Genomic DNA, 113015 nt, shown 5'->3' with positions numbered 1-113015 from the left:
TCCCAAACGTAGGTCACGGAAATCTGCGGGCCGTCTTCAAAGGCGGAAAGATAGCCCTTGAGGATATAGGCGGCGCTGGAATCGCTTGAGCTCTTGATCGTCAGGCCGAGCGAACGGGCGTCGGCACCGAGCTGGCGCGACAGCGGGGTGACGGCTTCCACAGGAGCGCCGATGATCGGCAGGAAACGGACGCTGTTGCCGCCGGCTGCGGCCGTGGGCGGCAGCGACGCCTGCTGTTGTTCCGGTTGAGAGTCGTCGGCAGTCTGTTGCTGCTGTTGTGGCTGTGGATCGTCCGACAGGCGCCGGTCGGCCTCGCGCTGTTCGTCGGACTCCGAAAACTGATTGTTGGACGGAGCGATGGAAGCGGTCCGGGAGCCGTCGAGCGGGCGGGAGGCATATGGATTGCTGCCGCTCGACCTCAGCGCCGAGGCCTGCTCGTCGAGCGTGCCGCTTCCGCCGTAGCTTTGCTGCTGATAGGCCTGCTGGGAGGTTTGCTGCCGATAACCGTAACTGTCCTGCGTGTCCTGATAGACCTGACGGCGTGGGGGCGCGGAAGCCATGCGCTCGACATCGCGCTGCGTGACTGGGCTGGAGCTGACATCACCGATGGCTTCGGGCGGCGTGAGGGCGTCCGTGGTATTGCAGGCGGAGAGCGCGAGGCAAAAGCCGGCGACAGTCAACGTTATCCTGACCAGTCCCATAGACGCGATCCTTTCTCCCGACGGTCTTACCGTCCAGGATCGCTATCTTACGCCCCTAACGGTTAAGAAATTCGAGAGGGTGGCGGGAAAGGGCTTTCGGCGCCTGCGAGGTCGTCAGATAGGTCTGGCCAAGGGTCATCGCCGTGCCGCTGTCTGAGTCCATGATGATCATGTGCACGAAGAGCGACATGTTCTCCTGAATCTCCAGCGGATTGCCCATATGGAACATTTCATGCTCCATCCATGACGGCGAGAAGCGGGCGCCGAGAGAGTAGCCGCAGGCGTTCAGCCGGTGGCGGGAGAGGCCACGCTCGTCGATGATCTTCGCATGCATGTCGAAGATGTCACCGAAAGTATGCCCCGGCATCAGGATCGTTTCGATCGCCTGCAGGGTTTCCAGGCAGGCGCTGTAGAGCTCGCGGTGGCGATGGCTGGGAGTGCCGATGACGACCGTGCGCATCATGGCGGCGTGATAATGGGCATCCACACCGGCCCATTCGAGCGTCAGCTGGTCGTTGGCGTCGAGCTTGCGGCGGCCGGACTTGTAGCGGCAGAGCAGGGCTTCCGCACCCGAGCCGATGATGAATGCGTTGGCCGGATAATCGCCTCCGCCGGAAAAGACGGCGCCTTGCATGGCCGCAAGAATATCTGACTCGTCCGCGCCGGCCTTGACTAAAGTTAGTGCTGCGTCGAGGGCATCGTCGGCCAGTGCGGCGGCTCGTTCGACATGGGCGATTTCCGCCGGGCTCTTGATGAGGCGCAGGCGACTGACAATGTAGGAGGCATCGATGATTTGTCCGAAGCTTGCAAGCTGTTGATCGAGCAGGCGAGCGATGCGGCCCGTCATGCCGTGAGTATCGTATTCGACGCCGATGCGGGCGCCGAGGAGATCGAGATCGGACAGCAGCTCCTTGAGATCGAGCGTCGGGTCGGCATTGACGCGATCGACCCAGATGCGGATGTCGTTGATGACGGAGGTAAGCTGCGCCTGGCGAAGATCTGCCGAGCGGGTCAGGAGCGTCAGCGACCCATCCGCCTTGACGACCAGCGTCTGGAAAAAGCAAAAGCCGAACGTATCGTAGCCCGTCAGCCAATACATGCTCTCCTGTGCGAAGAGCAGCATGGCATCGAGTTTTTCCTCCTGCATTCTCGCCAGCAGCCGTGCCAGACGAGCATCGAATTCGCTGCGTTCGAAATGCAGGGCCATATCAAGCTGCCTTTCCGATGGCGATGGCGGAAATCTGCCGTCCGTAATCCGGCTCCTTGGCATGCGTCGTGCGCCGATAGGAGAAGAAGCGCTCCGCATTTGGATAGGTGCAGATATCAAGGCTTTCAGCGGTGACCCCAGCTTTACGCAGGCGATCGACCGTGAGGGACGGCAGATCGAACATGGCATGGCCGTCGCGCTTCGAAGGGGTGAAATATTTGGCATAATCGGGATCGTAGGTGAGGAAGCGCTCGATGAATTCGGGGCCGACCTCATAGCTCGCCTGGCTGATCGACGGGCCGAGGCAGGCAATGACAGTCTCGCGCCGCGCTCCGAGCGCTTCCATCGCGTCGATGGTGTTTTCAAGAACGCCGGTCAGCGCGCCCTTCCAGCCGGCATGAGCGGCGCCAATGACCCGATTTTCCGGATCGGCGAAAAGGATGGGGCCGCAATCGGCGGCGAGCACACCGATTGCGATGCCCGGTGTCGCCGTGACCATCGCATCGGCTTGCGGCCGGCTGCCATCATAAGATACGCCGATGGTCACGACATCGGGCGAATGGACCTGATGCACGGTAGCAAGCTGTTCGACGGGCAGACCGAACCAGTCGGCCACGCGCCGACGATTTTCCTGCACGTGCTCGCGATCGTCATGCGAGCCCAAACCGACGTTCAGCCCGCGATAAAGGCCCTCTGAAACGCCGCCGGCGCGGGTGAAATAGCCGTGGCGAATGCCGGCGGCCTCGGCGGCGCTCAGCAGCGTGCTTGCAAGTGGTGTCGGCAACTGCGGTGTCCCTTGACGTCTTGGTTCGGCCTGTCGTGCGATGAATAACGCAGCCGCGGCGAAGCAGTTCGATTTGACTGGGATGTTGGCCCAGTCCGGCGCGCACTGTCAATGCGTAGGGATCGATGGTCTCGTTTCAGCTGACGGGACGAAAGGGTAGGAGATCGATCGCCGGGCTGGAGACCGCCAACACCTTGAAGAGCTCTCCCATCTTGCCTTCGCCGGCACCAGCCAGCCTTTCCACGGCGACACGGATATTCTCCTGGATTGCCGCATCCTGGTCCCTGCCAAGGGCGGCCGCCCGCTCCAGCAGACCAAGCCCGATCAGGAAATCCCCCTGATGACAGCAGCCGTTGATGTGTATGCCGGAGGCGAGGGCGGTTTGCGCCAGATGCTGGAAATCGACATGGCTGGTGAGATCCGCTTCGCCGGGATGCTCCAGCGGGGGATCGTATTCATGCATGCGCACGGCCTGCAGCGTGTCGCCGAAGCCCGTCGCCATGTGGCCGTAGTCGATGGCAAGCGCCGTTCCGCCATGGGCCGCCAGCCTATCGCAGATCGTCGTCATGACGGCCTGGCGGGCGGGCGCGATTTCGAAAATCGTGCCGATCGGCGGCAGTCCGCCCTCGGGAAGAAGGGAAGGATCGAGCGTGGCGACGCCCGCCGTGAAGCTCAGCTCGTCGTTGACATCGATGCCGACGGTGCGCTCGCGGAAGCCGCTGGCGGTGCGAACAAACTGGCGGATGGGAATGGCGTCGAAGAGTTCGTTGGCGGCGAGCAGGGTGAAACCTTCGGGCACCTCGCCGAAATCCGTATGCCAGGAGATTTTTGCGCCATAGGCCTCGAGGGTCTGGCGCTGGAAGCCCTGCAGGCGCTCGCTGGTTTCGACGAGATGGACCGTCATGGCATCATAGAGCGGCGGAGCCAGCTTGCCGATGACGCGCAGCATGTCGGACATCATCGTGCCACGGCCCGGGCCGATTTCGACGAGACGCACTTCGATAGGCGTTCCATGCCGCTGCCAGGCATGCACCATAAAGACGCCGATCATCTCACCGAATAGCTGGCTGACTTCGGGCGCGGTGACGAAGTCGCCGGATTGGCCGAAAGGCTCGCGCGTCTTGTAATAACCATGCACCGGATCGGCGAGGCACAGCGAAAAATAATCGGTGATGCTCAATGGCCCGTTGGTGCGGATGATGGCTTTGATTTTTTCCCCGAGCGCCGTCGTCATTCTATGCTTTCGCTGATGCGTGGCCCACACAGACTGGGAGCGTCCTTCAAGAAGACCACGCGATATTGAACTCCACCTCAAGCCATCTGCCTTGCCGCTGCCTGACGGGCGCGGATAACGGCCCAAAGGCCGATCGCCACCATCGGAAGCGACAACACCATCCCCATCGTCAGCCAGTTCGTACCGAGCAGATAGCCGAGCTGCTCGTCAGGCTGACGGAAGAATTCGACAAAAATACGCGAGAAAGCGTAGCCGATGACAAAAATGCCGCTGACCGTGCCCGGTTTCTTCAGCGTCAGCGCCCAGCGCGTAAGCACAAAGAGAATAAGGAAGAGGATGATGCCTTCGATGCCGGCTTCATAAAGCTGGCTGGGGTGGCGAGGATCTGGGCCTGCGGGGCATACGCCATTATGGGCGGCGATCACGTGCGGGCTGCAGAAGACCATCGCCCAGGGGACGTCGCTTACGCGGCCCCAGAGCTCGCCATTGATGAAATTGGCGATGCGGCCGAAGAAGAGGCCGATCGGCGCGACGGCGGCGACGATATCGAACAGGCTCCAAGCCGGGATCTGATTGCGTCTTGCAAACAAGATCATGGCGATGGTCGTACCTATTAAACCGCCGTGGAAGGACATGCCGCCATTCCAGACCTCGATGGCACGGATCGGATTGGCCAGTACCGGATCGAGGTCGTAAAAGAGGATATAGCCTATGCGGCCGCCGAGGACGATGCCGAAGGCAACCCAGAGGATGAAATCGTCCAGATGCTGGCGCGTCATCGGTGCTGTATCGTTCAGCCAGAGCTTGCCGTTGTCGACCAGCCGCCTGGCATAGAACCAGCCGAGCAAAATGCCAGCGACATAGGCAAGCCCGTACCAATGGACTGAAACCGGGCCGAGGGAAACGGCGACCGGATCGATATCCGGAAAAGGCAGGATGGCGGCGAGATTGGCGGATGTCAGCAAGATCGTCAGGCCCGTTGCAGCATGTTCCCGAAAGCACCGTGCCATTTCGGGGCAGGATCATGCTAAATATCCAAAATGTGCGCGGAACATGGCGTTCGCTGTCGAAACGGTCAAGTCGATTGTTGATCTCGCCGAGATGGCAGGTCCGGTTGTCCAGTCCTATCTCAATTTGCTTGCATCGGCCCCTTGGAAATCCTACCTCAGCACTATCTGGCCCATATCGATGCCTGACCGTTGAGGGCCGACGGCCGCAAGGAGATTGCCATGAGCACTGGACCGAACCGAATCTTGGATGAATTCGCCAAGCTGATGACCGATGCCGCCGGTGCTGCGCAAGGCGTGCGCCGCGAAATCGAGACCGCCTTCAATGCCCATGCCGAGCGCTGGCTGAACAGCATGGATATCGTCAAGCGCGAGGAATTCGAGGCCGTTCGCGAAATGGCGATCAAGGCGCGCGACGAGAACGAGGCGCTGCTGGCGAGAATCGAAGCGCTCGAAGCCAAGCTCGCTTCCAAGGGCAAATAAGCCTGGACTTCTGTTTGCAGATCGGCGCGGCACCCGTTTGCCGTGCCTTTTTCCTCTGAAAATTTCCGTCCGTTTTTCCACCTGTGGACATAGGCAAAAAAGCCAATCGCCAGAGTCGGTTATGACTCCCTTCTGAATAGACGTCGGAAGAGCTTTCCACAGTGCCGTTTCCAAAATCACCGTTCAGGGGCTGGCATGCCGGGCATGCCGCTATACACTGATTTTAAATGATGATTCGAAACGGACTTGGTAAGCCCCGGGCATGGTGGAAGCGTTAGTCTGGCAGCCGTTCGACATCATCCCGAGGATGTTTCCGGAGTAAAATTGTTTGCGTTCTTTCAGTGTCGAGCCACGGGAAAACTGCAACCGATCCGGTCAAGAAGGTGCTGCATGAGCCTTATGGAAATGGAAGCCGAACGACAATCGAATCCGGTCGACATGATCGAATTCGTTGCCGCCAACAACGACTGGTCGTTCGAACGGTCCGGCGAGGACGAAATCGCCATGACCGTCGAAGGGCGATGGACCGACTATCACGTCTCGTTCTCCTGGATGGAGGAATTCGAGGCGCTGCACATAGCCTGCGCGTTCGATGTCAAGGTTCCGGACCCGCGCGTCAATGAGGTGATCAAGCTCTTGTCCTGCATCAACGGGCAGGTGCTGATGGGCCATTTCGATCTGTGGCGTCAGGAAGACATCGTCATCTTCCGTCAATCGCTACTCTTGTCCGGCGGGGCGGAGCCCACCAACCGGCAGGTGGAAGTGCTGCTTTCCAACGCGCTTGACACCTGCGAGGCTTACTATCAGGCTTTCCAATTCGTCGTATGGTCCGGGCTCGATGCAAACCGCGCCATGGAAGCCGTACTCTTTGAAACGGTAGGCGAAGCGTAAGATGACAGGTGAACAATCCGCCAATGCATTTGCATCCTCCGGGCCGATCGTTCTGATCGGCGCGGGCAATATGGGTGGCGCATTGCTGACCGGGTGGCTGAAAAACGGTGTGCCGGGCTCCTCGGTCGTCGTCGTCGATCCCAATCCGGCCGAAGCGATGCGGAAAATGATTGCGGATGCGGGCGCAAGCCATGTCACTGAAGTTCCGAAGAGCTTGACGGCGGGCGTTCTCTTCATCGCCGTCAAGCCGCAACTCATGGACGCGGTTCTGCCGCCGTTCAAGCCGCTCGTGGGACAAACGACTGTCGTCGTTTCCATCGCAGCCGGCAAGACGCTCTCCGCGCTTGAAACGCATCTGGGAGAAGCGGCCATGGTGCGCGCCATGCCGAATACGCCCGCAATGGTCGGGCGTGGCGTGACGGGCGCTTTTGCCAATGCACGCGTGAGCGATCGCCAGCGGCAGCTGGTCCAGAATCTGTTGAAGGTGTCGGGTCCGGTCGAATGGGTGCCTGCCGAAGCCGATATCGATTCGGTGACTGCGGTTTCGGGCAGCGGGCCTGCCTATGTTTTCTATCTCGTGGAATGCATGGCGGAGGCGGGCCGAAAGCTTGGCCTGCAGGCGGACCTCGCCATGCGGCTCGCACGGGAAACCGTCGCGGGGGCTGGTGAATTGCTGCACCAGTCTCCCGACGACGCTTCGCGGCTGCGCCAGAACGTCACCTCTCCCGGCGGAACGACAGCGGCGGCGCTAGCTGTTTTGATGGCGGAGGATGGAATGCAGCCCTTGTTCGATGCGGCTCTTGAAGCAGCGCGCAAACGGGCGCAGGAACTGGCAGGCTAGCAATTTCAGGAGACGTGCATAGCGGTTTTCCGTCCGGAATTGCGTAAAAGCAAAGAGATGGAACGATCGAGCGTTTCCGTGAAACGCTCGATCGTTCCAGGTTTTCGATAAAGGGCAGGGCATGGCGGAAGAGATCACCTATGGCGATTTCGAGCGGGTGGATATCCGCGTCGGAACGATCATCGAAGCGGAGACTTTTCCGGAAGCGCGCAAGCCCGCCTACAAGCTCAGGATCGATTTCGGGCCGGAGATCGGCATCAAGCGCTCCTCCGCGCAGATCACTGTCCATTATACGCCGGAAACTCTTATCGGCCGGCAGGTGCTCGCTGTCGTCAATTTTCCGCCGCGTCAGATCGGGCCGGTGCGTTCCGAAGTACTGACCCTCGGCTTCGAGGACGAGAGGGGCGCGATCATTCTGGCTGCGGTGACCCATCCGGTGCCGAACGGCAAGAAGATGATGTGAGCGGCGCCCCTTTCGCAATCGAAAGGAAGCGCCCTCAGTGAATGTCTCTCGACCGCGGGTCGGTCAGGCTGAAATCGAGGAATTCCGCCTCGAAGCCTTCGCGTTGCGGCGAGCAGAAGGCCGGGCCGACCGAGACTTCCTCCAACATCGGATCGAACCAGGCGAGCCTTGCCATGCGCCATTCGCTCATGCGGTCGGTGCGATACTGGATGAAGAGGGCATCGCCGTTGCGCGTGACCCGCGCTGACATGGCATCGAACTCGTGATCGAGCTGGAAGGCTGACCAGTCGGAATTGCCATTGGTGACGACGACGCTGAAATGCCTGGCGCCGTCGGTATATTCGATCCCGCATTTCATCCAATGCCGGGCACGATGGCGGATCATCAAGCCGGCCTGGTCGTAAAGTTCGCGATAGTGGCCGATAAAGGTCACTTCGGCGGTGAAATCGCCACGGCGCGGCATGCCGAGAAAATGACCGTTATCGCGGTGGAAGCCGTAATAGGTCTCCTGCCAGAAATCGGTCTTGTCGCCGGAACGGACAAACAATCGTCCCTGGTTCACCTCCCACATCGGCGGCGCATTCAGCCAGTGCATGCCATCGATATCGATCGCCATGTGACGCCTCCTCAGGCAGGAATGCGGATAGTGGCACGCAGGCCGCCAAGTGGGCTGTCGCCTAGCGTGACGTTGCCGCCATGGCTGCGGGCGATGTCACGCGCGATGGCAAGACCGAGGCCTGTGCCCGACTTGTCGAGATTGCGGGCCGAATCCAGCCGGAAGAACGGTTTGAAGACGTCATCGCGCGCCGAGACCGGAATGCCGGGGCCATCATCGTCAAAGATGATCGTCAGCCATTTGGCGCTGTGCCTGGCTTCGATGCGAAGGCTGTTGGCGTAGCGCCGGGCGTTGGTGGCGAGGTTCGTCACCAGGCGGGTAAATGCGTTCGGCCGGACGGAGATCTGATCCTCGCCATCAATGGAGAAGCTCATGGATTTTCCATGCAGCGTGAAGTCCTGCTGGATCTTCTCGAGGATATCGCTGAGCTTGAATTGTCCGACATCTTCTTCTGCCTCGCCGCGTGCGAAGGCCATGTAGCCCTCGAGCATGCTTTGCATGTCCTCCACATCTTCGCTGAGGCCGATAAGATCCGGATTTTCTCCGACAAGGGCGAGCTGCAGCTTGAAGCGGGTGAGGACCGTGCGCAGATCGTGGCTGACGCCGGAAAGCATCGCCGTGCGCTGCTCGATCTGCCGTTCGATGCGTTCACGCATCAGGATGAAGGCAAGGCCCGCGCGGCGTATTTCGTCGGCGCCGCGGGGAGAGTAGTTTTCCAGCCGCTGTCCTTTGCCGAAGCTTTCCGCCGCCTGGGCGAGAGCCAGGATCGGACGGATCTGGCCGCGCAGGAACAGGACGGCGATACCGATCAGCACCAGCGAGGTACCAACCATCCACAGAATGAAGATATGCGTGTTCGACGCATAAGTCTGGCTACGCTTGGCGAAAACCCGCAGTACCTTGTCGGGCAGTTTGATGCGGATTTCGACCAGGCTGGAGTTGCCGACGGTATCGATCCAGAAGGGCAGGTTGATCTGATCGCGGATCTCGTCGCTCAGGATGCCATCGAGGATCGAAAAGAAAGGTTTTTCGCCGGGTGGCGGTAGCTCGCCACCCGGTTCGATCGAAATGGCGAGATCGAGCTTCTGCCGCGCCATCTGGGTGATGGCGGAATAGTCGGCATCCTGCGGATAGGTCTGGATGATGGTGATGATGGCGGCGATGTCGCGCGTGGTCGCCATCGACAGGCGCTGCGTCACCATCTGCCAGTGGCGCTCCATGAAGACGATGGTAACGACCGCCTGCAGGATGATCATCGGCAGGATGAAGATCAGCAATGACCGGGCGTAGAGGCCGGTCGGTAGCACGTAGCGACGCATCCAGCGCGAAAGCCACCGCAGCCCGTTGGACGGCGTGTGCTCCTGGTCGCGCCTGATTGAATCGAATGCCACCATCGCCACTGATCCTCGGAACCAAATTCAGTCTATGCTAAGGCGGTAGCCGATGCCACGCACCGTCTGCAGCCAGATAGGGTTGGCCGGGTCATCTTCAATCTTTCGGCGCAGCCGGTTAATCTGCACGTCGATCGTCCGCTCGCCCACCTCTGCGTCATTGCCGATGAGCTCGTGACGCGGGATCGTCTCTCCGGCGCGCTTGGCAAACAGCAGCATGATTTCCTGCTCGCGGTCGGTAAGCCGGATGAGTTCCGCCGCTTTCTTGAGCTCCTTGCGGGTGAGCGAAAACGTGTAAGGTCCGAACATCACGAGCTCGATCTTCGGGGAATCGGCAGGCGCGTTGCGGCGCAGGATATTGTTGACGCGCAGCACAAGTTCTCGTGGGTCGAAGGGCTTTGGCAGATAGTCGTCGGCTCCAGCCTCGAGGCCCGCTATGCGGGAATCGGCTTCGGCCAGCGCCGTCAGCATGATGATCGGGATGTTCTTGATCTGGCGCAGGGCCGCCGTCAGCGCGATGCCGGATTCGCCGGGCATCATCACATCCATGATGATGAGATCGAAGTCGAGCCCTTCCAGCTTGCGGCGGGCTTCGGCGCCGTCGGCGGCAGCCGTGACGCGAAAACCCTTCTCCATGAGGTAACGGTTGAGGAGGGCACGGATACGTGTGTCGTCGTCCACCACCAGAAGATGTGCTGCGTCATCCGAGATTGCTGCTTTTGTCGTCATTCGGTCCGTCTCGATCCTGTCCTACCCATCGATTGCGTTGAGGCATTCCGCACCGGTCCAGCGGGCTGAAGCGCCGTCATTTCCCTGTCTGCATTCCCCTCAGGAAACGCTTCACGCTTTCGCGCGTCGCTTCCGACGCGCCTTCGAATGCCCTTTCAATGCGGCGCGATTGCGGCTCGGCCAGCGCCAGCGCCAGATCGCGGCCGGCTTGCGTCGGATACAGCTTGCGCTGCCGCCGGTCCTCTGGACCTGCGACCTGGCGAATATAACCCGAATCGATCAATTGTTTGAGAACCCGCGCCAAACTCTGTTTGGTGATCTGCAATGTTTCCAGAAGGTCCGCAACCGTCATGCCGGGTTCGCGGTTAACGAAATGGACGACACGATGATGGGCTCGGCCGAAACCGCTCTTGACGAGGATCTGGTCCGGATCGGAGACAAAATCGCGGTAGGCGAAGAAAAGCAGCTCGATAATCTCGAAATCGATGCTTCCGGCGTTCTGCATCGGCGTGCCCAGCAGCTCCGTCTTTGCCGCATTCTGGCTCATCTGTCGTGGCACCGTGACATTTCCTTTCCTATTATGGAGCATTCGGGAAACTTCCGTAAAAATATGTCAGCTCTGTTGACGCATTTTTACGTCGTTGCCCGCTTTCGCACAATGCCGTGCGGCCCGAACGGGCTTGCCCATCGGGAAATTAAGCGCGGTCCCGCAAAAACTCCAACATATCCTGTATTTTAATCCGTTGCCACTCGCGCATAAGGGGCAAAATATAGCCGAGAGCAATCCTGTGGTGAGGCGACGAGATCGTCTGAGGACAATAGGCGAGAGACAGGAGCCCTGGCTGGAAGGTCGCACATATCCGACCGACGAGCGGCAGCCACCGTGAAGGCGGCATCCTTTCTGCGTCACCCGCTTCAAGGTAAGGGCGAGATGCGCCTGTTGCCAAACGGAATTGATATCGATCCGCACAAGCCGGGTGTTTGCTAAGCCCGGCTTGTGCGATCCGATCTAATTACGACTTGCGGCCGAGAACGGCACCGACGATCGCGGAGAGCACGCCGCCGGCGACCAACGAGGATATGCCTTGCGCGATGAGGCCGGTGAGAGCTTCGCTGCCGATCAGATTCAGGATCAGGCCGCCACCAAGACCACCCACGGCCCCTGCGATCGTTCTCGCAATGAGATTGATCCCGTCCTGCTTCAAAACGGCGCTCGCGGCGTTGCCACCGATCGCACCGGCAATCAATTGCGTAATGATAGGCCCTAGACTTTCCATGACTGCCCTTCTCCCATAATTCCGGAGACGCTTCCGGATGCCCTCTCGCGGCGTCCCGGATCGATGCCAGGGAGCGGCGATAATCCTCATCGATATTAGGATTACATCATGCACGGATCGCTGGAAATAGAAGGGCAACTCAAACGGGAGAATTTCGCAATAATTTCAGGGGAAATCCGCGGTTTGGGCATGCGGCAGTCCCGCCGCATGTCAATTTCGCCATCTTATGCGGTCTTGCGCGGCGAATCAGCGGTAGACGTAGACGATACGGCGAGTACCTGGGTCGACCAGTACGGGTTGACGGTTTACCTCGACGTAGCTGTATTGGTAGTCGGGAATACGGTGCACTTCCACGCTTTGCGGAACGGTGGCGCCGACCGCCAGATCTCCACTCAACTGCACCGTATCGACGGGGTTGTCGTCGATATAGGTTCGGACTTCCTCGGGCGGGGTGATTGCGACTACATCGCCACCGTTCTGATCGACGGGACCCAGCAATTGGTCGTTTGGACCGGGCTGAACGCTGCCGGTCTGGACCGGATCGGTCTGTTCATAGGTGATGGTGGGGATGCCCAGATCATCCCGGTGGTCCTGAACGACGACCGAGGTGCCATTCTGTTCGACGCTCAGATATTGTGCGTAGACCCAGCCGCGCATGCCATTGACGTCGACCCGGCACCAGCGGCTACCTTCGACGCAGCCGTCCAAGGTGGCTTCGGACCCGCGAGTGGCGACGCCGACCGTCGGAAATTCCGCACCCGGCCCGGAACGAACTTCTATATCCGTGGCGGTGGTTGCGGCCATCTCGGCCTGGGCGAGACCCGCACTGCCGAGAAGGACAAAGCCGGTCAGCAACAGATTTCTCTTCAAGGACATTGGTTTTCTCCTTCTGTCTTGAAAGACTTATCTTCAACGTTCCGGGTGCCTGAGTGTTCCGGTTTGCCGGACACCAATAGGTCATCGTTCAACGGGATGATCAAATAACCATTTGAAATAGATGGATATTATCGAATCTTGAGGTTCGGTTGCCGCGTTCGCGCCACTTTGAAGCTTCGGGGGCTGCTTTGTCTGATGTTTGCCGTTATACCGACAGCACGACGATCAAACAGGCGAGGCGCTCCATGGGCATGCTCCAGGCCGGCATCATTCCGGTGACCCCTTTCGAACAGAACTGCACCATCCTGTTCGATCCGGAGACCAAAGAGGGCGTGGTGGTCGACCCGGGCGGCGATGTCGATATCATCCTGCAGACGGTGCGCGAGAACGGCATTACCCTCAAGGCCATCTGGCTGACGCACGGCCATATCGATCATGCCGGCGGTGCCGACGAGGTGCGGGAGGCGCTCGGCATCGAGGTGATCGGCCCGCATGAGGACGATCGCTTCCTGCTCGAGGATATCGAAGCCAAAGGCAAGATGTTCAACATCAGCGGCGTGCGCAACGTCACGCCGGACCGCTTCCTGAAGGAGGGCGACAAGGTCTCCTTCGGCGAGCATGAATTCGAGGTTTTCCATTGCCCGGGCCATGCGCCCGGCCATGTCATCTATGTCAATCGGAAGCAGGGCTTTGCCCATCTCGGCGACGTGCTGTTCAACGGCTCGATCGGCAGAACCGATCTGCCCGGCGGCAATCACCAGCAGCTTTTGGAATCGATCCGCGACAAGGTCTTCCCGCTGGGCGATGAAGTCGGGTTCATCTGCGGCCATGGGCCGGGCAGCCGGATCGGCGACGAGCGTCGCACCAATCCTTTCCTGCGCGGATTGTAGGCAAAGCGTTACCAGCGGGTCTTTTGCCCCGCATTCTCGTGGAATCTGGAAAGAATATCGTCGACAACGCTGGCAAGCGGCGCTGTCGCGTCGATGCTTATCGCATTCTTCGGAATGTCCTCCTGCGTCGCGTGCAATCGCACGATGACGTCTCGCTCGGCGGGCTTGCCGCCAAACTCATCTTCCGGTCTGGCAGTAAGCCGACGCTTTAGTGTTTCCAGATCGAGATTGAGAACGAAAACCCCATCGAACAGATCAATAAAGCGATGGAAATTCCTGGAGCCGCCGCAGAAGAAGGTGTTCGGATGGCTTCGATCCGCAACGAGGGATTTGACTTTGTCGACATTCCAAAGGTGATGCCTGTGCCCGAAGGTTACATCCGGAATGTGTTCCTGAAGGGCAGAGGCATCCAGCGGTTCACCCGTTTCCGGATCGCCTTTATAGGCCAACTCCCGATCGCCATGGATGACATGATAACCGCGCCGCTGCAGCTCTATGGCGACTGCAGTCTTGCCGGCTCCAGAAACGCCTTCGATCAAATAGTTCTTGACGCCCATTCTCCACCCTCTGGAAAGCTTCCTAGCGCGGCCAGAAATGATGGCAACACGCATAAAATGCCAGTGCGACCACGGCAGGACATTATCACAGAGTGTCTGGATGAGAGCTCCGGGCGCGATGGGGCCAGCGTTCTTATCAGAGACGTTGTTTCCGAGAGGAGGCGTGGAGCGTTTAGCGCGCGAGAGGCGGCAACACGGTCATGCTGCTACAAATCCGGCGGAAAGACAAACGCTGCCCGATGGGATCTATTCCGCATCAATCAGGCGCCGCTCGAAAGCGGCGCCTTGGTTCCTCGCATTGTCATTCGAGGCACGGCTGAAAATCAGTCTGCCGTGCAGAAATGGCGCATGCCGTCAAAGCCGACATAGGTGCCGGTGCGGCCATCGAAGCTTCTGTAGCGGTCGTAGCAATAGCGCATCCATGCGGACGACCAGGGACGCATGCCGTATGCCGGCGCTGGCGCATAATAGCTGACGTCACGCTCGACGTAGACGCGGCGCGGTGCTGGGCGATAATAGTAGCCAGGGGCAGGTGCGTCGTAGCCCGGGTCGACATAGGCCGGGGCCGGTTCGACGTAGCGTGGCTGGCTGGCAATGGCGGAGCCGACGATCAGACCGGTTGCGAGCCCGGCAGCGCCGAGCGCCCAACCATCACGGTTGCGATGGCGCCAATATTCATCGGCGGAAGCGGCGCTGATGGACGTGACTGTCAATGCCGCGGCGACGGCGGACATGACGAGCGTTTTGCCGAGTATGGTCATTGGCCTATCCTCTAAGGGAAGCGGGACAAAAGTCATTCCCGCTCTTTCATGGGAGGCAAATTATACGTGGCAAACTGAATGCAGACTGAATGACAAAACCCGGCATTGCTGCCGGGCCTCAACTCGAATTTGAAAGCCGTAAGGTGTCTTAGCCAGCAATCTGCAGATTGACGGCCTTCGGCCCCTTGCCGCGGCGATCCGGTTCCGTGTCGAAGCTTACCTTCTGGTTTTCCGACAATCCTGCCAGACCAGAAGCCTGAACTGCAGAAATGTGTACAAAGATGTCCGCGCCACCCTTGTCCGGTTTGATGAAACCGAAGCCCTTATCGGTATTGAAAAACTTTACAGTGCCAGTCTCGGCCATGCCTCAGGTCCTTTTCTCTCTGCCCACCATCCACACGGGCAGCATTACTTGTGTTGCCCTTGCGGGCGCTTGCAGGCAGTTCTCGAAATTTGAAGGAAAAGGTCCCCGTAACTCGGCATGATCTCGATGCGATGTTTGCCACCCCGCTTCTCGACCAAGCTGACCGGAATATTAGCGTTTCCGGCTCGCAATTCTATTAGGACTTCCCATGCTCTAAAAATGCCCGAACACCATTGAGAGTGCTGTGTTTATGGGAAATTGGCAAGCAAAAGTTTTTTAACGTGGCACAACAGGCACAATACCGTAACGCGAATATGTTAAGGCGATTCGCAAATTTTCCCACTTTGAAACAAGTTTCTAAGGGTTTTGCATCGCTCGCGATATAGTTTTAGCGAGATTTTCCCAAATCGGCTGATGTGAACGGCTGTTTTCGATTGTTCGAAAAATTTTGGCAAGCCATGCCGTCAAGCGGCTAAAAGCGCGCATTTCCGGCGTTTTTTATGCTGTGGCGTCGCGTCGGCGGGTCAATTCCGGTACCAATTCCACGGCCAGCATCGCCGTAAACATCAGTGCGCAGCCGGCATAGCCGAGCGGACCGATGGTCTCTCCGAGTAGCAAGGCGCCGAGCGAAGCCCCGAATAATGCCTCCGATGACAGGAAGATCGCGGCCTGGGGCGCGGTTGTATAACGCTGGCCAATGATCTGCAGCGCGAAAGCCAGACCTGAGGAGAAGATGCCGACATAGAGGATCTCGCCGAGTGCGGCGCTTATATCAGCAATGCTGATCGGCTCGATGGCGACGGCAACCGCGAGAGCAAGGACGGCGGTGACGGCAAATTGCGTAGCGGAAATGCCGAGCGGCCGGCCGGTTTCGTTGACGGCGGAGCCGGCAAGCGTGATTTGCGCCGCCCAGAAGAGCGCGCAGATCACGGTCAGAAAATCGCCGACGGTGAGGCGCGAGAACGAGCCGCCCGAGAGCAGGTAGATGCCGCAAAGCGCCATCAATGCCGCGGGCCAGATGACCCAATGCGGCGAGCGGCGCAGAAAGATAACGGCGATCAGCGGCACAAAGACCACGTAAAGACCGGTGATGAAGCTGGAATTCGTGACCGTCGTCGTTAGCAGGCCGAGCTGCTGCGTTGCCGCTCCGCCGAAAAGAGCGAGGCCGATCAACAAAAAGGAGAGCCAGTTGCGAGGCGTCAGTGGCTTCGCGGCCTTTCTGTTTTCCATCCACACGAAAGGCAGGACGACCATGGTGGCCACGGCAAATCGCAGGCCGATGAACCAGAAGGGTCCGATCGCCTTCATCGCTGTCGATTGCGCAACGAAACCGCCGCCCCAGATCGCGGCGGCAAGCAACAACAACAAATTCGCCTGTATGCGAGACATCTGCATCCTGCGGGAAGGGGAGGAAAGAATGAGGCCGACCGTTAGCAGCTGCTTTTGCTTGCGGCAAGGCTTAAAGATGCCCGAAGCAGAGCGTTGAGGGTTAGCTTGTGGCTCTCGAAACCCTCAGAAGCGCGCCGTTGTCTTCATCGGTCGTGATCAGCAGCGCACCATCAGGCGCGACCGCAATATCGCGCAAGCGCCCGAATTTGCCGTCAAACATACGTTCCTGTTCGGTGATCTTGCCCCTGCCGTCCTGATTTAGGCGCGACAGCAGCTCGAACTTCAGCGCTGTCACCAGGAACTCGCCGTTCCATTCGGGAAACATCTTGCCACGGTAGACGACAATGCCGCCCGGTGCAATCGACGGGTCCCAATAGAAGCGTGGCTGCTCCATACCTGCTTTGGCGGTTCCGATGCCGATTTTCGTGCCGTTATAATTGACGCCATAGGAGATGATGGGCCAGCCGTAGTTCTTGCCGGCTTCGGGCGTGTTGATCTCATCGCCGCCTCGGGCGCCGTGCTCTGCCGTGTAGAGCCTGTTTGTCTCGCTATCGAAGGTGATGCCTTGCGGGTTGCGGTGGCCCTTCGACCAGATTTCGGGCAGGGCGCGCTTGCCGTCCTTGAACGGATTGTCGGCGGGGATGCTGCCATCGGCTTCGATGTGGATGATGGAGCCGGCGTCGTCATGAAAGTCCTGGGCGCGATCCTGCTGGCCGCGGTCGCCGAGGCTGACGAAGAGGCTGCCGTCGCGTGCAATGGCGATGCGCGAACCGTACTGGATATTGCCGCGCGACAGCTTGTTCATCAGGAAGATGCGCCTCACATCCGTCAGCCGGGTTTCGTCCGGCGATAGTCTGGCGCGAAAGACGGCCGTGCCGCTTCCACCATCGCCTGCCACCGAGGCGGTGAAATAGAGTGTGCGGTTGCTTGAGAATTTCGGATCAAGGGCGACATCGAGCAGGCCGCCCTGGCCGTGTGCATAGACTTCTGGCACGCCTGACAGGGGTACGAAAACCTTGCCATCGCGGACGACACGCATGCGTCCAGGACGTTCGGTAACGACGTAGGCGCCATCGGGCAATACGGCGACCGCCCAGGGGTGTTCGAGCCCCGCTGCTATCGTTTCGACTTTGACCTCGACCTTCTGCGTTTTGATGGTTTGTGCGGATGCGGCCAGCATCGTCGTTGTCGACAACAGGGCAAAAGTCATCAAGGCAATCGAAAATCCCGTTATGCTGGCACGCATCTGTCCAACCTCCCCAACAGGTTCGCCTTTGCAAGGTGGGAGCGTTCCGTTGCCATTCAAGGCTGATCGCCGAGCCGATAACGTCTTTGTGTTCGTGTCGGAGAGAGGATGGTGCCATTCCGCTTTTTCGACCCGGGCTGAAGGTGAGGGCAAAAGCCCTGCGGCAAGGCCTCCAAGGGCCTTGCATTGGATGGGGGAGGAAGAAGTATTTGTTCCAAATAAGAAATTTCGGGACTCTTCAGAATTTGAATCAAGCGCCTCATATCTTGATTCAAGTCCGTATCGAGCGCCGATGGCCCCCGATGACCACCCCTGTCCGATACGACCGAGGACTGCAGCCGATAGCGCAGCTCTCTAGCCGGGTAAGCAGAGCGCTCGCGGATTGCCCGGAAAGCCAGGAAATAAAGCCACTGTGACGCCTTTGTGCTTGAAACGTCGGCCCATATTCGACATAGAGCTTAGCGCAGAAAACTGGTCCGCAGGCTTTCTGCCATTTTCAACCGAATAGGACCGATCACCATGGCCTTTCTTGCCGACGCTCTTTCCCGTGTAAAGCCTTCTGCCACCATCGCCGTTTCCCAGAAAGCGCGCGAGCTGAAAGCAAAAGGACGCGACGTGATCGGCCTCGGTGCCGGTGAGCCCGATTTCGATACGCCTGATAATATCAAGGCAGCCGCCATCGATGCGATCAATCGCGGCGAGACGAAGTACACGCCGGTTGCCGGCATCCCGGAACTGCGCAAAGCGATCGCCGCCAAGTTCAAGCGCGAGAACAATCTCGACTACGCTCCCGAGCAGACCATCGTCGGCACGGGCGGCAAGCAGATCCTGTTCAACGCCTTCATGGCGACGCTGAACCCGGGCGACGAAGTCATCATCCCGACGCCTTATTGGGTTTCCTACCCCGAAATGGTGGCGCTGTGCGGCGGCACGCCGGTTTTCGTCGCGACGACGCAGGCGAACAGCTTCAAGCTGCAGCCTGCCGATCTTGAGAAGGCGATCACGCCGAAGACCAAGTGGTTCATGTTCAACTCGCCGTCCAACCCATCGGGTGCTGCCTATACGCATGCCGAACTGAAGGCGCTGACGGACGTGCTGGTCAAGCATCCGCATGTCTGGGTCCTGACCGACGACATGTACGAGCACCTGACCTATGGCGAGTTCAAATTTGCCACGCCGGTCGAAGTCGAGCCGAGCCTCTACGACCGTACGCTGACGATGAATGGCGTCTCGAAGGCCTATGCGATGACTGGTTGGCGTATCGGCTATGCTGCCGGCCCGCTGCAGCTCATCAAGGCGATGGATATGATCCAGGGTCAGCAGACCTCGGGTGCGACCTCGATCGCACAGTGGGCGGCCGTCGAAGCGCTCAACGGTCCGCAGGACTTCATTCCGCGCAACAAGAAGATCTTCGAAGGTCGTCGCGATCTCGTCGTATCGATGCTGAACCAGGCGAAGGGCATTTCGTGCCCGGTTCCGGAAGGTGCCTTCTACGTCTACCCGTCCTGCGCCGGCCTGATCGGCAAGACGGCTCCGACGGGCAAGGTCATCGAGACGGACGAGGACTTCGTGTCCGAGTTGCTGGAATCGGAAGGCGTTGCCGTCGTTCACGGTTCGGCTTTCGGCCTCGGCCCGAACTTCCGCATCTCCTACGCGACTTCGGAAGAGCTGCTCGAGGAAGCTTGCCGCCGCATCCAGCGCTTCTGCGGCGCGTGCAAGTAAGCGATCCATAATCGTTCAATTGAAAAGCCCGCCAGAGATGGCGGGCTTTTTTCATTCAGCTTGCCGGTTTCATCTTCATTCGTTGATTCAAGCGTTTCGCAATTTGAATCCGCCAATCGGCGCAAGTCCTTGAAATCGGAATCAAAGACCGAGCGCCGTCAGCATGATGAAGGTGGCGAAAAGAATGAAATGGGTCATGCCCTCGATGGCGTTGGTTTCGCCGTCGTTGAGGTTGATGGCGGCGACGATCAGCGTGATCATCACCATGACCGTCTGCACCGGCGACATGGCCATGATGAAGGGCTGCCCCGTATAGAGCGCGATCGCCTCCATGACGGGCACCGTCAGGATGACCGTCGACAGCGAGGCGCCAAGGGCGATGTTGACCGTCGCCTGCATGCGGTTTCTGAGGGCTGCGCGCAGCGCCGTCAGAATTTCCGGCGCTGCCGAGATGGCGGCGACGACGATGGCGGCGATGGCGGGCGGAGCGCCGGTGCCCCTGAGGCCGGTATCCATGAAGGCCGACATGAATTCCGCCAAAGCACCGATCAGCACGACGCCGATCAGGATTGTCACGATCGAGGTCGTTGTGGATTCTTCGTCATGATGCTCTTCGTCATCGGCCGCCGCGAGTTTCTTTTCTGTGCGGGGGTAGCTGTAGCTGAAGAAATAGCTGTGCTTTCCCACCTGCATGCGCAGGAAGAGCGCGTAGAGTGCGATCATCGCGACGATGGTGAAGGCGGAATAATAGTGCCATTTCGCATCGGGAATGAATTCGGGCACGATCATCGAAATGCCCATAGCGGTCAGGATCATCACGCCATAGGTGCGGCTGGAATCGTCATTATAGGGCTGTTCGCCATGCTTCAGCCCGCCGAGAAGAGCAGCAAGGCCGAGGATGCCGTTGATATCGAGCATGACGGCGGCATAGATGGTGTCGCGCACCAGCGTCGGCGAACTCTCGCCGCTCATCATGATGGCGAGGATGATGACCTCGACGGCAACGGCCGACAAGGTGAGGATCATCGTGCCGTAGGGATCGCCGACCTTGACGGCAAGGGTCTCGGCGTGGTGGGCGACGCGCATGGATGCCAGTACAATCGTCGCGATCAATGCAGCGGCTGCGACCATCGCCGCGCCTTGGCCCATTTCCAGTATGGAATGCTCGCCGACATAGGCGGCAACGGCAATCGCCAATGCCACGAGCAGGTATTTTTCCTGCTTAAACCACTTCGCTATGATCACTTTCCCCACCTTTGCGCCGATTCACGGTTGCACTCTAAAGCAAGGATTTCGCACATCAAGCTTGCGGGGAAGGGGGCGAAATTTGCAGTTAACGCGGTTTAATGGAATACTGCGCGGATAGGTCTGCCCAACCACAATGCCGCGGCATCCTCGAACCCGTCTCAGATGCACGCGATTCTGCCGGCAACGTCCGGTTCGAAGGTCTTGGCAGATGAGAAGGAGGGTCTGAATGGTCAAGGTCGTTTACGAAATCGTGCCGCATGACGGTGGGTGGGCTTATCGCTTCCGTGACGTTTATTCGGAAGCGTTTCCAACACATTCCGAGGCGGTGGAGGCCGCCAGGATCGTGGCGGCGGAACAGCAAATCGGGGGAGATTCCGCCGAAATCAGCTGGCAGGACGAGAGCGGCAAATGGCATGAGGAATATGCCGATGGCGGTGACCGCCCGGAAACGGAAGTCATCGACGGCCAGATGCATTTCCCGCCAGTCGATACCGCTCCGGGCGCCTAGATCTGCCGCTGGCCGACTGCCTTTTCGATAATCGCGTCGACGAAGTGACGTTTCTCGGCGGTGTAGCGATCGCCATCATGTCGATGCATTTCGGCGAGCTCCAATTTCAGCGCGGCATAGGCTGCCGCTTCTGCAGGATGTGCGCGAAGATAATCGCGAAAGATCACCCTGTGCACATGGGTCCGGTTGTTCGGCGGGCAGAGATAAATTCGTTCCGGCGGTCTGCCGTCGCGCCGCATGAAGGCCCAAACATCATCATCATAGCGATTGCCGCGGGGTTCGTAATTCTGCTCCAGAAGAATCTGTGTTGCTGCAGGCACATCGGCTGAGCCGCGCAGGATGATATCGATATCGATGAGCGGTTTTGCGGCGATTCCGGGAATGGAGGTGCTGCCGATATGTTCGATCGTCACGACATAGGGTGCCAGCAATCGTTCGAGCTTTTCGCGGATGCGTTCGAAATCTCCTGGCCAGCATGGGTCGTATGGCACCAGTTCCACCGCTGTTCCCATAATCAAGATCCATTCTCCAGGTTGTTTTCCTTGATGTAATCAAGCAAACCCGTCACCAGGGCATCGAATGTCACGCGGCAGCGTGGCGATGTCTTCAGATTTTCATGCATGACGATCCAGGTGTCGATCTCCACCTCGATCTCGGGCAATATCAGCACGAGGTTTGGATCGCGGCTTGCCAAGGGGATTTGATAGAAACTGATGCCGATGCCGGCGCGCAGCGCATTGTGGAGCGCGATGCTGTGGTCGGAACGAAAGCTGAAGGAAGCGCCTTCGAGCATCGGATAACGCTTCAGCATCATGCGTATATAGGCAGTCTGGCGATCGAAGCCGATGAGCTTGTGCCGACGCAGCTCCTCGAGGGTTTCGGGCTTGCCGTACCGCTCGATATAGCTGCGATGGGCGAAGAGGCCGAGAGAGATGATGCCGATATGCCGGGCGAGCAGTGCTTCTTGCGCCGGCGCGACCATGCGTACGGCGATATCGGCCTCGCGCTGTAGCAGATCTTCCACCGTATCGGAGGCTGAAAGCTCCACGATCAGATCGGGATAGCTTGCCTGCAACTTGGCAAGGATCGGTGGCAGCACTTCCGTTCCGATGACCTCGCTCGCACTGATGCGCACCGTGCCGCTGACCTTATCCTTCGAGCCGGAGGCTGCGCGCAACAGTGCGGCAGTCGTGCTCGCCAAAGTTTCGGCATAAGGTTTCAGAACGATGGCGGTGTCGGTCGGCAACAACCCCTGTTGCGAACGCGTGAATAGCTCCGCGCCGACCGATTGTTCCAAGGCGTCGATATGACGGCCGACCGTCGGCTGTGTCAGGCCGAGTTCGCGGGCAGCGGCCGACAGCGAGCCGTGCTCCAGCACGGCGAGAAAGGTGCGATAGAAGTCCCAGCTTGGCTCAGATCGTGATGTCATATATTTATGTATACCATCTGCAGATTTTTCAGCAATTTCGTTTATCGCCAATGCCAAGCATAGTCAGCCCATCGAAACCGATGGAGATGACGATGAGCAATGAGATGGAAAGCACAAAGACGGCCCTGATACTCGGCGCGACCGGCGGCATTGGCGGTGCCGTCGCGGAAGGGCTTGCCCTTCGCGGCTGGCGCATTCGGGCGCTGAACCGCAATGCGGCCGAGGCGGCCCGCCGCCAGCCGGAATTCGACTGGTTCCAGGGCGACGCCATGCAGGCGGATGATGTTCTGAAGGCGGCGCGGGGCGCTGATGTCATCGTGCATGCCGTCAACCCGCCCGGCTATCGCGATTGGGGCAAAGTCGTCCTGCCGATGCTCGACAACACCATTGCCGCGGCCAAGGTGGTCGGTGCGCGCATCGTGCTGCCCGGTACGGTTTATAATTTCGGTCCCGATGTTTTTCCGAATGTCACGGAAGACAGCGCGCAACGGCCGAAGACCCGCAAGGGCGCTATCCGCGTGCAGATGGAGCGGCGCCTGCGGGCGGCGGCAGAGCAGGGCGATAGCCCGGTCATCATCGTTCGCGCCGGCGATTTCTTCGGTGGCGCACGCGCCAACAGCTGGTTTTCTCAAGCCATGGTGACGCCGGGCAAGCCGATCAATTCGATGACCTATCCGGGCAAGCGTGGCGTCGGCCATCAATGGGCCTATCTGCCCGATGTCGCCGAGACCATGATCCGATTGATCGAGAAGGGCGACCAGCTGCCGTCCTTCGCCGTCTATCATATGCGCGGCCATTGGGATGGAGACGGCAGGCAGATGATCGAAGCCGTGCAGCGCGTGCTTGGGCACAAGGTGAAGGTGAGGGCATTTCCCTGGTGGATGGTGCCGCTGGCTGCTCCCTTCGTGACATTGATGCGGGAACTGCGCGAAATGAGCTATCTCTGGGACGTGCCGCTGCAGATGCGGAACGACAAGCTCGTGGCTATGCTCGGTGAAGAGCCGCATACGCCGATCGATAAGGCTGTTCGCAGCAGCCTGGCGTCGATCGGCTGCCTGCCGGCGGCATGAGCGATACCCCTATCGCCCGATTAATCAGGCTATGCCCGTTGAAGCTCAGGTAATGAAAAAACCTCGCAACATGCGTTGCGAGGGGATTCCGTTGATAAGAAGACTCTTCAGAGGTCGGTTCAAGCAGCCTCGTCCAGAGCCGGATAGTCGTCGTAGCCCTTGGCGCCACCACCATAGAGCGTTGCCTGGTCCCATTGGGCGAGCGGTGCATCTTCCTTCAGGCGGCGGACGAGATCGGGGTTGGAGATGAACGGCTTGCCGAAGGCAACGACATCCGCCTTGCCACGGTCGACGGCTTCAATCGCCATCTCGCGGGTATAGGCATTGTTGACCATCCAGCCGGCCTTGCCGCCTGCGGCCTTGTAGGCTGCATGCAGGGCATCGTAATCGAAGGGTAGGGAGTCACGCTTGCCGCCGGTCTGGCCCTCGATGACGTGGATATAGGCGAGGCCGTACTTTGCCAGGCCTTCGATGACATAGGTGAAGAGCTGCTGCGGGGCCGGATCGCTGGCATCGCCGGATGAGGTGACAGGCGAGATGCGGATCGCGGTGCGGCCCGCACCGACTTCCTTGGTGACGGCATCGACCACTTCGAATAGGAAGCGGGCACGATTCTCTATCGCGCCGCCATACTGGTCGGTGCGGTCGTTGACATTGCCGCGCAAGAACTGGTCGATCAGGTAGCCGTTGGCGCCATGGATCTCGACGCCGTCAAAGCCGGCATCGATCGCGGCGCGGGCCGCCTTGCGGTAATCCTCGATGATGCCCGGGATTTCCGAGGTTTCGAGTGCACGCGGCTCGGAGACGTCGGTAAAGCCGCCGGTGCCGTCGCCGTTGACCAGATAGGTCTTCGAATTTTCAGCGCGCTTGGACGTCGACGAGACCGGCTTGCCGCCGTTCGGCTGCAGAGTCGTATGGGAGATGCGGCCGACATGCCACATCTGCACGACGATCTTGCCGCCATTGGCATGCACGGCATCCGTCACCTTCCTCCAGCCGTCGAGGGCTTCCTTGCTGTAGAGGCCGGGAACGTCGGCGTATCCCTGGCCTTGATGGGTGATCGCCGTTGCTTCGGTGATGATCAGGCCGGCCGAGGCGCGCTGGGCATAATATTTGACGTTCAGTTCGTTCGGCACGGCATTCGGCGAGCGGTTGCGCGTCAGCGGTGCCATGACGATGCGGTTGGCGATGGAAATATCACCCAGCTTCGTCGGTTCGAATAATTTGGTCATGGGTTGGTCCTTTTTACTTGGGGGAGGATGAAGGAGGGAATCAGGAGGAGGCGAGAGGCTCGCCTCCGGAATGCGGGCCGGCAAAACGAGGCATCTTCACAGTTCCTTCTGCATGGCCGCGAGGAAGTCGGCGATGGTCTCCTCGTTGCGTTTGTAGAAAATCCACTGGCCGAGGCGCCGTGTCGTCACCAGGCCGGCGCGGTGCAGCGTGCCGAGATGCGCCGAGACGGTCGATTGCGACAGGCCGCAGCGCTCGAACTGACTGGCGCAGACGCCAAGCTCCAGCGGGTGTTCCTGGGTCGGGAAATGAGTGTGCGGATCTTTGAGGTGGTTGAGGATTTCCAGCCGGGCCGGATGGGCCAGAGCCTTCAGTATCTCGTTCTTGTCCATGGCGTTCACCGCATGAATATCGAATAATTGCGATTTATGTATCGACGATTTTCGATATATCAAGGGCGACGCTGAATATTATTTTCGGCAAGGCTGCCGACGTGCATGCTTAGAAATTGGGCAAAAAAAGAGGGCCACCGGTATAAACCAGGGCCCTTATAGGTGTGAAGGTCAAAACCTCCAGAGGGGAACAGCCAATGCGGTGGAACTGGGAGGAAAAGCCACCGTGTGCATCAGCTGAGTGCGTTATGATGCTAATTTGTGCAGTGCGCAATGCTTTTTTGTGCATGGCAGTTATGCGTTTGCTACGTCAGCGGCAAAAGGGCAAAAAAAAGGGCCTCCGGAGTGAACCAGGGCCCTATAGGTATGAAGGTCAAAAACCTCCAGAGGGGAACAGCCAATGCGGTGGAACTGGGAGGAAAAGCCACCGTGTGCATCAGCTATGTGCGATATGGTAGTTAAATGTGCAGGCTTCAACTCTCATTTGTGCATATCAGCTATGCGTCATATGCGTGGCTGATATACTAGCCGTAAAAAGAGTTCGTTATCAGTGACTTACCTTCGTCAGAAGTTCCAGTTACGAGCTTTCGCTACAATAAAATCACGAAAAACCTTGAGCTTAGCTGCGTTCTTCATCTCGTCGGGGTAGCAGAAATAGGTGTCGAAGGATGGCACGTCGGCATTGATCGCAAGCTGAATGAGGCCAGGGTCGCGGCCGACGATATAGTCAGGCAGTACCGCGATGCCGATGCCGAGCAGGCAGGCGCGCTTGATCGACGTCTGGCTGTTGATCTGCAAGTGCGGCACGCGCTTGTTGTCGGATGAGCGGCCGGCGATCTCCAGCCAGTTGACGTCGAGCAGGTAATTGGGTGCCGGCTCGCCGAAGCTGATGATGCGATGCTCGTCCAGATCCTCCACCGACTGCGGCTCGCCGTAGCGGTTGATGTAGGAGGGGGCGGCATAGACATGCATGTGCACGGTGAAGAGCTTGCGCTGGATCAGATCCGACTGCTGCGGCTGGCGCAGACGGATGGCGCAGTCCGCATGGCGCATGTTCACATCCAGCTCCTCGTTGTCGAGGATCAGCTGGATCTGCATATCAGGATAGAGCTGCAGGAATTCCTGGATCTTGTCGGTGAGCCAGCCTTGGCCGAGACCGACCGTTGTCGTTACGCGCAGCTTGCCGCTCGGCTTGTCGGTCGTCTCGGTCAATTGCATCTTGACCGTTTCGAGCTTCAGCAGAACGTCATGGGCCGTGCGATAAAGCAGCTCACCCTGTTCGGTCAGGATGAGGCCACGCGCATGACGATGGAAGAGCTTTATACCGACATCCTGCTCGAGAGCGCTGACCTGTCGGCTGATGGCGGATTGAGACAAGTGCAACTTGTCGGCCGCATGCGTGAACGAACCCGCTTCGGCAGCCGCGTGAAAGATACGCAGCTTGTCCCAATCCAATGGCATGCCGTTTCCCCTCATCGGCTGCATCACTCCGCAGCCACGGCGACGGGCATGTGCCCGGTCAAGTAGCGTTCCGCCTCAAGTGCGGCCATGCAGCCCATTCCCGCTGCCGTGATCGCCTGCCGGAACGTATCGTCGGTCACATCACCCGCGGCATAGATGCCTTCGACGCTGGTCGCGGTCGAATCGGCAGCAGTCCAGAGATAGCCGTTATCCTTGAGTTTCAATTTGCCCTTGAAGAGCTCGGTCGCCGGCGCATGGCCGATGGCAACGAAGACACCGTCGATCGGCATTTCCGTGATGGCGCCGGTGCGCGCATCGCGCAGCCTCGCGCCCGTGACCGATGGCGGCATCGGCGGCTTGGCGGGAGTGCCGGTGATCTCCGCGACCTCAGTGTTCCAGAGGATTTTGACGTTTGCCTTGGCGAACAGGCGCTCCTGCAGGATCTTTTCCGAACGGAAAGTATCGCGGCGATGCACCACGGTCACCGATTTCGCGATATTGGAGAGGTATAGCGCCTCTTCAACGGCGCTGTTGCCGCCGCCGACCACGATCACGTCCTTGTTGCGGTAGAAGAAGCCATCGCAAGTGGCGCAGGCGGAGACGCCGAAGCCCTGGAAATGCTGCTCGCTCTCGATACCCAGCCATTTCGCCTTGGCGCCGGTCGCAATGATGAGCGTGTCGGCGGTCCAGACCTGGCCGCTATCGGTGCGGGCGACGAAGGGACGCTGGTTCGTATCGACTTCAGTCACAAGGTCGTTGACGATTTCGGCGCCGACATGCTGTGCCTGCTGCAGCATCTGCTCCATCAGCCACGGACCCTGGATCGGATCGGCAAAGCCCGGATAGTTCTCGACATCGGTCGTGATCATCAGCTGGCCGCCCTGTTCGAGACCAGCGATCAGAACCGGCTGCAGCATCGCGCGCGCGGCGTAAACCGCGGCGGTGTAGCCGGCTGGGCCGGAACCGATGATGAGCACCTTTGTGTGGCGGGCAGGCATAGTCAGTCCTTTCAATTTCGGCGATTGGGAAACCGCGGCTTCAAGCGCGCAAAGCAGGCGATTTCGCGATCCGCTGCTTCATTTATGATTGCCTTATGCATTTATTCAAGGGCAGCCTTGCATTACACACAGAGCAAATCTGCTTTGTGTAAGAATCAACTACGCGAGAGAAACTTTCTTGCGTATTTTCCTGCCTTATATAGAAGCTGGCGAGGGGGAATTAAAGAAAGGCCAAAAAGTGCTTCGCGCTGAGCTCGATGCCATCGATATCAAGATTCTGCGGGAACTCCAGCGGGACGGACGAATGACCAACGTCGAGCTCGCAGACAGGGTTGGCATTTCGGCACCGCCATGCCTGCGCCGCGTGCGCAAGCTGGAAGAGGCCGGTGTTATCGAAGGCTATCACGCCATGCTGAACAGCCCGAAACTGGGCTTCGATCTCGTGGCATTCTGCATGGTTGGCCTCAAGCATCAGTCGGAAGCGAACCTCAAGGCTTTTGCCAGCGCAACTTCGGCATGGCCGCTGGTTCGGCAGGCATGGATGGTATCCGGCGACAGTGATTTTCTGCTGCACTGTGTTGCCGAAAATCTCACCCGCTTCCAGGATTTCGTTATCGAGGTTCTGACGGCAAATGAACATGTCGACACTGTGCGCACCATGCTGACCATCCGGCAAGTCAAGAAGCTCGGCCTAGTGGAGCTTTAGGCGAATGGCAGATCGCCCCTGGCATCGGTCGCTGATCAAGTCCGGCGTGCGCCTTTTCCTGGGCGGCTCGCGAGCTCATGTGCAGGATTGGTTTCCGGGACTGAGCATCGTCCGCAGCCAGAATGTCAGCGAGGTGCTTTACCGGGGCGTCAAGGTCGCGAGCCTTGCCGGCATGGACCGTCTGCGCGAACGCTGCGGCGATGCGGTCTATATCGTCGGCTCAGGCCCATCAATTCGCGATTGCGATCTGAGCGGTCTGGAATTCCACAGCGCCATTCTTCTCAATGGCGCTATCGGCCTGTCAGGCGATCGGATCGCCGAGCCGTTGGCAATCGCTGTCGAAGATGAGCGTTTCGTATGGCGGCATCTCGATATGCTGCGCGAGAAGGTCGCTCCCGGCTCGCTTTGCCTGTTTTCCGTGGCGGTGCTGCGTGCGCTCTGCGAGATTGACAAAAGCTGGCTGGCGGACAAGACGATTATCCTGATCGACGATATCCGCAAGCCGTATGGCGCGCGCCGCCGTTCGGTCGACGATCTCAAGAAACTGCAATATGTGCGATTGGATGCCGAGGGTTCGGCGGGTTTTTCGCTTTCGCCAGACCGCGGGGTGTTTCTGGGTGGGTCCGTCGCCGTCTCGGCCCTGCAATTTGCCCTTTACTGCGCGCAGCAGCAGGTCGGCTTCCTAGGGATCGATATATCCAATGCCGGCGAGCCCCGATTTTATGAGACAGCCGGAGATACCGCTTTTTCCGGCATTGCCCGCGCCGAAGGCCGGATCATCGAGCATCTCGTGCTTGCGCGGCAGATCGCAGCCGAGCGCGGCGTCGCTTTCGTCAACTATTCCCGCGTTTCGGCGTTGCTCAAATATGATTTTGGTTACGACGACAGGTTTGCACTGAAGCCGCAGGCTTGATCTTTGCCGGAGCCGACAGGGCCGGCGAGCCCGATTGAAATTAAGGTTGATGGAATGAAGCTTATGCGCTGGCTGAAACCCAAGGTGTCCGACGCCAAGAAGCTGTCCATCGATCCGCCGGAGCCGAGGGCAGGGCGTCACGGCATCGCAATTGCCGCCTGCGTGAAGAACGAGGCCCGCTACATCGAGGAATGGGTGCGCTTCCATCAGGCGGTCGGCATTCGCCACTTCTATATCTACGACAACGGCTCGACCGACGAGACCTGCGCATTTCTTCGAAGCCTGCTCTCGCAAGACGCGTTGACCATCATTCCCTGGGCTGGGCGCATGCGCGATGCGGCGACGTCGGCGATGTTGAACGGGCAGGTCATCACCTTCGCGCATGCCATTTTGAATTTCGGCGGCGACTATCGTTGGATGGCGTTCATCGATGTCGATGAATTTCTTCTGCCGAAGGAGGCGACGACCGTTGAGCAGGCGCTGGAGGCCGTCGGGGATTTCCCGAATGTGTCGCTGCCCTGGCACATGTTCGCGACCAGCGGCCACGAGACGCCGCCGGACGGTCCCCTTACGCTGAATTACTGGATGCGTGGCGCCGATCCAATGACGACGAAGGAAAACGTCAGCAATTTCAAGTGTATCGTCGATCCATGTGAAGTAACCGAAGTCAGTGTGCATCAGTTCCAAACGCGTGCTCATGGCGATCTGACGGCCAATGACGCCGGCGAACGATTTACGCGGCGGGCGCGGAAGTCGCCCGAGTTCTATTCCAACCGTTTTCTCCAGCTGAACCACTATTATACGAAATCCCGGCAGGAACTGATGAAGAAGCTGGCGCGGGGATGGACTTATGACAGCAGTGCGGCAAAATATCGGGACAAGGTCCTGTCCATCGTCAAAAGCATCGAGGAGGACATGGTGGAGGATCGCTCGATGATCGAGTTCATCGAGCGCAACCGCGTCGATCTTGGTCGCTGATCGATCCGCCTACCTGTTGGCGACGAGCAGCCGCTTGTAGACGTCGCCGATGGCGGTCGCTTCCTTTTCCAGCGCGAATTCGCTGCGCACATGGCGCACGGCGTTCTCGCCTTGAAGAAGCGCTTCTTCCGGATTGGCCAGATAGAAGGCGATCGCCTTCGTCAGAGCCTCGCCATTGCCCGCCGGCACCACGGCGCCGGTTTCGCCCGCAACGATCATCTCCGCATAGGCGCCGGCATCCGATGCGACGACGGCCGTGCGGGAGGCCATGGCTTCTAGCGGTGTCAGGCCGAAACCTTCGTTGCGGGACGGCGCGACATAGAGGGTAGCGCGGCGATACCAGGGCTTGATATCGTCGACCTCGCCCATGAAGCGGATGCGATCGGCGAGACCTGCATCTGCAACCATCTTTTCCAGTTGCTCACCGAAGCCGCGATGCTCTGATGTCACGCGGCCGCAGACGACGGCGGTCCAGTCCGGATAGCGCGGCAGGAGCTCGATCATCGCCTTGACGAAGAGATCGGTGCCCTTCTGATGACGGACGCGGCCGAAGCAGCCGATCAGATAGGTGCCGGGCAGGTCTGTTGCGGCCATGCGGTCGTCGGGCTTTTCCGGCGGATGGAAGCTGTTGAGGTCGACGCCGTGCTGAATGACGGTGTGCGGTACCTCGAGAAAGCTGCCCGAGCGGGTGCTGGTGGCGATCACCGCATCCATGCGGCGGATCAGCCAGCGCGTGTAGTCGGTGTGGCGGCGCTGGGCGGCCGAGGTGAAGACAAGCTTCAGGCGCATGCGCAGAACGGAGCGCAGCAGCAAACCCACAAGCATCTCGTTGTTGCGGCGGGCATGCCAGATGCGGACGCGATAGCGGCGCGGCTTCATCCAGAGGCCGGGCAGGTGAAGCCAACCGAGCCTTGGCAGGTTCTCCGGCAGGCCGGGGCCGAGTGTAGCGATATGATAGCCGAGCTCGACCTGCTTAGGGATGAGCTGCACGATCGTCGATGTAACGCCGGAAAGCCGGCGTTTGAAATTCGTTGCTATGATTTCGATCTCACGGAGATCGTTCGCATGCGCTGACTCGCGATCGCGCACGGGCGATCAGCCCCAGGTGATGGAGAGGATTTCGTAGCCCTTGGCGCCGCCGGGTGCATTGACCTCGATGGAATCGCCGACTTCCTTGCCGATCAGGGCGCGGGCGATCGGGGAGGAGATGGAGATGCGGCCTGCCTTCACGTCGGCTTCCTGATCGCCGACGATCTGGTAGATCTTCTCTTCCTCGGTGTCTTCGTCGACGAGCTTTACTTTGGCGCCGAACTTGATCTTCGAGCCGGACATCTTGGTGAGGTCGATGACTTCGGCGCGCGCCGTCAGGTCTTCGAGCTCGCTGATGCGGCCTTCGTTATGGCTCTGGGCTTCCTTGGCTGCATGGTACTCGGCATTTTCAGAGAGATCGCCATGGGCGCGTGCTTCTGCAATTGCCTCGATGATTCGCGGGCGCTCTTCCTGCTGACGCCAGCGCAGTTCTTCCTGCAGCTTGACGAACCCGTTCTGCGTCATCGGTACCTTTTCAACCATTTTTCTTGTCCTTCACTCCCTGTGTTGCTCTGCTGCAGACACAAAAGAAAACAGGTCCCGAAGGGGTACTTCGGAACCATCCAGAGCCATTATTCTGTCACCTATAGCAGATTGAGACAGACGATTGCCAGAAAATTCGAAGGTTTAAGGAAAGCTCCTGTTGAAGCTCCTTGCCCGCTCGATCGTCTGATGAACGTGAGCCGGCTACCCAGCTCACGCTCCTTGCAGTCGAATTATGCGCCTCAGAAATAGCTCTGCAGCGGTTGAACTTCGAGGTTTCCGGCCTTCAGTGCCTTGATTGCCATGGCGGCTGCTTCGGCACCGGCCATGGTGGTGTAATAGGGCACCTTCTGCATCAGCGTCGCGCGGCGGAGCGACTTCGAATCTGAAATCGCCTTGTTGCTGTCGGTCGTGTTGATGACGAGCTGGACCTGACGGTTGCGGATGGCGTCCTCGATATGCGGACGTCCCTCAAGCACCTTGTTGATCTTCATCGCCTCAATGCCGTTTTCAGCTAGATAACGCTGGGTTCCGCCGGTTGCGAGCACCTTGAAGCCTTGTTCTGCGAGCATGCGGATGGCGGGGAGCACGCGCGGCTTGTCGTCGTCGCGAACCGAGACGAATACCGTCCCGTCACGCGGCAATTCGACGCCAGCGCCGAGCTGCGACTTGGCGAAGGCCAGCGCAAAATCGGTGTCGAGGCCGATGACTTCGCCGGTCGACCGCATTTCCGGTCCGAGCAGGGTGTCGACGCCGGGGAAGCGCGCGAAGGGGAAGACGGCTTCCTTGACTGCGATATGCTTCAGCTTGCGCGGATCGGGCTTTTCGCCATAGGCGGCGAAGGTCGCATCCAGCTTTTCGCCAGCCATGACACGCGCGGCGATCTTTGCGATCGGCGCGCCGATGGTCTTGGCGACGAACGGCACGGTACGCGAGGCGCGGGGGTTGACTTCGAGCACGTAGACGGTGCCGTCCTTAATGGCGAACTGCACGTTCATCAAGCCGCCGACATTCAGAGCCTTGGCCATGGCTTTCGCCTGGCGCTCGAGCTCGTCGATCATGGCTGGGGAAAGCGTGCGCGGCGGCAGCGAGCAAGCGGAATCGCCGGAGTGAATGCCGGCCTCTTCGATGTGTTCCATGATGCCGGCGACGTAGACGTCGGTGCCGTCGGACAGGCAGTCGACATCGACTTCGATGGCGTTGGCGAGGTAGCTGTCGAAGAGCAAGGGGTTCTTGCCGAGCAGCGTGTTGATCTGGCCGGTCTTGTCGTTCGGATAGCGCTGCTTGATGTCTTCCGGCACCAGTTCAGGCACCGTATCGAGAAGGTAGGTCTGGAGCTGGCCTTCTGAATGGAGGATCTGCATGGCGCGGCCGCCGAGAACGTAGGATGGGCGCACGACCAGCGGGAAGCCGATTTCGGAGGCGACCAGGCGTGCCTGCTCGACCGAATAGGCGATGCCGTTGTTCGGCTGGTTGAGGTCGAGCTTCATCAGCAGCTTCTGGAAGCGGTCGCGGTCTTCGGCAAGGTCGATGGCATCGGGCGCGGTGCCGAGGATCGGGATGCCGTTCTTCTCAAGCGCTTCGGCAAGCTTCAGCGGCGTCTGGCCGCCGAACTGGACGATGACACCGACGACTTCGCCCTTTTCCTGTTCCGCACGCAGGATTTCGATGACGTCTTCCGCCGTCAGCGGTTCGAAATAGAGGCGATCCGACGTGTCGTAGTCGGTAGAAACCGTTTCCGGGTTGCAGTTGATCATGATCGCTTCATAACCGGCATCCTTCAAGGCGAAGGCGGCATGGCAGCAGCAGTAGTCGAACTCGATGCCCTGGCCGATACGGTTCGGGCCGCCGCCGAGGATGACGACCTTCTTGCGGTCGGAAACCTGCGCTTCGGAGCGGGCGGCGCCGACGAAGGGCGTCTCATAGGTCGAGTACATGTAGGCAGTCGGCGAGGCGAATTCGGCAGCACAGGTGTCGATGCGCTTGAAGACCGGCCGGACGTTCAGCGAATTGCGGAATTCGGCCACTTCCTTCGGGCGCTTGCCGGTCAGCGTCGCGAGGCGCGCGTCGGAGAAGCCCATGGCCTTCAGCATGCGCAGGTTGGCGGCATCCTGCGGCAGGCCGTGCTCGCGGATGCGGACTTCCATGTCAACGATGTTCTTCAGCTGCTCAAGGAACCAGGGGTCTATCTTGCAGCCTTCATGTACCTCTTCGATGCTCATGCCCTGGCGCAGCGCCTGGGCGACCATGCGCAGACGGTCGGGCGTCGGCGTGCCGATGGCGGCGCGGATGGCGTTCTGGCTGCCTTCGCCTTCCTCAATGCCCGGGATTTCGATCTCGTCCAGACCCGTCAGGCCGGTTTCGAGGCCGCGCAATGCCTTCTGCAGCGATTCTGCGAAGGTGCGGCCGATGGCCATGACTTCGCCGACCGACTTCATGGCCGTGGTCAGAACCGGGGAGGCGCCGGGGAACTTTTCGAAGGCGAAGCGCGGGATCTTGGTGACGACGTAGTCGATCGACGGTTCGAAGGAGGCAGGCGTTGCGCCGCCGGTGATGTCGTTTTCGAGTTCGTCCAGCGTGTAGCCGACGGCGAGCTTCGCCGCGACCTTGGCGATCGGGAAGCCGGTGGCCTTCGAGGCCAGCGCCGAGGAGCGCGACACGCGCGGGTTCATTTCGATGACGACGAGGCGGCCGTCCTTCGGATTGACGGCGAACTGCACGTTCGAACCGCCGGTTTCGACGCCGATCTCGCGCAGGACAGCGATCGAGGCGTTGCGCATGATCTGGTATTCTTTGTCGGTCAGCGTCAGCGCTGGGGCGACGGTGATCGAGTCGCCGGTGTGGACACCCATCGGGTCGATGTTTTCGATGGAGCAGATGATGATGCAGTTGTCCGCCTTGTCGCGGACCACTTCCATCTCGAATTCCTTCCAACCGAGCACCGATTCTTCGATCAGCACTTCCGTGGTCGGGGAGGCATCAAGGCCGCCGCCGACGATTTCGAAGAATTCCGAACGGTTGTAGGCGATGCCGCCGCCAGTGCCGCCGAGCGTGAAGGACGGGCGGATAATGGCGGGCAGGCCGACATGGTCGAGCGCCTGCGCGGCAATCGCCATGGCATGGCTCATATAACGTTGCTTGCGGTCGCTCTCGCCGAGGTTCCACTGGTTTTCGAGCGCATCGAGCGCCTTGTCGAGCTCGGCGCCGGTAAGCTGCGCCTTCAGCTTGCTGCGCTCGGCTTCATGCGTCTTGCGGTCGGCATCCTTGATGTCGGTGGCATTTGCGAGCATGGAGCGCGGCGTTTCCAGCCCGATGCGGGCCATGGCTTCGCGGAAGAGGGCGCGGTCTTCGGCCATGTCGATGGCGGCCGGCTTGGCGCCAATCATCTCGACATTGTAGCGATCGAGCACGCCCATGCGCTTCAGCGACAGCGCCGTGTTGAGCGCGGTCTGGCCGCCCATGGTCGGCAGCAGCGCGTCCGGGCGCTCCTTGGCGATGATCTTGGCGACGACTTCAGGCGTAATCGGCTCGACATAGGTCGCATCCGCCAGGCCCGGATCAGTCATGATCGTTGCCGGGTTGGAATTGACGAGGATGACGCGGTAGCCTTCCTCTCGCAGCGCCTTGCAGGCCTGCGTGCCGGAATAGTCGAATTCGCAAGCCTGTCCGATAACAATCGGTCCTGCACCGATAATGAGGATCGATTTGATATCTTGGCGCTTCGGCATGGGCTCTCATCCGTTTTTTCGTTGCGCAAAAAACCGGCCAGGGTGGGAGATCACCGGTCGGGGCGCATGGGCAATATTTTCAGGCTAGAAGCGGCTTATAGGCAAATGTATTTGTAAACGGAACCCCATAAATGGCGGAATCGACATGAATTCTGCCGGCTTTGCCAGCTTTAGCCCAGGTGACGCCGGACAGCCTCGGCATAAGAGCGGCTGACGGGCATCTCCGCACCATCGCGCGCGATGACGAAAAGCTTGCCATTGTCGCGTTTCAGCCGGTCGATATGGTCTGTCGCGATCCAGTGCGATCGGTGCAGGCGGATACCTTCTATATTGCCGATTTCCGTCAGCGCGTCGCCGAAACGCAGCAGGACGAGTTCGCGGCCGCGTGTTGTCACGACTTCCGTATAGTGATCGCGAACAGTGAGCCTGATCAGGGCACCCCGGTTTTCCGGCTTCAGGCGCGAGAGGATAGGTGGCTGCGCAGTCGAGGTTCTAATCTCCGCGGTTGCGGGTGTGACTTTTGTTTCCTGGCTCTCTGATTCCTGAGCTACCATCACGATCTGCCGGTGCATGGTCAGATAGGTGAGAATACAGAAGAGGACGCAAAGCGGTATGGAGCCGAGCGATTGACGCAGGCTGGCGATCAGGCTGGGCGCCGTTCCGAAGAAGGCGAGATTAACGAGCGTAATGCCGAAGCCGATCGGCAATGCGGCAACCACGGATCCGATCATCAACCGGGCGAACATGCTCGCTATATGCCGGCACAGCAGGATTTCAGCGGTGACGGAGAAGACGATCGCGATCGACCAGGCCATGGTGTGAAGGGCAAGCCAGTAACCGAGCCGCGCTCCCGGCATCAGCCGATCAAGGGTGCCGTAAGGGCCGGTCAAGGCAAAGATCAGGACGATCGTGACAAAGGTCGCCCAGAAGCGCGGTGAACGCTGGATGACCTGCAATTCACGAAGCGTGGATTGCAGAAAGGTGTGATCCACGAAGATTTCCGTTCTTTTGCGCAATTTCGATTGAAGGAGCAACACTATCACGGAAAGGCTCGATAAACTCAACCGGATACGGATCATGACTTTCGAGCCGCTTCTTCATGCCCCAATCGCGATCCGGATCCATGTCGCGGCGGTCATCCCCGCCGCCTTGCTGGGGACCTATGTTCTTCTGTGGCCGAAGGGAACGCCGATGCACCGGCTGCTCGGTAAGATATGGCTGGTTCTGATGGTCGTCACCGCACTCTCGAGCTTGTTCATTCATCAGATTAACATGTTTTACGGCTTCAGCCCCATTCACCTACTTTCGGTATACGTTCTGTTTGGTTGCTGGGGCGCCATCGCCAATGCCCGCAAGCACAATATCGAGGCGCACAAGCGCATCGTCAGAGGTCTTTATTTCGGTGGCATTATCGGCGCCGGAGCTTTTACCTTCCTTCCAAGCCGTATTATGAACAAGGTGGCCTTCGACGGCGATGAAATGGCGCCACTCCTGGTCGCGGCAGGTATAGGCGTGGCGCTTTTATGGCTGATGTCGAAAGAAATATGGCGGCGGCGGCGTTTAAGCTAATGTTCTGTCGATAGCCAACTGGCTTTGTTACACTTCCTGGATATATAAATGCCTCAAGGGACTTTGATTTTAGGCATCGCCAGGAGGTGCACTATGGATTGGAAGGGGCGTCGGCAATCCGACAATATCGAGGACGAACGCGGCTCATCGCCCATGGGCGGTGGGGGCGGCGGCGGCTTCCGGTTCCCCGGCGGAGGAATTGGCGGCGGTGGCTTGAGCTTCCGCACCATCATCGTACTCATCGTGATCTTCCTGATCCTGAGAGCCATGGGCGTCGATGTCATGGGTCTGCTGCAGCAAAGCGGCATGCTGGAGGGCGGCGGCTCCGGATATCAGCAGAGTACTTCCACCGGCAGCGGCAGTGGTCAGCCGGCCAATGACGAGATGAAGCAGTTCGTCGCGACAGTCCTTGCGGATACGGAAGACACCTGGACCGGCATCTTCAAATCGATGGGCCAGACCTATACCGATCCGAAGCTTGTGTTGTTTTCCGGCAGCTTCCCTTCGGCTTGCGGCCAGGCTTCGGCAGCCACCGGTCCCTTCTATTGCCCAAGCGATCAGAAGATCTATCTCGACATGGCCTTCTTCAAGCAGATGAAGGACCAGTTCGGCGCGTCAGGCGATTTTGCACAGGCCTATGTCATCGCGCATGAGGTCGGTCACCATGTGCAGGACCAGCTTGGCATCCTACCGAAGTTCAATCAGGCTCGCCGCAACATGAGCGAGGTGGATGCCAACAAGATGTCAGTGCGCATCGAGCTGCAGGCCGATTGCTTCGCCGGCATATGGGGTAAGTTCACGCAGCAGAAGGGCATCCTGCAGACCGGCGATCTCGAAGAGGCGCTGAATGCCGCGCAGCAGATCGGCGACGATACGCTGCAGAAGCGCACGCAGGGCTATGTCGTTCCCGACAGCTTCAATCACGGCACTTCGGCGCAACGCATGAAGTGGTTCAAGCAGGGGTTTGATTCCGGCAAGCTCACGGATTGCGATACGCTGAACAATCCCGTCTGATTTGGCTTGCCCGCTCCGGGAATGCCGGCGAGCGGGCAAGCCCTATGCCTTGTCACTTCTCGCTATCGAGATGCGTGAGTTGCGCTTCGGGGTAGCGGCCCCCAGCGGCGGCATCCTTCGGAATGGCGCGTTCGATCCCGGCCATATCCGTATCCGACAATTTGACGGAGAGTGCGCCCAGGGCTTCCGTGAGCCTGTCGCGGCGACGGGCGCCGATGACAGGAATGATGTCCTTGCCTTGAGCTGCCACCCAGGCAATCGCGATCTGGGCGACGCTGGCGCCCTTGGCCTCGGCGATCCCGCGTAAGGCTTCGACCAGTTCCAGATTCTTTTCGACGTTTCCGGCCTGGAAACGCGGGCTCAGACCGCGGAAATCGCCCTTCTGAACATTGTCTTTCTGCCAGTGGCCGCTGATGAGGCCGCGCGACAGCACGCCGTAGGCAGTGATGTCAATGCCGAGCTCGCGGCAGGTCGGCAGGATCTTGTCTTCGATGCCGCGTGAGATCAGCGAGTATTCGATCTGCAGGTCGACGATCGGATGGACGGCGACGGCGCGGCGGATGGTATCGGCGCCGACTTCCGACAGGCCGATATGCCTGATGTAGCCTGCCTTGATGAGATCGGATATCGCGCCGATCTGATCTTCGATCGGCACGTTCGGGTCGAGGCGGGCGGGGCGGTAGATATCGATGTGATCGACGCCGAGGCGCTGAAGCGAATAGGCGACGAAATTCCTGATCGCCGCCGGCCGGGCATCGTAGCCGAGCCATGCGCCGGAGGGATCGCGGAGTGCGCCGAACTTGACGCTCAGCAGGAAATCGTCCCGCTTCAGCCCTTTGATGGCTTCGCCGATCAGCATCTCATTATGGCCCATGCCGTAGAAATCGCCAGTATCCAGCAGGTTGATCCCGGCATCGAGTGCGGCATGGATGGTGGCGATGCTCTCGGCACGATCGGACGGGCCATACATGCCGGACATGCCCATGCAGCCGAGACCCAGAGCCGATACCTGCGGCCCGGTCTTTCCCAATTGATGCTTTTCCATCCTGCTTCTCCTTGTCTAAGGCACGCGCCATGTCAAAAGTCTTCCGCCATTATATTTACTCCATCAAGGTCTGTGCGATAATCCAGGTAAGTCGAAACGGGTTGTTTGGAATTTCGCACAATGAATGATTTGCCGCTGGCCGATCTGGTTGCCTTTACCGCCGTCGCCCGCGAGCGCAGCTTTCGCGAAGCGGCACGCAAGCGGGGTGTTTCCGCCTCTTCGTTGAGCGAAGCGGTTCGCCGGCTGGAGGAGCGGCTGGCGGTCCGCCTGCTCAATCGCACCACCAGAAGCGTGACGCCGACGGATGCGGGGGAGCGGCTGATGGAGCGCCTGACGCCCGCCATGAGCGAGATCGCCGTGGCGCTCGATGACATCAACAGCTTTCGCGACAGCATCGGTGGCACCTTGCGGCTGAATGTGCCGACGGTTGCCGCCATGGTCGTCATGCCTGACATCATCAGCCGTTTCCTAAGGGAATATCCGGCGATCTCGGTCGAAATCGTCGCCGAGGATAGTTTTATCGACGTCGTGGCGGCCGGCTACGACGCCGGTATCCGCTATGACGAGCGGCTGGAAAAGGACATGATCGCCGTGCCGATCGGGCCGCGGCGGCAGCATTATGTTACGGCTGCGGCGCCGGCCTACCTCGCGGCAAACGGCACGCCGAGGCATCCGCGCGATATATTAGAGCATCGCTGTATCCGTCATCGCTTCCTCAGCGGATCCGTCGTTCCCTGGGAATTCGAAAGAAATGGCGAGACGATCTTTATCGCGCCGCCAATGGTCGTTGCGACGAATTCGATCGATATCGAGCGCAGCGCGGCCGCGGCCGGCTTGGGCATCATCAGAACATTCAAGGAATTCCTTGCGCCGCAAATAGCCCGCGGAGAGCTGGTGCCGATCCTCGAAGAATGGGACACGGTCTTTTCCGGCCCGTTTCTCTATTACGCCAGCAGGCGGCATATGCCGGCGCCACTCAGAGCCTTCGTCGATTTCCTGAATCGCGAGCAGAAACGTAGTCGCGACGGATAGTCGCTTTTGTGCCGAAGATCAAAAAAAGCGGTCAATAAATCAATAAGATTGAAGTGTTCACGGATTGTTTCCGCCAAAATCTTTATGTATGGGGAACGCTCCTGTTTTTCGTTCACGTTCTGTCTCTTTCATCGAGGCGGAGCCGCCAGAAGGCATCTCCATGATCGATCAGAAATTCGCCCGTCGAGGCCTGTTCCTCGTTTTCCTTATCCTCTTCCTCGACGTCATCGGCATCGCGATCATCATGCCGGTCATGCCGAAATATCTGGAGGAGTTGACGGGCGCGTCGGTCAGCGCGGCGGCGACGGAAGGCGGCTGGCTGCTGCTTGCCTATGCCGCCATGCAGTTCCTGTTTTCACCGTTGATCGGCAATCTGAGCGATCGTTTCGGCCGCCGGCCGCTGCTGCTTGCTTCGGTACTGACATTCGCGATCGACAATTTCATCTGCGCGATTGCCGGCACCTACTGGATGCTGTTCGTCGGCCGCATCCTCGCCGGCATCAGCGGTGCAAGTTTCTCGACCTGTTCGGCCTATATCGCCGATATCAGCAATGACGAGAACCGCGCGAAGAATTTCGGCCTGATCGGCATGGCTTTCGGCGTCGGCTTCGTGCTTGGGCCTGTTATCGGCGGCTTCCTTGGTGAATTCGGGCCGCGCGTGCCCTTCTATGGCGCCGCGGCTCTGGCCTTCCTGAATTTCGTTGGCGCCTATTTCCTGCTGCCGGAAACGCTGGATGCCAAGCATCGGCGGCCCTTCGAAATCGCACGCGCCAATCCGTTCGGTGCGCTGAGGCAGATGCGCCGCTACCAGGGTATCGGCTGGGTCTGCGTCGTCATGTTCCTGAACTGGCTGGCGCATGGCGTCTATCCGGCCGTCTGGGCTTTCGTCACCTCCTATCGCTACGATTGGAGCGAAGGGCAGATCGGCTTCTCGCTCGCTGTCTATGGGATCGGTGCCGCCATCGCCATGGGCCTGGTGCTGCCGCGGCTGGTACCTGTGCTCGGCGAATGGAAGACCGCGCTGCTCGGAATGGTGTTTTCTTGTCTCGGCCTGATGGGCTATGCTTTCGCATGGCAAGGCTGGATGGTCTATGCCGTCGTCGTTCTGACCGTCATCGAAAATGTTGCGGATGCGCCGCTTCGTTCCATCGCCGCCAGCAAGGTGCCGCCTTCGGCCCAGGGCGAACTACAGGGCGCGCTCGGCAGCCTGACGAGTATTACGGCTATCATCGGTCCGGTGCTGTTTCCTTATCTGTTCCAATATTATACCGCACCGACCGCTCCTATCGTCTTTGCCGGTGCGCCGTTTATCATGGGAGCAATCCTGGTGGTGGCGGGACTTGTCGTGCTTGTGACGAAAGTCCGAAAGACGGAACCGAAGGCGGTCGCGCAATCGCAGGCGGGCGAGGCGGCTTAAAAAATCATCAGATATTTTGATGCTCTGATGAATTCTTTAGCATCATGGACTTGTCTGCTGGCTTTTTAAGCTAAGTTGCGTTAATGCGGCAGGCTCGCGCACGCTTGGGTAGGGCGGTTCGCGCGATTCAAAAGATCGAGTCTTCGCTATGGATATGCCGGTACCTGCGCGCCCGCACGCGCATGACAATGATAATTCGTGGTCGGCACATGTTCGCGCGACGCTCGCGCTGGGCATTCCGCTGATCGGCGCGCAGCTGGCGCAGCTCGGCATCAACACCACGGACGTCATGATCGTGGGCCGGCTCGGCGCCGAGCAGCTGGCGGCGATGGTTCTGTCGGCGCAATTTCTTTTCACGATCCTGGTTTTCGGTTCGGGCTTTTCTATCGCGGTCATGCCGCTGGTGGCTCAGGCCTATGGCAGGGGCGACGTTACCTCGGTGCGCCGTGCGCTGCGCATGGGCCTGTGGGTCGTAACGGCCTATTGGCTGCTGGCGCAGCCGGCCTTCTTCTATTCCGAGGAGATACTGCTTGCGGCCGGACAAAAGCCTGACGTCGCGAAATTGGCGAGCGGCTATATCGATATCGGCCACTTCGCCGTGTTGCCGGGGCTACTCTACAATGTCATCCGGGCACTGGTGAGCGCCATCGGCCGCGCCGGCATCATCCTCAAGGTCACCATCGCCATGCTGGTGATGAATGCCGTGCTGGCCTATATTCTGGTGCTCGGCCATTTCGGCCTGCCGGCGATGGGCCTGCATGGTGCGGCCATTGTCTCCGTTGCGGTGCAGACGGCCGGTTTCGTCTTCATCGTTGGTTACGTGCAGGCTCACCAGGAAACGCGGCGCTATGAGATCTTCGCCCGATTCTGGCGGCCCGATTGGCATGCTTTGTGGGATGTCATCCGGCTCGGCTTTCCGATCGGTGTGACGGTTCTGGCTGAGGTCAGCCTGTTCACCGCTGCATCGCTGCTGATGGGCCAGATCGGCACGATCGAGCTTGCCGCGCATGGCATTGCCCTGCAGTGGGCGTCGATCGCCTTCATGATCCCGCTCGGTCTCAGCCAGGCGGCAACCGTGCGCGTCGGCGTCGCCCACGGGCAGGGCGATCATTTCGGCCTGAAGCGCGCGGCCATCGTGGTGCTCATTGTTTCGAGCTGCATTGCGGTTTGCGGCAGTATCCTGTTTGCAACCGTGCCATCCTGGCTGGCAAGCTGGTTCCTTGACGTCCATTCGGCTGAGGCGCCGCAGGTGCTTGCCTTTGCCGCACCGCTGATCGTCGTGGCCGGCCTGTTCCAGCTCGTCGACGGTCTGCAGTCGATCGCAAGCGGACTGCTGCGTGGCCTGAAGGATGCGCGCGTGCCGATGATCATGGCGCTGATCGCCTATTGGCCGATCGGTTTCTTCCTCGCCTGGCTGCTGGCGTTCCCGCTCGGCTTTGGCGGCATCGGCATCTGGTTCGGCTTCCTTCTCGGCCTTGCTTCGGCGGCGGCGATGCTTTGCGCGCGATTCTACCTTCTTGTGCGGGCGGAGAAGGCTGCCGCCTGATAGCGGCAACCGTCATTGCGATGCGAGACTACTGACAAAAATTGACAGCATGATCGTCTATAACAGTCTCATACCAGAGACGGGAGACGACCATGTTATTCAAGGCAAGCAATCGTAACGATGCCGCGCTTTTCCCGCGGGAAGATCAGATCAATCGGGGGGCGGCTCTACGCCTCCTGCCACACGCCAATACCTCGTCGCGGCAGCCGGAGCCGGAGCAGAGGTCCTATTGGCTGGCGGTGGCCAGTGCCGAGCATGTGCGCATCGGGCGCGAACATGGCTTCATGCAGGTGAACCACGGCAAGCGAGCCCCCTTGAAGCGTATCAAGCCGGGCGACGGCATCGTCTACTACTCGCCATCGGTCAAAATGGGCGAGAGGGATGGCTTTCAGAGCTTCACCGCCATCGGCTTTGTCCGCGAGGGTGAACCTTATCTTGCCGAGATGGGCTGCGGAAAAGCCTATCGCAAGGATGTGGACTGGCTGGATGCGCCTGAACAGCCGCTCCGTCCTCTCCTGGGCTGGCTCGATTTTACCCAGGACAAGAATTGGGGCTATAGACTGAGATTTGGCCTCGTCGAATTCGGGCAGTCGGACTTCGAGTTCCTCGAAGAAATCCTGATGAGCGAGCTTGAAGTGGTCAAGCAGCGCCGCCTGCAGGCCTAGACTTCAGCAGGCATGAGCCGATGTGATGAGAGACCTCCCAAGTTGACGCACAAAAAAGAAGCCTCGGATTGGTTGCCAATCCGAGGCTTTTTCATGCGGTTAGGCCGTCCATCTTGTCAGGCACGTTCCGCCAAGGCTGCTTCGCCCTTCTTCTCCCGCACTAGATTGATGAAGCGGCGGAAGAGATAGTGGCTGTCCTGCGGGCCGGGCGAGGCTTCCGGGTGATGCTGCACCGAGAAGACCGGCTTGCCCGATACGCGCAGGCCGCAATTGCTGCCGTCGAAGAGCGAAATGTGAGTCTCCTCAACGCCTTCCGGCAGTGACTTCGAGTCGACCGCAAAGCCGTGGTTCATCGAGACGATCTCGACCTTGCCCGTCGTGTGGTCCTTGACCGGATGGTTGGCACCGTGGTGGCCCTGGTGCATCTTCGCGGTCTTGGCGCCGAGCGCGAGGCCGAGCATCTGGTGGCCGAGGCAGATGCCGAAGAGCGGAATTCCCGTCTTCAGCAGGTCCTTGATGACCGGTACGGCATATTCGCCTGTTGCTGCCGGGTCGCCGGGACCATTGGACAAGAAGATGCCATCCGGCTTGAGGCCGAGCACGTCGTCGGTCGAGGCGGTCGCCGGCAGGACGGTGACCTTGCAATCGAGGCCGGCAAACAGGCGCAGGATGTTGCGCTTGACGCCATAGTCGAGGCAGACGACGTGATATTTGGCGTCGGCGGCGCCGAGTTCGCCATAGCCTTCATTCCAGATCCAGGGCGTCTGCGACCATTGCGAGGACTGACCGGAGGAGGCGACCTTGGCGAGGTCGAGGCCTTCGAGGCCGCTCCAGGCCTTGGCGTCCGCCTTCAGTTGCTCGATATCGAAGACGCCGTTAACGTCATGGGCGATCACGCCGTTCGGCATGCCGTTTTCGCGGATCCAGGCCGTCAGCGCACGCGTGTCGATGCCGCAGAGGCCGATGATGCCGCGGGCCTTCAGCCACTGGTCCAGATGCTTGGCGGCGCGGTAGTTCGAAGGATCGGTGATATCGGCCTTGAAGATGACACCGACGGCACCGTGCCGGGCGACCGGCGTCAGGTCTTCGATGTCTTCATCGTTGGTGCCGACATTGCCAATGTGCGGGAAGGTGAAGGTGACGATCTGGCCGAGATAGGAGGGGTCGGTCAGGATCTCCTCGTAGCCCGTCAGCGCCGTGTTGAAGCAGACTTCGGCCTGCACCTTGCCGGTCGCGCCGATGCCCTTGCCTTCGATCACGGTTCCGTCGGCGAGAACGAGGAGGGCGGTAGGCTTTTCAGTGGTCCATGGGGCTGTCGCGGTCATAGTCATCCCGTTTCCGGCGTCGAGCGCGGCCTTGAACAGACCGTCGGCTTCCGCCATGTTTGTAGCAAGGTACAGCCGTCGACCCTGGTCGCGGCTTGAGATCTTCCTATCGATCTAATGTGCAGGTGATGGACATAGCTAAACAAGGCGAGCCGGTCAATGCGCGCTTTTGCTTTCCTATCAAGGAATTCGGGCTCCCGGCCACAATTGCATTGATCGATACTGTTGGTCTAGAAGACAGCAACATGACATAGGTGGTGGGGGCGATCGTCGCCGGCCTGCTTCAAGGAGTTTAGAGACATGATCCGCGAGACCCTTTCCAATGCCCAGAAGGACGCCATGAAGGCGAGGGATACGGCGAGGCTTTCGACCGTCCGCCTCATCCTGGCTGCGATCAAGGACAAGGACATCGCCAATCGCGGTCTCGGCAAGGAACAGGCGAGCGAAGACGAGATCCTGCAGCTGCTCGCCAAGATGATCAAGCAGCGCGAGGAATCGGTGAAGATCTACATCGACGGCGGCCGCCCGGAGCTCGCCGACAAGGAGCGCGAGGAAATTACCGTCATCCAGGGCTTCATGCCCGAGCAGCTTTCCGAAGAAAAGGTGCGCGAGATCTGCGTGGCGATCGTCGCGGAACTCGGCGCACAGGGCCTGAAGGACATGGGCAAGTGCGTCGCCGCGCTGCGCGAGCGCTATGCCGGCCAGATGGATTTCGCAAAAGCCTCGGCTATCCTGAAGGAACTGCTGAAGTAAAACTCTGTTTCGCCTTCGGCATGCGGACCGGCCGCGTGCCGAGGGTATTTTGCCAGGCGGCGTCTATGATGGCGAGTTTTCCCGCCTGATAGTTCCGATATTCCTCGATGAACGCGGTGGAGAGCCAAAGCTGGCTCCGTCCCGGCGATCCTGTCCATCCGACGCTCTGCATATTTATGGCCTTGTTCATGAGCCGCTTCGCGTTGGTTCTGGAGATGAGAAACCGGCTGCAGATATCCGTAAAGGCCACCGGCCCGATGACCGCTTTCTGAGTCGTCGGGTTGATCGTGCCGATGCGGGAGATCAGATAATCCATGATGATGCCGCCTGAATTTGCCCAGGTGAACAGATCGAAGGTTTCTCCCGGATTGCGCAGGTCGTCATTTTCTATGATGCCGACCGAGATCGGGGGCTGTAGCAGACCGATGAGCTCTGGTTTTTTGCTAAACAGGGCGTTGCGCTTGCCGCCATCCAATCGATCCAGCACGGAAAGATGGATGCTCATCCACTTCGCAAGCTGCATTGCTGCCTCTTCCGTGGGCTGCATTGGCCGCGCGCGCCTGTCGCTCGTGACGGGCAGATAGCGCAGGAATCCGAGAGCCAGCATCTCCTGAATGAAGCTAAGCGCGGTGTTGTGGCTGGCGATTTCGTGTTCGACGATATAGTTGGCGAAACGATTGGCATGAATGCCGGGCGGTTCTCCGTCGATGCCGCCGCAATAAAGGGCGAAACCGGCGAGCGCCATCAGCCAGCGTTGCTGTGAAGCAAAGACAGAGCATACGCGCTGATTCTCATCATAAGTGGATATAATTTCTCGTGTATAACCGAGGATTTCCGTGAAAAATTTTGGGTCTTGAACAAGTTCCTTCGCGGATAAAGACATGCAACCGTCTCCGATCAACTGAACAAAGTTTCAAATTGTCTGACGAGATAATTACTAAGATCGCATATACGTAGATAATAAAAGATATCGATCGATATCGTTGCGTCAAGATACTCGCGGCGACGACCCAAAGATGGTCCGCAGCATATGTTCAACGCTCGTGTCGTCGCGAAATTGGGATGGGCCAAAATTAGAGAAGGCAGGAGCTGGGGGAGCTCCTGCCTTCTTGCGCTTTGCTGACGTTTGATGACGCAGGGTGGGGCCCAAAAATCAAACGTCTTTTGCAAAGGCACTCAGGTGGGGCGGCGCCGGGGGTAGGGATGGTGCCCCACCTGAGTATCTGCTGAACTTATCTGAAAATCCTGATCTGCTGGGGCAAAGCCAACGCCTGCGGCGGCAGTTCGGACATTTGAACCTTTACGCCTGCCGTAAGGGCAGGAACTTTCATATTCGCCGGCAACTGATATCCCGCACCGGCATAGAGCACATTCTTCTCGCTGGCGCCGCTGTCCATCGTGGCCGAGCTATAGGTAGCCGTGGCGAAGATGGCTGCTGCTGCCAAGGGTACGATCAGAATGCGCATTTCCCTCTCCTAAACTGAAAGCCCGTACCTGGTGGCTTCCGGTTCGTCAGGGCGTCTCGGCATGTCGCGTCGCAAAGAAGTTTCTTCGCCGGCTTGTCTCGCCCTGTGAGAAGAACGCTATTGCGGCGCACACCAACAATCAAATTACAAAAAAATAATGTTTGGCTTACGAACCTTGCCGCAAATGCGCCGTCAGAGAGTGTCGCCTGGGCGCGATTGCTTTACAGCCATTGATTGTCAATGACGTCGCTCTTGTTCGCGTTTGTCGACCATAGGCTGTGCAAGCCTTTGCTTTTTCGCGGATTTTTGCGTACGAAATAGTTACTCCCATGGACATAACCCTACCAGTTCCGGTCGCGCTGAAGCGATTTTTGGGCGTTTCGGGCCTGTCGAACACGGCCCTGGATTCCGACGAGAATCCGAATAAACGTGCCGCCGTGTTCACGGAGTTGTGATCGAAGGGCGAAAATGCAATCGCCGACAAAGGGCTGTGAATAGCGTGGGAGGCGGTCGGGTCGTCGTGGCAATGCCCTTCATTCCTGTTTATATGGGATGAGCCAGAGGTAGCCATGCGATTTTCCAATACGTTTCTCGACGAGATTCGCGACCGCGTTTTGATTTCGGACGTGATCGGTCGTCGTGTGACTTGGGATCGGCGCAAGACGAATGTGCCGCGCGGCGATTACTGGGCTTGCTGCCCTTTCCACGGCGAGAAGTCGCCGAGCTTCCACTGCGAGGATCGCAAGGGACGCTATCATTGCTTCGGCTGCGGCGTGACCGGCGATCATTTCCGCTTTCTCACCGAACTCGAGGGCTTGAGCTTTCCGGAAGCCGTGCAGCAGATCGCCGACATGGCCGGCGTTCCGATGCCCGTTGCCGACCCCATGGAGGCGAAAAGAGAGAAGGAACGCACGTCGCTGCTCGATGTCATGGAGATGGCGACTCAGTTCTTCCAGGACCAACTGCAGACGGCCAATGGTGCCCGGGCGCGGGCTTATCTGCGCGACCGCGGCCTCAGCGGCCGCACCATCGAAACGTTCCGCCTGGGATATTCGCCCGATAGCCGCAATGCGCTGAAGGAGCATCTGGCCGGCAAGGGCGTGCTGAAAGAGCAGATGGAAGCCTGCGGCCTCGTCGTCCATGAGAATGTGCCGGTCTCTTACGATCGCTTCCGCGATCGCATCATGTTCCCGATTCTTTCGTCTAGAGAGAAGGTGATCGCCTTCGGCGGCCGCGCCATGTCGCCGGATGCGCCGGCGAAATATCTGAATTCCAACGAGACAGAGCTCTTTCACAAGGGCAACGTGCTTTACAATTTCACCCGTGCGCGCCGCGCAGCCCAGGGCGCCGATGGCGCCGGCACCATTATTGCCGTTGAAGGCTACATGGATGTTATCGCGCTGCATCAGGCAGGCGTCGAGAACGCGGTTGCGCCGCTCGGCACGGCGTTGACGGAGAACCAGCTCGATCTTCTCTGGAAGATGACGCCGGAGCCGGTGCTCTGCTTCGACGGCGACGGCGCCGGCATCCGCGCCGCCAATCGTGCCGCCGATCTGGCGCTGCCGCATATCAAGCCGAACCGCACCGTGCGCTTCGCGCTATTGCCCGATGGCAAAGATCCCGACGATCTCGTGCGCCAGGATGGGCGCGCGCCGTTCGACAAGGTGCTGGCGCAGGCAAAGCCGCTGGCCGACCTGATATGGACGAGGGAGGCTGGCAGCGGCACCTTCGAGACGCCGGAAGCAAGGGCGGAGCTGGAAGCGCGGTTGCGACGCATTGTTTCGGTCATCGGCGATGAAGATGTGCGCCGCCATTATCAGCAGAATATGCGCGAGCGGCTGAATGGGCTGTTCCAGCCGCAGTTCCAGCGCGGTGGTCAGCAGGGACGCGGCTTTTCCCGTGACGGCAATGGCCGCAACTTCGCAGGTCGTGGCGGGCAGGCACGCGCTGGGGCCGCGATGACAACGACGGCATCCGATCGCCTGCAGCGTTCGGCCATGATCAAGGGGCATCAGGATATTCCGAGCCTTCGTGAAAGCGTGCTGGCTTTGACCATCGTCAACCATCCGGCGCTGCTGCAGGACGAGTATGACGAGATTGCCGCGATCGATTATGACAGCCGTGAGCTTCAGCGGCTCTGGTCCGCGGTTCTCGGGGCGGCTGCAACTCTGGTCGGGCCTCAGCTCGTCCGCGAGCGACTGGTCGAGCAATTGGAAGAGCAGGATTTCGGCGCCCTGCTGAAAGGTTTGGAACAACAGATTCGCAATGCCCGTCTGTGGACGGCAACCGAGGCAGCCGCCATGGAGGATGCGCGCGAGGGGTATCGCCAGGCGCTCGCGCTCCATAAGCGTTCGAAAGCATTGCGCTGGCACAAGATCGAGCTGGAGGGTGCTATTGCCGAGGCGACGGAAGAAGGCGACGGTGAAGCGATCGAGCCATTGATTCGCGCCTTGCAGGAAGTGCAGCTCGAGGCGCTGCGTCTGGAAAACCAGGAAGCGATCATCGATGGCTTCGGCGTTCTTTCCGGTCGCGTCAAAGGTGCCGCTGGAAAATAGGGAATAGATGCTTCAGCCTGAAAGACAAGAGCCACGATTTTCTGCAGACGACGCATTGTTCGGCGAGCATATCGGTGCGCCGGTGCCGCTCGATGTCCTCAAGCGCGTTTACGGTTATTCTGCCTTTCGCGGCAAGCAGCAGCAGGTGGTCGAGCATGTCGTCTCCGGCGGCGATGCGGTCGTGCTGTTTCCGACCGGTGCCGGCAAGTCGCTGTGCTTCCAGATCCCGGCGCTTTGCCGCGAAGGTATCGGCATCGTCGTCTCGCCGCTGATCGCGCTGATGCGGGATCAGGTGGAGGCGATGAAACAGCTCGGCATCCGGGCGGCCGCCTTGAATTCGTCGCTGTCGCGTGAGGAGGCGAGCGATGTCTATCGCGCCATTTCGGCAGGCAAGCTCGATCTGCTCTATGTGACGCCGGAACGGATCGCTACGGAAGGCTTCTGCCAGATGCTCGGCAGAGCGAAGATCGCGCTTTTCGCGATCGACGAGGCGCATTGCGTTTCGCAATGGGGCCATGATTTCAGGCCGGAATATCGCGATCTCGGCAGGCTTGCCGAGCTTTTTCCTGGCGTTCCGCGTATCGCACTGACGGCGACCGCCGATCCCCATACACGCGACGATATTATCGAGCGATTGGCTCTCGACGATGCCAAGGTTTTCAGCACCAGCTTCGATCGTCCGAACATTACCTATGAAATTGTCGAGCGTGACCAGCCGCGCCAGCAATTGCTGCGTTTTCTCGAGGGCCATAGCGGCGACAGCGGCATCGTCTATTGCCTCTCTCGCGCCAAGGTCGAGGATACGGCCGATTGGCTCAATGGGCAGGGCATCCGTGCGCTCCCCTATCACGCCGGCATGGATCGGGCGCTGCGCGATGCCAATCAGGATGCCTTCCTGAAGGAGGAAGACCTGTGCCTGGTGGCGACGGTTGCCTTCGGCATGGGCATCGACAAGCCGAATGTCCGATATGTCGCCCATCTCGACCTGCCGGGTTCCGTGGAAGCCTATTATCAGGAGACGGGACGAGCGGGGCGCGATGGCCTCTCCTCGAATGTCTGGATGGCCTATGGCATGGCCGATGTCATCCAGCGTCGACGGATGATCGACGAAGGCGGCGCATCGGAGGAGATCAAGCGCGTCGAGCGGGCGAAGCTCAATGCGCTGCTCGCCATTTGTGAAACGGCCGGATGCCGGCGGCAGTCGATCCTCGCGCATTTCGGCGAAGCCCACGGGGGCGGTTGCGGCAATTGCGATACCTGCCTGAAGCCTGTGGAAACCTGGGATGGGACGGAAGCGGCGATCAAGGCGCTTGCCGCGGTCTATCGCACCGGCGAGCGTTTCGGCACCGGTCACGTCATCGATGTGCTGATCGGTACGGTCAATGAAAAGACCGAGCGCTTCGGTCATGTCGACATGCCTGTTTTCGGCGCTGGGAAGGATATTCCCGCCCGCACCTGGCAATCGATCTTCCGGCAATTGCTGGCAAACGGTTTTATCAGCATCGACCATACCGCTTTTGGCGCGATGAAGCTCGAGGAGCAGGCGAGGGCTGTCTTCAAGCGCGAACGGCAGGTCTTCTTCCGCAAGGATCGGCCCGAAACGGGCCGTCGCGGCAAGAAGGCGGGGCGACCGGAGAAGCAGGCTCACGGCCTTACGGGCGAAGACCAGCTTCTCTTCGATGCGCTGCGGGCCGAGCGCACCCGGATCGCCAAAGAATTGGGCGTGCCGCCCTACGTCGTCTTCCCGGATACGACGCTGATTGCCTTTGCGACGGAGCGGCCGAAGAATCACAGGGACCTTTTGGGGATTTCCGGCGTCGGGCAATCGAAGCTGGAACGCTATGGGGATGCGTTTCTTGCGGTGATTTCGGAATTCATCAACCGGTGACGCACTGAAGGCCGATATCGAAACGCGGCTGCCGACAGGCTACATGCGCACGGTCATGCCGCCATCGACGGTGAGGACATGGCCGTTGACGAAGGAGGCGGCATCGCTGGCGAGGAAAAGTGCTGCGCCCGCGATCTCGTCGGGCCTTCCCCAGCGCTGAACGGGGATGCGCTGGCGCACGAAGGGGATCAGTTCTTCGTTCGCGGCCATCGCGGCATTGGTTTCCGTCGCAAACCAGCCCGGCGCGATGGCGTTGCTGGTGATGCCGTGAGGGCCGAATTCCACCGCCATGCCGCGCATGAGGCCTGCCAATCCTTGCTTGGCGGCGGGGTAGACGCAGTCACCCGGCATGACGACCTGTCCGCTGATCGAGGTGACCGAGATCAGCCGACCATGATTGTGCCGCTTCATCAGGCTGGCAGCATCGCGGGAGAGCATGATCGAGGCGGCAAGGTCGGTATTGAGCAAGGCGAGGATTGCCTCGTCGTCGAAGTCGGCCAAAGTGCGCCTGTCGCGGGCGCCGACATTGTTGATCAATATGTCGAGCCGGCCGTGATTTTTCTCGATTTCGTTCATGGCCGCCCGCTGTGCGTCACGGTCGGCAATATCGAAGGCGGCGGTTTCGGCGGAGCCACCTCTCGCCCGGATGATCCCGACGGCCGTATCCAACGTTGCCACGGTTCGCCCATTGATGATGACGTGTGCGCCGGCATCGGCGAGAGCCTTCGCCATTTCGAATCCGAGGCCGCGTCCGCCTCCGGTGATGAGGGCAACCCGTCCGGCGAGGGAGAATCTCTGGGATATGTTCATGGCTCTCCCTCATTTTGAGACCAGCACCAATCTGTCGCAGGATATTGGACTGAGTCAAGTAATTTTTGCGATAATAGCCACTAAAAGCTGGCTGTGAAGTTGCGTGTATTCAGTCCGCTTTGACAGATAATATCGAAACTGCTTCCTATCGCGCGGACGTCACGGCGTTGCGCATTTTTGCCGCTGTCGGATGCAGCAACAGGCCGGATCCTATGTTATTCCTTGATTAATTAGGCCCTTTGACCAGCATCGGAATGCGACCATGACTTCAGCGTTCATATCCCATTTGCGTAACGAACTTCTCGGCCTGAAAGAAGCCGGCCTCTATAAGGCCGAGCGCGTCATCACCTCCAAACAGGCTGGCGAAATCGCCGTGCTTGGTGGCGCGCGCGTCCTCAATTTTTGCGCCAACAACTATCTTGGCCTGGCTGATAATGAGGAGCTCGCGGAAGCCGCGAAGAAGGCGCTCGACCGCTATGGCTACGGCATGGCCTCGGTTCGTTTCATCTGCGGCACACAAGAAGAGCACAAGCAGCTCGAGGCGCGGATTTCGGCCTTCCTCGGTATGGAAGCGACGATCCTCTACTCCTCCTGCTTCGATGCCAATGGCGGTTTGTTCGAGACGCTATTGTCGGAGGAGGACGCCATTATCTCCGACGCTCTTAATCATGCCTCGATCATCGACGGTGTGCGGCTCTCCAAGGCAAAGCGCTTCCGCTATGCCAACAACGACATGGCGGCTTTGGAAGAAGAACTGAAGAAGGCCGAGGGCAGCCGCTTCAAGCTGATCGCCACCGACGGCGTATTCTCCATGGACGGCATCATCGCCAATCTCGGCGGCGTCTGCGATCTGGCGGAGAAATACGGCGCCATGGTCATGGTCGATGACAGCCATGCGGTCGGCTTCGTCGGCGAGCACGGCCGGGGATCGGCTGAATATTGTGGCGTCGAAGGCAGGATCGATATCATCACCGGTACGCTCGGCAAGGCGCTTGGCGGTGCCTCGGGGGGCTATACGTCGGCCAGAGGCGAAATCGTCGAGTGGCTGCGGCAGCGTTCGCGCCCCTATCTCTTCTCGAATACATTGGCGCCAGTCATCGCGGCTGCGTCGCTGAAGGTCTTCGATCTGATCGACAATGGCGCCGAGCTGCGCGCACGATTGCAGGGCAATGCCGAGCTCTTCCGCAGCGAAATGACGAAGCTCGGCTTCACGCTCGCAGGCGCGGATCACCCGATCATCCCGGTCATGCTCGGCGACGCGAAGCTCGCGCAGGACATGGCGGCGCTGATGCTGAAGAAGGGCGTCTACGTTATCGGCTTCTCCTTCCCCGTCGTCCCGAAGGGTCAGGCACGTATTCGCACGCAAATGTCGGCCGCTCATTCGAAGGCCGATGTCGAAAAGGCGATTGCGGCCTTTGCGGAAGCCGGAAAAGAACTCGGAATCATTTGAATTGGTTGGAGAGAACCGATCATGTCGAACATGATGAAAGCGCTGGTCAAAGCCAAGCCGGAAGTCGGGCTGTGGATGGAGCATGTCCCGGTGCCGGAAGTCGGGCCGAACGATGTCCTGATCCGGGTCAAGAAATCGGCGATCTGCGGCACGGATGTCCATATTTGGAACTGGGATCAGTGGGCGCAGAAAACCATCCCCGTGCCGATGGTCGTCGGCCACGAATTCTGCGGTGAGATTGCCGAGATCGGCTCGGCTGTCACGAAGTATCACGTCGGCGAGCGCGTCTCCGGTGAGGGCCACATCGTTTGCGGCAAATGCCGCAACTGTCGTGCGGGGCGGGGCCATCTTTGCCGCAACACGCTCGGCGTCGGCGTCAACCGCCCCGGCTCCTTCGGCGAGTTCGTCTGCATTCCCGAATCCAACGTCGTGCCGATCCCCGACGATATCCCGGATGAGATTGCCGCGATCTTCGATCCGTTCGGCAACGCGGTTCACACCGCGCTCTCCTTCGATCTGGTCGGCGAGGACGTGCTCGTTACCGGCGCGGGGCCGATCGGCATCATGGGGGCGATGGTTGCCAAGCGCTCCGGCGCACGCAAGGTCGTCATCACCGATATCAATCCCAACCGGCTAGCGCTCGCCCGCAAGGTCGGCATCGATTACGTCGTCGACGCTTCGAAGGAGAACCTTGCCGATGTGATGAAATTCATCGGCATGACCGAGGGTTTCGACGTCGGTCTGGAAATGTCGGGAGCGGCTCCCGCCTTCCGCGACATGATCGACAAGATGAACAATGGCGGCAAGATCGCCATTCTCGGCATCGCACCAGCCGGCTTCGAGATCGACTGGAACAAAGTGATCTTCAAGATGCTGAACCTGAAAGGCATCTATGGCCGCGAGATGTTCGAGACCTGGTACAAGATGATTGCCTTCGTGCAGGGTGGTCTCGATGTCTCTCCGGTCATCACCCATCGTATCGGCATCGATGATTTCCGCGATGGCTTCGAAGCCATGCGTTCCGGTAACTCCGGCAAGGTGGTTATGGACTGGAATTGATGCCATTCGGTCACACTTCCGGCGTCGGCAATACCTGCCGGTGCTGGAAATGTGAGGCTTTGTTTAGGATGCTCTTGTCATCGCGCGGGGACTTCCTAAATACGGGAAACAATAAATTGAGGCGCGCGGGGCCTGTGGATAAGGCTTTTTCGCGTATTTAACGGGCTTTTTTGCTGGAAAAGCTTGACGAGAACTAAAATTCTGGGAATCACCGTTTGACTTCGGAAAGAACGGTAAAGCTGGATCAAGCGGATCACCTGATATCATGGCCGGAAATCCAAACGCAATCCAGCTTTGCACTCCGGTGGCGGTGATCGTGGTTAATCGGGCATTAAAGGTCATTCCGTTAGGTGTTCGTCGGTGAGTCGCGGCTGGTGCAGGGCGCGCCAGTCAGTGTGAATGTTTCACCGCGTGTAAGTTTGCAGCGTCAGGGAAAGCGACGATATAGAGATGGCAACAAAGGTCAAAGAGAACGAAGAAGCTGAAGTCGAACGCGACGGCACCTCCGACGGCCCGCTTCTCGATCTTTCCGATGACGCGGTCAAGAAGATGATCAAGGCCGCGAAGAAGCGCGGCTACGTGACGATGGACGAGCTCAACGCCGTTCTGCCGTCCGAAGAAGTGACGTCCGAACAGATCGAAGACACGATGGCCATGCTCTCGGACATGGGCATCAACGTCATCGAAGACGAGGATGTCGAAGAGGCTGGCGCTGCGGCCAGCGATGACGACGATTCCAGCAACGATGATGACAGCGAGGGCGGCGAACTTGCTCCTTCGACAGGTTCCGCTCTGGCGACCGCCAAGAAGAAAGAGCCGACCGACCGTACGGACGATCCGGTGCGCATGTATCTGCGCGAAATGGGTTCCGTCGAGCTTCTGTCGCGCGAAGGCGAAATCGCGATTGCCAAGCGCATCGAGGCTGGCCGCGAAACCATGATCGGCGGCCTCTGTGAGAGCCCGTTGACGTTCCAGGCGCTGATTATCTGGCGTGACGAACTCAACGAAGGCACCACGCTGCTGCGCGAGATCATCGACCTCGAAACCACCTATTCCGGTCCCGAGGCCAAGGCTGCGCCGCAGTTCCAGAGCCCGGAGAAGATTGAGGCTGACCGCAAGGCTGCCGAAGAGAAGGAGAAGGCACGCCGCGGCCGCGCTCCTTCCGGCGACGACGACATCACCAATGTCGGCGGCGAAGGCCTGCCGATCGAGGAAGAGGAAGAGGACGAAGACGAATCCAACCTCTCGCTCGCCGCGATGGAGGCCGAGCTTCGCCCGCAGGTGATGACGACGCTCGACATCATCGCCGAAACCTACAAGAAGCTGCGCAAGCTGCAGGACCAGCAGGTCGAGCAGCGCCTGTCGGCTTCCGGCACGCTGTCCTCCGCACAGGAACGCCGCTACAAGGAACTCAAGGATGAGCTGGTCAAGTCGGTCAAGTCTCTGTCGCTGAACCAGAACCGCATTGACGCCCTCGTCGAGCAGCTCTACGACATCAACAAGCGCCTCGTTCAGAACGAAGGCCGCCTGCTGCGCCTTGCAGAATCCTATGGCGTCAAGCGCGATAGCTTCCTGGAACAGTATCAGGGCGCCGAGCTTGATCCGAACTGGATGAAGTCGATCGGCAATCTGGCCGCGCGCGGCTGGAAGGAATTCGCCAAGAGCGAAAACACCACGATCCGCGACATTCGCCAGGAAATCCAGAACCTTGCGACCGAAACCGGCATTTCGATCTCGGAATTCCGCCGCATCGTTCATATGGTGCAGAAGGGCGAGCGCGAAGCCCGCATCGCCAAGAAGGAAATGGTCGAAGCCAACCTGCGCCTCGTTATTTCCATCGCCAAGAAGTATACGAACCGCGGCCTGCAGTTCCTCGACCTCATTCAGGAAGGCAATATCGGCCTGATGAAGGCGGTCGACAAGTTCGAATATCGCCGCGGCTACAAGTTCTCGACCTACGCCACCTGGTGGATTCGTCAGGCGATTACCCGCTCGATCGCCGACCAGGCGCGTACCATCCGTATTCCGGTGCACATGATCGAAACGATCAACAAGATCGTTCGCACGTCGCGCCAGATGCTGCACGAGATAGGCCGCGAACCGACGCCGGAAGAACTGGCCGAAAAGCTCGCCATGCCGCTCGAAAAAGTGCGCAAGGTTCTGAAGATCGCCAAGGAGCCGATTTCGCTCGAAACCCCGGTGGGCGACGAAGAAGATTCGCATCTCGGCGATTTCATCGAGGACAAGAACGCGCTTCTGCCGATCGACGCCGCCATTCAGGCAAACCTGCGCGAGACGACGACCCGCGTTCTGGCATCGCTGACGCCGCGCGAAGAGCGCGTGCTGCGCATGCGCTTCGGCATCGGTATGAACACCGACCACACGCTTGAAGAAGTGGGTCAGCAGTTCTCGGTTACCCGCGAACGTATCCGCCAGATCGAAGCCAAGGCGCTGCGCAAGCTCAAGCATCCGAGCCGCAGCCGCAAGCTCAGAAGCTTCCTCGACAGTTGAGATCTGGCACAAGCCGATATCGGCCATGTACGAAACGAGGCCCGGTTCGCGAAAGCGAGCCGGGCTTTTCATTGACGATATCAGGACCAAGGGGGCTCATGGCGAGCAAGCCGCAATTCATGGAAACATCCATCCCAATTCGGTTGCGCTATGCGTTGGCGGGATATGAATGGCGGCAGGATGCGCTTGGCCGCTCCTCGGCCCATGTCTTCCGGCTTGAGGCCGATGGACGTGCGCCGGTCTATCTCAAAACCGAGCTGGTCGATCCCTTGGGTGAGTTGGCCGGCGAGGTTGCCAGGCTGCGATGGCTGGCCTTGCAGGGTCTTGCCTGCCCGGAGGTCATTGCCCACGAGAAAGACGGCGAACGCGAGTGGCTTTTGATGAGCGCTCTTCCCGGCAGCGATCTCGTCAGCGCCGAGTGGTTACAGCCGTTCGATCGGGTGCGGCTTTTGGCAAGTGCTTTGCGGCGATTACACTCGGTCGACATTGCTGCATGTCCTTTCGATCATCGACTGGAGAACAGAATTGCCGAGGCGAGGGCGCGCATGCTTGCCGGTCGCGTTGATGAGGATGATTTCGATGATACCAGGCTGGGGCGGTCGGCAGAGGATCTTTTCCGCGAACTCGAGGAGACGAGATCGTCAATGGAAGACCTCGTCGTCACGCATGGCGATGCCTGCCTGCCGAATTTCATGGCCGATGGGCCGAAGTTCAGCGGCTACATCGATTGCGGCCGACTTGGTGTCGCCGATCGCCATCAGGATATCGCGCTCGCCTGCGGCAGCATCGAATACAATTTCGGGGAAGAACTGGTTGCCGAGTTTTTGAAGGTCTATGGCGATTTTGAGCCGCAAGCCGAAAAGATGGCATATTATCAGCTGCTGGATGAGTTCTTCTAACGGTGGATGCGGCCGTCTTTGCGCCGCGATCACGCAGGTTTGTTTTTGCGCCATTGCGGATCGCGCGGAGGCCTGACAAGTTCGATTTCGACCAAGACCTCTTTCGCGGCGCGTGGTCGGGTACCATATGTCAGCGACCGGAAAGTCTTCTGCTCTGTTTGCCAGTAAGGATCGAATGAATCGATGCGTTGTTTTCGCCTGATTGCTTTCTCTTCCCGAGCCATCCGCTGAACGATGGAAAAGGTTGCGGAAAAACGGGATAGGGAGATAAGGCCGGGCTTTGTCCTGTCGATCCTTCTGCACGTCCTGTTTGTCGCGGTTTTTCTGCTGCCGTTGCTGCCGGCGCCGCCGGAGGCAAAGCCCGAGCAGAGCGTCAATGTCGAGCTGGTGCCGCAGCAGGAGGAAAAGAAGGAGCTTGCGACGAAGGAGAATGAAAAGCCCGACCAGCCTCCGAAGCCGACGCCAAGACCAGACGAGAAGCCGGCGCAGCAGACGGCTGACGCGCAGCAGGAGCCGCAGCAGCCTCAGGGAAAGAAGGCGGACGAACAGCCGCCAAAGCAATCCGACCCTCAGGGCAAGGAGCAGGCAGAGAAGCCTCCGGCCAAACCAGATAAGGCCGAGGCGGATAAGCCGGCAGAGCAGGCGAAGTCTGAGCCAAAACCAGACGATCCCGCCGCTGACAAGTCCGTCGAGAAGGCGGAGCAGCAGCCCTCTGCCACCGAGACTCCGCTTCCGGACATGAAGGGCGATCAGAAGGACGCAAACACCACGCAGCAGGCAGATGCTTCGGAACAGTCGAAGGACAATACCCCTCCGACGCCGCCGAACGACGCTGCCGCCGAGCAACAGGCGGCTGCGCAAGCTGAGGCCCAAGCACAGGCGGCACAACAGGCGCAGGAAGCCCAACAAGCTGCCGCCAAGAATCAGCAGACGAATGAGGCCCAACCGCCGGCAAGCGACTCGGCCGCCAAAGCCTCGTCGACCGCACCAGACGTGCTGGCGACCAACGAGCCTTCGGATTCGCAGGTGCAGCAGCCGCAGGCCCCAGCGGTAGATCAGAATGATCCGCAGGCACAAGCTGCCGCCCAAGCACCATCATCCGATCCGCAGCAACAGTCTCCGGCCGAGCAGGCCAGAGACGAGGCGAAAGACCCGCCGCAGATTGTCGTTCCGGCGGTCAGGCCGTCTCCGGCACAGCGAATCGCTGAAAACCAATCCGCTTCGAGCAGCCAGGGCAATCCGACTGAAGGCACTGCGTTGGTCACCGAGCCGCAGCCACCTAAATCCGTTGCGCCGAAGCGGGCTATTCAGGCCAAGAAGCTTTATTCGAGCTCCGAGATGGCACGTCTATCTAAGGGCGAATATGACGCCTGGAAGAAGCTGCCTCGACGGCAGCGTGTGGCCTATCTCTGCAATTCGGAGGAGAAACTTCAATACCGCCACGATTTGCAGGCTGTTGGCTATGTGAATTCCGCGCTGTCGCAGGCGATGGTTTCCGATGCTACCCTGTTTGGTGATGGGGTCGCCGTGCAGACTCCCAATGGCTGGCAGAGAGTAGCATTCACCTGCGAAGTCGATAGCGATGCATTGAAGGTTACCGCCTTTTCCTACACCGTCAGAGGGCACGTTTCTCCTAGCCAACTCGACAAGCTGGGCTTTCTTGGAAATTGATCTGGCTGGATCTCCTCAAACGTCCGGTTGAAACAATAGTTTATTCCCAACCCGATCGAAATTCGGCCCATTTCATCATACAATTGCCCGTATCTCACTGATTCAGTGTCCTCCCATCGCACTTTTCTCAAGATTCCGATGTCCTCGATTACAGCCGATTCCAGTTCCGCGGCCGCGGGCCGCTCCGCCCTGCGCGGTGTCCTTGTGGCATTCGCGTCCTATGCCGTCTTCGCCTTCAGCGACGCCTCGATCAAAATCCTGCATGGGGTGCTTCCCTCCTATCAGGTCGCCTTCATCGGTGCCCTGTTCGGCTTTGCCGCCGTTCCGTTTCTGAAGAAGCGGGAGGATGGCTGGCTCGATATGGTGAGGACGTCGAACCGTCCCTTGTGGCTGCTGCGCTTCGTCTGTGGCGCGACCGGCGCCATCTGCTCCGTCATCGCCTTCACCATGCTGCCGATGGCGGAAGCTTTTGCGCTGCTGTTTCTGCTGCCGTCCTTCGTGACCATTCTCTCCGTGATCTTTCTCAAGGAGGATGTGCGCTGGCAGCGCTGGACGGCGGTCATTCTCGGTTTTGTCGGGGTGCTGATCGTGCTGCGCCCGGGCTTTCGCGAGCTCTCGGTCGGGCACCTCTGCGCGGCGATCGGTGGTCTTGCTGCGGCAATCTCCATCGTCATCAACCGCGCACTCGGCTCGAAGGAGAAGCGCATTTCGCTCTATGGGGCAGGCCTTTTCGGAACGCTCATCGTCAGCGGCTTCCTCATGCTCTCCGAAGTCACAATGCCGACGCCGACGCAGTGGATATTCCTGGCGAGCTACGGTCTGCTTGGCGCATTCGGCAACGTTCTGCTGTTGACCGCCGCGCAGATGGCGCCGGCCAACCTGGTTGCGCCGCCGCAGTACAGCCAGATGCTCTGGGCGATCGCCTTCGGCTACCTGTTGTTCAACGACAGTATCGATATGCCGATGGCATTCGGCATCGTCCTCATCATTTTTTCCGGCCTGCTGACGCTGGCACGGGAGCGTAAGCGCGGTACGCCGCTGCCGACTGCCGTTGCCGGCAACACGCAGGCGGCGTTGGCGACGGCGGAGGATGAAAAGGCGGGCGGCAGCGCTTAAGGCGTTGCTTCCAGATCGCGGGCGAGCGACATTGCCGCATCGGAGGCGATGCCATCGCTGGCGCAACGATACTGGTGGTATGGAAGGCGATATTGATGAAGTCAGGCCAATTCCGAATATATCGCTCTCGCCTTGCCGGCATCGAGGCAGTCCGAGCCGAAACCGGCCACAGCTTCCCCAAGCACACGCATGACCAGTTCGGCATCGGTGTCATCGAGACCGGCGCGCAGGTTTCACTGAGCGGGCGAGGGATGGTACAGGCCGAGGCCGGCGACATCATCAGCGTGAACCCGAACGAGGTGCATGACGGTATGCCTGTCAGCGAGAGCCGCGCATGGTCCATGCTCTATTTCGATCCCCGGCTGATCGGTGATCTGTTGCGCGATATCGGTGAGGGTAGGTTCGGTGCGATGGAATTCCCGTCGCCTGTCATCCGCGACAGCGAGATGGGCGGGCATTTCAAAACCCTGTTTTCGCTTCTGATCGAAGACGCGCCTGAAGGCTCCCTCTTGCGGGATGGGCTGCTGCTGTCGCTTCTTGCCGCCGTGATGCGCGAAGGAGCGGGCGGCTTGCGTGAGGATGCCGTTCCCGCTGATATCAACAGGGCGCGTGAGCTGATCGATGACGATCCGGCCGCTCCCCTGACCCTTGCCGAGCTGTCGGAGTTGTGCGGTCTGAGCCACTTTCGTTTCCTGCGTGCCTTTACCAAGGTGACGGGACTGACACCTCATGCCTACCTCATACAGCGCCGCATTCACCAAGCGCGGCGGTTGATTGCGGCGGGCACGTCCCTCGCGGAAGCGGCCTTTGCCAGCGGCTTTTCCGATCAGAGCCATATGACGCGCCTCTTCGTCCGCAATTTCGGCGTCTCGCCGGGTGCCTATGCAGCAGCCATCGGCTGAAGCTTCTGCAATTTTATTCAAGACCGGAAGACAATGACGGGATTTTCTGCGGCGCCAAGCAGATGCCCTATAAGGAGGTGCCATGTTTTTCCGCCATTCGAACGAGATGTGGAGTGAGTTTCCCGAGCTGGTTCCCGGCGTGTTGCTCGCCGAAGGGATCACCTCGGCTGTCGATGTCGGAGATCGGATTGGCAAGTATCATGCGATTGCCGCGGACCGGCTGATGCAAGGTCCTGAGGGCGAGATGGCAGAAATCCAGGCATGGCGGCGGAGTTTCTCCAAAATGGGATTGAAGCCGACGCAATATCGCTGCGCATCCGAAGCGCTGCTGCGCCGATTTCGCCAGGAAGGGTCGTTGCCGCGGCTGCATCCGCTTGTCGATCTTTGCAATGCCATCTCGATCGCTTTCGCCATTCCCATCGCGGTTTTCGATCTTGCGAAAATATCGGGCGATCTCGAAGTGCGGCATGCCGCTGGCAACGAATCCTATTTGACCTTTTCCGGCGAGATGGAGCGTCCGGAGGCGAGAGAGGTCATCTTTGCCGATGGAGCAGGACAGGCGCATGCCCGACGCTGGACCAATCGCCAGAGTGGTTTATCCGCGGTGCGCAATGATACACATTCGGTGCTGATCGTCGCTGAGGCGCTGCACGAATCGGCAGGCAGCGATGTTCCGAAGCTGATCGATGCGATCGAAGCGGAGCTGTCTGCCATCTGGTCGATCGAGGCCAGGCAAGGCCTCCTCAGCCCGTCCTCACCGCGATTTGATCTATCGTCCGCGATGAATTTGCAACTGCAGCAAAAACGAGATTGACAGAAGGCGCGTTCAGGCAGAGCAGGGGATTGTAGAATTTCCTACTGTTGAGAAGCATGTCTGCAAGCGTCCGTGCCGGTAGACGAAGAAGGCTCATGGATACCCTGCAGAATCTTGACCGGCCAAGCGTGCTCGGTCACCCCGGCTATCGTTCATTCGCTGCGTCGCGTGTCTTTTCCTCGATAGGCTTTCAGTCGGTGACTGTTGCCATGGGCTGGATGATCTATGACCAGACCCATAGCGCCTTTTTCCTTGGCCTGGTCGGCTTCTGCCAGTTCCTGCCGATGGTCATCCTGACCTTCGTCGTCGGGCATGTCGCCGATCGGTTCGACCGGCGCCGCATCGGCCTTGCCTGTCAGCTGATCGAGGCGTTGACCGCGCTGGTATTGGCGGTGGCCGTTGGGCAGCATTGGATAGGACCTGCCGGTATCCTGGTCGCCGTTGCCGTCATGGGGGCTGCGACGGCCTTCGAGCGTCCGACCATGGCGGCGCTTTTGCCCAATATCGTGCCGTCGTCGCTGCTGCAGGTCGCCATCGCGACCTCCACCTCGATGATGCAGACGGCCTTCATCATCGGGCCGTCGCTTGGCGGCCTGCTCTACGGCGTCAGCCCTGTTGCGCCATTTGCCGTTTCGGCCGTGTTGTATGTCATCGCCAGCATCAACGTCATTTCGATCCGGGTCGAACGGGAGCAGCCGTCGTCGCGCGAGCCGGTGACGCTGAGCTCCGTCTTTGCCGGCGTTTCCTTTATCAAGAGCCGGCCGGTGATGCTGGGGACGATTTCGCTCGATCTCTTCGCCGTGCTGCTCGGTGGCGCGACAGCGCTGCTGCCGATGTTTGCGCGCGATATCCTGCATGCCGGACCATGGGGGCTCGGCCTCTTGCGCGCCGCGCCGGCAATCGGCGCGCTCGTCATGTCGATCTGGCTGGCACGCCGGCCGCTGCAGAGCGATGTCGGCAAGAAGATGCTGTTTGCGGTACTCATTTTCGGGGTCGCCACCATCGTCTTTTCGCTGTCGAGCAACATCGTCCTTTCGGTCGCCGCGCTCTTTGTCGTCGGTGCTTCGGATACGGTCAGCGTCGTCGTGCGCAGCTCACTCGTGCAGCTCTTGACGCCGGATGCCATGCGCGGCCGCGTCAATGCCGTGAATTCGCTGTTCATCGGCACGTCCAATCAGCTCGGTGAATTCGAGTCCGGCATGCTTGCCAGCGCACTTGGGCCTGTCCTGACGGGCATTGTCGGCGGCGTCGGGACCATTGTTGTGGTGCTGCTCTGGATGCGCCTCTTTCCGGACCTGACCAGAGTGAAGACGCTCAAAGGCTAGCGACGCCCATCATTGGATTGCTTTTCCGCAAGGTCGCTTAGCCCGATATCCCGCAACAGATGTTGGTTTGCCTGATATAGGATGTCTCGCTTCCGGCCGTCTTCCATATGCGATCGTCGTTCCGTGCTCCCTTGTCGGATCAGGAGCCGCGCGATCCAGCGTTTCCAGTTGTTAACATGAAGAATATTCATCTACCTTTGACCTCAAGGTGTGTGATCAATAGACAGATGCGCTTAAAATAGAGTGGTATATAATGAATCCTTGCGCCGTGACGCATGAGGGATTTTCATGGGAAAGAGGCCGCTGCCACCGCTCTCGATACTTCAGACATTCTGCGCCATTGCCGAGACCGGCGGCTTCGGCCGTGCCGCGGAGCGGATAGGGCAAACTCAGACCGCCATCAGCCATCAGCTTGCACAGCTGGAAGGATGGATCGGCGGGCGCTTGTTCGACCGCGGCCGAAATGGGGCACGGCTGACACCGTTGGGTGCGCGCCTGCATCCCGCAATTTCAAGCATGATCGCCGAGCTGGAAACAGCGTTGTATCAGGCGCGCGCGAGTATTTCGGTTCGCAGCGTCGCGGTATCCGTCTCGCCGGAGTTTTCCAGCCAGTGGCTGGCGGCGCGGCTGCCGGATTTCTGCCAGCGCTATCCGGAAATTGAGGTGAAACTGGCCGTCGGCTACCAGCGTCCGGATTTTCAGCCTGGTGGCACCGATCTCGCCGTCTGGCTCGGCCGCGCCGATGCCGGTCTTACGCATGAAGAACTCTTGACTGACGAGGAGTTCGTCGTCAGCTCGCCGGAACTGTCCAAACGATTGCCGCCGCGCTGGGCCATAAGGGCCGCTCCGCTTCTGCGCTATTCCGGCATGCGGCATACGATTCTTGATTGGCAGCGCTGGCACGAGCAGATTACCGGTGGGTTGGATGACGAGGCAAATCAGCATTTCGACATCGCTCGGGCGGTCGAGGAGGCTCCCTTGTTCGATTCTTTCGCCGAAATGCTCGAGGCTTGCCGGCAGGGCCGCGGCTTCGCCCTCGTGCGAAGCTCATTGGTGGCACGCGATCTCGCCGACAATAAGCTGGTCAGATGTTTTGTCGAGGTGCAACCGGCTGCCGTCAGCTATAGCCTGGTCTATCCGCCGAACGCCCTGGTGAACCCGGCTGCGGCCCTGTTTCGCAACTGGCTGCTTTCGCAAGTTCGTTCGCCGGGCTAGCGGGCGATGGTCTGTCGATCGCGCAGCCGAATGAGGCCAGCCTCAGTGGGAGCAAAACCGAGCCCTCGATAAAAGCCGGCGAGGTGCGGTTCGAAATCGACATGCAGCCATTCCGCGCCGCGTTCGCCGGCCAGGGTTCTTGCCCGCTCGACCAGAGTGCTTGCAATACCTCTTCGCCGAAATTCCGGATCGACGCAGGTGTCGAGAATGAAGGCATGAATGCCACCATCCCACGCAACATTGACGAAGCCCAACAGTCTTGCGCCCGCGAATGCGCCCACATGCGCGAGGTTTCGGGAGAGAATGGGCTGGAAATCCCGCGGGGAGGAGCTGCCCCATGCGGTTGCCCACAGGGCATTGAGTGCCTTATTTTCGAGCTTCGGGTCATTCTGGTATTCTATCGTCATTGGCGTCTTTCCGTGGGATCGTTCAGCGAATTCGCGGCCGTTTCCGACCAACCGGCAGGCGTGCGAAAAATATCTGCCGCCAATGTCGGATCTGATTGCCGCCAGCCGTCTTTCAAAGGTGAACATAGAACAGAGGAGGCAGAAATGTCCTATGTCGATGGCTTCATCCTTGCCGTGCCGAAAAACAAGATTGAAGCATACAAGGCGCAGGCGCGCAGGGCCGGCGATGTCTGGCGGGAGCATGGCGCGCTCAGCTATGTCGAGGCCATAGGCGACGACGTGCCGTATGGCGAACTTACTTCTTTCCCGCGTGCCGTGCAGGCGAAGGAAGACGAGGTCGTGGTGTTCTCATGGATCACCTACGAATCGCGAGAGAGCCGCGACACAGTATTGGCGAAGGTCATGGCCGACCCGCGTTTGAAGGATGACATGCAAAACATGCCCTTTGACGGCAAACGCCTGATCTATGGTGGTTTCAACATCATCATCTCGCTGTAGGCTCAATACGGTGGCCGGGCTTGACAATCCGGCCACTGCGCCCGACGTGATGCGGATCGCAATCGCCATGCCCGGGGAATGTCATGCCACAAACCGTTGTCACGCTCTCCACCCATGGTCAGGGGCTCTATGAATTTACCGATCAGGTGGCGGAATTCGTCCGCACTGCGGCGGCCGGTGGCGAGGGGCTTCTGACCGTCTTCGTCCGCCACACCTCCTGTTCCCTCCTGATCCAGGAGAATGCCGATCCCGACGTGAAGACGGACCTCAAGGCCTTCTTCAGCCGGCTCGTGCCGCCATCGTCGGATCCCTCGATGCGCTGGATCGTGCACACGATGGAGGGGCCAGACGATATGCCGGCGCATATCAAGGCTGCGCTGATGCAAGTCTCCATCGGCATTCCGGTGATGCATGGTCGGCTGGCGCTCGGCACCTGGCAGGGCATCTATCTTTTCGAGCATCGCGACCGGCCGCATCGGCGCGAAATCGTGCTGCATTTTTCCACCTGAGCCGCGCTCCTTCTTGCGTCAATAGATTGTTAACCGTCGTGAATACAATCTGAACGGCCAGTTCGTGTTCGGTTCAGCTTGGCTGACCTAACGTGGCCCCAATCCCGAGGCATTGCCGATGGCGAGGCTAATAACGGGATTGCAACGATCCGCAGCAAGGATTTGAAGGAGAAACACCATGACCAATCTTTTCGCCAAGGCAGGTATTGCAGCTCTCATCGCGCTCGGCGCCATGTCCGCAACGGTCGTCACGGCCTCCGCCAACGACTTCCATCCCGGTATTCAGCAGGCTCGCTATGACCACCCGCGCGGTCGCATGTGCTCGCCGCGCCTTGCCGTCGAGAAAGCACGGGACATGGGTCTGCGCCGCGCCCGCATCGACAATGTCACGCCGCGCCGCGTCGTTGTCGAAGGTTTCGGCCGCCGTGGTCCGGATCGCGTTGTGTTCGCCAACGCACCGGGTTGCCCGCTGATCCGCCGCTGATCGCGGCGCTTCCCCAAGTTTTCCACATCTATTCGATGGATTCGAAGTCGCCTCCGAAAGGGAGGCGGCTTTATTTTTTATGTTGTGCTATTATCGGCCATCTGGTTTCCCTTTAGCGTTCAATGTAGCTGAATAGTGGATGAATGGCTGATTCTGAGCTCATTCAGCATAGCGCCGTTACCTCTCGGGCACTCGCTCAGCAAATATTGCAGGCGTGAGAGAGAAGCCCTCTGCTTCATGGAGAACATAATGAAACAAATGCTGGCAAAGTTGGGAGTCGCCGCCTGCGTCGCAGTGACCGCCCTGTCGGGCACGGCGGATTTTGCCTCCGCACAGGGTGTGGATATTTATGTCAATCCGGGCCGCCATCGTCCGCCGCCGCCGGATTATGATCGCCCGCCGCCGCGCTTTGATCGCCGTGGCTGCGATCCTCGTCAGGCCGTGGATGTCGCCCGCAGCTATGGTCTGCGCCGCGCCCGTGTCGTGGATGTGACGCCGCGTCGCGTCGTCGTCGACGGTTTCGGCCGCCGTGGCCCGGATACGATGATGTTTGCCAATGTTCGCGGTTGCCCGCTCCTGGGTCGCTGACAAGCAAAGCGGGCGCACGAGGCGCCCGTTTTCATTCTCTGACCTTTTCGCCTTTTTTGGCGGGGGCCGCGGAACCGCCCTTTGCTCGATCCGGTTGGATTTGAGCGAAGGGCGGTTTTGTTTTGACTACTGCTGGATTGCGTAGGTGATGCTCACCGATGCGTTGTATTCGTTTTCGCCGGTTGCGACGGGAACGGCCTTGTCCATCGGAGCCGCGGCGGCCATGCTGCGCATATAGGGCTGCGGCGGGGCTGCAATGCCGCCTTCATGGATCGCGATAACGCGGCCGAGCTTGACGCCGGCGGCATCCGTCAAGGTCTTTGCCTTGGCGGCAGCATCGGCGACTGCCTTCTTGCGGGCCTCTTCGATCGTGGCGTCGGGCTTGTCGTTGGTGAACTGGATATCGCCGCCCTGGTTGATGCCGAGCTTGACCGCCTGGTCGAGCAGCCCGCCGAGCTTGGAGAGATCACGCACGCGAACGGTCAGCCCGTTCGTCACCTGATAGCCGTTCAGAACCGGCGGCTGGTTGTGGCCGTCCTTGTCGTTCGGATAGGTATATTGCGGCTGAATGGAAAAGCCGGAGGTCTGCAGATCACGCTCGGCAATGCCGCTTTCTTTCAGCGTTGCCAGCACGGCGCCCATGGCCTTGTTGTTCTGGTCGAGTGCATCCTGGGCCGCCTTGGCCTGCTGAACGACTGCGAGCGTTACGACAGCCATATCCGGCGCGACGGAAGCATGTCCTTCGCCGGTGACGGTAATGACCGCCTCGCGCGGCTTGGCATCTTCGGCAAAGGCTGCAGCCGCAGGCACGAAGAAAGTGGCGCTGACAAGAGCGGCAAGAGCAAAATCTCTGGTTTTCGTCAGAAGCATGATTCGTTCCTTGGTTGATAATCCCTCGAGATCCGCTTTTGCGGATTGATTGTGAAGGTATTACGGCAGTCCCTTGTCGGAAAACAGAAATTGGGTTAGAGCCAAGTCGTCTTCGGGGAACCATTGCTCCGGAGTCGCAAGCGCGGAGTCTTTATCTTGCGCCGGGCCTGTAGCTCAATGGTTAGAGCCGGCGGCTCATAACCGCTTGGTTGGGGGTTCGAGTCCCTCCGGGCCCACCATTTGTTTCTAGCTTGCAAAACTACGATGATCTCTCCGATGCGACTATCCAAGCGATGCAAGATCGCTTCAACAATCTGGTCAGCAATATCCCCGATTAGTCCCCGTTCGCGTGAGGTTTCCTCTGCTCCCGGTGCCTGCTGCGGTTGCCAACAGAATGCCGGCGCTGGAGCCGCACCTCGTCTGAAGGCTCGGTTCTCCTAGGCTGCGTCAAACCCTGCGTGAAACACAACCGCCCCTTTTGGGGTTGGTCCCTTGAACACGATCCGCTGAAAATATTCGGCCGGTACGTCAGCGTAATGAAGGGTTCCGTCGCTCGTGAAGCCGAAACGGGTGTAGTAGCGGGGATTGCCCAGAACTACGCAGCCGTTGGCGCCACGCTCTCTCAATTGGGCGAGTCCGTTTTCAATCAAAGCCTTTCCGATGCCTTTGCCCTGTCGGTCGGGGCGGACGGACACCGGGCCAAGGCCGAACCACTCTTCTGCTCCGGATTCGATTGTCACGGGCGAGAACGCCACGTGGCCGACGATCTCATCGTTCTCCACGGCGACGAGGGAAAGGGTCAGCGCACCGGCCGTTCGCAGCGCATCGATGATTGCCGCCTCGGTGCCGGAACTATAGTTCTTTCCTTCGAAGGCGGCAGAGGTGATTGCATGAATGGCGTCGATATCTTTAGCTTCTTCTGCGCGAATGTGGGTCAACGATATCACCATTCAAAACCCCGCCTTTTTCAGACCTTCGCGATATAGATCCCCGTGCCATTGCTCTTTGCCCGGGACGAGTGACAGCCATCTATCCACATCGAAATCGGGATTGGCCTCGTGCACACGGCGTACGAGTGCGCGCGCCTCGTCCTGATGCCCCAGCATCGCCAAGCTTGCTGCCGCGAGCCTGTCTGCGAGGCTGGGATCGATCATCTGGCTGATATAGTCGAGCGCGGTCTGGAATTGGCTAAGGGCATAATTTGCCCCCGCGGCCGTCCAGAGATAGGAATATTGCTGGCCGACAAGATATTGATGGTAAGCGACGGGGTTGTCCTCGAAATAGGCACGCGCCATCTCGTGGCGCTCGACTTCCGCCGCGGCGGCGAGCACGATCTGCCGCGAGATTTCGCGCTTATTGCGCGCAAGATCAAGTGCGCCGAAATTGAAGCGCTCCGCCCACAGGATCTCGCCGCCGGGCGGAGAGATGAGTTGTGTGAAGAGCGAAAGGTCGTCATCTGGCCCGCTCAATCGGGTTTCCAGGACATAGTTGATGTCATATCGCTCGAAAAGCGCGGCTTGATCCTCGGCTTGGCGGCCGATCTGGATAGCGGAGTAGGGGGCAATCACTCGCAGGCTGTGCAGGGCGCAAAAGCCGAGCGTGATGTCTTCGATGAGCGAGGAGGCGATCATGGTCGCAGCGCCATCGGGGCCATCGTTGCTCGGCGGCAGCAGCGCGAGGCGAGGTATGCGCAAGATGGGCTGCGTGGCAGTATCCTGCTCGGATATGGCAGGCGAATGCGCGGGAGCAACTGGTGTCGGAGAGCGGGGCGATGCCGCCAAGGTTGCCGGCCACGGCGAGATGGGATCCTTGCGCCGCGCGAACATACGCTTGAGCTGGTCGACGCCGCCTTCGGCGTCAAACGCCTTCAGCAATATACGATGTGTGGCCTCGTCTTGCGGCTCGGCTTCGAAAAGCAGGAGGGCGGCCTCCTTGATAAGCGCGATATCGCCGGACGCGACTGGAGGCTTTACAGCGACATCCAGCGCTTCCTTCAACATGGCGAAATGCCGTCTTCTTTCGCTCTCCCGCCAATCGATGAACGCTCGGGTTTGGCAGTTGGCTTTTTCCAGGAATTTTAACTGCGAGCGCTCCATCAAGGAGGCGAGGTGCTCGGCTGGATTCTTGGTCGTGCTTACGCGCGTCTGGACAATATCGCTCGCGAGCGAGCCATTTGCGATGTGGATGTCGGTATCGTCAAAGGTCAGAAGTTCGACGTTCAAGTCCGATTGCCGGCTCTTGATGCGGGAAACGAGCTTGCGAAGGTTTGTCAGCGAATTCGCCAAGTCACCTTCACCCCAAAGAAATCGCGCCATGCTTGTTCTGCTGACGGATTTGCTGTCACTCGCAAGCAGATAGGCAATAATCAGAAGCGCCTTCTTCGGAAACGCTATTTGGTGTTCGTCGCTATCCAGAAGAGCGATTTCACCAAAAGTTCTGAGTAAAAATTTCATCGCGCCTTCTATATTGCTTTGGATATATAATGGCCGTCGTCCTTCGGCGTCCCGCCTGGATAAACGCCGAAACGACAGTGGAGTCGCTTATATATTTCTGATGCAAGGCATGAATATTTGCAAATTAACTATTCTCCTGCCTCTATTTTGAAAGTTATTGTTGCATAAAAGCTTGGTTTTCGGCTCCATTTCCATGGAGCGCCGTAAGGCCGTTCCAGATCAGGGCTCGCGGGGAAACGCTTCAGCTTGGATAAACGATATCTTCGTCGATGAGGCCGGCCGATCGGAGAATGGATCGCTGCTGTAAGGTTCGGGGATTTGCGGATTTCCACATGCCTGCTGGCGGCAGGGCCGTCGAATACAGGTTTCCATAGCTTGCCGCCGAGCCGCCTGCCATCGAGATCGCGCGCCATATACTTTGGTATAATGGCGGTGCACCATCGCCTGATTGACCGCTCTCGGTGGTTGTGACAATACGGCCATGTCTTCGCAGCGCAATGCGAAGGCTAACGAAACCAACAGATCAGAAACCAATGGACAGCTACCCTAGTCGCTGTCCGGTTGTGGCGTCATGCTGCATCCGGACGGTCATCGCAACAACCTGGACCGCTGCCGGCATTCGCCGGGCGAGCGCCGGTCGGGCCTAGCCTGTCCGGCTCGCCCTTCGGATCTGCCGTCAGGTGGGCCGAAGAGGTGAGCCATGAACAATATCGTTCTTTTCCGCGGACGCAGGTTCGCATCCAAGTTTTCCGCCCCGAACACTTTCGCCGTTACGACCGGCAGCCGTCCGGCTGAGCGTTCCGTATCGCCGCAGCGTCCGCGTCTGATCGCCATCTGGCATACCAATTCTCAGACCGGGAAACTGGAGTGCTTCTGGACGACAGAAGGCGAGCCTGTCCTCGACGAGGATGGCAGCCGTCGCGCGGCCTAACTGTCCTTTCTTAAACAAGCGCACCGGTGGCGTCGCGAACGCGGCGCCATACGACCGCGCCCTGGTCGATGACATCCTGTTTCAAAGGGTTATTACATGGTTTTTCTTGCTAACGATCGACGCGAGCGTAGCGCCGTCGCTGCGTTGGCCGGTGCGCGTATCCTGCCGAATGGCTATGATCTCGCCGCATTCGCCTTCATTGCCGCTGCCGCCTATCTCACGCTTCACGGTGTAGCTGAGATGCGCGCGCCGCTGGCCGGCCTGTCCACCGCACCGCTGTCGCTCGACCCGGCCTATCTGCCCGAATATGCGCTGCGGACGACTTTGCGGATGATGGCGGCCATCGTTGCCTCCCTCGTCTTCACCTTCGTCATTGCGACGCTTGCCGCAAAGAGCCGCCGCGCCGAGAAGATCATCATTCCGGCCCTCGATATCCTGCAATCCGTCCCGGTGCTCGGCTTTCTGACCTTCACCGTCACCTTCTTCATGGGGCTTTTCCCCGGAAGCCAGCTTGGTGCGGAATGTGCTTCGATCTTTGCGATCTTTACCAGCCAGGCATGGAACATGGCCTTCTCCTTTTATCAGTCGCTGCGGACGGTTCCGCGCGATCTCGATGAGGTCAGCCGCGGTTTCGGCCTGTCGAGCTGGCAGCGCTTCTGGCGGCTGGAGGCTCCCTTCGCGGCGCCCGGCCTCGTCTGGAACACGATGATGTCCATGTCCGGTGGCTGGTTCTTCGTGGTTGCTTCCGAAGCGATCACGGTCGGCGATACCACCGTGCAGCTTCCCGGGCTCGGCTCATGGCTGGCGGTTGCCATCGACAAGCAGGATTTTGCCGCCGTAAGCTGGGCTGTATTTGCCATGGCGGTCGTCATCCTTCTTTATGACCAGCTGCTTTTCCGCCCAATCGTCGCCTGGGCAGACAAGTTTCGCTTCGAGCAGACGGCCGGGCAGCAGAAGCCGCGCTCCTGGGTCTATTCGCTGATCCGTCGCACGCGTCTCCTGAAGTACGTGACCACACCTTTGGCCGCTGCATGGGGCCGGCTGATGCTCGTGCGGCTGCTGCCGACGTCGCGTGCGGTCACGAAAGAGCGAGACGGGCGGCGTGCCGTCAGCTGGGCTATCGACATTGCGTGGTATGTGCTGATTGTCGTCGTTGGTGCCTGGAGCGTCTGGGATGCGGTTTCCTATCTCAGCCAGACGCTCTCCTGGGCCGATGTCTGGATCGCTTTTGCCGGCGGGTTCGTGACGCTCATTCGCGTTGTCGTTCTTATTGCGGTCGCCAGTGTCATCTGGGTTCCGGTCGGCGTCTGGATCGGCCTGCGTCCCGCTGTTGCGGAGCGCGTTCAGCCTCTGGCGCAGTTCCTGGCGGCGTTTCCGGCAAACGTGCTCTTTCCCGTTGCGGTGGTTGCAATCGTTGCGACGGGCGCTAGCCCGAACATCTGGCTGTCGCCGCTGATGGTACTCGGTACACAATGGTACATCCTGTTCAACGTGATTGCCGGTGCGAGCGCATTTCCCACCGATCTGCGCGAGGCATCCTCGGTCTACAGGCTGCGCTCATGGACCTGGTGGCGGCGCGTAATGCTGCCGGGAATATTCCCCTATTATGTCACGGGTGCGCTGACGGCTTCCGGCGGCTCATGGAACGCGAGCATCGTCGCTGAACTGGCGAGCTGGGGCAACACGAAACTCGAAGCCTTCGGGCTTGGATCGTACATCGCGAAGGCCACGGAAGCGGGCGATTTTCCGCGGGTCATCCTCGGCATCGTTGTCATGTCGATCTTCGTCACGCTCTTCAACAGAACTCTTTGGCGACCGCTCTACGTCTTCGCCGAACGCCGCATGCGCCTCGATTAATTCAAGATCGGAGAACCGAATATGGAAAACGTTGTCATCTCCAAGAAGACCGATATTGCAAGGAATGCGCCGCTGGTTCTCGCCAAGCAGGTGTGCCAGGCCTACGACAAGGGGGCATCCGGCTCCCTCGTCGTGCTCGAAAATGTCGATCTTCAGCTCTATCCCAATGAAATCGTTGGCTTGCTCGGCCGTTCCGGCTCCGGCAAGTCCACGCTGCTGCGCGCGATTGCCGGCCTGATCCGCCCCAGCAGAGGGGACATCACCTTCGAAGGTCGGCCGGTCGTCGGCCCCAACTCCGATGTTGCCGTGGTCTTCCAGAGCTTTGCGCTCTTTCCCTGGCTGACCGTGCTGCAGAACGTCGAACTGGGGCTGGAAGCTCAAGGCGTTGCGGCCTCGGAGCGACGCAAGCGCGCCCTTGCTGCCATCGACCTCATCGGCCTCGATGGTTTCGAAAGCGCCTATCCGAAGGAGCTGTCGGGCGGCATGCGCCAGCGTGTCGGTCTTGCACGCGCCCTCGTCGTGCGGCCGAAGGTTCTGCTGATGGACGAACCCTTTTCGGCGCTCGACGTGCTGACGGCAGAAACGCTTCGCACGGATCTGCTCGATCTGTGGTGCGAGGGCCGGATGCCGATCGAGTCGGTCCTGATGGTGACCCACAATATCGAAGAAGCCGTGCTGATGTGCGACCGCATCCTGATTTTCGGATCGAATCCCGGCCGTGTGATTGCGGAGATCCATGTCGATCTGCCGCAGCCGCGTAACCGTCTCGATCCGGCCTTCCGCATGCTGGTCGAAGACATCTATGCGCGGATGACGGTAAAGACCGGTGCGCCGACGCGCGAGGGCCTTTTCCCCGGCACTGGCATTGCCATGGCGCTGCCGCGCGTATCGACCAACCTGATGTCCGGTCTGATCGAAACGGTCGCCGCCGAGCCCTATCGCGGGCAGGCCGACCTGCCGCCGCTGGCCACCCATCTGCATCTCGGCATCGATGATCTCTTTCCGGTTGCAGAAACGCTTCAACTGCTGCGTTTCGCCGATCTGGAAGGGGGTGACATCAAGTTGACGGCGCCAGGTTTGCGTTTCTCCGACAGCGACGTCGACGAACGCAAGAAACTCTTCGAACAGCATCTGGCGAGCTATGTGCCGCTGGCTGCCCATATTCGCCGCGTACTCGACGAGCGGCCGACGCATCGTGCGCCCGCACGGCGCTTCCGCGACGAGCTGGAGGATTACATGTCCGAGGATTATGCCGACACCACCCTCAAGGCTGTTACGAACTGGGCCCGCTACGCGGAATATTTCGCCTACGACGAAAACGCGGATCTGTTCACGCTGGAGAACCCGAGTTGAAACCTTCAGCTGGAACGAATGTGAAAGGGTTGCCGTCGGCTGAGGCGGCGACCAGCCTCCTCGCATTTCTGGATTTGATAGGCCGCCTGGGCAGGACCTAGCGCATGAAGTCCGGCAGGTCGCCAGCTGTGGCGATCTGGGATCGCGCAGCCTGTTTGGCTGCGGAACGGATTGACATGCCAAGAGACAACGAAGAACTCGGTCGCTTCCTGGAAGCGCTCAACAGGAACAAGTTAAATAGACCGGACAAGGGAAAGCGCCGCCAATCCCGCATCCGTACACGCTTTAGTACGCGGGTAGCGCGGCTGAAGGATCTTATCGGTCTTGTATATATGATGGCGCTTCTCTGGGGTGCGCATTGGCTCATGCGGCTGGCGACACGCTTGTTCTTCAATGGATTTTTGTCTGCCAGCAAGACGCGCACGCTTCTCCGCTGGGCAGCATATCTCAACAGGGCGAGCCTCCTCGTTCTCCGGCACAGGCAGCGCCGGCGTCTCGTCAGCCGCTATGCCGGAAATGACAACAATGATCGTCGTGCTTGATCAGGCCGCCGTCTCCTCGAGTGCGGCGCCGGTATCTGATGCTGTTTGCAACGGGCGAACATGTGCGGGCCCAAGCTCTCGTCAGGTGCGGGGAATGTTATACGAGAGGCAGGCCAAGGAATGCGGCTGTTGTCTTGAGGCTCAGGGTCAGGCAGTTTGCAGCTTCTGCACGCAACGCAGCGGAAACGGTGATGCAGGGATGCAAGGGATGAGGCGCGAATTTCTGAAGTATCTTTTCGAGATGCCCTTGCTCTGGCTCGGCATTGCGATCCTCGCCGGCCTCATTTTCATCGGCGATACGATCACGGATCTGGAGATCGCCTTTGCCGTTCTCTATGTCTCGGTGATCCTGCTGGCGGTCTATTCCGGTCGAACCGGAGCGATCGCGATGGTCGGGGTTGCATGCGCCGCTCTGACGATCATCAGCTATTTTTTGACGAGTCACGGCGCTTCGCAGGCCGGCCTGATCAATAGCGCCCTTAGTCTGGTCGCGATCGGCGCGACCACTTACCTGGCAATCAGAATCGAAATGCTCGATGCCAGTGCGAGGCAGGCGCAATCGGAGCTCGCGCGCATGTCGCGTCTCATGATCGTCGGTGAGTTGGGCACGTCGATAGCCCACGAGGTCAGCCAGCCGATTACGGCAATTGCCGCCAATGGCAGTGCCGCGCTTCGATGGCTTTCGGCGACACCGGCCGATCACGACGAAGCCCGCCGCGCCATCGAGCGAATTGTGGCGGATGCCGGGCGAGCGGGCGATGTCATCGGCCGTGTCCGCGGACTCGTGGCACGCTCGTCACCGTCCAGCGACACGATCGATCTGGTCGAGGCGATCAATGACGTACTGGAACTCGTCCGCAGCGAGATCCGTCAGAATCAAATCCTGTTCCGCACTGAATTGGCGGGCGATCTGCCATTGGTGGCCGGCGACCGCGTCCAGCTTCAGCAGGTGATCCTCAATCTCGTCATGAATGCGATCGAAGCTCTGGCGGAGGTCGATGCGGAAACGCGCGAGCTGCTCGTCAGCGCCGCGGCAGACGACCGGAAAGTGACCGTCAGTGTTCGCGATACCGGTGGCGGCATGCCGGCCGAAATGCTCGACAGGATATTCGAAGCCTTCTACACGACCAAGCCGAAAGGTATGGGAATGGGGCTTGCTATCAGCCGATCCATTATCGAGGCGCATGGCGGGACCATTTATGCGGCGCCGAATTTTCCGCACGGAGCCGTCTTCGGTTTCACCTTGCCGCTCGGCGGAAAGGCAAAGGGGTAGGGAATGCAGGGGCAGCAGTCGACCGTTTACGTCATCGACGACGATCCATCCGTGCGCGATGGACTGGACAGCCTATTGCGCTCCGTCGGCTATGATACGCATGGCTTTGCGTCACCGCGGGATTTCTTGGCGTCTCCCCGGTCCGAAGGGCCAGCCTGCATTGTTCTGGACGTTAGGATGCCGGATGCGAGCGGTCTTGATTTTCAGGATGAACTTGCCCGGACGGGTTATGTGATCCCGATCATTTTCCTTACTGGACACGGCGATGTGCCGATGTCCGTCAGGGCGATGAAAGCGGGCGCGGTTGAGTTTCTTCTAAAGCCGTTCCGGGAGCAGGATCTGCTCGATGCTATCAGGCAGGCGCTCGAAATCGATCGCGCCCGCCTGCGCAAGCAGGCGGCGGAGGTCGACCTCCATGAGCGGTTCTCGACGCTCACGCCACGCGAACGTGAGGTGATGGCGCTCGTCGCGCGAGGCCTCCTCAACAAGCAGATCGCGGCCGAGATCGGCCTCAGCGAAATCACCGTGAAGGTCCATCGCGGTCAGGCCATGCGCAAGATGCGGGCCGACTCTGTTGCCGACCTTATCCGAATGGCGGATAACCTCGGAATGACGGATGGCAAGACCAACGATGCGGCGCCTGGGCTCCGTTGAGCCTGCCGCGCTTGGCTCAATCACAAGGATTGCATGGCTTACAAATGCGGTGCCGCCGCGTTGTGGGTTCAGTCTTGCGGAGTGGTGAGCGTTCCCTGATGGAAAATCATCTGCCATCGTCCATCGAAACGCTGCCAGATCGAACTCCGCAGCGTGTGTCGCTCCTGGCCATTCTCTCCGGCCTGTCGGATGCTTCGATAAGTGACGAGGACGGCATCCGGCGAGATCGGTCGAAAGGCATAGTCGCGGGAAATAATGGGGGGAGCGGCTTCTTCCGATTTTTCTGCAGCCAGACCGGCGATTAGTTCATCTCTATCGTCATAGACCGTTCCGGAGCTGCCGAATTCAACGAAGCCTTCCGCCAACAGTTCCGCCACGATCGCCGGCGATTGCCGGATTTCAGGGAGATGCAGCTTCTGCTCCAGTAGGCGGATTTCTTCAAGCTCGTGCTGGGAGACGTCCATGGTCTCAGCAACCTCCATTGGATGTTGATGCTTGGCTGCAATGGGCCTCAATGTGTTGGTGCGAGCATCTCCAGGTTTCTTTCCTGTCTGATCTTGTAGCATTGGTCATGGTCGGCTTGCCGGGATTGTTCCAATTCGATGGCGAAAAGTTCGGCGGCGTGACGGCCCGCCTGCGTTCTGTCGTCTTCGATGACGGCAGCTATCCGCCGAAACAATTCGGACTCGAAGCCGCCTGCGTTGCTCGAGGCATTCGGCCGCGCAAGCCTTGCACCGCCATCCAATCTGATTGCCGAAACGTAGAACTCATCCTCGTAATCGGCTCCTGCCGATGTCAATTCAGCACGCCCATATAATAGCAATCCGGTTTCCCAACGATCGCATAGGCGGATGCTGAGCTCATCGAACGAATATTCGCAGGAAAATTCCCGAGCGTACACCGTCATTCTCCCGTCTTGGCGATCGACGATATCTCGGCAATACCGGTTCCCCTCCAGGTATCTATCGGTGCAAACATGAAAGCATTCGGCTTTCTCGGCATGAATGACACTCTCCTTCGACGGCCTTGCAGCCTTTTCAATCGTTGCGCCTGGTACGTCCGGTTTCGCTGACTTCGGGCGATGTCTTACGTTTGCCCGGGCTCATTCCATTCAGGACCAATGGCTCTCATCGACGAAATTGCCATTCAACACGATATATGTCAACACTATTTATGTTTATATGTGCAATTGGAACACTGAAGGTGTTTATGGCCAATATTTGCTTTCTATTTGCGGGCAATGTGGCCGCAGATTCGGCCAATAATGGTCAGCCGATCCAGCTCGACGGTGAAGGTCTCTAAGGCTGGATTGTCGGAAATGATCTTGACCTGGCCCGGATGGGTGAAGGGAACTCGCTGCAGCCGCTTGATCTGCGGTTCGGTATAGCCGTCGCTGATCGCGTAGACTGTATCGGTGGTCATTTGGTTCTGCGAGAGATCGACGATGACGCGATCGCCCGGCATATAGGTGGGCTGCATGGAATCGCCGACGACTTCCATGATGATCGTATGGTTCGGCGAAGCCTTTGCCTCGTTTCGTAGATAGCCGGTGGGGATAAGCCATTCCGCGACGATCTTATGCCCGGCGACATTGCCTGAGCCGACGGGGAGGTTAATGACTTCGCCGACAATGCCGCTACCGGCGCCGAGCTTGACGTCCACTTCCGGTGTTGCGCCTTCGATTTGCGGCTTCCAGTGCTCGCGGCTGTAGCTGAGTTCGTCGCTACTCTCGGCAAATCCGTCCTGATCCTGCTCGTCGGGATCGAATGACATGACGATGTTCGGCGATGGGCGCGCGGATATGCGCAGGCCTTCGCCAGTCAGCAGATAGGCTGCCGTCGTACCGAATTTCTTCGCATAGCGATTAGCGACTTCGGCGCTGAATTCGTTTTGTCCGTTTTCATGCGCGCGATAGGTGGACAGGCTCACGCCCAGCGCTTCTGCCGCCTTCGTGGCTGATGGATAATTTGCGGCTTCGCGGGCCGCTCTCAGTCGTTCGCCCATGGATTTCTGCATCGCTAGACCCTTGCAAAATTTCCGACATAAATCATGTTGACATCGCCATTATTATCAACATAATTTGTGTCTATCAAGTCGGCAACAGCATAATCCGCTGCTTGGCTGTCAAACGAGTTAACGCCGCATATGGCAGGAAATGTTTGAGGGGTGAAGGCATGGTCACAGGCAGCAGGAGGAGAACGGCGGCTTTTCGCGCGGGATATTTCGATCGCTTCTGGGGATGCCCTGGCTGTCTCCGAATTCTGTCGATCGCGGAGATTATCGAGCTGCATTGCGAGGGTTGTGATGCGGCCGTCGAACCGGTGGAGATGGTGGAGACGAAGTCCACAGTGCAAGCAGCCGAGCAGGAGATGTTGCCATGATCGAAATGCTTCAGGGCCTTCTCGCTTGCATCGGCGCGGCGTTGTTTTTCGCCGCTATGATGATCGCGATAAAGTCGGTCATTTGGAAGTCGCCAACGCCATCCCTCGATGATGAAGATTCCGGTGCTCCGGAGGGAGACCAATTTCACTTCCGCATCGTTGACGACCCGTGCTCGAGTTCAGGGAGCCGGCACAGCCGGTGAAGCTTCGCGGACGGTAGGCGGGCGCTGAAACGTAAAAATCCAATCGAAAACTCTACAGATGGACCTGGCCAAGCGAGCCGGGGGGAGGTTGATATGAACGAATTTCAAATCGGAACAGAAGCCGTTGCCGGCGGCCATCTCGGCTGGATTCGCAAGGTTCACCGGGCGACAAACGAGATCCTCCGAGATAGTCGAGGTGAACCGATCGTCTTTGCGACGCAGGACGCTGCGAAGGCTGCGGCGGGCGAGGCGATGGTCGCCTATCTCAATACGCCCATGCTGCGTGACGGAGCGCGGGTCGAAGCCCTTTCCAAGGCGGAGGCCTTTTTCAAGCCCAAATTGGTCAAAATCGCCAGTGCGGCCGAAGGCGTCATGTGATCCCACGGGAATGGAAGAGGCATCAAACTCACCAACGAAAGGAGTTAAACTGTCATGACCAAAGGCAGGCTAGACCTTCTTCTCGATGGGCTCGGCATCAAGCTGGTTCCCGTCCATCGGCGCCGCGCACCTGCGGAGAGCCACGCGCGCGGTACGATGCAGGAAATCCGAGGCCGCTATGGCGATGGCCATCTGGTCTTCGTTCTGCGATGTATCCGGCAGACCGGGAGCAATCGCGACGAGCTCTGGTCGGACACGATCGGTGCCGTGTCCGATGTTCTGGCGCAGCGTGCGGATTGGGCGCTGCAGCGTCCAGGTGATCTCTTGGGCGCCTTCGACGATATTGCGCTTGCCACATTGCGTACGGATGCGGTGGCGCGGCGGCCTTGGCCCGTTCGCGCGACATTGCGAACGCTGATTTATCAGGAATTGGAGAAACGACTTGATGCACCGGTCCGCCTTGCAGTTTGACGACCTGTCCCGTCGCGCGGCCGAGATCGCCGACTTGAGCCTGATCATCCGGGCTCGTTTCGTCGAGGCTGCCGATACGATGGTTCATCTCGATGTACGCGGTGTCCGGCCCGACAGGATGCGGACGCTTTGGCCGGAGGTTTTGCCCGAACCGATGGATCATGCCGATATCCGCACTCGCTATCGCCCGAGCGCTGCGGCCATCAGCCGGGCAGAGGAGGTCCTGCAGGAATGGCTACGCGTTCATGTCGGCGACGAGGAGCGACGCATCCTGCTTTCGCGATGGTCCATTTGCCTTGCTGCGCCTTATATCGCCGGTTCGTTTCGAGATTTCTGCGCTCGAACCGGACGTGTCCGGCGTACCGCCGAGCGGCGCATTCAGAGCGAATTCCAGAAGCTTGCGGGTGTGCTTCTTGCTGCCTCACCCATGCTGCAGGAGCCGGATTGGTCGCGCATATCGCCGATGATGCCGAATGCGCCCGGCGGGCTCGACCGGGTAAAGCCTAAGGCGCGCAAGCATGAAACACATTGGCTGCCGGATGATGCGCGGCCCGTCTTCGACGCGACAAGTTCCGAGCTTGCTGAACTCGCCAAACGACTGGAGCGCGGGAACCGCAGGCGCGCCAGGATGAAAGCCTAGTCTCGGCGTCAATGCGGTCCGAACCCTCATGACTGCCGAATATCTCCGATTGGTGACTTTTCCTATTCGAAGGCGAAGACGCCGGCTGGGCCGGTGCTTGCTGTATCCTTGCCGAAATCCGAGACCGCGTATTCCGCGAGAAGTCGAAGCCGTGCTGTCGGCAGATGAGCTCGCCATGGATCACCGATCAAAATCGCAACTCCTTGCGCCAGACAGCGATCCAGAAATGCAATGACGTTCTCCGCAAGTGCTGCGTCATAGAAAAGATCCCCGACGCATATGACGTCGACTTCAGGCGGGTCGCCTTTCGTCAAATCAGCACGTATCGCATCGATCACCACGTCATTCAGTGTCGTATTGAGTTCAATTGCTGAGATTGCATAGGGATCGACGTCGGCGGCATATACCTTCGCCGCGCCGGCCTTTGCGGCTGCAATCCCTACGATTCCTGAACCGGCGCCAAGATCAAGCACATCGCGACCGGAGACGCTTTCCGGCCTGTCGAGAAGATAACGGGCCAGGACCAGACCTCCACTCCAGTAGTGTGCCCAGTAGGGCGAGCCAAATTGTGGGTCTCGCTCCGCGAGGTGTCGTAGCCCGCTTTGTGGGCCCGCTTTGTGCAGGCGAATCTCCGGGATGCCGGGAACGGGCAGGACCGGGAGATTGGCGGCGATGAACCGCCGAACCCAATCCTGGCTCATGGGATCAACCGCGCCGCTGTTCTGCACTGTTCCTCGTCTGTGCTTCGCCGGGATTCTCATCAAATGCATTGCCGTGCGCATGCAAAGCGCAGTCAGGGCCGGGGTGCGTCGTAGAGCCATGTGATCTGCTGCTATTTGGAGAAGGTGGGCAGCGATCGTTTCTGCCGTCGCCTCTCTCGTCGATAAAATGACGAGGATTTCATCGGCATAGTTCTCGTATTCATCACGCGGTCCCTGCACATCTCGAATACCGCTGGGGTCCCACTCCTGCAGGAGTATGGCGCGGATCTGCTCAAGCGCCGCTCTGGACTGAATTTGATCGCGCATCTCTGGCATTTCAAGGCTAACGGGTGAGGATTGAGGGCTACATCGTTCAATTCGTCGGACTGCAGAGTGCAATATTCTCCTGTGATTTCAATCTATTATTTGTAGCCTCCGTCAAGGTCCTCATTCCTTGCGCGATGGCTGGCCTTCAAGGGTGTCGCCAACTGGACCGAAATGAGGTATCTATTTTGGCATGATGAGAACAGTTGCAGCGACGCACTGACGATCGCAAGCATCGTTTTGAACCGCTTGTTTTCTTTCAAAATTCCATCGGAAATCTGAAGCATGACCAATGCCGACAAGCCGGTCGCGTCGCGCAAACAGCGTGCGCGCCGTCGCAAGGCCGTTTCCGCCGAAGACACGCCGCTTGATTACATGCTGAAAGTGATGCGTGACGATGAGGCGGATCAGAAGCGGCGCGATGAAATGGCAAAGATAGCGGCCTCCTATGTTCATCAGAAACCTAGCGAGCGCTCTGGCGCCGGGGCCAAGGGAGGCTGCGGCGTCACCATCGACCTAACCAATGCCACGGATGAGCAGCTTGCGATACTCGAGTCCCTCTTCGGTCCGCTTGCCGGATCCGCCGACGATGATGGCAGCGATCCAGGAGGAGAGGGCAAAACGGAGAGCTGAGCGCGAACGGGCCGAGATCGCCACCCGGATTGCCTTGGATGCCGAACGAATTCGGGCCAACTGCCAATCGCTGACGGGGTTCGTTCGGGAGGCCTGGCACGTCGTTGAGCCCTCCGTTGATTATGTTCATGGCTGGCATATCGATGCTATCTGTCAGCATCTCGAGGCGGTGACATCGGGCGAGATTACGCGCCTCCTCATCAACGTGCCGCCGGGTACGATGAAGTCGCTTCTCTGCGGCGTCTTCTGGCCGGCATGGGAATGGGGGCCGAAGGGCAAGCCGCAGATACGCTATCTCGGCGCCTCCTACTCAGAACATTACGCCAAGCGCGACAATAGGCGTATGCGAGACCTTGTTGCTTCCGAATGGTATCAGGCGCTGTGGGGCGATCGGGTCAATCTGACGAGAACCGGGGAAATGGCTTTCGCCAATACCTGCATGGGCTCGCGTCAAGGGGTGCCATTCTCGAGGTTGACCGGCGGTCGTGGCGATCGTGTCATCATCGATGATCCACATTCGGTCGATGGGGCGGAATCCGAGGCAGAGCGTCTATCGACGGTTCGCACATTTCGCGAATCCGTGCCGACGCGGCTCAATGATCCGCAGCGTTCGGCGATCGTCGTCGTGATGCAACGGCTGCACGAGACGGATGTCTCCGGCACGATTCTTGCGCTCGGGCTTGGCTATGAGCATCTGATGCTGCCGATGGAATTCGAGCCGGAGCGCCGTTGCCGAACCTCGATCGGATTTGCCGATCCTAGGACGGAGGAGGGCGAGCTGCTCTTTCCCGAACGTTTCCCTCGATCGGTCGTCGAGCGCGACAAGATACCGTTGGGTAGCTACGCCGTCGCCGGTCAGTTCCAACAGCGGCCTGCGCCGCGCTCGGGTGGTCTGTTTCAGCGCGGCGACTTCGAAATCACGGAGGCTGTGCCTTCAGGTGCAAAACGTTGCCGCGCTTGGGATTTCGCCGCTTCGAAGGCGCGTCCCGGTCGCAAGCCGGACTGGACTGTTGGCTTGCGCATGGCTTTGGCCGGCGGTGTTTTCTATGTCGAAACCATCGCGCGGGGACGCTGGTCGCCCGCCGAAGTGGAACGCAATCTCAAGAACGCCGCGTCGCAGGACGGCCCGACGGTGACAATCCGGATGCCGCAGGATCCGGGTGCGGCCGGTAAGGCCGATGCGGAAACGAAGATTAAACTGCTCGCGGGATTTCCCGTAAAAGCTATATCCCCAACCGGTGATAAGGCGACACGTGCCAAACCGGCGTCGGCGCAGGCGGAAGCCGGAAACGTCAAGCTTTTACGTGGGGACTGGAATGAGGCATTTCTCGATGAGGTCTGTGCCTTTCCGAATGGACAATTCGACGATCAGGTCGACGCCTTCGCCGATGCTTTGAACGAGCTCGCGCTAGGCTCTTCTTTCAGCTTCAGCAATTTCTAGGCCCGCCTGGCGCGAGCCTTCCATCACATGACATCAAAGGATAATCCATGGGGCAGGTATTCTCGATGGTTCGCGACGGATTGGTGAGCCTTGCATCCCGCATGGGCACTGAACGCGACAAGGCGGCATCGGTTTTCTATACGCAGCCGATCCTGACGGACGAGCAGATCATTGCTGCTTATCGTGGCTCCTGGTTGCCGCGCAAGATCGTTGACATTCCGGCCCTGGATAGCTGCCGGAAATGGCGGAACTGGCAGGCCGCGAGCGATCAAATCGGATTGATCGAGGCCGAGGAGCGTCGGCTCAATCTGCGCGGCAAAGTGCTGGAAGCGGCAACGAAGGCGCGGCTCTTCGGTGGTGCCGCATTGTTCAGCGGCACCGGGGATGCCGATCCGGCATTGCCGCTTGAGGTGGAACGTGTCGGCAAGGGCGGTCTGAAGCATCTGACGGTATTGACGCGCCGGCAACTGGCCGTTGGCGATATCGACAGCGATCCGGCTTCGGAATGGTATGGCAAGCCGAAATTCTACACGCTGACTGGCGCCAATGGCATGCAGGTGAATATCCATCCGTCTCGGCTCGTCATCTTCAAAGGGGCGATGACGCCGAATGAAGAGTTTGGCGGGATGGGTAATCACGCCTGGGGCGAAAGCATCCTTGCTGCGACCTTTGACGCGATCAAGAATGCCGACAGCACAGCATCCAATATCGCCAGCCTCGTCTTCGAGGCCAAGATCGATATTATTAAGGTCCCGCAATTCTCTGCCAACATCGGCAATCAAGCCTATGAAGATGCTGTGTTGCGCCGCTATGCGCTCGCCAATACCATCAAAGGGGTCAACGGCACACTGATCCTCGATGCCGAAGAGGAATATGAGAGCAAGAGCGCGCCGCTTTCCGGCCTCACGGATATTCTGATGGCCTTCCTGCAGATCGTTGCCGGCGCGGCCGACATTCCGGTTACCCGGTTGCTCGGTCAATCACCCGCGGGCATGAACGCGACCGGCACGGCTGATATGAAGAATTATCATGACCGAATCCAGGCCATTCAGGAGCTTGATTACACGCCGGCCATGTCCCGGCTGGATGAGTGCCTCATCCGCTCCGCCACGGGTGCGCGCGATCCCGCTATCTACTCCACTTGGGCACCGCTGGAGCAGATGAGTGAGAAGGAACGGGCCGATATCTTCAAGACGAAGGCCGAGGCGGCCCGAGCCCTGTTCGGGTCTGTTTCGGGGGAGGAAATCATTCCTCGCCAAGCGCTCTCCGAGGCGCTGTTGAATGCTTTCGTGGAAGATGGGTCACTGCCCGGCTTGGAAGCCGCGGCAAAGTCATCCGGCCAGCCGGATGATATCGAACAATCCGAAATTGGCATCGGCTCGACCTAACGTCTGCCGTTGCTATGTCGCCATTGACGAATCCGCTTCGTCACAGCCCGGCTTTCACTCGAACCACATCGGCTTCGGCCAGGAGAAATCCCAACATGAATTTCACAGACACTGTCACCGTCGCGGGGACGCGGCGGATGGGGGACGGCTACCTTGTGGCTGACGCCCGCATCGCCCGAACCGGCATTCAAACCTATGCTGGCGCCGAGATCGGCAAGCCCGAGATGCCGACCGTGCGCGTCTATCGTCCAGGGGGCGAGGTCTTTTCCGAAGATACGCTGAAGAGCGCCGCTCACCGGCCGGTGACAAATGAGCACCCGCCGGAAATGGTCACCTCGGAAAACTGGAAGAAATACGCGGTCGGCCAGACCGGGGACGAGATTAGCGGTGAGGGCATTTTCCTGCGCGTGCCGCTGATGGTCAGCGATGAGGACACGATCAAGGCCATCGAAAGCGGCAAACAGGAGCTTTCTGCCGGCTATGTCTGCGATGTCGATTTCACGGCCGGCGTGACACCCGCCGGCGAAGCCTACGACGCCATCCAGCGAAATATTCGCATCAACCATATTGCCATTGTGCGCTGTGGCCGGGCGGGCTCGAAAGTCCGCATCGGCGATGCAGCCGCACCGTGGGGCTGCTCTCCTCTCGCAGCCCCACGCCCCCTTTCCGATGACAAGCAAAGCAAGGAAGGAATGATGCCCACGAAGACGATCATGATCGATGGCGCCGAGATCGAAGTTTCCGATCAGGCCGCAGAGATCATCACGACATTGCGGCAGCGCCTTGCTGACGCCGAGGCCGGCCATCAGAAGGCCATCGCCGTCCGGGATGCCGAACTCGATACGCTGAAAGCGGCTCTTCTCGATGAGGCGGAGATCGAGCGCCGTGCCGCGGCGCGCGCCGATCTTATCGGCCTTGCCAGGGCGATTGTCGATAACATCCAGACATCCGGCCTTTCCGACGCTGCGATCCGCAAGGCCATCGTGATCGCCAAGGCAGGCGAGGGCGCCGTGCAGGGCCGATCGGACGCCTATATCGACGCGCGCTTCGACATGCTGGCCGAAGGCCTGCGGAAGAAGCCGGATCTTTTTGCTGAAACCATCAAGGACGGCATTAACTCCGTTCAGCCGTCTATATCCACGGCCTTTGCCGCCTATGCCGCCATGGTGCGCGATCTCGAGAGCGCGCATCTGGCCGCCAATCCCTCTTAACCAGATCAACGAAAAGGAGACGCTTCAATGGCGACTTATCAGACCACCTATGGAAACGCTCCTCGGAAGGGCCTGCACGGGCAGATCGCTTCCGAGGAAAAGGCTGACAAGATCAGCCGCACGGTTGAAACCGCTGCCGGCATCAAGTTCGGCCAGCCTGTGCAGCGCGGCCTTGCCGATCATGGCGTGGCGCCGTTTGCCGCAGGCGGCAAGTTTATCGGCATTGCCGTGTTGACGCCGAATGTGCTGCCCGATGTGGCGCCGGCCGGCGGTTACGCCCAGTTCATCACCGGCGCATTCCTGACTTCCGGTCAGATGTATGTGCGGGCCGGCGGCGCCGTCTCGGATGGTGATGCCGTCTACTACAACCCGACGACGGATGCCTACGTCAACGCAGCCGGCACCGGCATCGTCGGCCCCATTCCCGATTGTTTCTTCGACACGAGCGGCAGCAACGGCGACATTGTCGAGATTTCGCTCAAGCACAGGAGCGCCTAATTCATGAACCAGTTCGTTCGACAGCAGTTTGCCGATGCCCAGGCCGCCTATTCCTTCGTCATTGCGCAGGGGCGCAATATCGAGACGCGCATCTACCAGCGCCGTTATCCGACCCTCAACTACGGCCTCCATGTCCCGGTCGTCACCGAAGGCAATGAATGGGCCTCCGGCACGACCTTCTTCACCGTCGACAGCGCCGGCGAGGCGAAGTTCCTCTCTGCTGCCGGCACGGACATGCCGTTCAACCAGTCGAGCCGTGACAGCGCCAGCCATGATTTCGCGATGGTCGGCTCCGGCTGGGAGTGGAATCTCGAGGAGGTCAATCAGGCCGCACTCTACAATCTCGATCTCAATGCTTCCAACGCCATTTTCGCCGCCGATAAGATCGAGCGTCTGCTCAATTCCGTCGCCATGACCGGCTCGACGGAAAAGGGCTGGACCGGTTTCGTCAACGATCCGAAGGTGTCGCGCGTCGATGTCGCTGCCGACGGCACCGGCGGCTCGACCCAATGGTCCGCCAAGACGGCCGACCAGATCCTGCGCGACGTCAACGATCTTATCGGCGGCGTGCGCAAGAGGACCGGCGAAGTCGAGTGGATCGACAGCCTGCGTCTGCCGCCGGAAGCCTTCCGCCTGATTGCCACCAAGCGACTTGCCGATGGCGACGGCTATATCACCGTGCTGGAGTTCCTGCGGCGCGGCAATGTCTACACGGCCGAGACCGGCCAGCCGCTCGACATCCAGCCGCTGCGCGAGCTTGCCACGGCCTCGCAGGATGGTGGCGGCCGCATGGTCGTCTATCGCCGTGATCCGGAGGTGCTGCGCTTCCATCTGCCGATGCCGCGCCGGGTGCTGCAGCCGCGCCAGAAGTCGATCATGAGCTTCGAGACAGGCATCATCGCCCGCACCGGCGGCACCGAAGTGCGCCTGCCTGCGGCTATGGCTTACGGTGACGAGATCACCGCTGCCTGATGCTGAACTCCCTCTCTCCGCTCCGGCGGGGGGAGGGTTTTTCCTTCAAACGATCGACATCGGAGCTTTCATGTCCGTTTCTTTTTACGGCACGCTCGCTGCCGCTGACGCCTATTTTGCCGATCGCGGCAAGGCGGCCTGGGCTACTGCGAGCGATAGCGATCGCCTGGCGGCGCTGGTGCGCGGATCTCAGGCGATCGATGCTCTCTACGAGCCGAGATTCACTGGCCGGCGGGCTGGCGGCTATGATCAGGTGCTCTCCTGGCCTCGCAGTGAAGCCATGACGGTCAACGGCGAGCCGATCACCGAGAGCACATTGCCACTGGCCGTGACCTATGCGGCTTATGAGGCAGCAGCGCTCGAGCTTTCCGAGCCGGGCAGCCTGACGCCCGTCATCGTTGCGGCTCGCACGGTGAAGCGTGAGAAGGTCGGGCCGCTTGAGACGGAATATGCCGTTGCCGATACGAGCGGTGACATGGTTGCCGCCGCAAAGCCGATCCTGACCATGCTCGATGGGTTGCTTTACCCACTCCTGCGTCCGGTACTGCCGGGCATTCTGGTGGTGTGATGACTGCTTTCGATTACGATAAGGCGCGGGTGACTGCCGAGCGGCTGATCGCCAAATTCGGCCAGAAAGTCCTTCTGCGGCGCATTACGAGTGTCGGGCCGGATTACGATCCCGTACAGACGAGCGAGGATTTTCCATGCTCGCTCGTCGATCTCGACCAGACCCAGGCGCATGTCGCTGACACGCTGATCCACCGTGGGGATCGCATGGTCTATCTGTCGACCGAGGGGCTCTCGGTCACGCCGACTTTGGCCGACAAGGTGCTGATCGGCGGCGTCGAGCATGCGATCATCGATATCCAGCCGCTGTCTCCAGGTGGGACTGTCGTGTTTTGGCAACTGCAGGTGCGGCGATGACGGCGCTTGTACGTTTCAAGACGATCCTGACGCTTTGGCTGCTGGCGCGCGTCATCCTGCTGCTCAACCGGGTCTCACCATTGCCGGGGATTGAGAAGAGTGATGGGGCGAAGGCCGAACTTCGGACGGCCAGACCTGCGGTTCGTGCCCGTTACGGCCATCTTACCCTTTTGAATTTCGAGCGGCGTCGCTCCTCATCGGGCGACGCCGCCGATGACGCCTAACCTTATCAGCAGGTATCCGACATGGCTTCCTCGAATTTTTCCAATGACATCGCCGCCTGGGCCGAGCGAACTAAGAAGCGCATGGAAGAGGTGGTGAACCTTTCCGCGCAGCGGCTGGCCGAGGCGATCGTCGAGGCAACGCCTGTAGCCTCCGGCGACCTTGTCAATTCCTTCCGGGTTTCCGCCCCGCCGAGGCAAAGCGGTGATGCCGAGGGCGAGGATGAGGGCCGTCAGGTCGACCTGGCCGGCCTCGGCGTGCCGCTGGGCGGTCTGATCCATATGGGTTTCACCGCCCCTCATGCCGCCGCCGTCGAATATGGCAAAGATGGTCAGGCGGGGCAGGGCATGGTGCGGCTTGCGGCGCGCCAATGGCCTGACATCGTCGCGAGCGCAGCGCGCGACACGACGGACTGATCCTTCGAAATTTCAACAATCTAGACAAGGTGATGCATGGCGACGGCAACGGACGCTCTCATTCTGGCGGCACTGCTGGATCATCTGGCAGCACTCCAATTTCAGCCGCCATTGCCGGTGGCGCAGCCGGGCATTGCCTTTCCGCCGGCGGGGCAAGATAAGCCGGATAACTATCTGGCTGTCAGCTTTCTGCCCAACCGGCCCCGGCAGGTGACGCTCGGCGACGATCCGCAGCAGAAGCTCGGGCTTCTGCAGGTTTCCGTCTATTGGAAGGCCGGCGGCGGGCTGATCAAGCCACTCGATGCCGCCGGCCGGGTCATCGACCATTTCAACAACAAGACGCTGTTCGCCTCTGGCGTGAAGATCACGATCAGTGGCGAGCCGTGGGCCGCAGGCCCGATCCAAGAGGATGACCGGGTACAGATACCGGTCACCATTCCCTACACCGCCTTTGAACCGGAGACATGATCCATGGCGAACAAAAGCACGAAGAAGGGCTCGAAAGTCTACGTATGCGAGACGCCCCAGAATACCGACCTGACGGCCACGGCCTATGCCGCGCTGACCTGGGTGCAGGTGGGCAAGGTCGGCAAGGTCGGCGATTTCGGCTCGGAATCCACCATCAACAACTACAATACGCTGGATGAGCCGGTGCAGCAGAAGCAGAAGGGCGTTTCCAACGCCGGCGACCCGGAGCTTGAAGTCGCCTCCATCGCCGACGATCCCGGCCAGGACATCCTGCGCGTTTTCGGCGATCCGCTTAACATCAACAACATGGCGATCAAGGTCGAGCGCAACGATGCGCCGCAGGGCAAGACCAACACGGTCTTCTATTCGCGCGGCGTCGTTTCCGGCCCGCTTTATCCCGGCGGCGGCTCCGACGATTTCGATCTGGAGAAGTTCAAGGTCGGCCTCAACCAGCTGCCGATCCGCGTCGATCCCGTCACCACGCCGTAAGTGCGATCTTTCGGAACCTTGCGCGCGTCGCTCTCCTGCGGCGCGCGGCCACTCGAATATGTCCCAACCGATAAGGTGTTTCCTTGGATATCTCCAGTCTCGTCAATTCCGAAGATCTCTTCGAGCTGCAGCTCCTGCATCCGGCCACCGAGGAGCCGCTCGGCATCTCCTTCATGATCCGCTCGGCCGAGAGCAACGAGGTGAAGAAGATCGTTCGCCAGCATAGCGACCGCTTCCTCGCCAGCCGCAAGAAGAAGCTGACCACCAGCAAGGTCGAGGCCGAATATCTCGACAAGGCCGCCGCCGCCATCGCTTCCTGGAGCTGGGGCGAGCAGCAGTGGAAGGGCGAGCAGCCGGTGCTCTCCTTCGAGAAGGCTCGCGAAGTCGTCGAGGACGCCGGCTGGATCTACGATCAGGTGGCTGGCGCCTCGGAGGACCGCGCAAATTTTATGAAGAGCTTGCCGAAGGGCTTTCAGAAGCCGTAGGGATCGTTGCACGCTATGATTGCGTGCGTGATGCAAACGGCGAGACCCGGCGCGAACGCAACGAGGCCTTCGAGCTTTTAAGTCCGGAGGCCGAGGTGCCGGAGGCCGGCCATGCGCTCTGGGACTGGTTTTGGGACCTGCGTTCGGCGCAGGCCTCCGGCTTTTCCGGCCCGGCGCCGCTCTCCCACCAGGAAATGCTGGCCTGGCTACACCTGACCGGCAACCTTCTGCGCCGTGAGGACATCGCCGTGTTGAAGGCGATGGACGGGCGCTATTGCCAGGCGGTGGAGGAGGAGACGGAGGCGATCAGGGCGCGAGAGGCGGGGTAGAACGAGTTCTGACAATGAAAGCGAAACAACAAGAGTTGTTACTGCAGAAACTGAACTAAAGCAGCATTGAGTTTCTCAAGTCGTCCCTTTAGTAAAACCTTACATTCGTCAACTGAAATGTTAGGGTTTTGATAACCTGCGTTCTTTTGGAATTCGCCTTCCCATTTTGCCAGAACTTTTTGAGTGAGGTCTGCGTTCTTTGAAAATTTCAGCATCGTCGCTTCCACTGTGCTACGCGCTTTCAAGTATATGTCTACGCCCGCAACGTTTCGGCATAGGTAGGTGGCACTTAAATTGTCATAGAGGGCTTTGATCAGCACGTCCGCGCTAGAATCGCTATTTTTGGTGCTGCCGGCAAAAGCGCTACCGCCCAGAAGGCATAGGCATATAAGTGCAACAATTCCGCGCATTGTTCATCCTAATTTCAACCGAAGTCGATGCTAAAGCGACGGGAGAAGAAATACAAGTACTGCGCGAATTTGAATTACAGTGACGGTGCACTCATTTTTCTCAGTGATGGCCTTGGTTTGGGCCAGGCAAGATGGCCATCAGTGGGCTAGATAGGACAAGCGTTCTTATTTGAGTGTAGCATCACGGTAATTCCGCGAGGACCTTGCAGTGTGAAAGGCGATGGATGGGCGCTATTGCCGCGCGGTGGAGGAGAAGGCTACGGCGATCAGGGCGCGGGAGGCGGGGTAGGTGCTAAAGTTCTTCCGGAGACACCTCAATTAACGAGTCGTCTCCATATGTCGTGGAGCCAACCTCGATACGGGGCTATTGGTTTGGCATATCTTTGCTGCTCTTCTGTTGACAGTTCAGGTCGATCTTGAGTCACCTGAAGCAGGTTCGAATTGTCGACATCCACTGGATGTACGTCGTATATTCTCATCCCGGAAATACTGCCATCATCTGAGTAATATTTGCAATCGACAATTACATTTACAAATTCGTTATCTTTATTTTTGATGTTGAACTCAATTATACTTGAGTGAACCGTAGGATCCAGGCCGCCTTTTTTGAGAAAGCTTAGACCCTCTGTTCGTATCAAATTCTGGTGTGCCTTCATTCGGGCAGCCGCTTCGGCGCCTAAGGTCTCCAATGTAGCGTCATCTATCAAATATCTCTTCTCGATTTCAGGCTTCGAAAATGGCCTTTCCGACAAGACGTATCCGAGACGTTTGTAGCTCGATGGCGCAATGAAGTAGCGCATCATGCGTTCCTCGCAAGCTTTTACGATCGGTGGATCGAAGAAGCCATAATTGTTCAGCAGCAGCACGGCGATAACCGCTGCGATCAGACCAGAAATCGGCTTCATCAAAACTCCCGCAGATAGCCTAGCCGTATTCTCTTACATGAAATCAGAAGGTGGTCCAGTGACAGAAATCGCAACTCTAGGCATTAAAGTCGATAGCAGTGACATAAGGACCGCAAGTAACGATGTAAGGGATTTTGTTGCTTCGATGGGCCGGGCGGAAAAAGTATCCGGTGTGACTGGTCGTGCACTAAAAACGATGAGCAATGAAGCGCGAGGTGCGGCAGGTTCTCTCGCCAGAGTTGATTACGCCATTGGCAAATTGAGCAGCAATGATCGATCGTCTCCGATCAAATTGTCGAGTTCCTTGATTGCCTTGAACGTGAAATCAAGCGACGGAAGTGGAAGAGTACAACTTTCAGGCGATAAATCACAATCCGCTCCAAATGGAGAATCCAGTTATCGCAGATCGCCGGAGCTGAAATATTATATGGAGAATCGGCCCGATGAAGGCAAAAATGCGTCCGATATGGCGTTGAGCCTCGGAAGCCAGGCAATAAAGAGCGCCAGTAGTCTGTTTGGTGGCTTCGGCGCCTTCTTTGCAGATATCTTTTTTAGTTCGGTAGCCGACAAGGTTGATGGAAGCTTACCATCAAACCGCTTTGAAACTTCGAAGAAAGTCATTGCTGATCGAGCGAGGATGACCGACGAGTTACGCAAGCTTTCTCTTGATGAAACTCCAGCGATGAAAATTAATTACGAAAATAGTCATACCGAAAACGGCCTAGTGAGTGCGTTAGAAACTCCTAAGAAGCTATCCGATTCTTCGCTGGAAATGGTGCGTGATACATTTAATTCAATAAAACTCGCTGCTGAAATGCAGTTCGGTACGGATTCATTTATCGGGGGAGGGAATTTTACTGAGCTGGAGAAGCAATATAACGAGATCAAGCCACTAATCTTGTCGGGAAAAGCCACGAGACAGCAATATCAAACTTTTGGGAATAGCGTAGCCGAAAATGCCGCTAAGAACCCACAATTTGTAAATCTTCAGACTTTTGCTCAGCTATTCAAGGACGCCATGCCTAGCATGATCCAGAATTCAGAGGCATACAGAGATTACGTTGCTTTGGATGAGAAGGTCAATAAAAACGTTGATGCAACGTCAGCAGCAATAAATGCCAAAATAAAGTCAGAGCAGAATGGAGCCGCCCCTGCTCCGCCGGCTGAACAACAACGCAAGCTTTCCCAAATCGGAGCTCTCGTGGAAACATTCTTTCCGGCGCTTTCGTCTTTCGCTCGCGCGGCGCCCCTCGTGATTGAAGCACAATCGAAACAGGTTGCGGTTGGCAGCGTTGACGTTCAACGCAACCAAAAGGATGAATTGCAGGGTGTTCAACAAGCAACGGATACTCTTACGAAGTCGACACAAGCCAATACCGAACAAACAAAACTCGGAATACAGACCTCCGCTCAATCCGCTGCCGCGACAGACAATGTAAAGTCGAAGGTTGTCACGCTGAAGCAAAGCCAGGACGAGCTTCAGAAAAGCTGTGCAGTGCAGTTGGCGCAAATGCCGCAATTGACCAAGGCGGCCAACGAGCAGGCTGATGCCTATCGGCGCGTTGCTGAGGCGCAGGCGCTGCAGAAGCTCGCGGGCGATATCCAGTTCCAGCAGGAGCAGATGGGCCGCTCGACCGTCGATCAAACAGTCGCCTCTACACAGAAGCAATATGGTCTGCCGGTCGATATGAATTCGGCCTCGGCCAATATCATTCGCTATAATGAACAGCTGAAATATGCTCGCGAGCTTGCCGGTGATTTTGCCTCGACGCTGGTCAGCGGCTTGCGCAATGGCGAGGGCCTTTGGAAATCCTTGGGGAAGGCGGCGATTTCCGTGCTCACCAAGATTTCCGACAGGCTGCTGAACGATGTGCTCAACAGCCTGTTCAAGGTCAACAGTGCCGCTGCAGGCGGTGGGCTGTTCGGTGGCGGCGGTATCCTTGGCGGGCTCTTGGGTGGAGGCGGTGGGCTGGATCTCGGCATTCTGGCGCGATCTCCGCAGGCGGCGGCAGCCGTTGCGAGTGGTATTCCCGGCCTTTGGGCCGATGGCGGCTATACCGGCCCTGGCGGCAAGCATGAGCCGGCCGGCATCGTTCATGCCGGCGAGGTCGTCTGGAGCCAGAAGGATATTGCCCGCGCCGGCGGCGTCGGCATCGTCGAGGCGATGCGGCTTGGCCGGCGTGGTTATGCCGATGGCGGCGTGGTCGGCGAGGGCGGGCCGCAATTGGTGCGGGCGCAGCCCGATGCTGCCGTTCCCGTCCGTCGACTCAGGGCCGATAACCAGAACGATGCCGCCGGCTCCACTTCCGGCGTGCATGTCACGGTCGGCGTTTCCGTCGATGAGGACGGCAATCTGAAGGCCTATGTGAAGAATGTCGCGCAATCGGAAGCGCAGAGTTCGACGCGGCAGGGGCTGAATGATTTCAATCAGCAGCTTCCCGATCGCGTCGCGCAGATCAACCGCAATCCCCGGAGGCGCTGATGGCCGTTTCCTATCCCTACAGCCTGCCGGCCTTTGCCGACCTTCTGAAGATCTCCAGCATCGTCTGGGACATTCAGCGCAATGACGAGCTTTCCGGCTCCGGTGACGGCCGGGTCTGGCAGGCGGAGCTGGCGCCGCCGCTCTGGACCGGCACGGTGACACTGGCCGACATGTATAATGCGGAGGCGAAACAGATCGCCGCCCGCATCCGCAAACTACACGGCGCCCAGGAGGCGCTTTTTCTTTATGATCCGCTGTCGAAATATCCGCAGGCCGATCCTGACGGGACGAAGCTCGGGAGCGCCGCGGTCAGTGTCGCGGCGCTCGGGGCCGACAATGCCTCGCTCAGCCTCAAGGGACTGCCGGCCGGCTATCGGCTGACCGTCGGCGACAAGATGCAGGTCGGCTATGGCGGCCGCTATGCCTTTCTCGAAGTTTCGGAAACGGTTGGTGCCGACGGGCAGGGGATAACGCCCGTCTTCGGCGTCTTCCCGCATCTGCCGGCGGGCTTTGCCGCCGGTCTCGGCGTGACGCTTCTGCTGCCGGCCTGTAAATGCCTGGTCATGCCGGGCAGCCACAATCCCGGCACCGCGAGCGGCCTGATCACCACGGGCGCCACCTTCAAGATCATCCAGAAGAAATAGACGATGAAGAACATCACCTCCGCCTTCTTTGCGGCGCTGACAGGCGCGCGCGACAAGGGGCTTGTGCCCCGTCGCTTCGTCTGGATCACCGGCAAGGATCTCGCCAGCGGCGCGGCCGCCTCGATCGGGCTCTGGACCGGCGACGACGATATCAACATCACTGTCACCTCCGGTGTCACCGGTCTGCCGGAGGCGCGGACCTATTATGGCGGCCTCAATCTGCAGGTGAGCTCGATCCCGCGCACGGCGGATCTTACGATCCAGACAGTGACCATCACCATCGGCCAGATCGCGCCCGCCGTGCAGCAGCTCGTGCGCGGCTATGATCTGCGGCTGGCGCCGATCGAAATCCACGATATGTCGTTTGATACCGGCACGCGCCTGCCGAGTGCGGCGCCGGAAATCGCCTTTCTCGGTATCGCTGACGGCGCGCCGGTGAAGACGCCGGCGGTGGGGCAGGATGGCGACATCGAAATATCCGCCATCTCCGCCGCCATCGCCATGCTGGAGCGCACCAATCCGGCCAAATCCTCCTATGAAGGCCAGAAACGCCGCAGCGGCGATGAATTCGGCCTTTATTCCAGTACCGTCGCCAATTGGCAGATCCCTTGGGGGCAGAAATGAACAGTGATCTCGTCAGGGTCAAGAACTGGCGTGCCCGTTTCGTCGCCGAGATCGATCGGCTGAAGCGCACGCCCTTTGCCTGGGGCAGCCATGATTGCGGACCGGGCCTTGCCGGCAATCTGGTGCTGGCGATCACCGGCGTCGATTGTGCCGCCCAGTTTCGCGGCGAATATTCGACGGCTGCCGGTGCCTTGAAAACGATGAAGGCGGCGGGTTTCGACAATCTCGCCGATCTCGTCGCCAGCATGCTGCCCGAGATCCATCCTAGCGAAGCCGGCATCGGCGATATCGCCGCCATCCCGCATGAAGGCCCCTTCGGCTACGCACTCGGCGTGGTCAATGGCGAGCGCATCTTCGTGCTGCGCGAGAGCGGGCTCGGCACGGTCGATCTGCTCGACGCCAAACGGGCCTTCAAGGTCGGCTAGGCCGGCGGTACATCGCTAATCCTCTTATCCCTGAACGGTGACATTTCGGCGCGGCTCTGCCCGCGACGACCCTTTCCTATGCGCCAATCGAGGTCGTCCGATCCATGAAATATCTCATCCTGCTTCTGAACGTCCTCGGCTTCTGGCTGATGGCGGATGCGGCGCATGCCGAACCGATCAGCCTGGCGATCACCTCGATTGCGGGCTTCTTCAGCTCGATCGGCGCCATCGGTAAACTTGTATTGACCGTCGCCATCAACATCGGTCTTTCTTTGGTCGAAAAGGCGCTGGCGAAGAAGGACAAGCCGCAACCGGCCGGAACGAAGCTCGAGATCAGCATGGGGGACGATCATGCGATGTCCTTCATCATCGGCAGCTACGCGACCGCCGGCAAGCGCAAGTATGCCGGCACCTGGGGAGACGACGGCAAGACGCCAAATGCCTATTTCACCGATGTCATCGAAATTGGCAGCCTTCCCAACCGCGCCGGCGAACGCGGCCTGACCAGCGTCTGGATCGACGACCAGAAGGTCGGCGTTCTCTGGGACCAGCCGCATCCGGATGGCCGCGGCTTTCCGGTGCTGCAGTATCGCGTCAAGAACAAGGACTATCTCTGGATCAAGTTCCTAGACGGCACGCAATCTAGCTCCGATCCTTTTCTGACGGCCAAATTCGGCACCCATGCTGAGCGGCCGTGGAAATCGACGATGATCGGCCGTGGCTGCCAGGTGGTCATTCTCACCTCGCGCTACAATACCGAACTCTTCAAGGGCGTTCCTGCCGGTCTTTTCGAGCCGCATCCGCTGCCGCTCTACGATATCCGCAAGGATTCCTCTGTTGGCGGCAATGGGGAGCATCGCTGGAGCGACCCTTCGACCTGGGAGCCCAGCAGCAACCCGGCCATCATGATCTACAATCTCGCCCGTGGTGTCTACTACGGCTCGGAATGGGTCTACGGCGGCCAGAACATCGGCGCCTTCTGCCTGCCGGCCACCAACTGGATGGCTGCGGCCAATGCGTGCGATGCCTCTGTACAGCTCGACGACGGCAGCAGCGAGCCGGCCTTTCGCGCAGGTTATGACGTGCAGTGCGATCAGGAGCCGCTGGACGCCGTTTCCGAACTGCTGAAGGGCTGCAATGGCCGGATTGCGGAAGTCGGCGGCATCTTCAAGATGCTGGTCGGGACGCCGGGCGCGGCGGTCTACTCGTTCACGGATGATGATATTATCGTCACGGAGGAGCAGGATTTCCAACCCTTCCCTTCGCTTTCCGCAACTTATAACGCCATCGAGGCCACTTATCCGGAGCCAGCGGAAAAATGGGCGACGAAGGACGCGCCGGGCCGTTACAATGCCGATCTCGAAGCCCAGGACGGTAATCGGCGCCTTCCGGCGCAAGTCCAGCTGCTTGCCGTACCCTTTGCCAACCAGGTGCAACGTGTCGGCTTGGCAATGATCCAGGATTACCGGCGCTTCCGAGTGCATCAGATATCGCTGCCGCCAGACGCCTATCCTCTCGAGCCAAACGATGTGGTCTCCTGGTCTTCGGCCCGCAATGGCTATGACGAGAAGAAATTCCTGGTCGTCAAAGTCGAGCCGCAACCGAATTTCCTGATCGTCGTCACGCTGAAGGAAGTCGATCCGGCTGACTATGACTGGCATCCCGGCTTGCAGCTGCCCACTGCCATCGGCTGGCTCGGTCCCATCACGCCGCCATCGCAGCCAATGATCGGCTGGACGGTGGAACCCTCGACGATCAAGGATGCCGGCGGCATCGATCGTCGTCCAGCAATCAAAATCAGCTGTGCGCCAGATCTCGATGATGTCGCGGGCGTATGGGTGCAGGTGCGTCTGAAGGAAACCGGCGATGTCGTGTTCGACAGCGACAGTAATCCTTATGCCTCTCCATATTCGTGGTTGATTTCCGGCCAATGGACGCTCGCCAATACCAACTATGAGGCGCGGGGCCGATATCTTCCGCAGTCGAGCCGGGCAACGGACTGGTCGGCCTGGTTGACCGTCAAGACACCGAACGTCCTCATTCAGACCGCCGACATTCTCGATGGCGCAATCATCCAGTCGAAGATCGCCGATGCTGCCGTATCGGCTGCGAAGATCATGGACGAGGCGGTCTCCAACCTGAAGCTCGCCGACCAGGCGGTTTCGACGGCAAAGCTGGAGGTGGCCGCTGTTACGGCTGATGTGCTGGCCAGCGGTGCCGTAATCTCTGCCAAGCTTGCCGATGGTGCCGTAACTGCTGCAAAGCTTGCCCAGGGCGCGGTGGATGCGACCAGCCTTGCGAGTAGTATCAAGGCCGTCGAAGTGGTCTCCGTTCTGCCTGTAGCAGGCAATGTCGAAGGACGGCAGGTTTATCTCACGACGGATGGGAAGCTCTACCGCTATCATAATGGCGCGTGGACGGCAGCGGTTGCTGCCGTCGATGTCAACGGGACCTTAAATAGCTCCCAAATTGCTGATAACGCCATCACGAACGATAAGCTGGCACCACTCGCCGTTGATGTAAGCAAGCTTGCCGATGGTTCGGTCAGTGCTGCGAAACTTGCGGCCAATGCAGTCGATGCAACCAAGTTTGCCTCCGGCATCCGGCCGGTGGAAATTGTCTCAAGCTTGCCCGCCACCGGCAATATCGAAGGGCGCACCGTTTATCTGACGATCGACGACAAGCTCTATCGCTATACTGGCAGTACCTGGACTGCCGCGACGCCGGCATCCGACATCACCGGCCAGATGACGGACGCGCAGATTGCCGCCATCAATGCGGCCAAGGTCACCGGGACACTGGTTTCCTCGCAGATCGCGGATACAGCGATCACCAACAGCAAATTGGCGGCTCTCGCAGTCGATGCCGTAAAGCTCGCGGACAACGCCATCACAACGACCAAGGTTGCAGACAATGCGATCTCGACGTCGAAGCTGCAGGCCAATGCGATCACGGCAGACAAGATCGCGGCGAATGCTATTACTGCGAAATCCCTTCTTTTGGTGGACTTCGAGAATCTGGTTCCAAACGGGAAGTTTGAAGACAGCGCCTCATCTATCTCGTCTTATCTGACAGTGGTTGGCGCAAACACCACGATGGCATACGTGGCTTCGGATAACACCGGCTCCCTCATGTTGCGGATGGTCAAAACCACGACCGCCAGCAACAGTGAAATTCGAACAACTGCATTTATTCCCGTCGCTGCGAGTGAGGTTCTTTATTTCGAGACGTCATTCAAAAGCGGTACGACGGACAACTCCACCAACGGTGCCTATTACCGGCTTATGTGGTTCGACGCCAACAAGGCGCTGATTACTCCAAACTACGTCGAACTTGCGGGTAACAAGGCATTTGGCACCACATGGACAGATTATAGTGGGAAGATCACTGTCCCGGCCGGTGCCTGCTATGCTCAGGTGCGGTTCTTCAACACGAGCACCACGGCGCTGACGCTCTTGATCGACCGCGCGATCCTTCGCCGCGCCAATGCCGCGAACCTGATCGTTGACGGAGGCATCACGACAAACCATCTGGCGGCAGGCTCGGTTACGACAGCTGCACTCGCCGCAGGATCGGTGGTCGCCGACGATATAGCGGCTAGCGCTGTGACCGCAGGGAAGATCGCCGTGGATGCCGTTACCTCAAGTACAATCGCGGCCGGTTCGGTGACCGCTGACAAGATCGCGGCCAATAGCATCGCGGCCGGTCAGATCGCGGCGGGTGCGATCGGCGCGACGCAGATAGCGGCCAAAGCCATAACGGTCGACAAGATGGTTTTGGCCGACTTCACCAATCGTTGTGAAAACCCGAACTTTGGCGAAGGGGACAAGAGCTGGGTGAATGGTCCCGGCGTCACCATCCTCAATGGCGCAAACGCCTACACAGGCAACTACTATATGAACATCGGTGCCGGTGCCGTGGCGAACGCCATCGCGTCGAGAAACAATAATATTTTTCCCGTCCTGCCCGGCGAGCAATATTTCCTTCAAGTGTTCATAAAGGCCATCGGAACCCCGGCCGGCTCGTTGTCTGCTCGCATCCGCTTTATGGGCGCAGACAAAATCAACTATCTTAACGCCGCGGGCTTCAGTATCCCCGTGACGGTTGGAACTTCGTACACGGATTGGAATGCAACGGTCATCGTGCCGTCCGAAGCAGTTTATGCTTGGGTTGATTTTGTTCCCGGAGAAAACCTCACCTCCACAGGCAGTTACCAGATCGGATTTGTCTCCTGCCAGCGTAGGAACGGCGGCAAACTGATTGTGGACGGCGCCATTACCGCTGAGAAGGTTGCGGCCGGCGCCATCACGGCAGACAAGATCGCGGTGAATGCGATCACCGCTCGGAGCCTCATTCTGCAGGATTGGGAAAATCTCATTCCCGATAATCAGCTTCAGGCACACGCTGCGTGGTCTGCACTCAACGATACGGTCGTCAATCCTTCAACAACGCAAGCCTTCACCTCGAAAGGAGCATTTGACTATACATATTTCACTGGCGCTGGTTACATGCAGATCGCCCAAAGCCAGGCCTTTGCTGTCGTTTCGGGTCAGGAATATCTTTCCTCCATTCAGGTGATCCGCACGTCGGGCACCAAATACGGCCTGTGGGCTCGTGTTCACTGGCTCGACGCCAAAGGCAACCTGCTAAGTCCCGACACCTACGTCAATATCACGGCGTACGGCACCAGCGATGGCGGAACTGCGAACGGTCTGCAGACCTTCACGGCTAGTATTACGCCGCCTGCTACGGCTTTCGGCGCTGTGGTCAAGATGTATATCCATAGGACCTACACCGACGGCAACGTCTCGATCGGGGGGCTTAGCCTCCTGCGCAAGGCGTCGGCCAGCCTCATCGTTGATGGTGCGATAACCGCAAGCGCACTGGCTGCGAATTCGGTGGCGGCTGGGAAGCTCGCGGCTAACGCCGTCACAGCTGGCATCATCGCTGCTGGGGCCGTCGCAGCCGCGCAGATCGCTGCTAACGCCATTACGGCCGACAAGCTGGCATCCAATTCGGTGACGACGAACGCTCTCGCGGTCGGTTCGGGTAAGAACCTGCTTCAAAACACCAGCTTCACGATGGGTCTGGACTGCTGGGGCGTCACCTATACCAGCGGCACCATTCCGGGGCTCGCCATGCGTATCCGCCAAGCGGGTGACGCATGGTCCGGCCGCAACAATCCGGTACTGGAACTGCGGCAGGGCAGCGGACCTACCGGCTTCTATGCGGATGTCCGATGGAGGCGGCCTGGCGGGGATGGTCTGGCCAACGGGCTGCCATTCTCGGTGCCTTGTGCGCCGGGCGAATGGTTGGAAGCAACCGCCTATATCTCGGCACATCGCTGCACCGTGGAGCTGCGTATCGAATGGGTGGGGGCCGATGGTGGCGCGCTCAGCTATACCACCGCCTCGGCAAATACGGGTGCGGGGGATCAGTTCAATCCCGACCTTTGGCCGCGTCTCCGCACAGCTGGTGCCGCACCTGCCAACGCGGTTGCCGCTTCCTTCCATCTGCGCAAACTGGACACCATCAGCGGTCAGACTGACAGCTTTATGTTCGTGAACAAGCCCATGCTGTGCCGTATCCCGGCCAGCGCGGCCGAACCAACGCCGTGGAGCGATGGCGGCGTGGTCATGATCACAAACGGCGGCATTGTCGCCAGCGCCGTTACGGCCGACAAGATCGCTGCCAACGCCGTCACGGCGGGCAAGATCGCAGCGAATGCGGTCACGGCCGGCACGATCGCAGCCGGTGCCGTCACCGCCACCACGATCGCAGGGGGCTCGATTACCGGCGACAAGCTTGCCGCCAACACGATCGGCGCGGATCAGATCGCGGCAAATGCCATTACCGCCAAACAGCTCGTCCTGACCGACTTCTCCAATGTGGCCGATAATGGCTGGCAGACCGGGACCTTGGATGGCTGGTCCATTCAGAACCGGCAGGCCTTCTATCTTGACACGAGCCAAGGCGATGCAGCCGGCTGGATGCTGCAGTCACTTGGTCGCGATATCGCGTTGTCGAACTATGTTACTGTCACTGCGGGTGAAGTTTATGCCTTCGACGCTTGGGTCCTTAATACCGATGCTGGCAACGCAAACATCTACGCGGGCTTTCTGACGCCAACGGGCGTATGGGGTCCACAGATCGTCCCCGGAGCCTCGACCAGCGTTAAAGGTCAATGGGTGCGCCTTCAGGGGCGCATTACGATCCCGAGCGGCTATACCAAGCTTGCCATGCTCCTGCAGGTCGATAAGACAGCGGGCACCGGCAGCTCTTGCTACTGGTCGAAGCCGGTGATGCGCCGCGCTGTCTCGGCCGAGCTGATTGTCGATGGCGCGGTCACTGCAAACAAGATCGCGGTCAACAGTCTCGATGCGATCACCGCCAATCTCGGCGCGGTCAATATCAGCTCTGCGATCATCGGCACTTTGCAGGTCGGAACTAGCAACATCGCGGGTGGCGCGGTAACCCGTGTTGATTCTTCAATCCAAGGTCAGGCAGGTATTAACTCTGGATCTGGCCCCATTCCGATCACGGGTATCACAGCCAATCACGGCACTGGTTCTCCGCCAGTCCTCGTCATGTCGTCATTCTCGATGAGCAATAACGGCTATACTCAGGCCGGCGCGATGACCGAAGTCGAGGTCTATGTTTGGGATAGCGGCAACAATGCTTATACGGCCGTTCTGCCGCTATCGTTCTATAAATACGGCACCTTCGCACACGCCTTCACGTACACCCCGCCTGCTGGAACCGGCGCAACGCAGTTCCGCTTCGATGTGAAGCCGCTCACCCTTCAAGGAAGCAGCGCGCCGCTCCTTCTTGTCAATAATCGCAGCATCAACGCGCTAACATTGAAGCGCTAAACCGCAGGAAAGGACTGCCATGTATCGCATAGACAGCATGTATGAACCAATGGTCGAGGCGCTTCTTGCAGCTCGTTCCGAAAACCAGGCCGATCGCTGGATGGCATGCGTCGCCTTTTGGCTCGGCCGGCAGCAGATCTACAATGTACCGGATTTCTGGCTGACGCTTGCCGCCAAAATCACCTCCGGACTGGGTGCGGCCGACAAGGACGCGATCCTTGATCAGTTGAGCAACAAGGAAGCAACCCTAGTCAGCTCGGCCACGGAGTGGCCGGAGACGCCGGAAAGCCTTCTTTCCATCGTTGCCGGCTGGTCGCCAGAAGCAAAGCCGGTCGATCTTTACGCCTATGCCGCATCCAAACGCTACACTGTCGAAACGGGCAGCATCGTTATCGATGGTATGCGCATCATGACCGATCGAGCGAGCCAATCGCTGATCACCGGAGCCTATAACTATGTGCAGGCAAATCCGGAGGTGACGGTAAGGTTCAAGACGGTAAGCGGTTTTGTTGAACTGACGGCGACACAGATGACGGCGATCGCGAACGCAGTCGGTGCTCATGTCCAGGCGGCTTTTGCGGCTGAGGGCGAGGTGAACGCCCAAATCATAGCAGGCTCGATCTCCACGAAAGCGGAGATCGATGCCTTTGCTTGGCCGTCCAATGCGGCCACATCGCCCGGTAGCTGATGGAGCCTGACTGCGCTCGCTAAAGCGCGCAAGAGGCCATTCGCGCTGCCGTAAAGGCAAGGTCTGCGCCGATGCGGTCGGTCGACCGTTTGGCCAGCTTTCCGAGGCGCTAATCCGGTTATGTATGCAATTACAGAGTGATACACCAAGGTCCGATGGACCCGTCAGCCAGCGCACGAGGCGAGCGATATGACCGGGTAAAACGAGGTAGCGAATCTGCCTCGGATTTAGACAGCCTTTAAGCTGGAGGCGAATTGGGCCTCGTTGCGAGAACCAGTTTTACTGGCGGCATCTTTGCCAAGCGTCTCATTCGTATTTTGCCATTCGAATTTATATCTTCTAGTTTGGAATGAAGCTTATGGATCACGAGAAATTCTTCTCGGCAGTGCGAGCGCCGTTATTTGGCGGTCGGCTATCGACAAATCAGGTCAATGGTACGGAGGCGATTCTGGCTGCCTGGGTAGCAGAGCCTTTCGATCCCCGCTGGCTCGCTTACATGCTGGCGACGGTCTATCACGAGACGGACAAAACCATGTGTGCAATTTCGGAAAATCTGAGCTATTCCGCCGCCGGATTGCAGGCAACTTTTCCGAAGTATTTCAATATAGCACAGGTAACTGCCTATTCCCGTCAGCCGCGACGGATTGCCAACCGTGCTTATGCTAATCGTATGGGAAATGGCGATGAAGCGAGTGATGATGGCTGGCGCTACCGTGGCCGCGGTCTCGTGCAAATCACCGGGCGAGACAACTATGCCAAGTATGGCATCATCGATGATCCGGATAGAGCTCTCGATCCTCGTAAGGCGATCGAAATCCTGTTCGACGGCATGATCAACGGCCGTTTTACCGGTAGGAAGCTTGCCGATTACTTCAGCGCTACTGGTTCCGATTGGATCGGTGCGCGCCGGATTATCAACGGCACGGATCGGGCAATCGATATTGCCGGTTTTGCCAAGAAGTTCGCGGCAGCGATTGAGCGCGCTCGCTAGATTTATCCAGGGTCGGTTACGGACGGTTAGATGCTGACGGATACCGGGAGCATCGACTTTTTGCACATGCCTTTGCCGGCAGCTTCCACGAATTCAAAGTTTGGGCAGCATCGCATCGGTGAGCTGCTCCAATCCATTTAAGAGGAAAACTTATGCTCAATACGAATGCATTCCATAATGTTCTGAATGTTTTGATAGCGTTATCTGCGTCCATGATTGCGGTTCTTCTGGCAACAGGCTGCACGCAATTTGCAGATGGCAGCTTGGAGTGTTCGCAATCCTTTATCGGCCCGGGCTTTGCCGCAGCTGCAACCGCGGCTTTGAGCACGCTGAAAATCATCATCAATATCATTCGTGATGGCGTTGCAGGTTTGATAAAGCCGCAGCCGCCTGTCGATAAATGAAACCATTTGCCTGCCGCACCTCTGATGAATAGGTGGCGGCGGCAATCGACGGTTCCAAAATCTGATTGAGAAAAGCGATGACGTTACACGAATTTCTGGATGCTTTGGGCATCAAAGTCGGCGTTGTCATCGCTGGTCTTTCTGGCGGTATTTTGCGTGGTCTCTCCAGGCGCCGATATACGACACGAGAGATCGTTGCGTCGCCGATCTGCGGCGCACTTGCCGCCACCTATCTAACAGAGCCGGCGCTTTTCTATCTGCGCGCTATCAACTGGCCTTTGCCGCAGAAGGATGTCGCAGCCATGAATGCGACGGCTTTCGTCGTCGGCATATGCGCCATGTGGATCGCCGATCTGGTTTTTGACGCCATTTCCAGATGGGTCAAAGGAGGCCGTGAAACGCCGTAGCCTTGATGATTTCATATGACAAAGAGGCACATAGGAGCGGGCGGCTATGACATATTTTCGATTGATATCCGCCCAATCCAACCTATTTCTTGATTACCTTCTACGACAATAAGAAATGGGGCGTCTTGTGGTTGATTTGTCGGATCGTTTTGCGGTTTCAAGCTGGTCCCTGCATCGGGCACTTGGTTCCACCTATCCCTATAAGCCCGCTGATCAAGCATATCCGGCCCGTCAGCCGACATATGGGAAGGGCACGATCGAATTGATCGATGTGCCGCAACAATGCGCCGATCATGGCATCTTTCGACTTGAGATATGCTCCTTCCATTTGCCGAGCCTTCTTCCTGGCTATCTCGGCGATTTTCGAAAGGCTATGGAGGAAGCTGGCGTAAAGCTTCAGACGCTGCTCGTTGAAGACGGAGATCTCAGCAATTCTGAAACCGCCCAGCGCGATGCCGAATGGATGGCAGGATGGATTGACGTTGCGGTGGCTCTTGGGGCTGAAAACATGCGCGTGATTGCCGGAAAGGCTCAGCCGACAGATTCGGCTTTGACGCTTGCGGAGACCCATCTGCGGTGGCTCGCCGAATTGGCTGCCGCGGCGGGAGTGCGTCTCGTCATGGAGAATTGGTTCGACCTGTTACCGGGACCGACGGAGGTCAATCGGATTCTCGATGCTTTGCACGGCAAAGTCGGCCTCAACGGAGATTTCGGCAACTGGGAGCGAGACGATAAATACGAAGATCTCGCAAAGATCATGGGCCGCGCTGAACTCTGCCATGCAAAGGGACGTTATTCAGCAGCGGGCCTCGATGCAGAGGATTATGTTCGCTGCGTTAAGCTTTCCGACGCGGCTGGCTATCAAGGTCCTTTCACGCTGATCTACGATTCTACATATCATCAGGATGAATGGTCCGGGATTCTCGAAGAGCGAGACTGTATCGCTAATGTCTTCAAAGAGAATGCGGCATAAAACAGCGGTTACCGCCGCCGCTTTTTTAGATACGCTACCTAGAGAAATTGTGCTCTGGTTTTAAATGCAAAGCTGGATGTCTGGGCAAGACGTCAATGAAAATCGTAGTTATGCAAGGCGCCAAGCAACTGATCTTGTGTTTGATAGCCGGCATTGTAGAGATCGATGGCCACATTGGCTGCCGACAGACCTTCCTGACTTTGTAATTTGATACTGCGTTCGGCACACCATGCAAAAAGTGCGCCTGCGAGGACATCGATGTCATCAGGGTAAAGCGGCGCATTGACCATCATAGACATTCGCTACACCATTCATTGTTGGAGCTTGGTATCGGGTGGGGCGAAGCGAACACTGCTTTGGTTTTGAAAATTTGCAACCGAGTTCATCGCGCGACGTTAACGGCAGCCTGATATGGGACAGGCTGTGTGTGTCTTAACGTGACACAGGTCTATTCTTGGGCACATTATTGCTGATTTTGATGCCCACCGGGCGGCGCCATAGAAGGAATAATCCTCACCGCTGTATCGTGTGGTGCAACAAACAAGAGGACGCCGAGCGTAATTGCCAGCGCCACTAAGAGGGACAATACGAGCCTTGGCCTGGAAGGCATCATTGATGGATTGGATGCGACGCCTTTACCGCGGCCTCAATCAGCTCCTCGGCGTATAAAAGTGCCGATGCCGTGTCGTCGCCATCAAGTTTCAAGTCCTTGCATTTGCGATGCATGGCTCTGCGAATCTGGACCAATAACGCTGCATCGATATCGACTTCACCTTCGTCGAATACATGCGTTAGCGCAGACTGGGCGACAATTTCCAGGACCGCAACTCGCCCCTCAATTTCACCTAGGGAGGGTATCGCATTCCTCTTCACATGCTGTTTGCAATCGCGATGGGTAGTAAGCATTTCGGTCACCTCCTTCACGAAAGAAGATAACTACCGAGAAAGGAAAAAGTTCGGCCGTTTCTCAAAAAAAGCGCACTCTCGGAGTGCGCCTAGCCATATTGATCTAGAGGCACACATCTTCGGTAGCCTTGTCACTTCATAGGGCAAAGGCTGGGGTCCGATAATACATCGGCGCAGTGGGGCGAACGGCGAAAATCATCGTAATAAAGCGTCCATACTGTGGTATCGGCGGCGCGATAAGGGCCGAATTTGAAGTATTGATTCTTTCCCAATCCGTGATCGGCATGTCCTATATGGCCGGTAACCGTAACGATCCATTTGTTATTGGCGAATATCTCAATATGGCCCGAGCCATCGGGGCCAGGTTTGCTGTAAATGGCAAAGTCGATCCAACCTGATGCCGGTGTCGGTAGTTTGTTGCCGCGATTTATTACTTTTATGGCATCTGTACAGCCAGTAAATTCTTGCCCGTCGGATACGCCCCAGTTGTCGTCGGTGGCCACCAATGCACGCATTTGATTGGTATCGGGACGGAACCAGACCGGCGCTTCGTTGTCGCTGCAAGCTTTGCCGTTACTTTCGGGCTCGTGTTTCTTGATGGGGGCAACGTAGTTGGTTTCAATGGTTGCGAAGAGTTTGCCATTATTGAGCCGCAGGGCGAGGAAGGGGCTGAAATCTCCTTTGGCGTTCGGCCCGATTTCTCGCTTCCATTGCGCGATAAGGTAGCGATGGTCGCCTGAGGGTATGGGATCGGCGAATTTGACAGCGAAACCGTACCAAACGCCCTGGTCGTATGGAACGCGATACCTGGTGCGCTCCCAGATTTCCGCTCTCTCGCTACAGTTTGCCTTACCCGGTGGGCAGAATGGTCCGACGCTCAATTTCAATGCGCCGGTTCCAGAATGCTTGACTTCCGATTGAAATTCGATCGTTCCGGCCCTTTGCTCGAAGTTGTCGCGATAATAAAGATGGCCAGATGGAGCGAAATCTGTGCCGTCGAAACCGTCACGCAGCACCATTTGCGACGGACTATCGGCCAGAACCGGTGTTGCGGCACAGGTGCAGGCCAATATGGCGGGCAGTGCGTACTTTGCATTCATGCTGGAGTATTCCTGTGGCGAGACATTCGTAAAGCTTTATCAATGACCTGTTCGCTTGCCGCAGGCAAGCGAGAGCTGCGCCACTTCAAGGCCGGGTTGATGACCCTCCAATCAATTCCAGGCGAGCTGCAGCCTGTGAATGTGATGATTGATGATACAACTTTAACCGCATGTTAGACGCTTTGTGGTTCATATCCCCGCAGAATTGGGCTTTGGTTGCGGCTATCAATGCCCCGGACATGACTGTTCGTTGCTGCGACCTCATCGACGTTTGGATGTCGGTCATGACATAAACCGGCTGAGGGTCGCTGTTGGGGACCGCCTTTGGCAAATGGTGAACTAGAGCTGGGCAGTCGAGAGGCGCAGCTACGACGAAAAATCGTGATCTTGACGTCGCATGCGTTTTTGCGAGGCTATCGCAAGGCGTCAATTCACTTCATTGCATCCCACTGGGCCGAGCAGGGGCATGAAGTCTATTTTCTCACTATTGGCCACAGCTGGCTCACTTTGCTCAAGGATCGCCGGCGTTTTCGTGCTTTGTCTCAAGATCAGGCGAACCGGTTTCAGACCATCGCTGCTAATCTGAGGGCCGGCGCATATCTACCTCCACTGCATGCCTTCAGTTCCGGTAACCGCTTTCTCAATGTAGCTAGCCCGGCGCTCTTTTGGCTCTATGGCAGCTATTTCCCGCTCTTTGCGCGCCGCGCTATAGCCGATGCAGATCTGGTGCTGGTTGAGAGCGGCTCCGCCCTCGCTTTCTTAGCCAAGGTCAAGAAACTAAACCCAAAAGCGCGGATTTTGTATTTTTGTCGCGACCTGCTGAGAACCATCGGGGCCGCGTCGGCGCTACAGGATATCGAAGCTCGGCAGATCGCCCAGTTTGATGCGATTTGCGTTCCTTCACGGCGGCTTGGTGTGATGCTTCCCCCAGGCGGGCGTGTGCTTACCATCCCGCAAGGCGTTGATGCGACTCTGTTCGATCGCGAACAGCCATCCCCTTATACGCCCGGTAGCCGCAATGCGATCTCTATAGGCAATATGCTTTTTGACCAAACTTCCGTCGCCGCGATGGCTGCTGCCGCGCCGGATGTGAATTTCCATGTTTTTGGTGCCACATGGAATGGTTGGGTTCGACCGAATGTTACGATCTACGGCGAAAGGGACTTTGAGAGCATCATCCCTTACCTGCAGCATGCTGATTTCGGTATTGCTCCCTATCGCTTGACCGCAGATGAGGTCTATCTCGCGGAATCGAGCCTGAAACTCGCGCAATATAGCTATTGTGGTCTGCCGATCCTGTTACCTGATCTCGTTCCTTTTACTCGCACCAACGGCATTGCCTATCGATTGGATGGCGAGGTCGCCTGGCGAGAGAAGATCGATGCAGCGCTGGCGATGCAGCGTTCGGCGGCTTTCCGCGATGGAATAATGACTTGGGACGAAGTTGCGCGGCAAACTTTGGCTGCCGCATACCAAGCCCAATAGTCGCTCAGCCGGGTACAAGGAAGCTTAGCAATCTGCCAGCGAAAAGACGTGATACGCTCGGCAATTTTCCACCGGCTGTCGTCATCAGAATTTGTACGTCTTCGGGCGTAATCAAGCGTAAGAAACGAATAGCCAACAGATAGGTGATTGCTCCGGCGGGAATGGCGCTTAAAAGTGCCGGCAGCCCATCGAGACTGTAAATGCAAAGGCTTGCTGCACCCGCACAGAGAGCTGCCGCAAGAACCGTTTTCGCCAACGCGGTTAAAGGGACGGTGACTCGGACATATTTCCAGGCCATCCAGCCAAGCAACGCAAACGTCAATGTCACGGTTATCGCGCGAGCTAGGGCCGCGCCTTCCAGGCCGAGGGATGGTACGAAAGCGGTTAGCAAGAGTATTGTTGCCACAGCGCTTGCAATCTGCACTCGTAGCAAAATGGCGCTTCGCCCAGATGCGCTGATGATACCCCAGGGGATCACGGACATGCCGGCAAGCCATACGAAGGCTAGCAGCGTGGCTGCAGCCGGCACGGCGGGCCCGAAGATATCGCCGAAAATCATCGGCAAGAGCTCGGGCATGATAACTGCGCCACCCATGCTGATCGGTAGCACGACCAGGGCGACTATTCGGATGACGCGCCTGTAAGCTGCATTAAGAGACTGCGGGTCGCTTTTTGCATGGGCTTCGGTGAAGTTGACGATTAATGCTGGCGACATTTGGAGCATGATCTGTTCGGTGAGGCCGGCCAGACCGAGCCCGGCTGCGAAGTAACCGATACTGGTCGGAGAGAGAAAGATGCCGAGAAAGAGGAATTCAATACGGGAGAGGATGAGGATCTCGATGAGATCGCTGAACCAGATGTACCGTCCATAGCGCAACATTTCCGGCGATAGGTTTTCCCGCGAATATCTTGCGTTAGGGTCGATGTAGTCGCGCAATTTCAATGCTTGCGGCAGGTAACGGGCGATATAGCCTATCAACGCCCCCGCCGGACCCAG

The 113015-nt window shown here is 58.9% G+C and carries 114 protein-coding genes and 1 tRNA gene (2 of these 115 only partly in view); 69 read left to right on the top strand and 46 right to left on the bottom strand.

The features are described 5' to 3' along the window. The 5 genes from GA0061103_RS12705 to lgt all read right to left on the bottom strand — a co-directional run. Positions 1-701, bottom strand: partial view of a hypothetical protein gene (locus GA0061103_RS12705; protein ID WP_092711652.1) — the 5' portion only. Its footprint begins 166 nt before the window's first position; only the first 701 of its 867 coding nucleotides appear in the window; its start codon is at positions 699-701; its stop codon lies beyond the left edge, outside the window. A 55-nt stretch (positions 702-756) separates the two neighbouring features. Next, entirely contained in the window at positions 757-1908 is a 1152-nt protein-coding gene (locus GA0061103_RS12700; RefSeq protein WP_092711650.1) for a M24 family metallopeptidase, read from the bottom strand. A gap of 1 nt (position 1909) precedes the next feature. Continuing rightward, a complete protein-coding gene (gene pgeF / locus GA0061103_RS12695) occupies positions 1910-2692 on the bottom strand; it encodes a peptidoglycan editing factor PgeF (RefSeq protein WP_092711649.1) in 783 nt (260 codons plus the stop codon). 136 nt (positions 2693-2828) lie between these two features. Further along, positions 2829-3926 (bottom strand): class I SAM-dependent methyltransferase, encoded by a 1098-nt coding sequence (locus GA0061103_RS12690; protein ID WP_092711647.1) that lies wholly within the window; start codon positions 3924-3926, stop codon positions 2829-2831. A gap of 77 nt (positions 3927-4003) precedes the next feature. Continuing rightward, on the bottom strand, positions 4004-4891 hold the full coding sequence (gene lgt, locus GA0061103_RS12685) for a prolipoprotein diacylglyceryl transferase (RefSeq protein ID WP_092712775.1): 888 nt from the start codon (positions 4889-4891) through the stop codon (positions 4004-4006). Between the two features lie 264 nt (positions 4892-5155). Here lgt and GA0061103_RS12680 point away from each other — a divergent pair, with 264 nt between their 5' ends. The 4 genes from GA0061103_RS12680 to GA0061103_RS12665 all read left to right on the top strand — a co-directional run bounded on the left by GA0061103_RS12680 (position 5156) and on the right by GA0061103_RS12665 (position 7611). Next, positions 5156-5416, top strand: coding sequence for an accessory factor UbiK family protein (locus GA0061103_RS12680; RefSeq protein ID WP_069612652.1), 261 nt, complete (start codon positions 5156-5158; stop codon positions 5414-5416). A 390-nt stretch (positions 5417-5806) separates the two neighbouring features. Next, on the top strand, positions 5807-6307 hold the full coding sequence (locus GA0061103_RS12675) for a type III secretion system chaperone family protein (protein ID WP_069612651.1): 501 nt from the start codon (positions 5807-5809) through the stop codon (positions 6305-6307). A gap of 1 nt (position 6308) precedes the next feature. Beyond that, on the top strand, positions 6309-7148 hold the full coding sequence (gene proC / locus GA0061103_RS12670; protein WP_092711645.1) for a pyrroline-5-carboxylate reductase: 840 nt from the start codon (positions 6309-6311) through the stop codon (positions 7146-7148). Positions 7149-7269: 121 nt separating this feature from the next. Further along, a complete protein-coding gene (locus GA0061103_RS12665; RefSeq protein ID WP_092711643.1) occupies positions 7270-7611 on the top strand; it encodes a tRNA-binding protein in 342 nt (113 codons plus the stop codon). 34 nt (positions 7612-7645) lie between these two features. Here GA0061103_RS12665 and GA0061103_RS12660 read toward each other — a convergent pair whose 3' ends face one another. The 6 genes from GA0061103_RS12660 to GA0061103_RS12635 all read right to left on the bottom strand — a co-directional run bounded on the left by GA0061103_RS12660 (position 7646) and on the right by GA0061103_RS12635 (position 12500). Beyond that, a complete protein-coding gene (locus GA0061103_RS12660) occupies positions 7646-8227 on the bottom strand; it encodes a DUF1349 domain-containing protein (RefSeq protein WP_092711641.1) in 582 nt (193 codons plus the stop codon). Between the two features lie 11 nt (positions 8228-8238). Continuing rightward, entirely contained in the window at positions 8239-9621 is a 1383-nt protein-coding gene (locus tag GA0061103_RS12655; protein WP_092711639.1) for an ATP-binding protein, read from the bottom strand. 24 nt (positions 9622-9645) lie between these two features. Next, positions 9646-10347, bottom strand: coding sequence for a response regulator (locus GA0061103_RS12650; RefSeq protein ID WP_092711637.1), 702 nt, complete (start codon positions 10345-10347; stop codon positions 9646-9648). Between the two features lie 76 nt (positions 10348-10423). Then, positions 10424-10894 carry a MarR family winged helix-turn-helix transcriptional regulator gene (locus GA0061103_RS12645; RefSeq protein ID WP_173004631.1) on the bottom strand — a complete coding sequence of 157 codons (471 nt, stop codon included), beginning with the start codon at positions 10892-10894 and terminating at the stop codon, positions 10424-10426. A 466-nt stretch (positions 10895-11360) separates the two neighbouring features. Then, positions 11361-11624: a hypothetical protein gene (locus GA0061103_RS12640; protein WP_092711633.1), complete on the bottom strand. Its 264-nt coding sequence runs from the start codon at positions 11622-11624 to the stop codon at positions 11361-11363. Between the two features lie 246 nt (positions 11625-11870). After that, positions 11871-12500 (bottom strand): DUF1236 domain-containing protein, encoded by a 630-nt coding sequence (locus tag GA0061103_RS12635; protein WP_092711631.1) that lies wholly within the window; start codon positions 12498-12500, stop codon positions 11871-11873. A gap of 245 nt (positions 12501-12745) precedes the next feature. Here GA0061103_RS12635 and GA0061103_RS12630 point away from each other — a divergent pair, with 245 nt between their 5' ends. Continuing rightward, positions 12746-13390 carry an MBL fold metallo-hydrolase gene (locus GA0061103_RS12630; RefSeq protein WP_015340593.1) on the top strand — a complete coding sequence of 215 codons (645 nt, stop codon included), beginning with the start codon at positions 12746-12748 and terminating at the stop codon, positions 13388-13390. A gap of 8 nt (positions 13391-13398) precedes the next feature. Here the strand turns inward: GA0061103_RS12630 and GA0061103_RS12625 are convergent, their stop codons facing one another. The 5 genes from GA0061103_RS12625 to GA0061103_RS12605 form a co-directional block, all read right to left on the bottom strand. Further along, positions 13399-13947, bottom strand: coding sequence for an AAA family ATPase (locus GA0061103_RS12625; protein ID WP_092711629.1), 549 nt, complete (start codon positions 13945-13947; stop codon positions 13399-13401). 323 nt (positions 13948-14270) lie between these two features. Next, positions 14271-14708 (bottom strand): BA14K family protein, encoded by a 438-nt coding sequence (locus GA0061103_RS12620; RefSeq protein WP_092711627.1) that lies wholly within the window; start codon positions 14706-14708, stop codon positions 14271-14273. Between the two features lie 148 nt (positions 14709-14856). After that, positions 14857-15072: a cold-shock protein gene (locus GA0061103_RS12615; protein WP_004116423.1), complete on the bottom strand. Its 216-nt coding sequence runs from the start codon at positions 15070-15072 to the stop codon at positions 14857-14859. A 498-nt stretch (positions 15073-15570) separates the two neighbouring features. After that, positions 15571-16461 carry a DMT family transporter gene (locus GA0061103_RS12610; protein WP_092711625.1) on the bottom strand — a complete coding sequence of 297 codons (891 nt, stop codon included), beginning with the start codon at positions 16459-16461 and terminating at the stop codon, positions 15571-15573. A 100-nt stretch (positions 16462-16561) separates the two neighbouring features. Further along, complete coding sequence (locus GA0061103_RS12605; protein ID WP_092711623.1) at positions 16562-17707, bottom strand: PQQ-dependent sugar dehydrogenase; 1146 nt, start codon at positions 17705-17707, stop codon at positions 16562-16564. Positions 17708-18226: 519 nt separating this feature from the next. Between GA0061103_RS12605 and GA0061103_RS12600 the strand changes: the two genes are divergently transcribed. Further along, the gene (locus GA0061103_RS12600; protein WP_092711621.1) at positions 18227-19429 is read left to right on the top strand and encodes a pyridoxal phosphate-dependent aminotransferase; all 1203 of its coding nucleotides are present in this window, start codon (positions 18227-18229) and stop codon (positions 19427-19429) included. 141 nt (positions 19430-19570) lie between these two features. On the opposite strand, the gene GA0061103_RS12595 is transcribed toward GA0061103_RS12600, so the two are convergent. Continuing rightward, a complete protein-coding gene (locus GA0061103_RS12595; RefSeq protein ID WP_092711619.1) occupies positions 19571-20674 on the bottom strand; it encodes a calcium:cation antiporter in 1104 nt (367 codons plus the stop codon). Positions 20675-20903: 229 nt separating this feature from the next. On the opposite strand from GA0061103_RS12595, the gene GA0061103_RS12590 reads away from it, so the two are divergent. Further along, the gene (locus GA0061103_RS12590) at positions 20904-21185 is read left to right on the top strand and encodes a DUF2188 domain-containing protein (protein WP_092711617.1); all 282 of its coding nucleotides are present in this window, start codon (positions 20904-20906) and stop codon (positions 21183-21185) included. Here the strand turns inward: GA0061103_RS12590 and GA0061103_RS12585 are convergent. Next, positions 21182-21697, bottom strand: a complete 516-nt coding sequence (locus tag GA0061103_RS12585; protein ID WP_092711615.1) for a GrpB family protein — start codon at positions 21695-21697, stop codon at positions 21182-21184. The two genes, GA0061103_RS12590 and GA0061103_RS12585, sit on opposite strands and share 4 nt — an antisense overlap. Positions 21698-21699: 2 nt before the next feature. Further along, positions 21700-22614: a LysR family transcriptional regulator gene (locus GA0061103_RS12580; protein ID WP_092711613.1), complete on the bottom strand. Its 915-nt coding sequence runs from the start codon at positions 22612-22614 to the stop codon at positions 21700-21702. 92 nt (positions 22615-22706) lie between these two features. On the opposite strand from GA0061103_RS12580, the gene GA0061103_RS12575 reads away from it, so the two are divergent. Then, entirely contained in the window at positions 22707-23684 is a 978-nt protein-coding gene (locus tag GA0061103_RS12575) for an SDR family oxidoreductase (RefSeq protein WP_092712773.1), read from the top strand. Positions 23685-23803: 119 nt separating this feature from the next. Here the strand turns inward: GA0061103_RS12575 and GA0061103_RS12570 are convergent, their stop codons facing one another. The 4 genes from GA0061103_RS12570 to trxB form a co-directional block, all read right to left on the bottom strand. Further along, the gene (locus GA0061103_RS12570; protein WP_092711611.1) at positions 23804-24916 is read right to left on the bottom strand and encodes an alkene reductase; all 1113 of its coding nucleotides are present in this window, start codon (positions 24914-24916) and stop codon (positions 23804-23806) included. 96 nt (positions 24917-25012) lie between these two features. Further along, positions 25013-25306: an ArsR/SmtB family transcription factor gene (locus GA0061103_RS12565; protein WP_092711609.1), complete on the bottom strand. Its 294-nt coding sequence runs from the start codon at positions 25304-25306 to the stop codon at positions 25013-25015. 564 nt (positions 25307-25870) lie between these two features. Continuing rightward, positions 25871-26767 carry a LysR family transcriptional regulator VtlR gene (locus GA0061103_RS12560; RefSeq protein ID WP_092711607.1) on the bottom strand — a complete coding sequence of 299 codons (897 nt, stop codon included), beginning with the start codon at positions 26765-26767 and terminating at the stop codon, positions 25871-25873. 23 nt (positions 26768-26790) lie between these two features. Beyond that, on the bottom strand, positions 26791-27765 hold the full coding sequence (gene trxB / locus GA0061103_RS12555) for a thioredoxin-disulfide reductase (protein WP_092711605.1): 975 nt from the start codon (positions 27763-27765) through the stop codon (positions 26791-26793). A gap of 238 nt (positions 27766-28003) precedes the next feature. On the opposite strand from trxB, the gene GA0061103_RS12550 reads away from it, so the two are divergent. The 3 genes from GA0061103_RS12550 (at position 28004) to GA0061103_RS12540 (ending at position 30362) form a co-directional block, all read left to right on the top strand. Then, the gene (locus GA0061103_RS12550) at positions 28004-28471 is read left to right on the top strand and encodes an Lrp/AsnC family transcriptional regulator (RefSeq protein WP_015340578.1); all 468 of its coding nucleotides are present in this window, start codon (positions 28004-28006) and stop codon (positions 28469-28471) included. Positions 28472-28475: 4 nt separating this feature from the next. Continuing rightward, a complete protein-coding gene (locus tag GA0061103_RS12545) occupies positions 28476-29384 on the top strand; it encodes a glycosyl transferase (RefSeq protein WP_092711603.1) in 909 nt (302 codons plus the stop codon). A gap of 63 nt (positions 29385-29447) precedes the next feature. Continuing rightward, a complete protein-coding gene (locus GA0061103_RS12540) occupies positions 29448-30362 on the top strand; it encodes a glycosyltransferase family 92 protein (protein ID WP_092712771.1) in 915 nt (304 codons plus the stop codon). A gap of 9 nt (positions 30363-30371) precedes the next feature. On the opposite strand, the gene GA0061103_RS12535 is transcribed toward GA0061103_RS12540, so the two are convergent. The 4 genes from GA0061103_RS12535 to GA0061103_RS12520 form a co-directional block, all read right to left on the bottom strand. Continuing rightward, a complete protein-coding gene (locus GA0061103_RS12535; RefSeq protein ID WP_092711601.1) occupies positions 30372-31451 on the bottom strand; it encodes a glycosyltransferase family 4 protein in 1080 nt (359 codons plus the stop codon). Between the two features lie 6 nt (positions 31452-31457). Further along, the gene (gene greA / locus GA0061103_RS12530) at positions 31458-31934 is read right to left on the bottom strand and encodes a transcription elongation factor GreA (RefSeq protein ID WP_015340574.1); all 477 of its coding nucleotides are present in this window, start codon (positions 31932-31934) and stop codon (positions 31458-31460) included. A 242-nt stretch (positions 31935-32176) separates the two neighbouring features. Then, a complete protein-coding gene (gene carB / locus GA0061103_RS12525) occupies positions 32177-35662 on the bottom strand; it encodes a carbamoyl-phosphate synthase large subunit (RefSeq protein ID WP_092711599.1) in 3486 nt (1161 codons plus the stop codon). A 170-nt stretch (positions 35663-35832) separates the two neighbouring features. Continuing rightward, on the bottom strand, positions 35833-36654 hold the full coding sequence (locus GA0061103_RS12520) for a LytTR family DNA-binding domain-containing protein (RefSeq protein WP_092712769.1): 822 nt from the start codon (positions 36652-36654) through the stop codon (positions 35833-35835). A gap of 85 nt (positions 36655-36739) precedes the next feature. Between GA0061103_RS12520 and GA0061103_RS12515 the strand changes: the two genes are divergently transcribed. Further along, the gene (locus GA0061103_RS12515; RefSeq protein ID WP_092711597.1) at positions 36740-37231 is read left to right on the top strand and encodes a DUF2306 domain-containing protein; all 492 of its coding nucleotides are present in this window, start codon (positions 36740-36742) and stop codon (positions 37229-37231) included. A 93-nt stretch (positions 37232-37324) separates the two neighbouring features. Beyond that, positions 37325-38245, top strand: a complete 921-nt coding sequence (gene ypfJ, locus GA0061103_RS12510; RefSeq protein WP_092711595.1) for a KPN_02809 family neutral zinc metallopeptidase — start codon at positions 37325-37327, stop codon at positions 38243-38245. Positions 38246-38297: 52 nt separating this feature from the next. On the opposite strand, the gene GA0061103_RS12505 is transcribed toward ypfJ, so the two are convergent. Next, complete coding sequence (locus tag GA0061103_RS12505; RefSeq protein WP_092711593.1) at positions 38298-39290, bottom strand: aldo/keto reductase; 993 nt, start codon at positions 39288-39290, stop codon at positions 38298-38300. A gap of 120 nt (positions 39291-39410) precedes the next feature. Between GA0061103_RS12505 and GA0061103_RS12500 the strand changes: the two genes are divergently transcribed. From GA0061103_RS12500 to GA0061103_RS12485, 4 genes are all read left to right on the top strand, one after another. After that, positions 39411-40322, top strand: coding sequence for a LysR family transcriptional regulator (locus GA0061103_RS12500; RefSeq protein WP_092711591.1), 912 nt, complete (start codon positions 39411-39413; stop codon positions 40320-40322). Between the two features lie 160 nt (positions 40323-40482). Beyond that, complete coding sequence (locus tag GA0061103_RS12495) at positions 40483-41739, top strand: TCR/Tet family MFS transporter (protein ID WP_092712767.1); 1257 nt, start codon at positions 40483-40485, stop codon at positions 41737-41739. Between the two features lie 148 nt (positions 41740-41887). Next, positions 41888-43285: an MATE family efflux transporter gene (locus tag GA0061103_RS12490; protein ID WP_092711589.1), complete on the top strand. Its 1398-nt coding sequence runs from the start codon at positions 41888-41890 to the stop codon at positions 43283-43285. A gap of 92 nt (positions 43286-43377) precedes the next feature. After that, positions 43378-43950 (top strand): EVE domain-containing protein, encoded by a 573-nt coding sequence (locus tag GA0061103_RS12485; RefSeq protein WP_092711587.1) that lies wholly within the window; start codon positions 43378-43380, stop codon positions 43948-43950. A 116-nt stretch (positions 43951-44066) separates the two neighbouring features. Here the strand turns inward: GA0061103_RS12485 and carA are convergent, their stop codons facing one another. After that, positions 44067-45275 carry a glutamine-hydrolyzing carbamoyl-phosphate synthase small subunit gene (carA, locus tag GA0061103_RS12480; RefSeq protein ID WP_092712765.1) on the bottom strand — a complete coding sequence of 403 codons (1209 nt, stop codon included), beginning with the start codon at positions 45273-45275 and terminating at the stop codon, positions 44067-44069. A gap of 300 nt (positions 45276-45575) precedes the next feature. Here carA and GA0061103_RS12475 point away from each other — a divergent pair, with 300 nt between their 5' ends. Beyond that, positions 45576-46028 (top strand): GatB/YqeY domain-containing protein, encoded by a 453-nt coding sequence (locus GA0061103_RS12475; protein WP_092711585.1) that lies wholly within the window; start codon positions 45576-45578, stop codon positions 46026-46028. On the opposite strand, the gene GA0061103_RS12470 is transcribed toward GA0061103_RS12475, so the two are convergent. Then, complete coding sequence (locus GA0061103_RS12470; RefSeq protein ID WP_092711583.1) at positions 46003-46911, bottom strand: hypothetical protein; 909 nt, start codon at positions 46909-46911, stop codon at positions 46003-46005. The two genes, GA0061103_RS12475 and GA0061103_RS12470, sit on opposite strands and share 26 nt — an antisense overlap. Positions 46912-47260: 349 nt before the next feature. Continuing rightward, positions 47261-47494, bottom strand: a complete 234-nt coding sequence (locus GA0061103_RS12465) for a hypothetical protein (protein ID WP_092711581.1) — start codon at positions 47492-47494, stop codon at positions 47261-47263. A gap of 569 nt (positions 47495-48063) precedes the next feature. On the opposite strand from GA0061103_RS12465, the gene dnaG reads away from it, so the two are divergent. Both dnaG and recQ read left to right on the top strand, forming a co-directional pair. Next, entirely contained in the window at positions 48064-50049 is a 1986-nt protein-coding gene (gene dnaG, locus GA0061103_RS12460) for a DNA primase (RefSeq protein ID WP_092711579.1), read from the top strand. Positions 50050-50056: 7 nt separating this feature from the next. Then, complete coding sequence (gene recQ, locus GA0061103_RS12455; protein ID WP_092711577.1) at positions 50057-51937, top strand: DNA helicase RecQ; 1881 nt, start codon at positions 50057-50059, stop codon at positions 51935-51937. 39 nt (positions 51938-51976) lie between these two features. Here the strand turns inward: recQ and GA0061103_RS12450 are convergent, their stop codons facing one another. Then, positions 51977-52747: an SDR family oxidoreductase gene (locus tag GA0061103_RS12450; RefSeq protein ID WP_092711575.1), complete on the bottom strand. Its 771-nt coding sequence runs from the start codon at positions 52745-52747 to the stop codon at positions 51977-51979. Between the two features lie 262 nt (positions 52748-53009). On the opposite strand from GA0061103_RS12450, the gene GA0061103_RS12445 reads away from it, so the two are divergent. From GA0061103_RS12445 to GA0061103_RS12395, 10 genes are all read left to right on the top strand, one after another. Further along, positions 53010-54197 carry a glycine C-acetyltransferase gene (locus tag GA0061103_RS12445; protein ID WP_092711573.1) on the top strand — a complete coding sequence of 396 codons (1188 nt, stop codon included), beginning with the start codon at positions 53010-53012 and terminating at the stop codon, positions 54195-54197. 21 nt (positions 54198-54218) lie between these two features. After that, positions 54219-55256 carry an L-threonine 3-dehydrogenase gene (gene tdh, locus GA0061103_RS12440; RefSeq protein ID WP_092711571.1) on the top strand — a complete coding sequence of 346 codons (1038 nt, stop codon included), beginning with the start codon at positions 54219-54221 and terminating at the stop codon, positions 55254-55256. Positions 55257-55706: 450 nt separating this feature from the next. Beyond that, a complete protein-coding gene (rpoD, locus tag GA0061103_RS12435) occupies positions 55707-57767 on the top strand; it encodes an RNA polymerase sigma factor RpoD (RefSeq protein ID WP_092711569.1) in 2061 nt (686 codons plus the stop codon). Positions 57768-57886: 119 nt separating this feature from the next. Then, positions 57887-58666, top strand: coding sequence for an APH(3')-II family aminoglycoside O-phosphotransferase (locus tag GA0061103_RS12430; protein WP_245304744.1), 780 nt, complete (start codon positions 57887-57889; stop codon positions 58664-58666). Between the two features lie 234 nt (positions 58667-58900). Further along, positions 58901-60337: a DUF930 domain-containing protein gene (locus GA0061103_RS12425; protein ID WP_092711565.1), complete on the top strand. Its 1437-nt coding sequence runs from the start codon at positions 58901-58903 to the stop codon at positions 60335-60337. A 138-nt stretch (positions 60338-60475) separates the two neighbouring features. After that, on the top strand, positions 60476-61453 hold the full coding sequence (locus tag GA0061103_RS12420) for a DMT family transporter (protein WP_092711563.1): 978 nt from the start codon (positions 60476-60478) through the stop codon (positions 61451-61453). A 95-nt stretch (positions 61454-61548) separates the two neighbouring features. Next, complete coding sequence (locus tag GA0061103_RS12415; protein WP_092711561.1) at positions 61549-62355, top strand: AraC family transcriptional regulator; 807 nt, start codon at positions 61549-61551, stop codon at positions 62353-62355. 82 nt (positions 62356-62437) lie between these two features. After that, positions 62438-63169, top strand: a complete 732-nt coding sequence (locus GA0061103_RS12410) for a B3/B4 domain-containing protein (RefSeq protein WP_092711559.1) — start codon at positions 62438-62440, stop codon at positions 63167-63169. Positions 63170-63264: 95 nt separating this feature from the next. Then, complete coding sequence (locus GA0061103_RS12405) at positions 63265-64494, top strand: MFS transporter (RefSeq protein WP_092711557.1); 1230 nt, start codon at positions 63265-63267, stop codon at positions 64492-64494. Between the two features lie 288 nt (positions 64495-64782). Further along, positions 64783-65709: a LysR substrate-binding domain-containing protein gene (locus tag GA0061103_RS12395; protein WP_092711553.1), complete on the top strand. Its 927-nt coding sequence runs from the start codon at positions 64783-64785 to the stop codon at positions 65707-65709. Here the strand turns inward: GA0061103_RS12395 and GA0061103_RS12390 are convergent. Then, positions 65706-66116, bottom strand: coding sequence for a GNAT family N-acetyltransferase (locus tag GA0061103_RS12390; protein ID WP_092711551.1), 411 nt, complete (start codon positions 66114-66116; stop codon positions 65706-65708). The two genes, GA0061103_RS12395 and GA0061103_RS12390, sit on opposite strands and share 4 nt — an antisense overlap. 144 nt (positions 66117-66260) lie before the next feature. Between GA0061103_RS12390 and GA0061103_RS12385 the strand changes: the two genes are divergently transcribed. The 4 genes from GA0061103_RS12385 to GA0061103_RS12370 all read left to right on the top strand — a co-directional run bounded on the left by GA0061103_RS12385 (position 66261) and on the right by GA0061103_RS12370 (position 68195). Then, positions 66261-66614 carry a DUF1428 domain-containing protein gene (locus GA0061103_RS12385; RefSeq protein WP_092711549.1) on the top strand — a complete coding sequence of 118 codons (354 nt, stop codon included), beginning with the start codon at positions 66261-66263 and terminating at the stop codon, positions 66612-66614. Positions 66615-66697: 83 nt separating this feature from the next. Next, complete coding sequence (locus GA0061103_RS12380; protein WP_092711546.1) at positions 66698-67123, top strand: secondary thiamine-phosphate synthase enzyme YjbQ; 426 nt, start codon at positions 66698-66700, stop codon at positions 67121-67123. A 178-nt stretch (positions 67124-67301) separates the two neighbouring features. Continuing rightward, positions 67302-67607 (top strand): hypothetical protein, encoded by a 306-nt coding sequence (locus tag GA0061103_RS12375; protein WP_069612602.1) that lies wholly within the window; start codon positions 67302-67304, stop codon positions 67605-67607. Between the two features lie 249 nt (positions 67608-67856). After that, a complete protein-coding gene (locus GA0061103_RS12370; protein ID WP_092711544.1) occupies positions 67857-68195 on the top strand; it encodes a hypothetical protein in 339 nt (112 codons plus the stop codon). 126 nt (positions 68196-68321) lie between these two features. Here GA0061103_RS12370 and GA0061103_RS12365 read toward each other — a convergent pair whose 3' ends face one another. Continuing rightward, positions 68322-69065 (bottom strand): SIMPL domain-containing protein, encoded by a 744-nt coding sequence (locus tag GA0061103_RS12365; RefSeq protein ID WP_092711542.1) that lies wholly within the window; start codon positions 69063-69065, stop codon positions 68322-68324. Positions 69066-69228: 163 nt separating this feature from the next. Between GA0061103_RS12365 and GA0061103_RS12360 the strand changes: the two genes are divergently transcribed. Next, positions 69229-69304, top strand: a tRNA-Ile gene (locus tag GA0061103_RS12360). A 198-nt stretch (positions 69305-69502) separates the two neighbouring features. Here GA0061103_RS12360 and GA0061103_RS12355 read toward each other — a convergent pair. Next, a complete protein-coding gene (locus tag GA0061103_RS12355; RefSeq protein ID WP_425349494.1) occupies positions 69503-70003 on the bottom strand; it encodes a GNAT family N-acetyltransferase in 501 nt (166 codons plus the stop codon). A 12-nt stretch (positions 70004-70015) separates the two neighbouring features. Continuing rightward, a complete protein-coding gene (locus GA0061103_RS12350) occupies positions 70016-71518 on the bottom strand; it encodes a hypothetical protein (RefSeq protein WP_092711538.1) in 1503 nt (500 codons plus the stop codon). Between the two features lie 700 nt (positions 71519-72218). On the opposite strand from GA0061103_RS12350, the gene GA0061103_RS12345 reads away from it, so the two are divergent. The 6 genes from GA0061103_RS12345 (at position 72219) to GA0061103_RS12320 (ending at position 78128) form a co-directional block, all read left to right on the top strand. Further along, the gene (locus GA0061103_RS12345) at positions 72219-72449 is read left to right on the top strand and encodes a hypothetical protein (protein WP_092711536.1); all 231 of its coding nucleotides are present in this window, start codon (positions 72219-72221) and stop codon (positions 72447-72449) included. Positions 72450-72545: 96 nt separating this feature from the next. Then, a complete protein-coding gene (locus GA0061103_RS12340; protein ID WP_092711534.1) occupies positions 72546-74306 on the top strand; it encodes an ABC transporter permease in 1761 nt (586 codons plus the stop codon). 21 nt (positions 74307-74327) lie between these two features. Then, complete coding sequence (locus tag GA0061103_RS12335) at positions 74328-75659, top strand: ABC transporter ATP-binding protein (protein WP_092711532.1); 1332 nt, start codon at positions 74328-74330, stop codon at positions 75657-75659. A gap of 176 nt (positions 75660-75835) precedes the next feature. Beyond that, the gene (locus tag GA0061103_RS12330; protein ID WP_141694429.1) at positions 75836-76201 is read left to right on the top strand and encodes a hypothetical protein; all 366 of its coding nucleotides are present in this window, start codon (positions 75836-75838) and stop codon (positions 76199-76201) included. A gap of 208 nt (positions 76202-76409) precedes the next feature. After that, a complete protein-coding gene (locus GA0061103_RS12325) occupies positions 76410-77474 on the top strand; it encodes a sensor histidine kinase (protein WP_092711528.1) in 1065 nt (354 codons plus the stop codon). Positions 77475-77477: 3 nt separating this feature from the next. Further along, positions 77478-78128, top strand: coding sequence for a response regulator transcription factor (locus GA0061103_RS12320; RefSeq protein WP_092711526.1), 651 nt, complete (start codon positions 77478-77480; stop codon positions 78126-78128). A 68-nt stretch (positions 78129-78196) separates the two neighbouring features. Here GA0061103_RS12320 and GA0061103_RS12315 read toward each other — a convergent pair whose 3' ends face one another. The 3 genes from GA0061103_RS12315 to GA0061103_RS34740 all read right to left on the bottom strand — a co-directional run bounded on the left by GA0061103_RS12315 (position 78197) and on the right by GA0061103_RS34740 (position 80658). Next, positions 78197-78694 carry a nuclear transport factor 2 family protein gene (locus tag GA0061103_RS12315; RefSeq protein WP_245304743.1) on the bottom strand — a complete coding sequence of 166 codons (498 nt, stop codon included), beginning with the start codon at positions 78692-78694 and terminating at the stop codon, positions 78197-78199. Positions 78695-79355: 661 nt separating this feature from the next. Next, positions 79356-80144: a LexA family transcriptional regulator gene (locus GA0061103_RS12305; RefSeq protein WP_092711522.1), complete on the bottom strand. Its 789-nt coding sequence runs from the start codon at positions 80142-80144 to the stop codon at positions 79356-79358. Positions 80145-80217: 73 nt separating this feature from the next. After that, positions 80218-80658 carry a hypothetical protein gene (locus GA0061103_RS34740; protein ID WP_141694428.1) on the bottom strand — a complete coding sequence of 147 codons (441 nt, stop codon included), beginning with the start codon at positions 80656-80658 and terminating at the stop codon, positions 80218-80220. Positions 80659-80805: 147 nt separating this feature from the next. Between GA0061103_RS34740 and GA0061103_RS12290 the strand changes: the two genes are divergently transcribed. The 3 genes from GA0061103_RS12290 to GA0061103_RS12280 are packed head-to-tail and all read left to right on the top strand — an operon-like array spanning position 80806 to position 82201. Continuing rightward, positions 80806-81090, top strand: a complete 285-nt coding sequence (locus GA0061103_RS12290) for a hypothetical protein (RefSeq protein WP_092711516.1) — start codon at positions 80806-80808, stop codon at positions 81088-81090. Between the two features lie 54 nt (positions 81091-81144). Next, complete coding sequence (locus GA0061103_RS12285; RefSeq protein ID WP_092711514.1) at positions 81145-81561, top strand: hypothetical protein; 417 nt, start codon at positions 81145-81147, stop codon at positions 81559-81561. Continuing rightward, positions 81536-82201 carry a DUF6362 family protein gene (locus GA0061103_RS12280; RefSeq protein ID WP_092711512.1) on the top strand — a complete coding sequence of 222 codons (666 nt, stop codon included), beginning with the start codon at positions 81536-81538 and terminating at the stop codon, positions 82199-82201. Before GA0061103_RS12285 ends, GA0061103_RS12280 begins: the two co-directional genes overlap by 26 nt. A gap of 62 nt (positions 82202-82263) precedes the next feature. On the opposite strand, the gene GA0061103_RS12275 is transcribed toward GA0061103_RS12280, so the two are convergent. Next, entirely contained in the window at positions 82264-82902 is a 639-nt protein-coding gene (locus GA0061103_RS12275; RefSeq protein WP_092712762.1) for a class I SAM-dependent methyltransferase, read from the bottom strand. Positions 82903-83511: 609 nt separating this feature from the next. Here GA0061103_RS12275 and GA0061103_RS12265 point away from each other — a divergent pair. The 14 genes from GA0061103_RS12265 to GA0061103_RS12200 all read left to right on the top strand — a co-directional run bounded on the left by GA0061103_RS12265 (position 83512) and on the right by GA0061103_RS12200 (position 92702). Beyond that, positions 83512-83859, top strand: coding sequence for a hypothetical protein (locus tag GA0061103_RS12265; protein ID WP_092711508.1), 348 nt, complete (start codon positions 83512-83514; stop codon positions 83857-83859). After that, a complete protein-coding gene (gene terL / locus GA0061103_RS12260; protein WP_208603513.1) occupies positions 83816-85300 on the top strand; it encodes a phage terminase large subunit in 1485 nt (494 codons plus the stop codon). The genes GA0061103_RS12265 and terL overlap by 44 nt, the downstream gene beginning before the upstream one ends. Positions 85301-85347: 47 nt before the next feature. Next, positions 85348-86688, top strand: a complete 1341-nt coding sequence (locus tag GA0061103_RS12255) for a DUF1073 domain-containing protein (protein ID WP_092711506.1) — start codon at positions 85348-85350, stop codon at positions 86686-86688. 95 nt (positions 86689-86783) lie between these two features. Next, positions 86784-87899: a DUF2213 domain-containing protein gene (locus tag GA0061103_RS12250; RefSeq protein WP_092711504.1), complete on the top strand. Its 1116-nt coding sequence runs from the start codon at positions 86784-86786 to the stop codon at positions 87897-87899. 27 nt (positions 87900-87926) lie between these two features. Then, positions 87927-88397 carry a structural cement protein Gp24 gene (locus GA0061103_RS12245; protein WP_092711502.1) on the top strand — a complete coding sequence of 157 codons (471 nt, stop codon included), beginning with the start codon at positions 87927-87929 and terminating at the stop codon, positions 88395-88397. Positions 88398-88400: 3 nt separating this feature from the next. Further along, positions 88401-89369: a DUF2184 domain-containing protein gene (locus GA0061103_RS12240; RefSeq protein WP_092711500.1), complete on the top strand. Its 969-nt coding sequence runs from the start codon at positions 88401-88403 to the stop codon at positions 89367-89369. 70 nt (positions 89370-89439) lie between these two features. Then, the gene (locus GA0061103_RS12235) at positions 89440-89937 is read left to right on the top strand and encodes a DnaT-like ssDNA-binding protein (protein WP_092711499.1); all 498 of its coding nucleotides are present in this window, start codon (positions 89440-89442) and stop codon (positions 89935-89937) included. After that, the gene (locus GA0061103_RS12230; protein ID WP_092711497.1) at positions 89937-90293 is read left to right on the top strand and encodes a hypothetical protein; all 357 of its coding nucleotides are present in this window, start codon (positions 89937-89939) and stop codon (positions 90291-90293) included. The genes GA0061103_RS12235 and GA0061103_RS12230 overlap by 1 nt, the downstream gene beginning before the upstream one ends. Then, a complete protein-coding gene (locus GA0061103_RS12225; protein WP_092711495.1) occupies positions 90290-90517 on the top strand; it encodes a hypothetical protein in 228 nt (75 codons plus the stop codon). Before GA0061103_RS12230 ends, GA0061103_RS12225 begins: the two co-directional genes overlap by 4 nt. Positions 90518-90538: 21 nt before the next feature. Continuing rightward, complete coding sequence (locus GA0061103_RS12220) at positions 90539-90931, top strand: HK97 gp10 family phage protein (RefSeq protein WP_092711493.1); 393 nt, start codon at positions 90539-90541, stop codon at positions 90929-90931. Positions 90932-90967: 36 nt separating this feature from the next. After that, positions 90968-91399: a phage tail terminator-like protein gene (locus GA0061103_RS12215; protein ID WP_092711491.1), complete on the top strand. Its 432-nt coding sequence runs from the start codon at positions 90968-90970 to the stop codon at positions 91397-91399. Positions 91400-91402: 3 nt separating this feature from the next. Beyond that, positions 91403-91888: a hypothetical protein gene (locus tag GA0061103_RS12210; protein WP_092711489.1), complete on the top strand. Its 486-nt coding sequence runs from the start codon at positions 91403-91405 to the stop codon at positions 91886-91888. An 83-nt stretch (positions 91889-91971) separates the two neighbouring features. Beyond that, the gene (locus GA0061103_RS12205; RefSeq protein ID WP_015340441.1) at positions 91972-92373 is read left to right on the top strand and encodes a hypothetical protein; all 402 of its coding nucleotides are present in this window, start codon (positions 91972-91974) and stop codon (positions 92371-92373) included. Positions 92374-92396: 23 nt separating this feature from the next. After that, entirely contained in the window at positions 92397-92702 is a 306-nt protein-coding gene (locus tag GA0061103_RS12200) for a phage tail assembly chaperone (RefSeq protein ID WP_092711487.1), read from the top strand. Positions 92703-92740: 38 nt separating this feature from the next. On the opposite strand, the gene GA0061103_RS12195 is transcribed toward GA0061103_RS12200, so the two are convergent. Next, positions 92741-93112 (bottom strand): hypothetical protein, encoded by a 372-nt coding sequence (locus tag GA0061103_RS12195; RefSeq protein WP_092711485.1) that lies wholly within the window; start codon positions 93110-93112, stop codon positions 92741-92743. Between the two features lie 314 nt (positions 93113-93426). Then, positions 93427-94017, bottom strand: a complete 591-nt coding sequence (locus tag GA0061103_RS12185) for a hypothetical protein (protein ID WP_092711483.1) — start codon at positions 94015-94017, stop codon at positions 93427-93429. 58 nt (positions 94018-94075) lie between these two features. On the opposite strand from GA0061103_RS12185, the gene GA0061103_RS34735 reads away from it, so the two are divergent. From GA0061103_RS34735 to GA0061103_RS12135, 10 genes are all read left to right on the top strand, one after another. After that, complete coding sequence (locus tag GA0061103_RS34735; RefSeq protein ID WP_141694427.1) at positions 94076-96499, top strand: hypothetical protein; 2424 nt, start codon at positions 94076-94078, stop codon at positions 96497-96499. Continuing rightward, the gene (locus GA0061103_RS12175) at positions 96499-97143 is read left to right on the top strand and encodes a hypothetical protein (RefSeq protein WP_092711479.1); all 645 of its coding nucleotides are present in this window, start codon (positions 96499-96501) and stop codon (positions 97141-97143) included. The genes GA0061103_RS34735 and GA0061103_RS12175 overlap by 1 nt, the downstream gene beginning before the upstream one ends. 3 nt (positions 97144-97146) lie before the next feature. After that, the gene (locus GA0061103_RS12170) at positions 97147-97767 is read left to right on the top strand and encodes a hypothetical protein (RefSeq protein ID WP_092711477.1); all 621 of its coding nucleotides are present in this window, start codon (positions 97147-97149) and stop codon (positions 97765-97767) included. Further along, on the top strand, positions 97764-98192 hold the full coding sequence (locus tag GA0061103_RS12165) for a DUF6950 family protein (RefSeq protein ID WP_092711475.1): 429 nt from the start codon (positions 97764-97766) through the stop codon (positions 98190-98192). The genes GA0061103_RS12170 and GA0061103_RS12165 overlap by 4 nt, the downstream gene beginning before the upstream one ends. Before the next feature lie 104 nt (positions 98193-98296). Continuing rightward, positions 98297-105064 (top strand): phage tail protein, encoded by a 6768-nt coding sequence (locus GA0061103_RS12160; protein ID WP_092711473.1) that lies wholly within the window; start codon positions 98297-98299, stop codon positions 105062-105064. A 19-nt stretch (positions 105065-105083) separates the two neighbouring features. Continuing rightward, entirely contained in the window at positions 105084-105752 is a 669-nt protein-coding gene (locus tag GA0061103_RS12155) for a DUF4376 domain-containing protein (protein ID WP_092711471.1), read from the top strand. Positions 105753-106248: 496 nt separating this feature from the next. Next, positions 106249-106743, top strand: a complete 495-nt coding sequence (locus GA0061103_RS12150) for a hypothetical protein (RefSeq protein ID WP_342587965.1) — start codon at positions 106249-106251, stop codon at positions 106741-106743. 152 nt (positions 106744-106895) lie between these two features. Continuing rightward, positions 106896-107147 (top strand): hypothetical protein, encoded by a 252-nt coding sequence (locus GA0061103_RS12145; RefSeq protein WP_092711467.1) that lies wholly within the window; start codon positions 106896-106898, stop codon positions 107145-107147. Positions 107148-107224: 77 nt separating this feature from the next. Next, complete coding sequence (locus GA0061103_RS12140) at positions 107225-107554, top strand: hypothetical protein (RefSeq protein ID WP_075850980.1); 330 nt, start codon at positions 107225-107227, stop codon at positions 107552-107554. A 115-nt stretch (positions 107555-107669) separates the two neighbouring features. Further along, positions 107670-108527 carry a sugar phosphate isomerase/epimerase family protein gene (locus tag GA0061103_RS12135; protein ID WP_092711465.1) on the top strand — a complete coding sequence of 286 codons (858 nt, stop codon included), beginning with the start codon at positions 107670-107672 and terminating at the stop codon, positions 108525-108527. Between the two features lie 92 nt (positions 108528-108619). Here GA0061103_RS12135 and GA0061103_RS12130 read toward each other — a convergent pair whose 3' ends face one another. The 3 genes from GA0061103_RS12130 to GA0061103_RS12120 form a co-directional block, all read right to left on the bottom strand. After that, positions 108620-108826 carry a hypothetical protein gene (locus tag GA0061103_RS12130; RefSeq protein WP_092711463.1) on the bottom strand — a complete coding sequence of 69 codons (207 nt, stop codon included), beginning with the start codon at positions 108824-108826 and terminating at the stop codon, positions 108620-108622. A 310-nt stretch (positions 108827-109136) separates the two neighbouring features. Continuing rightward, positions 109137-109433, bottom strand: coding sequence for a hypothetical protein (locus tag GA0061103_RS12125; protein WP_092711461.1), 297 nt, complete (start codon positions 109431-109433; stop codon positions 109137-109139). Between the two features lie 131 nt (positions 109434-109564). After that, on the bottom strand, positions 109565-110533 hold the full coding sequence (locus GA0061103_RS12120; protein ID WP_092711459.1) for a polysaccharide lyase family 20 protein: 969 nt from the start codon (positions 110531-110533) through the stop codon (positions 109565-109567). Between the two features lie 324 nt (positions 110534-110857). On the opposite strand from GA0061103_RS12120, the gene GA0061103_RS12115 reads away from it, so the two are divergent. Further along, a complete protein-coding gene (locus GA0061103_RS12115) occupies positions 110858-112018 on the top strand; it encodes a GumK N-terminal domain-containing glycosyltransferase (RefSeq protein ID WP_208603512.1) in 1161 nt (386 codons plus the stop codon). Positions 112019-112022: 4 nt separating this feature from the next. Here the strand turns inward: GA0061103_RS12115 and GA0061103_RS12110 are convergent, their stop codons facing one another. Beyond that, positions 112023-113015: the 3' portion of an oligosaccharide flippase family protein gene (locus tag GA0061103_RS12110; RefSeq protein ID WP_092711457.1), read on the bottom strand. 516 nt of this gene lie beyond the right edge of the window; 993 of the gene's 1509 nt are visible here — the last part of the coding sequence; the start codon falls outside the window, past its right edge; it ends in the stop codon at positions 112023-112025.

The sequence above is a fragment of the Martinezella multihospitum genome, from assembly GCF_900094585.1.
In the GTDB taxonomy this organism is placed as follows: domain Bacteria; phylum Pseudomonadota; class Alphaproteobacteria; order Rhizobiales; family Rhizobiaceae; genus Rhizobium; species Rhizobium multihospitium.
The sequence above is the reverse complement of the archived record's forward strand: the minus strand, read 5'-3'. Positions and strand labels throughout refer to the sequence as shown.

Coding starts and splice junctions, on each gene's coding strand:
- GA0061103_RS12240 (WP_092711500.1), top strand. CDS start 88,401: ATGAACCAGTTCGTTCGACAGCAGTTTGCCGATGCCCAGGCCGCCTAT.
- rpoD (WP_092711569.1), top strand. CDS start 55,707: ATGGCAACAAAGGTCAAAGAGAACGAAGAAGCTGAAGTCGAACGCGAC.
- GA0061103_RS12315 (WP_245304743.1), bottom strand. CDS start 78,694: ATGCTACAAGATCAGACAGGAAAGAAACCTGGAGATGCTCGCACCAAC.
- GA0061103_RS12645 (WP_173004631.1), bottom strand. CDS start 10,894: ATGAGCCAGAATGCGGCAAAGACGGAGCTGCTGGGCACGCCGATGCAG.
- GA0061103_RS12250 (WP_092711504.1), top strand. CDS start 86,784: ATGAATTTCACAGACACTGTCACCGTCGCGGGGACGCGGCGGATGGGG.
- GA0061103_RS12235 (WP_092711499.1), top strand. CDS start 89,440: ATGTCCGTTTCTTTTTACGGCACGCTCGCTGCCGCTGACGCCTATTTT.
- GA0061103_RS12175 (WP_092711479.1), top strand. CDS start 96,499: ATGGCCGTTTCCTATCCCTACAGCCTGCCGGCCTTTGCCGACCTTCTG.
- GA0061103_RS12160 (WP_092711473.1), top strand. CDS start 98,297: ATGAAATATCTCATCCTGCTTCTGAACGTCCTCGGCTTCTGGCTGATG.
- GA0061103_RS12245 (WP_092711502.1), top strand. CDS start 87,927: ATGGCGACTTATCAGACCACCTATGGAAACGCTCCTCGGAAGGGCCTG.
- GA0061103_RS12125 (WP_092711461.1), bottom strand. CDS start 109,433: ATGCTTACTACCCATCGCGATTGCAAACAGCATGTGAAGAGGAATGCG.
- GA0061103_RS12335 (WP_092711532.1), top strand. CDS start 74,328: ATGGAAAACGTTGTCATCTCCAAGAAGACCGATATTGCAAGGAATGCG.
- GA0061103_RS12590 (WP_092711617.1), top strand. CDS start 20,904: ATGGTCAAGGTCGTTTACGAAATCGTGCCGCATGACGGTGGGTGGGCT.
- GA0061103_RS12475 (WP_092711585.1), top strand. CDS start 45,576: ATGATCCGCGAGACCCTTTCCAATGCCCAGAAGGACGCCATGAAGGCG.
- GA0061103_RS12385 (WP_092711549.1), top strand. CDS start 66,261: ATGTCCTATGTCGATGGCTTCATCCTTGCCGTGCCGAAAAACAAGATT.
- GA0061103_RS12545 (WP_092711603.1), top strand. CDS start 28,476: ATGGCAGATCGCCCCTGGCATCGGTCGCTGATCAAGTCCGGCGTGCGC.
- GA0061103_RS12665 (WP_092711643.1), top strand. CDS start 7,270: ATGGCGGAAGAGATCACCTATGGCGATTTCGAGCGGGTGGATATCCGC.
- GA0061103_RS12145 (WP_092711467.1), top strand. CDS start 106,896: ATGCTCAATACGAATGCATTCCATAATGTTCTGAATGTTTTGATAGCG.
- GA0061103_RS12395 (WP_092711553.1), top strand. CDS start 64,783: ATGGGAAAGAGGCCGCTGCCACCGCTCTCGATACTTCAGACATTCTGC.
- GA0061103_RS12430 (WP_245304744.1), top strand. CDS start 57,887: ATGGAAACATCCATCCCAATTCGGTTGCGCTATGCGTTGGCGGGATAT.
- GA0061103_RS12575 (WP_092712773.1), top strand. CDS start 22,707: ATGAGCAATGAGATGGAAAGCACAAAGACGGCCCTGATACTCGGCGCG.
- GA0061103_RS12265 (WP_092711508.1), top strand. CDS start 83,512: ATGACCAATGCCGACAAGCCGGTCGCGTCGCGCAAACAGCGTGCGCGC.
- GA0061103_RS12675 (WP_069612651.1), top strand. CDS start 5,807: ATGAGCCTTATGGAAATGGAAGCCGAACGACAATCGAATCCGGTCGAC.
- GA0061103_RS12215 (WP_092711491.1), top strand. CDS start 90,968: ATGGCGACGGCAACGGACGCTCTCATTCTGGCGGCACTGCTGGATCAT.
- GA0061103_RS12155 (WP_092711471.1), top strand. CDS start 105,084: ATGTATCGCATAGACAGCATGTATGAACCAATGGTCGAGGCGCTTCTT.
- GA0061103_RS12405 (WP_092711557.1), top strand. CDS start 63,265: ATGGATACCCTGCAGAATCTTGACCGGCCAAGCGTGCTCGGTCACCCC.
- GA0061103_RS12500 (WP_092711591.1), top strand. CDS start 39,411: ATGAATGATTTGCCGCTGGCCGATCTGGTTGCCTTTACCGCCGTCGCC.
- GA0061103_RS12225 (WP_092711495.1), top strand. CDS start 90,290: ATGACGGCGCTTGTACGTTTCAAGACGATCCTGACGCTTTGGCTGCTG.
- GA0061103_RS12505 (WP_092711593.1), bottom strand. CDS start 39,290: ATGGAAAAGCATCAATTGGGAAAGACCGGGCCGCAGGTATCGGCTCTG.
- GA0061103_RS12330 (WP_141694429.1), top strand. CDS start 75,836: ATGCCAAGAGACAACGAAGAACTCGGTCGCTTCCTGGAAGCGCTCAAC.
- GA0061103_RS12610 (WP_092711625.1), bottom strand. CDS start 16,461: ATGTCTCGCATACAGGCGAATTTGTTGTTGTTGCTTGCCGCCGCGATC.
- GA0061103_RS12290 (WP_092711516.1), top strand. CDS start 80,806: ATGAACGAATTTCAAATCGGAACAGAAGCCGTTGCCGGCGGCCATCTC.
- GA0061103_RS12150 (WP_342587965.1), top strand. CDS start 106,249: ATGCTGGCGACGGTCTATCACGAGACGGACAAAACCATGTGTGCAATT.
- carA (WP_092712765.1), bottom strand. CDS start 45,275: ATGACCGCGACAGCCCCATGGACCACTGAAAAGCCTACCGCCCTCCTC.
- trxB (WP_092711605.1), bottom strand. CDS start 27,765: ATGCCTGCCCGCCACACAAAGGTGCTCATCATCGGTTCCGGCCCAGCC.
- GA0061103_RS12565 (WP_092711609.1), bottom strand. CDS start 25,306: ATGGACAAGAACGAGATACTGAAGGCTCTGGCCCATCCGGCCCGGCTG.
- GA0061103_RS12540 (WP_092712771.1), top strand. CDS start 29,448: ATGCGCTGGCTGAAACCCAAGGTGTCCGACGCCAAGAAGCTGTCCATC.
- GA0061103_RS12365 (WP_092711542.1), bottom strand. CDS start 69,065: ATGCTTCTGACGAAAACCAGAGATTTTGCTCTTGCCGCTCTTGTCAGC.
- GA0061103_RS12375 (WP_069612602.1), top strand. CDS start 67,302: ATGACCAATCTTTTCGCCAAGGCAGGTATTGCAGCTCTCATCGCGCTC.
- GA0061103_RS12450 (WP_092711575.1), bottom strand. CDS start 52,747: ATGAACATATCCCAGAGATTCTCCCTCGCCGGACGGGTTGCCCTCATC.
- GA0061103_RS12345 (WP_092711536.1), top strand. CDS start 72,219: ATGAACAATATCGTTCTTTTCCGCGGACGCAGGTTCGCATCCAAGTTT.
- greA (WP_015340574.1), bottom strand. CDS start 31,934: ATGGTTGAAAAGGTACCGATGACGCAGAACGGGTTCGTCAAGCTGCAG.
- GA0061103_RS12580 (WP_092711613.1), bottom strand. CDS start 22,614: ATGACATCACGATCTGAGCCAAGCTGGGACTTCTATCGCACCTTTCTC.
- GA0061103_RS12230 (WP_092711497.1), top strand. CDS start 89,937: ATGACTGCTTTCGATTACGATAAGGCGCGGGTGACTGCCGAGCGGCTG.
- GA0061103_RS12370 (WP_092711544.1), top strand. CDS start 67,857: ATGAAACAAATGCTGGCAAAGTTGGGAGTCGCCGCCTGCGTCGCAGTG.
- GA0061103_RS12640 (WP_092711633.1), bottom strand. CDS start 11,624: ATGGAAAGTCTAGGGCCTATCATTACGCAATTGATTGCCGGTGCGATC.
- GA0061103_RS12570 (WP_092711611.1), bottom strand. CDS start 24,916: ATGACCAAATTATTCGAACCGACGAAGCTGGGTGATATTTCCATCGCC.
- GA0061103_RS12275 (WP_092712762.1), bottom strand. CDS start 82,902: ATGAGCCAGGATTGGGTTCGGCGGTTCATCGCCGCCAATCTCCCGGTC.
- ypfJ (WP_092711595.1), top strand. CDS start 37,325: ATGGATTGGAAGGGGCGTCGGCAATCCGACAATATCGAGGACGAACGC.
- dnaG (WP_092711579.1), top strand. CDS start 48,064: ATGCGATTTTCCAATACGTTTCTCGACGAGATTCGCGACCGCGTTTTG.
- GA0061103_RS12390 (WP_092711551.1), bottom strand. CDS start 66,116: ATGACGATAGAATACCAGAATGACCCGAAGCTCGAAAATAAGGCACTC.
- GA0061103_RS12495 (WP_092712767.1), top strand. CDS start 40,483: ATGATCGATCAGAAATTCGCCCGTCGAGGCCTGTTCCTCGTTTTCCTT.
- GA0061103_RS12605 (WP_092711623.1), bottom strand. CDS start 17,707: ATGCGTGCCAGCATAACGGGATTTTCGATTGCCTTGATGACTTTTGCC.
- GA0061103_RS12485 (WP_092711587.1), top strand. CDS start 43,378: ATGTTATTCAAGGCAAGCAATCGTAACGATGCCGCGCTTTTCCCGCGG.
- GA0061103_RS12340 (WP_092711534.1), top strand. CDS start 72,546: ATGGTTTTTCTTGCTAACGATCGACGCGAGCGTAGCGCCGTCGCTGCG.
- GA0061103_RS12445 (WP_092711573.1), top strand. CDS start 53,010: ATGACTTCAGCGTTCATATCCCATTTGCGTAACGAACTTCTCGGCCTG.
- GA0061103_RS12420 (WP_092711563.1), top strand. CDS start 60,476: ATGTCCTCGATTACAGCCGATTCCAGTTCCGCGGCCGCGGGCCGCTCC.
- carB (WP_092711599.1), bottom strand. CDS start 35,662: ATGCCGAAGCGCCAAGATATCAAATCGATCCTCATTATCGGTGCAGGA.
- GA0061103_RS12350 (WP_092711538.1), bottom strand. CDS start 71,518: ATGAAATTTTTACTCAGAACTTTTGGTGAAATCGCTCTTCTGGATAGC.
- GA0061103_RS12700 (WP_092711650.1), bottom strand. CDS start 1,908: ATGGCCCTGCATTTCGAACGCAGCGAATTCGATGCTCGTCTGGCACGG.
- GA0061103_RS12585 (WP_092711615.1), bottom strand. CDS start 21,697: ATGGGAACAGCGGTGGAACTGGTGCCATACGACCCATGCTGGCCAGGA.
- GA0061103_RS12195 (WP_092711485.1), bottom strand. CDS start 93,112: ATGCGCGGAATTGTTGCACTTATATGCCTATGCCTTCTGGGCGGTAGC.
- tdh (WP_092711571.1), top strand. CDS start 54,219: ATGTCGAACATGATGAAAGCGCTGGTCAAAGCCAAGCCGGAAGTCGGG.
- GA0061103_RS12625 (WP_092711629.1), bottom strand. CDS start 13,947: ATGGGCGTCAAGAACTATTTGATCGAAGGCGTTTCTGGAGCCGGCAAG.
- proC (WP_092711645.1), top strand. CDS start 6,309: ATGACAGGTGAACAATCCGCCAATGCATTTGCATCCTCCGGGCCGATC.
- GA0061103_RS12515 (WP_092711597.1), top strand. CDS start 36,740: ATGACTTTCGAGCCGCTTCTTCATGCCCCAATCGCGATCCGGATCCAT.
- GA0061103_RS12415 (WP_092711561.1), top strand. CDS start 61,549: ATGAAGTCAGGCCAATTCCGAATATATCGCTCTCGCCTTGCCGGCATC.
- GA0061103_RS12680 (WP_069612652.1), top strand. CDS start 5,156: ATGAGCACTGGACCGAACCGAATCTTGGATGAATTCGCCAAGCTGATG.
- GA0061103_RS12165 (WP_092711475.1), top strand. CDS start 97,764: ATGAACAGTGATCTCGTCAGGGTCAAGAACTGGCGTGCCCGTTTCGTC.
- recQ (WP_092711577.1), top strand. CDS start 50,057: ATGCTTCAGCCTGAAAGACAAGAGCCACGATTTTCTGCAGACGACGCA.
- GA0061103_RS12690 (WP_092711647.1), bottom strand. CDS start 3,926: ATGACGACGGCGCTCGGGGAAAAAATCAAAGCCATCATCCGCACCAAC.
- GA0061103_RS12305 (WP_092711522.1), bottom strand. CDS start 80,144: ATGCAGAAATCCATGGGCGAACGACTGAGAGCGGCCCGCGAAGCCGCA.
- GA0061103_RS12210 (WP_092711489.1), top strand. CDS start 91,403: ATGGCGAACAAAAGCACGAAGAAGGGCTCGAAAGTCTACGTATGCGAG.
- GA0061103_RS12470 (WP_092711583.1), bottom strand. CDS start 46,911: ATGTCTTTATCCGCGAAGGAACTTGTTCAAGACCCAAAATTTTTCACG.
- GA0061103_RS12220 (WP_092711493.1), top strand. CDS start 90,539: ATGGCTTCCTCGAATTTTTCCAATGACATCGCCGCCTGGGCCGAGCGA.
- GA0061103_RS12130 (WP_092711463.1), bottom strand. CDS start 108,826: ATGTCTATGATGGTCAATGCGCCGCTTTACCCTGATGACATCGATGTC.
- GA0061103_RS12635 (WP_092711631.1), bottom strand. CDS start 12,500: ATGTCCTTGAAGAGAAATCTGTTGCTGACCGGCTTTGTCCTTCTCGGC.
- GA0061103_RS12380 (WP_092711546.1), top strand. CDS start 66,698: ATGCCACAAACCGTTGTCACGCTCTCCACCCATGGTCAGGGGCTCTAT.
- GA0061103_RS12185 (WP_092711483.1), bottom strand. CDS start 94,017: ATGAAGCCGATTTCTGGTCTGATCGCAGCGGTTATCGCCGTGCTGCTG.
- GA0061103_RS12255 (WP_092711506.1), top strand. CDS start 85,348: ATGGGGCAGGTATTCTCGATGGTTCGCGACGGATTGGTGAGCCTTGCA.
- terL (WP_208603513.1), top strand. CDS start 83,816: ATGATGGCAGCGATCCAGGAGGAGAGGGCAAAACGGAGAGCTGAGCGC.
- GA0061103_RS12465 (WP_092711581.1), bottom strand. CDS start 47,494: ATGCGCATTCTGATCGTACCCTTGGCAGCAGCAGCCATCTTCGCCACG.
- GA0061103_RS12135 (WP_092711465.1), top strand. CDS start 107,670: ATGGGGCGTCTTGTGGTTGATTTGTCGGATCGTTTTGCGGTTTCAAGC.
- GA0061103_RS12560 (WP_092711607.1), bottom strand. CDS start 26,767: ATGCCATTGGATTGGGACAAGCTGCGTATCTTTCACGCGGCTGCCGAA.
- GA0061103_RS12285 (WP_092711514.1), top strand. CDS start 81,145: ATGACCAAAGGCAGGCTAGACCTTCTTCTCGATGGGCTCGGCATCAAG.
- GA0061103_RS12660 (WP_092711641.1), bottom strand. CDS start 8,227: ATGGCGATCGATATCGATGGCATGCACTGGCTGAATGCGCCGCCGATG.
- GA0061103_RS12600 (WP_092711621.1), top strand. CDS start 18,227: ATGGCCTTTCTTGCCGACGCTCTTTCCCGTGTAAAGCCTTCTGCCACC.
- GA0061103_RS12425 (WP_092711565.1), top strand. CDS start 58,901: ATGGAAAAGGTTGCGGAAAAACGGGATAGGGAGATAAGGCCGGGCTTT.
- GA0061103_RS12630 (WP_015340593.1), top strand. CDS start 12,746: ATGGGCATGCTCCAGGCCGGCATCATTCCGGTGACCCCTTTCGAACAG.
- GA0061103_RS12615 (WP_004116423.1), bottom strand. CDS start 15,072: ATGGCCGAGACTGGCACTGTAAAGTTTTTCAATACCGATAAGGGCTTC.
- GA0061103_RS12280 (WP_092711512.1), top strand. CDS start 81,536: ATGCACCGGTCCGCCTTGCAGTTTGACGACCTGTCCCGTCGCGCGGCC.
- GA0061103_RS12620 (WP_092711627.1), bottom strand. CDS start 14,708: ATGACCATACTCGGCAAAACGCTCGTCATGTCCGCCGTCGCCGCGGCA.
- GA0061103_RS12325 (WP_092711528.1), top strand. CDS start 76,410: ATGAGGCGCGAATTTCTGAAGTATCTTTTCGAGATGCCCTTGCTCTGG.
- GA0061103_RS12120 (WP_092711459.1), bottom strand. CDS start 110,533: ATGAATGCAAAGTACGCACTGCCCGCCATATTGGCCTGCACCTGTGCC.
- GA0061103_RS12320 (WP_092711526.1), top strand. CDS start 77,478: ATGCAGGGGCAGCAGTCGACCGTTTACGTCATCGACGACGATCCATCC.
- GA0061103_RS12490 (WP_092711589.1), top strand. CDS start 41,888: ATGGATATGCCGGTACCTGCGCGCCCGCACGCGCATGACAATGATAAT.
- GA0061103_RS12140 (WP_075850980.1), top strand. CDS start 107,225: ATGACGTTACACGAATTTCTGGATGCTTTGGGCATCAAAGTCGGCGTT.
- GA0061103_RS12410 (WP_092711559.1), top strand. CDS start 62,438: ATGTTTTTCCGCCATTCGAACGAGATGTGGAGTGAGTTTCCCGAGCTG.
- GA0061103_RS12655 (WP_092711639.1), bottom strand. CDS start 9,621: ATGGTGGCATTCGATTCAATCAGGCGCGACCAGGAGCACACGCCGTCC.
- GA0061103_RS12650 (WP_092711637.1), bottom strand. CDS start 10,347: ATGACGACAAAAGCAGCAATCTCGGATGACGCAGCACATCTTCTGGTG.
- GA0061103_RS12170 (WP_092711477.1), top strand. CDS start 97,147: ATGAAGAACATCACCTCCGCCTTCTTTGCGGCGCTGACAGGCGCGCGC.